Raw genomic sequence first — 115,343 nt, forward strand, 5'->3', positions numbered from 1 at the left:
AGGCGCGGCGTACGCTGATCCTCGGGGCCGGCGGTCAACTAGGGACCGCCCTCAGGCGCGAGTTCGAAGGCGACGCCACAGTTGATTTCGCAGGCAGGGCACAGTTCGATATCACCAACGAAGACGCCTACCTTGCTACTAATTGGCGTAAGTACTCCACGGTCATCAACGCGGCCGCCTTCACCGGAGTCGACGCCGCCGAAACCGACGACGGTCGTCGGGCAGCATGGCGCATCAACGCACTTGCCGTATCGCGCTTGGCGAGGGTCGCCGTCGAACATTCACTGACGCTTGTGCATGTGTCCAGCGACTACGTGTTCGACGGTACGGCCGCCGTTCATCGGGAGGACGAGGCACCCGCTCCCGTCGGTGTCTATGGCCAGAGCAAAGCCGCCGGAGACGCTGCCGTTGCTGCGGTACCGCGGCACTACATTGTGCGGAGCAGTTGGGTAGTGGGCGAGGGCCGCAACTTCGTTCGAACCATGGCCAGGCTGGCCGCCCAAGGCGCGTCACCGGCCGTCGTCGATGACCAGTGGGGACGGCTTAGCTTCGCCGAGGACATTGCAGCCTGTATCCGGCACCTACTGCAGAGTGGTGCGCCCTATGGCACCTATAACTTCAGCAATAGCGGGGAACCGCAATCCTGGGCGGACATAGCCAGGGAGGTCTTCCGGCATTGCGGCTCCGATCCCACTCGGGTTGGGTCCATCAGCACTTTGGACTATTCGGGACCAGGAACTGCTCCGCGCCCCCGCAGCAGCGTCCTGGACCTGTCCAAGATTACGGACGCAGGGTTTGCTCCTCCCAACGCCACAGAGCGTTTGGCTGAGTACCTTGAGGCAAGGGAGCCCCTAGCGGAGTCCGGCGAAACGGCCTAAAGTAGCCCTACCGGCAGCCTCCAGGGGCCGGGAGACACCTCAAGTGAACATGTTGTGAGGCGGCAGCTGTCCGCCGACCACGATCCAAGCCGTGCAGCAGCCTCGGATCGTGGGCCACATGGTTGTGCCGTGAGCTGGACCCGAGCCTGGAGCCGAAAATGCTGCTACCGAAAATTACGTCCGTCGGTGACGTTGCGCACCTGACAGTTCCCCGCCTCCGCCCGTTCGGCAGACTTAACGGCGGCCGTCTCCTTTTTCAGCCTCCCACGGGCGAGATTGACGCTGGGCCGGGCACCGCTGAAGGGACCTGGGTTTGCCTGGGTGGGGTCCCCGTGAAACTGACGCAGCTCAATGATGCACTGCAGGAAATTGTGGATCGCGCAGCCTCCGCTGAGGCCACCCCCATGGGCGTATGCTCAGCAAATCTTGACCACATCCGCCATTTCGGCGCAGGAAGCCGGTGGATGGGCACGCTGGACCAGCCAGCGTCCATTCAGTGGCTGACCTTGATTGACGGTGCACCCTTGGCGACGCAAGCCCGTCGCCTCACGGCCAGGGCGTGGCCCAGGCTTGCTGGCAGCGACCTGATCGAGCACCTGCTGGATTCGGCCTCGCAACGGGGCCTGAGGGTTGGCTTCCTGGGCGGCTCAGAGGAGACGCAACAGCTCATCCGGACGAGATTCGCTGTTGAGCGCCCGGAGCTGGAGGTCGCCGGATGGTGGGCGCCTGGCCGGCCAACGCTTGGGGACGACACGGCTTCCCGCCAGCTCGCAGCCCATATTTCGGAGACAACACCTGACATCCTTGTTGTCGGTCTGGGCAAACCCCGCCAGGAACTATGGATATCCGAGTACGGCCATTTGACCGGGGCCAAGGTCCTCCTGGCCTTTGGGGCGGTTGTGGACTTCCTGGCCGGACATATTCGCCGTGCGCCTTCCTGGGTGAGCTCGCACAGTCTTGAATGGGCGTGGCGCCTGATGTTGGAACCGCGCCGGTTGGCCCGCCGGTACTTGGTGGAAGGACCGGAGGCCTACGTGAAATTGCGCACGGCCAGCAGTCGTGACATTGAGGCGAGCACTACGGAGGCCGCCCGGCCATCCATCGCTGCAAGGTCCGTCCCGGGGCCCGTGCCCAGCCGGGCTCCGGGATCGTTTGTGCCGGTGACCGACAGGGCCGACGTCGCTGTGATTGTTGTCACCTACAATAATGCGGACGACGTCGGGCCGCTTGTCGCGGGCCTGCGGAAGGAAGCGACGAATCAATCGATCAAAGTGGTCGTGGCAGATAACTCCCCTGATGAAAGCACCCTCCTTCAACTTTCGCACCATCCCGACGTCACAGCAGTTCGAACAGGTGGAAACCTCGGCTATGCCGGCGGTATCAACGCGGCGGTGTCGGCGGCCGGCGACGCCGGAAGCTACCTCGTCCTAAATCCAGACCTGCGCGTCGAACCAGGCGCAGTCGCCGCCATGCTCAAGCGGATGAATGAGCAAGGGGCGGGCATGGTGGTGCCGGTCCTGCTGGACGATGACGGCAGTATCTACCCTTCGTTGCGTCGTGAGCCGGGCGTCCTGCGAGCGCTGGGTGACGCTGCGTTGGGCAGTCATGTGAAGGCCAGGCCTGGATGGTTGTCGGAGATGGACTTTGATCCGGAGAGTTACCTGCACGGGCATCGCGTTGATTGGGCTACGGGTGCGGCTCTCCTAATCAGTGCGGGGGCAGCGACGGCGGTGGGTGCCTGGGACGAGCAGTTCTTTCTGTATTCGGAAGAAACGGATTATTGCCACCGGGTGAGAGATGCGGGTTTTTCCATCTGGTTTGAGCCCGCGGCCCGGATGTGGCACGAAGGTGGGGGGTCGGGCACGTCGCCGCAGCTGACTGCGTTGATGTCCGTCAATCGGGTTCGCTATGCAGCTAAGTATCTTGGGCGTGGCCGGGCGCTGGCTTTCCGGGGTGTGGTCCTGGCCGCGGAAGTTGCCCGCTTGAATAAGCCCGGGCATCGGGTTGCGGCGTGGGCGGTGCTAAGTCAACGGCGTTGGGACTCGCTCCCCCACGCTACTCGGACCTCGACCACAGTTATGCCATGACTGCTGCTTCACATCCCTCCGGTGCAGTCATTATCCCGGCGCATAACGAGGCCCGTGTTATCGGCAGAACGCTTGATGCGTTGAGGGAGGTCATTGCGTGGGGCACTGTTGATGTTGTGGTGGCCTGTAATGGGTGCGTGGACGCCACAGAGGCTATTGCGTCCAGGTGTGAAGGTGTCCGCGTCCTTCACGTGACTGAGGCGTCCAAGACCGAGGCGTTGAACGCTGCCGACCAGGCGACGCTGCGTTGGCCGCGGCTGTATTTGGACGCCGATATTGAGGTCCCTGCTTCGGCGCTGCGTGTGGTCTTTGCGGCGCTGGAGAATACCGGGTTGCTGGCTGCCCGTCCTGCCTTTCGATATGACACCCGAGGCGCTTCGGCGCTGGTCAGGGCCTACTACCGCGCCCGTAGCCGCATCCCGGGTAACGCCCAGAGGCTTTGGGGTGCCGGTGCGTATGCGCTGAGCTATTCAGGGCATGAGCGGCTGGGTACGTTTCCTGCCCTTACAGGTGATGACTACTATGTGGACCGGCTGTTCTCTGCCCGGGAGAAGGCGGTCCTGCCCACCGAGCCTGTGGTTGTCCGGACGCCGCGGACGTGTGCCGCATTGTTGTCTGTCCTGAGGCGTACGTACCGGGGAAACGCGCAGCAGGATCGCATGTCCGGAGGTGCTTCCGCTGTGCGGACCATACGTGAGTTGATCGCCTCCGTCAGGGGGCCGCTGAGTGCTTTTGATGCCGCGGTCTACGTCGTGTTCGCTGGTGCGGGCCGCCGTCGTCCGCTGTCCTCCGGCAATATGGTGACTGCCTGGGAGCGGGACGAGACCAGCCGTTAGTCAGAAGCCGCAACTGCCGCCGCCTTCAATGCTGTAAAGGTGGACCGCGTTGCCGTCGGCGAAGGTATCGGTGAAGGTTCCCTTCACCATGGGGATGGTGCGGTTTTCGTCGATGACGACGGCGGTGCTGCCGCCGCATTTCACCGCGAAAGTTGCTGCTCCGCCGGTGTTCTTGTTCGCTCCGGCAAAGATATAGAGCTTGCTGTTGTGGAGTTTAGTGGCGAGGTCCACGGGGCCGCTGGCTGTGGTGGCGCCGTCGAGAAAGGGTGCATTGAGGATGGGTGCGAGGTCGTGGATTTGCTTATTGACGGCAGTCACTGTGGATTGTGCTTCGCCCGGGCAGTCACGCAGCACATGCTGGGTCACGCAGTCTCCGCCGAAACTGTGGTTGAAGTAGATGATCCCGCGGGCTCCGTGGATGAGGCTGCTCCAGACTGCTGCTCGAATTTGCGGTCCGCTGATGGTTGTCGCCTGCGGCGAGTCCTCAAAGGGATGTCCGACTTCTACGAAAGCCCAGACGGGTGCTTTCCCCCCAGTGAGTTTTCGGATGCGTTCAACTGTCCACCCATAGTTTGCTGCCAGTCGGCATTCGGATTCCGTCAGGTCGTTCGTCGAGCCGTTGATTGCCCCGCCCTCTGTTTTGGCGCAGATGTTGGGGTCAGTGAACCAGTAGGTGTCCGCTGATACGAGATTCTGGGTTCCGTTGATGAAAGCCCGTGATTGTTCGTCGGAGAGCCAGAACGTTATCCCTTTGCCATAGTTCGCGTAGATCATTGATCCTGGTGGTGCGGCGGCGCGTAACTGGTTCTGGACTGTGTAGCCGCATTTGGATTGTTCCGGGACGCAAATAGGTCCTTCGCCCGGGTACTTACCGGTCCATGGAGCGTCTCCTGCACCAGCCCACATGTCCACTTCGTCGCCTAAGGCATAGCCTGATGCCTGGGCTGCTGCGAACGTCGGAATTGCGTACATTCCGGAAGCCCGGACGAGGTCGAGGTCGGAATCTGTGGTTAAGACAACGTAGGTGTTCAGTCCCTCAGCGCGGTCCTTTGCCACGTAGTCCTTTTCCAAAGCGCTTTCGAACCAAACGCCGACTGGGAAGAAATGTGGTTCCGTGGGTAAGGCATTCGTGAATGGCGAGTAGAAGTCAAGGCCGCCGTCGACATCGCGAACATCAATTCCAGGCATAGGGGTCGAGGTGCTGTGCGGCGTTTGGATGCTGGGAGCGGGTGCAGTGATCGGGCCTGGGATAGGCGCGCCGCTGACCATCGCGGTTGTCGCCAGAAGGCACAACGCGGCAAGGGCGCCGAACCTGGCGATTGTTCTCCGCTTCATGGCTAGCGCCTTTCTGGCCTGCCATCGAGCGGCCGCGTCGCTCCGTCGCCGGTGCTTTGTCGTGCCAAGCGCCACAGTGCACCAGCGATTCCCAGCATGAAGAACAAGAGGCTGGCTGCCATGGGGAACGACAGTCCGTCAAAGAACGCGAATGTCACGGCGATCGCGGTTATTGAGGCGAGAACGGCCTGACTGATCTGGCGCATTTGTGCATCGGTCGACAGCTTCCGTGCACGCCAGGCGCCAACGATGGCACAAAGAATCAGCCCTGTGAATGCTGCCAATCCAGCGAATCCCAGTTCCACCAGAATGCCGAGGAATTGATTGTCCACGATGACGTAGTCCGGGAGGAACGTCCCGAACCCACGTCCGACGACGGGGTTGTTTGCCAGCATGCCAAAAGCTGTTGCGTATGCGCTGGTCCTCGAACTGATGCTCGGGTCTGCGGTGCCCACCGTGAAAAGCCCGCGGAGGGTGCCAAGCATCCCGGGAGTCACCAGATACATTCCCGCCGCGAGCACGATGCCGAGCAGCAGCGCACCACGCCGAACCTTCTTGGGCCAGGACGGTATCAGGGCAAGCACAGCGACGCCGAACGCCATCAGTGCCGAGCGTGAGACGGATAGCACAGCTGCTGCAGAGATGGCCGCCACGGGCAGCCATCGCAGGATCCAGCCTTTGGCCCGGTCAGTAACGGCGAGCGCTATGGCGATGGGAAGGGAGGCAGCGAGCACCACTCCGTACTCCAAGGGGTGGCTGGCCATTCCGGCCGCACGAATGAATCCGCCCCTGGATTGCACGCCGGTCAATTCCGAGGCGGCGCTGAAGCCTGGAATGCTGATCCAGTCCACAAGGGATGATCCGGTGGCGAATTGCATCAATCCCAGGACAGCAGTCGCTGTCCCGACCATGACGAGGCTTCGCAGCACTTTGATCAGTGTTTGGCGGCTGGCCAGTCCGTCATTGATGAGAAGGAAGATGCCGGCCCAGCTGGCCAAACGGATGAGGCCGCTGTCTGCGGGGCTGGCCTCCGGATCAGGAACACCGTGCAGCATTGCCAATGAATAGCTGGTCAAGGCGGCGGCGAGAAAGACCACCATGGCGGTACGGACTGTTTGGACGCCTGCGCGCGTTGGCGTGGTCCGTTGCAACTGATAAAGCAGCCACCAAGCCAGGGCCAGGAGTCCGCACAGCGTGGTTGGCCGGCCTACGGAACCCAAGGCTGTAATGGTCAGATTTGACGGAATAAAGCACGTAGCCACCAAGTAAACGATGACAAACCAGGAAACGTCCCTGCGCTCCGGGGGGTTCGCGGTGCTGAGGATGCCGGGATCCTTGGTGTTCTCATAGGAGGGATGCATGGACTGTCCCCTCTACTGGCGTGATCCGGTTGTGCTTCCCTGCGGGTTTGATCCGGTTACGCTTCCGTCGCACCAAAACGCGATCAGCGTAAAGGGTTGCTACTGATGTTAGGGCCAAAGACAGCCCTGCCCACGCTACAGCGCCCTTCATGCGGGTCACGGGGGTTCCGCCGCCGAAGATGACCTCGGCTTTTGACGGCGTGGTCTGCGTGGATATACGGTCGGCCTTTACGGATGCCTCGTTCTGCAGTTGGATCGTTGCGTCGTTGATACGGTCAAGAATGCCTGCCAGAACCTGGTTCACCCTTTCGGCGCTCGTGTCCACCACCTGAACTTTGAGCACGGGTTGGCTGAAGGTCTTGTTCCATTGACCACCGCTGGCGGGGAGTGTCACTGAGAACCCCTGTTGAACGCCGGCGCCATATAGGGTCCCCCTGGTCAGGGCCAGGTCCACCGACGGAGCTTCCTGGTTGACACGGCGCTTGACCATGTCGGCGAATTCAGTCAAGGTCATGGCGCTGCCACCCGAGATCCAGTAGGCCGGTTCGCGTTCGGGGGCCAGGAAAGTGACGTCAGCTTCGGTCCAAAAGACGGGCTCCGAGGAACGGATCGCGCCAAGGGCAGCCAGGCCTACCGCCAGTCCGAAGGCCACAATGTACCATCGGCGCAGAAGTATCCCCAGGAAAGTTGACGCAGTCATGGCTAGCTTGACCCGGAGGACAGTGGCAGGACGCCATGGATCTCTTCATCGGTTTCCTTGGCGTCGTGGGAAGTGTGCCTGCTCCGGGATCCCCCGGGGCGGATCTCGGAGGGGGCGGTCACGGCCTCTTTTGCCAGCATCGTCGGGCTGTGGACAGTGGCATGTTCGGCGGTGTCACGGCCCTCAAAGGGAGAAGCGTCGCCCTCCGGCAAGGTATCTTTCCTTGCTGCTTGCTTCTTGCGGGCCTTGGTCATCAGGAGTCCGTCCACCAGGACAGACAGGAGCAATGTGAGTGCCAGCCCCCCAGCCCCGGCAATGAGGACCAACTGCGTGCGGGCCTTCACCTCGGGAACGGCTTGCCGGTCCACGAGAAGACTCATCGTGGTGATCCTGGCCGGCACCGCGACGTTCAGGGTTTCCTGCATTTCGTTGAGTGAGCGGGGAGTTTCGTCCATCACCGCCTTCAGCAGTGCCATGGTCTCTTCGGGGTTGTCCGCAGTGGCAGTAATGATCAGAATCGCGCCACTGGTGCCGCGGTCGGGCTCGGCGATGTAGGTGGCGGATCCGAAGTTGGCCAGAAGCCGTTCCTTCACAGGCTGCGACGTGATTTTGCGGATCAGGATGTCAAGGGCCTCGCTCATTCCGCCCAAATAGAGGTAAGGATTCCCGGCCTCGCCGATGCTTTGGCTCGACGGCATGAGGACCAGGCTTGCTTGGGACTTGTATTTTTCCGGGGCCGTGGTTTGGATGGCCATGCACAGCAGCCCCGTAACGAGGATGCCTGCAACCACCAGATACCAGCGCCGGACAACACTCGTTAGAACAGTTCGCAGCTGCATCATGTGCTCCCAATATGACGGGGAGCGCGTTGACTGACCCGCTCCGTGGTTTGTTGCACACCCAAAAGGGAAAGCAGGCTTTCTGCCCTTACATCCCATGTGTGCTCCTGTGCTGAGGCTTGGATTCCCCGTTGCTGCTCACACGTCAGCACTGTCTCAAGGCCTGATCGCACAAGTTCCACAAAATCCTGCGACGTCGTGGCTATCTTTACGAACTCGGAGCTAATCCACCGCGTGGCCGGAAGGTCAGTGGCGACCACAGGTATTCCGAAGGCAAGATATTCGAGGGTCTTGAGGGGAAAACTTGACCGGTTAAATTCCGAATCCGTGTAAGGGGTAAGGCCCAGGGCAGCCGTACCCAGTACCCTGGCAACCTCTTCAGGGGGTACCTCGCCACGCCAGTCAACATTCGGCCGGGACAAGAATTCATCAAGGCTCCTCCGGGCGGACCGTTCTCGTTCTGTCCTCGGACCCAAGACGATAATGGGAAGTCGTGTCCTGCCCAGATCACCAAGGGTGGCAAAGTCCAAACGTTCATTAAGCTGGCCGATCAACACAGCGACCGGTTGGCGGACAGTTCCGGGTTCGGCTGGAACGGGGGGCCTGCAACCATTTGGCAGGAACTTCACCTTCCGGCCTGAGAATTCAGAAGCTTTATGTGCCAGTCCGGGCGACACCGCTGTGACGACATCGGCCGCAGCCATGTTGGTGCGAAGGACCCGTTCCAGGTGGGGGCGGGATAATCCCATGAGCTTCGCTGAGGCAAGCCAATCATCGGTCAGATGAAGAAGCCGGGGCGCGGATAGTCCTCGGGGGAACTGAATCAAGGGCGATGTATTCACCACTCCTGCAATGCCGTCGCCCACCTTCTTCGCTGCCGACTGCAGGGTCCACCGGGCGATGGCCTCTGTGGAGCGTCGTACCAGGGGCCGGCTGAAGCCAGGCAGGGCGGGGACGCGCAACCTGCCCACTGTGGGAGCCACGGTCTCAGCCATGCCACAAAAGCTGCGTACCGCGTGACGACGCACGTTCCCATCCCTGGCAACTGAGACCGGTTGATCGACCCAGATAACCTTCATGCAGGCGCTCAGCGCCTCCGCCAGCAGCCTGTCTGTCCCGGGCACTCCATCCCATTGCGCTCCAGAGATATACATGATGGTGCCGCTCATGCCTTCACCGCCGCGGCTAGGTTCGATGCAGCGGCCGTCATAGCGACAGGACGGGCATTGAAATCGTCCCTGGGCAGCCGTCCCAGCACGCGTTGACCACGTCGCTTCCCCACATAGCCGCAGTAGCGGATCATTGCGGCCACCTCAGGTGCCATGGTCGAAGTCAGACCATGGCGGGAAGCCGCGAAACGCTGGTAAAGGAGATCCTGACGTCGCCCCGCAGAGTCCAAGGAGTACCGCTCTTCAACGATTTGCCGGCCAAAGGACCCCAAGCCGAGACGAAGCTGATCATCGTCCATGAGTTGCCTCAGGATAGCGGCCAAAGCGATATGTCCTTCTCCGGCTGTGCCAGGACCGAATCCGTACCACCCTTGCCACAGAAACGATGGTAGTGACTCCGATGTCAAGAGTTCCCAAAAGCCTCTCTCGCCTTGCACCACAAGGGGCTTTCCAAAGGACAAACCCCGCAGCGCTGAGCCACCCATGCCTAGTACGACATCAGCAACGGCATAGGCAGGGCGGGGGTCGGAAAGTTGACCTGTAAGGGTCACAGTGTCCCGCCCGGTGGCTGCGTTGATAAGGGCAGCCCTGGCAGCGACTTCTGCCCTCGCCGGGCCCGTTCCCGCGATGATCAGGCGAACGGGCCCCTCAACGGACAGCATCCGCACAGCATCCATGGCGCAGATGATGCCCTCCAGCTTCAATTCGTGCGCCAGGCGGGTAACGCACACAACATTCAGGAAACCGTCAGTCAAGGCGAACTTACGCCTGAATGCTCTCAACCCCGGCGTGGCGGAAACTTGGTTGGCGAGAATATCCACCGGTGGTTCCATAACGTGCACGTCCCGCCTGCCCCGGGAAGCCTCCCAGTGCCGGATTTGTTCTGTACCAACCATCAACGGCATGGATTTTGGTATGAACGGAGCCACAGCCATGGACATCACCGTGGCCACAGAAGTGGTGCCGCGGACCAGTTTGGAGGCAACCAAACACTCCAGCGCTGGTGGCCACTCGTATCCGTGGAGAATATCCACTCGGCGCTCGCGGACGGTGCGGACCAATGCGTGGATGACAGCCGGCGAGGGTCGTTTTCCGGGGGCCGGTGCTTCCACATATTCCAAACCCAGTTCCACTGCCTTCTGCGCGAGCGGCCCGTGCTGTCCAAAGAGCACGACGTCATGGCCCAGGCGCTGAACGGCGGCGCCCAACTCAATAGCATTCAACTGGCTCCCTCCCATGCGGAGGTCATGGGGATAAACAAGGATCCTCATACCAGAGACACCTCCTGGCCCCGGCCCCACAGCCTGACACCGGCAAGATCGTGCCGGGCCAGGGTCAGGGTTGCTGCCAGCGCCAAAACACCAACACCTGTGGATGCCAAAACAGCTTCAAGGGGTGAACGTATGAACTGGCTCAACAGCATGGACGCAAGCCCCGCGCCGGCAGCAACACAAGCCGGGCGAAGCAGGCGGACAGCCATGGCCCTTAGAGGAACCCTTGCCCGCCGCATTGCCTTCAGGTACATAGGCGAAGTCACTGCAGCAGCCACGGCAACAGGTGCCGCAGCCAAACCCGGCATCCCAGCATAGAGGGCGCCGACTATGAGCGCCGGAACCAACGCCCCCAGCGCTACCAGTTGGACAGTGAAGATCGATACTGACAATCCCAGAATCACGAGGTAGTCGTAAATCAACTCGTGCAGCACGCGAAAGGCAGTCAGCGGGGCGAGCCAGATAAGGGCCACGCCAGCAGGAGCCCACGCATCTCCATAGACCAGCGTCACCAGTGGGACTGCACAACCCATCATGACGGCACACGATGGCAAGAGGACTGCTGCAAGCGCCCCGGTCAGCGACAACAGGGCCGAACTCATGTCTTCGGGTTTGTCCTGCAAACGGGCAAAAGTCGCCGGTGCCACGCTGCGAAGCGGCTGGGACAGCAAACTCGACGGCCATCCAGCCATATTGAACGCCATGACATAGAGACCCAGAGCAACAGAGCCGAGCATTCTTCCCGCAATGAGCTGGTCAACGTAGCCCACAGCAAAGACCACTGCGCTCGCGCCAGCCAGAGGTAACCCAAATGCCAACAGCTGTTTCGCTGACCTCCGCGAGAACCCAAAACGATACGGTAACGGTGAATAGATCAGGAAGAGAACGGCGGAAACCAGACTGGCCAGCACCCGTCCGATGGCAAGACTCATGGCTCCCATGCCCATGATGACAAGAACCAGGGATACAGCTGCTCCCAGCCATACATTGACCTGATCAATGATCATGCGTTGGCCCTGTTGGAAGTTGCGTTGAAGGAGCGCTGCCGGCGTTGCTACCAATCCGTTAAGCACGATGCAAAATGCCAGAGCCCTGACCACATCTGTTGCCGCTTCATTTCCCATGGCATTGGTGAAATAGGGAGCCAAGGCGAAGGAAGCAGCAAAAAGAATCAGGCTGCAGGCAGTAGAGATCGTCGTCACCGTGCCGGCAATGGCCTTCGGGTCGCCAGGCCAACGCACAATTGCCAGGCTCACCCCCAGCTCGTTGAAGCTCAGCACCGCTACAAGCGCAACGAACGCCACCGCGTAAGTTCCAAATTCCTCCGGTCCGAGAAGGCGCGCCAAGGCGATCCCGATACCGATTGTTCCCAGACGGGTGACGAAAGCATTAACGACGCTGATCACAAACGCCTTGGACGGTGTGGGTTTGGATTTAGTGGGCACAGGGCTCGGGAGGGTCACAAGGCATCCTCCAGCTCAGGAGAAAATCCGCGCCGGATAACGCGTGCGGGCACCCCGGCCCATGTTTCCTCGTCAGGAACATCGGTAAGGACGGCCGCTCCCATGCCGATGGTTGCGCCGGCGCCGACAGTGCGGCGCTCGCGGACGCTGGCGTTCATGCCGATGTAGGCTGCCCGGCCGATGTGGACGTTCCCGCCGAGGGACACGCCTGCGGCCAGGGTGGCGAAGTCGCTGACGACGTCGTCGTGGGTGAGCGTGACGCCGGGCATGGCTACCACGTGGCTTCCCACCGTGACGGAGGCTGTCATGGTGACGTTCGCCAGGAGGATGCTGCCCAGGCCGATCCTGCATCCCTCCGGCGGATGCACTGATGAGTCGATCGCCGTCGCATATCGGTCCTCTGCGAGGCCCAGGGCGCGAAGCCGCATGACGACGCTTTCGCGTCCTCGGCCGGATCCAATACAGATCAGCAGCATGGCGTGTGGGAAGGTCAGGGCATCGCGGATCGGGCCCAGTACGTGGGCGCCGTCCACCACGCGTCCGAGTTTGTCTTCGTCATCGTCGAGGATTCCGATGACGTCGTATTGTCCGGTGCTGCGGACCATGGCCAGGACCTCGCGAGCGAGGCCGCTGGCGGCGATGAGGAGGAGCTCGGTCATCTTCGCTGTCCTGCCGCGCGAAGTACTGAGTCGATGACCCGGACCTGGTCACCCAAGGTGAGTTGGTGGTAGAGAGGCAGGATCAGTGTGTGGTCTGTCAGCCATTCAGTTGCTGCCAGCGAAACCGCGCCCTTGGATGTCCGGGCGTAGGCAGGTTGCCGGTGTGCGGCCATGATGCCGCGTCGAGCCGATATTCCGTCCTCCGCCAGGTGGGTCATCAGGGCGTCTCTTCCCAGGGGGAAATCCGTGCCAACTTCCAGCCAGCAGGACTGGAAGTTTCCGGTTCCGTATCCGGGGTCGTCCACTAAACGGAGGCCTTCGATACCAGCAAAGGCCTGTGCGTAGTTGGCAGCCAGTTCGCGCCTGCGTTGTACAGCTTGGTGCAGGCGGCCGAGTTGGACGATCCCGACGGCGGCCTGAAGGTCAGTCATGCGGTAGTTGAAACCTACTTCGAGGTATTCCTCGGCGGGGGCAAGGATGCTTGCATGACGGTCCGCGGCTGAGACGCTCATTGCGTGTTCGCGGAGTCGGCGGGACCGGTCTGCGAGGTCCTGCCGCGGCGTGGACAGCATCCCGCCCTCGCCTGTGGTGAGGATTTTGCGGGGGTGGAAGGACCAAGCCGCCAGTTCGGCGCCGGCTCCTACGGGGTGGCCGCGGTAGCGGGAACCGATGCCGCAGGCTGCGTCTTCCACCACGGTGATGCCTAGGGGGTCGCATAGGGCACGGATGGGATCGAGATCCACGGGTACTCCGCCTTGGTCCACGGCTATGACGGCCCGTGTAGCAGGCGTCAACGCGGCGGCAATCGTTTCAGCGGTGACACAACCTGTGAGTACGTCGACGTCGGCAAAGACCACCCGGGCCCCTACATAACTGGGGGCGTTTGCCGTGGCAATGAAGGAGAAGGAGGGAACAATGACGTCGTCTCCCGGACCAACACCTGCGACAGCCAGTGCCAGATGCAGGGCTGAGGTGCAGCTGGAAACGGCGACGGCGAAAGCAGCCTGTTGCTCCATGGCGAAGGCTTCCTCGAACTGCTTGACTTTGGGGCCTTGGGCCACCCAACCGGAAGCGATGACCTCGGCCACTGCTTGGGCTTCTTCTTCCCCAAGCCACGGTTTCATCACGTCGATGCGTGCCAGGGAAGTTTCGGAAGTGGTCATCGTGCACCTACAGAGGGCGCTTCGGGCCGGGCCAGCTGCCGGGAGGCTGCGATTTCTTCCCGGAGCGGACGCCACCATGTGACGAGTGTGCGGAGTCCATCTTCAAGATCTATTGCGGCTTCAAAACCGAGGTCCCGCTTGGCGGAGGTGACGTCTGCGAGCCGGCGGGCAACGCCGTTGACTGCCCGTTCGGGTCCGTGGTCAAGGTGCAGTGGGGACTGCATGACCCGTAGCAGTGTTTGCGCGAGTTCGGCCAGGCTGGTTTCGGTGCCGCTGGCCACGTTATAGACACCCTCTCGGACATCGCTTGCGGCTGCGAGGATGTTGGCCCTTGCGACGTCGGCGGTGTGGATGAAGTCCATTGTCTGGTGGCCGCTGCCGAAGATCAGGGGCGGAACGCCGTCGACTATCCGCTCCATCCATCGGACAAGTACCTCCGTATAGAGGCCGTGGACGTCCATGCGGGGTCCGTACACGTTGAAGTACCTCAGGAGGACGTAGTCCAGGCCGGACATGGCCCGGAAGCTCCTCGCCATTCCCTCATTGAACGATTTCGCGGCCCCATAAAAGGTGTCGTTGTTGTGGTGGTGGTGCCGCTCGGTGGTGGGGAATTCTTCTGCCATTCCATAGACCGAGGCGCTTGACGCAGCGATGACCTTTTCCACGTTGTGCTCAACGGCGGCTTCGAACACGTTGAAGGTTCCGTCCACCAGGACCTCAAGAGCCAACCGTGGTTCCTCGGCGCATTGGGTGATGCGGATCGCAGCCTGATGGAAAACCAGATCTTTGCCCCTGGTGAGGTCGTGGATCAGGTCCCGGTCCCGCAGGTCACCTTCCACCAGCTGTACGAGTCCGGTAGCCAAGGCATCGTTGAGGTTGGCCCGGCGCCCCCTGACGAGGTTGTCCAGGACGTCCACGTGCGCCGCACCGGCGTCGAGCAGTTGATCTACCAAGGTGGATCCGATGGTTCCGGCGCCTCCGGTGACCAGGACGTTGGCGCCGGGCAGCTTGTTCACTGCGCAACCTGGAGAGCGACCCCGTTACCGGCAACGGTGGTTGACTGACCGTCTGTTCCAAGGCTTTGGGTGACGGCTTCCAGTACTGAGAGGACCCTGAGCCCGGCTTCACCACTGGTGCGCGGAATCGTGTGATTCCGGATGGATCCGGCCAGCTCGGCCACCACTTGGCCCAAGGGTTCGCGCTCCTGCAACGCCGGAGACCAGGTGTCGCCCAGGCGATAGGAGATGGCAGAGTTCTTTTTGTCGGCGGCAGACCGTGGCTGCTGTTCCAGGCTTACGCCGCGATCGTAGACGCTCAGGCGTTGTTGCGGGTTCAGGTCGTCCCAGACGAGCGTCCTCTGTGAGCCGCCGATGATCATCTGGCGGATTTTGGTGGGACTGAGCCAATTTACGTGGATATGCACCATGGCGTCGTTTGGCAGGCCGAAGGTTAGGTGGCCCACGCAGTCGCGGCCGGTACCCAGCGGATCTGCGCCGTGGGCAGAGATCTCGGTGGGGTGCAGGCCTCCCGGCAGCACGAAATCCAGGATCGAGAGATCATGGGGTGCAAGATCCCAGAACACATTGACGTCCGGTTGGACAAGTCCGAGGTTGATGCGCACGGAGTCGACATAGAGGATGTCGCCCAATGCCCCACTGGATATGAGCTCCTGGATCTTCAAAACCGCGGGAGTAAAACAGTAGGTATGGTCTGCCATGAGGACGAGGCCGCGGGCCTTGGCTTCCTCGACCATTTCCAAGCCTTTGGCGCGGCTATCCGCGAGTGGCTTCTCGACGAGTACGTGCATGCCGGCCCGCAACGCGGTCATCACGACTCCGTGATGCGTGTGCGCCGGGGTCGCCACGGCGACTGCGTCCAGGTTGTACGTGTCCAGAAGTTCGTCCAAGGACTCGACGACAGCGACGCCGCCTACAGTTTCGGCCAGCCGAAGTCCGCGCTCCACGTCAAGATCACAAATTGCCACCAGTTCCCAATCCGGGCTGGCTTTGAGGTTCCTGGCAAGGTTCGGGCCCCAATATCCCGCTCCGACCACGGCGATCCGTAACTTCGTGGTCATCCCGTGGCCGTTAAGGTGGCCTGATGGAATAGTTCCTATGCTCATTTTCCACTCGGATTCTGTGTTTGGATAGCTCGGTTCTTTGTCAGGTAATGCTTGTGGGGCCGCTCGACGTGTTTCGGATCAGCCAGTAAGTTCCAGCGAGCCCATCAGTAGGCACCGGAGGGCTGGATCATGGCCCGGAAGGTCCGCCACATGATCATCAGGTCGCCCGCTATCGACCAATTTTCGACGTAGTAGAGGTCCAGCCGGACAGCCTCATCCCAGGGAAGGTCCGATCGTCCATTGATCTGCCACAAGCCCGTAATTCCGGGTTTGATGAGCAGCCGGCGATGGGTATGCCGTTCGTAGCCACTGACTTCGCGAAGGAGCGGTGGACGAGGGCCCACCAGGCTCATGTTGCCGGCCAGCACATTCCAGAACTGGGGTAGCTCGTCCAAGGAGTACTTGCGCATCCAACGGCCACACTTGGTGATGCGTGGATCCTCGCGCATCTTGAAGAGGACACCGGCGCCCTGGTCCTTTCCGCTGAGTTCTTCCAGCCGCGCTTCGGCATCAACCACCATCGAACGGAACTTCAGCATCTGGAAGGTGGTGCCGCGCCTGCCAATCCGTTCCTGCCGGAAAAGCACTGGACCCGGGCTGTCCAACCTGACTATCAGCGCCAAAACAGCCAGCACTGGCGCAAGGCAAAGCAAGGCAGCAGCCGAGACCACAATGTCCAGGAGGCGTTTGAGTGTGTGTTTGCCACCGGAATAGTGCGGAATATCTACGTGCATCAGGGGCAGGCCCTCAACGGGGCGCCAGTGGATGCGCGGGCCGGCCACGTTGGTCAACGTTGCTGCCAGGACCAGTTCGGCGGCATCTTCTTCCAAGCGCCAGCCCAACTCCTGGATGAACCGGTTGCCACCAGGGAGCGGTCCGGCAATGATCACCGCGTTGGCGCCCGTCTGACGCACAGTGTGGGCGATGCCGTAAATCGATGACAAGACGGGAACCCGCACATTATCCACCAGCAATACGGCACCCCGCCGCGCCCCTGGAAGGCATGCCCCCAGGACGTTGTACGCGGCACCGGACTTCCGGTTGATTTGCTTGATGACGTATCTGACGTCCTGTGGCTCCCCCACCACAATGGCACGGGAGAGGCAGCGGCCGCGTGACTTTTCGCGCGTCAGCCAGCGGCGGAACATCCACCGGTTGCCTGCCAGGGCCACCAAGCCCACGGGCAGGGACACCAGGACGAAGGAGCTAGCGGACTCCAGCCGGACAACGACCGCCACGAGCCCCAGAAAGCCGAAAACCCGCAGGCTTGCGGACAGGACACGCTTGTATTCTTCAGGCCCAACTCCGAGTACTTTCGCGTCCCGTGTCCGATAGACCTCCAGTGCGCCCAGCCAGGTTATGCCAAGGAGGAAACCGAGCATGAGGTGCCGCTCATGTCCGATGCCGCCTGCCGCAACGGAAAGGCCATCTGTGTTCAGTAGGAAACCGGCCGTGACGGCTGCCGCTACGAGGGCTCCGTCTGCCAATCGAAGACTGCTGGTGAGAGTCTTGGTCCAGCCAGACCCGTTGTGCCGGTCTGACCGGTCAGCCAAAGAGGAGGAGCTGCGGGGTCTGCGGTGGGTGACTGGCGGCTTGAGGTCCAGGGTGACATCTGCCCTCAACGCCGCCAGTCCCGCCTTTTCAGCCCGTTGTGCAGCAACGGACTTGTCAATCCAGGGAGACGCCGGCGGATTGACGTCGACAACACCAGGTTTCGCTGTGAATGCCGCGCCCAAGGAAAAGTCGTGCGGACCCTGAGGTGCCGCCACCTTGCCCGAACGCAAGACTGGAACTTTTACCATGTCAGCCCTCTTCGCAGACCTGCCGTTGCCTACATCCCAGTGAAGCGGCGGCTGTCAGGAGGCGCACCAGTAGTCGGTACTCAAGTTTGCGCAGGTTTACCCATGGCTCCTACGTGCCAGTACCTAGCCGGATCACGCAGGACTACGTGCTTTAGACCTCTCAACACCACCAAAAACCCCTACATTTCGGGCTGCAAACAGGACAAACAGGTCGCCGAACGACACAAAAAACCGGCCACCGCTGGTGACCGGTTAGTTGCCGCTTATTGGAAGCTCCTAGTCCTCCAGGCTTTCGAGGTCTTCGTCCAGGATCTCGTCATCGTCCTCTTCCTCGTCATCAAACACCTGCAGCGGAGTAACCTCGGAATATGCCTCGTACAAGGCGTCTTCGTAAACCTCGAAGGCATCTGCGACGGCGAAGAACGCCGCCTCGACGTTGGGGTCACCCTCGCCCCGACGGGCGGAAGCGGCGGCCAAATGCTCTTCCAGGGCAGCAGCCAGTGACTGAAGCGCGACACGCGGATCGATGCTCATGACTTCACGTTAGCCCGAAAAGGACGAAAATGGAGAGGGATGAAGGAACAATTTCGAGGCAGCTCCGAAGAGCGCCAACGTGACTATGCACGTCAGTACGAGTACCTCGTACTGACGGTGGGACCTGACGACTCACTGCCCGAAGCCCGGCGTCGGCTCGCCGAGCACTCGGAGTACGGGAAGTGGGAGTTGGAACGCAGCCGGCTATACCTCGGCGGCGGCAGACGCTTCTGGTTGCGCCGAAAAGTCTATTCCGTGCAGCGCACGGTTTAGTCAGCTGTTCAGTTTGCTTAGTTGTCCAGTTGCCTTAGTTATCCAGGTTCCTCAGCTGTCCAGGGGCCCCAGCCAGGCGTTCGCCACCGTGTTGTGCGCCGATTCGTCGTTGGACGGATGGAAAATTCCAGCGAGTACGTCCCGGTAGAGGCGTTCCAGTTCCGAGCCGCGGAAGTAGCTGGATCCTCCCGTGACCCTGATCGCCAGATCCACCACATACCGGGCGTTTTCTGTGGCCCGCGATTTAAGTCCAACAAGCTTGGGGAACCACTGGGGTCCATGGTCCACCAGATTGTCGACGTCGCGCGCTACTGCCGACAACTGGGGATAGATACCGTCCATGGCCAGGGCCGCGTCGGCAACTTTCCAGCGAATGTCCGGGTCCTGGGCGAAACTGCGTCCGCCGTGTTTCGCCGAGACCCGCCGCTTGACGCTTTCAACGCCGAGCATGAAGGCGCGTTCTGCCAATCCCGTGTAGACGGCTGCCAGCAAGGTCTCAAAGCAGGCAAAGATCGCGAAAATCAGTAGATCCTGGTTGGGGCCGACAGGCAGTTTACGGAAGATCCTCCCTGACGGAACCACCGCTCCCTTCAACAGGGTGGTGTTTGACGCACTTGCCCTCATGCCCAGAGTGTCCCAATCGTCAAGGGTTTCGTGCCCGGGTTCATCGCGATGGACGAACCCGAAAACCAACTCGCCCTCTCCGTCCCTGCCCTCCGCGTCCTTGCCAAACGTTCCCAGACGGGTCCAACCTCGGGACAGGCTAGTGAAGATCTTCCGTCCGGTGAATCGATAATCTCCGTCGGGCAGTGGCTCCGCAATGGTTGTTGAATCGAACAGCATTGAATCGTTGCCCGCTTCGGAAATTCCGAAAGCGAACACTTCCCCCGTGCCGGCTTCCTTCAACACGAAGTCCAGCGAGTCGTCTCCCCTGGAGGCCATGACATGCGCGACGCCGGTCCAGACCAAGTGCATGTTGACTGCCAACGCTGTGGCAGGCGCTGCCGTGGCGAGACGCTGCTGCAACGCAGCTACCGCTTCCAGACCCAGTCCCATACCGCCGTCGGCGACTGGCACGAACAGTTTCAGGTAACCGGCGGCTGCCAGCTCTTCAAGGTCTTCATGGAAGAAGACGTTGTTGTGGTCATAACCGGCCGCCCGCCCGCGTAGCCGTTCCAACAGTTCATCCGGAAGGATTTCCTCTGGAGTCATCGCGAACCTGCCCTCCTGAATCTTGCTTCTTAGTAGTTGCTCAGCAGCCTGTTGAGCACGCGCGCGCCGAACTGCAGGGACTCCGCAGGTACCCGCTCGTCCACCCCGTGGAACATGCCCGTGAAGTCCAACTCGTCCGGCAGCATCAGCGGAGCGAAGCCATAACCGGTGATGCCGATCTTGCTCAAGGACTTATTGTCGGTACCTCCGGAGAGAGTGTAGGGAAGCACTTTGGCGCCCGGGTCCTCCGAGTGCAAGGCGTCGATCATGGAGTCCACCAGGTTGCCGGCGAACGGCACCTCCAAGGAGACGTCCTTGTTGACGTAGCTGATCTCAATGCCGTCCCCAGCGAGTTCCTTGATGGTCTCGAACACCAGTTCCTGCTGGCCAGGCAACGTGCGGCAATCCACGAAAGCCTCCGCCGATTCCGGGATGACATTGTGCTTGTAGCCCGAGCGGAGCAGGGTGGGGTTGGAGGTATTTTGCAGCGTCGCACCAACAAAGCGGGCAACGGTGCCAAGCTCCTTGAGAAGGATGTCCGGGTTGTCCGCATCGAATTCGACGCCGGTGAGTTCAGTCACGCCGTCCAGGAACTGCCTGGTGGTGGGAGTGAGTTCCACAGGCCACTTGTATTGGCCGATTCTGGTGACTGCGGCCGCGAGCCTGGTGATCGCGTTGTCTGTATTGATCTGCGAGCCGTGGCCTGCCCGTCCATGGGCAACCAGGCGCAACCAGGACAGCCCCTTTTCTGCAGTTTGAAGCAGGTAGGTCCGCTGGCCGCCGATAGTCGCGGAGAATCCACCCACTTCGGAGATAGCCTCGGTGGCCCCATCGAACAATTCTCGTCTGTGCTCCACGGCATAGCGGGCGCCATAAGTGCCGCCCGCTTCCTCGTCTGCGAAGAAGGCAAAAATGATGTCCCGCTTGGGCTTGCGGCCAGTCCTGGCGAAGTCCCGCATCACTGACAGGATCATGGCATCCATGTCCTTCATGTCCACGGCACCGCGGCCCCAGATCAGTCCATCCTTCAGCTCACCACTGAAGGGGTCAACGCTCCACTGATCCTTCAGGGCCGGCACAACGTCCAGGTGTCCGTGGAGCACCAGCGCGTCAGCTGAGGGGTCCTCCCCCGCCATGCGCGTGACGACGTTGGCGCGTCCCGGTGCGGACTCGAAAATCTCGGCCTCAAGACCCACTTCCGTGATCAGGCCAGCCGTGTACTCCGCAGCAGCGCGTTCGCCCGGTCCGGTGTCGTCGCCGAAGTTGGAGGAGTCGATACGGATGAGCTCCTGGCAGATCCGGACAACTTCATCTTCGGGGCGGATGACAGACATGGAAATTCTCCTTGCGTTGGCTGGGCTGCAGGTGCCGGCGACGCGCACTGCGGACCCCGCAGTTCTACCGTCCCGTGTTCCACCAGCCTACTCACCGGAAGCGCCGTCGGTTGAGCAATTCCGGGCATCGCCACGGGTTGAAAGCTTGCACCCGGTCCTGACCAGCATCGATTTTTTAGTTGCTTCAAACCGTGTTAGAGTTTTTCTCGCTGCTTCGGAGGAAAGTGAAGCACCGGAAGGTGCAGAATGGCTTCTCTGAACACCACCTGCGCGGGTGGCGGAATGGCAGACGCGCTAGCTTGAGGTGCTAGTCCTCGAAAGGGGGTGGGGGTTCAAGTCCCCCTCCGCGCACAAAGAAGGCCCCGGGAAACCGGGGTTTTTTTGTGCCCTCAGCCACCCTGGGTGAGGCTTGTCCGATCATTCATACCGTTTGCTAAGCCAACGGCCAGCCCCTCCATGACTCCTGGGCCACGCGTTTGATCTGTCCGGCCGGAAACCATTCCACGTGATAGTCCCGCCGATCATCCATCCACTCCACCAGGCCATAGGTACGGGTGTGCTTGATCGCACGTCCGTACACCTCACCAACACGGACAAGCGGTTGGGCACCCTGCTCGAGCTCCATGATCTCGCCATCGTCAGGTTTGGGGTGGTTTGCCTCCGCCTCGGTCTGCAACATCATGCGGGCGAAAGCTTTGGAGTCTTGCTTGGGTCTCATGAACTAAGAATAGAACATATGTTCGAATCTGAAGGGGGGTCTGCACAAGCGCATCACCTCTCAGTTGCCTGGCGGGCAGCCTTCTCGACCGCTGCCAGCATGCTTTCGAAGGTCGCCGTCAGCATTCTGTCAATCAGGGGGCCGGTCAGGCGCCCGAGTGGCCCACCCCTGGGCACATAACGGTAGTCAAAGGCCATCGCTGTCCCCTCGCCATGTGGTTGGAGGACGAGCCTGGAGCTGGCTTGTTTGAAGGGCACCAGTGTCGACGGCTCGTTCCTGGTGGCGAGGGCGCGACCTTCCTCCCATTCGGTGACGGTCTCGATCATCGAGATCATCACTCCCCGCCAATGTATTGGGCGGCGTCCAGGCAGGATTCCCAGCGCCAAGTGAGTTTATCCAGAGGAAGATTCGAAGTAACCAAGTTCCAACAGGTTCCTACAAGGGCGCCACGCCGCCCCTGAAATGACGCCGACCGCTGCGTGGGTTCCACGCCACGTAGTCCGAACGCTGCCAAGCCCCGGTTTCCGACTGGATGGTGGAGATGTCCAGCGCCACCCGGGCCGGAAGGAACACAGGCGCTTCAAACGCCACGTCCCAAGTGAAGGCATCCGACTTGACCGCACCGACGTCTGCCAACGCCCGGGAGGCAAGGTACATGCCGTGGGCAATGGACCCTCTCAGACCCAAGGCTTTGGCCGATAGAACGCTCAGGTGGATGGGGTTGAAGTCGCCGGAGACGGCGGCATAGTTACGGCCGATGTCCAGGTCGAGTTGCCACAGGGCCGTAGGGTCCGGCGGAGAAAAGCCGCCATTATCACCGGAGCCACTTGAGCTTCCCGGCTTGTCGATGCCAGGCAGGAAGACCCCTTTCGCAAGGTACGTGGAAAGTCCCCGCCACAGCAGCGCGCCTGACGAACTCGAGCGGACTTCGGCGATGACATCGACTTGCGTACCCGCCCGGTGACCCGAAAGGTTCTCCGACCATGACCGGATGTCCAGGGCTTCTGTGAACTGGATGGGAACCCGCTGTTCCACATGGTTCCTGAGGTGGATCATCCCGAGCAATGGCAACGGAAAATCATCGCGGTTCATGACACTCATTGACACCGGAAACGCCAGCGCGTGGACGAAACCTGCTGGCAGGATGTCACTGGCGGTCTCCCCCAGAAGGTGCTGGTAGGCGGTGAGATTGGCGACGTCCGCCTGGACCCCCTTGACCTCGTGGCTAGCGGCAGGCAGTGTCGCCGGCCCCGCCGATGACCCCAGGACCCGCCGTCGAGCGGCAGTTGCCGCGGCATTCATGTAGAGCTTGGACAGCGACGGCAGCTCCCCAAGGATGACGGGCTGGGGTTTGCTCATGCTCCCACCATTTGCTGCCCGCATACACGAAGCACTCCGCCCGAGATTCCGCCTGCGGCGTCACTCGCCAGGAAGGCAATGGCTTCGGCTACGTCCTGGGGCTGGCCACCCTGTCTGAGGGAATTGACCCTTCGCGCTGCTTCCCGGATGGCGAACGGCATCCGGGCCGTCATCTCTGTTTCAATAAACCCTGGCGCTACGGCGTTGATCGTCCCCCCGAAGGACTCCATGAGCGGCGCTGTTGAGCGCACCATTCCGATCACGCCCCCCTTGGACGCGGCATAGTTGGTCTGGCCTCTATTACCCGCAATCCCACTGGTGGATGCCACCGAAACGATGCGCGGCTTGTCCTTGAAGTGCTCGGATGCCAGGAGGGTCCCGTTGATCCTCAATTGCGCAGCGATGTTGACGGCGATGACAGACTGCCAGCGTCCCTCATCCATGTTGGCTAGGAGCCGGTCGCGGGTGATGCCCGCGTTATGGACTACGACGTCGAGCCGGCCATGGCGTTCCACTGCGTGGTCGATGATCCGGTGACCGGCGTCGTCGCGGATGATGTCCAGCTGGAGCGCGGTTCCATGGACCTCGTTGGCGACCGCCGTCAAATGGTCGCCTGCTGCAGGAATATCCACCAGCACAACTTTCGCGCCATCACGGTGGAGCGTACGGGCGATCGCCGCTCCAATGCCCCGCGCTGCACCGGTGACAACGGCAACTTTTCCGGCAAGGGGTTTGTCGGCGTCGAAGGGCAGGCTGCCGGAGGACGAACTGATCGTCAGGAACTGGCCATCCACGTAGGCGGAGCGGCCGGAAAGGAAGAATCGGAGCGCCCCCAGCGTGGATGGGCTGGTGGTGGCTAAGTCCTCGTCAAGAAGAATGCCGTTCGCCGTGGCTCCAGCACGCAATTCCTTGGCCAGTGAACGCACGAGGCCATCGATGCCCTGCCGGGCGGCGGCCGAAGCGGGCGCAGGTGCCGACCTGGCCGTCCTTGAGACGGTAATGACGCGTCCATTGGGCGCGAGGTCCCGCAAGGAAGCGCCAATTGTCAGGACTGGCTTGCCCAGATCTTCCGGGTGCTGCACGCCGTCGAGGACAACAATGATGGCCCCGAGCTTTTCCTTGGGCAACGCATGACGGCGGATGTCCAGGCCCCAACCAAGAAGCGTAGTGGCGAGGTCATCTGCGCCCAGGCTGTCGCCGTTGACCAGCACCGGCCCAGTGACGAGCGGTGCGCCTGGCTGGTGTCGACGCAGCTCCACGGGCTGTGGCAGGCCGAGCCTTTTGGCGACGTCCTTGCCCAGTCCTTTGCTGACGATTTTGGTGTACTTGTCTGTCATCGCGCTCCCCTAGGCTGCTTCCAGAATGGCAACAACGCCCTGCCCGCCGGCGGCGCACACGGAAATCAGGCCACGTGCCGGTCTTCCGTCCACGGTGCCCTTGTCATGGAGCATCTTTGCCAGCGACCCCACAATCCTGCCACCGGTTGCTGCGAATGGGTGTCCGGCAGCGAGCGAGGAACCGTTGATGTTGAGCTTGGCGCGGTCCACCTTTCCCAAAGCGCCGTCCAGCCCCAACCGCGYTCGTCCGAAGTCCTCGTCTTCCCAGGCAGCCAGGGTGCTGAGGACGGTTCCGGCGAAGGCCTCGTGAATTTCGAAGAAGTCGAAGTCCTCCAGAGTCAGCCCATGGCGGGCCAGGAGGCGCGGTACGGCAAAGACCGGCGCCATCAGAAGTCCGTCCTTGCCGTGGACGAAGTCGACGGCGGCCGCCTCACCATCCAGGACGGTGGCGAGTTTGGGCAGGCCCCGGCTGTCCGCCCACTCTTGGGTGGCAAGCAGCACGGTTGCCGCACCGTCGGTCAGTGGCGTCGAATTGCCGGCCGTCATCGTGGCCTCGGATCCCAGGTTCTTGCCAAAGACAGGCTTCAACGTGGAGAGCTTCTCCAATGTGGTGTCCGCCCGAAGATTGGAGTCCCGGTTCAGGCCCCGGTAGGGAGTGATGAGGTCGTCGAAGAAGCCCCGTTCGTAGGCGGCGGCGAGGTTGCGGTGGCTGTTGAACGCGAGTTCATCCTGTGCCTCCCGACTGATCTTCCACTGTGCCGTGGTGAGGGCCTGGTGTTCGCCCATGGAGAGGCCGGTACGTGGTTCGCCGGTGTTGGGAGCATCCGGGGCCAGATCCTTTGGACGGATACGGGCCAGGATCTTCAGCTTCTGGACGGAGGTCTTCGCACGGTTGAGGTCCAGCAAGATCTCCCGCAGCCCCTCGCTGACAGCAATCGGGGCATCGGACGCGGAGTCAACACCACCGGCGATCGCGGAATCGATCTGGCCAAGCTTGATCTTGTTGGCAAGCCCTAGCACGGTTTCCAGTCCCGTTGCACATGCCTGTTGAAGGTCGTATGCAGGTGTCTCTGGAGATAGCGCCGAACCCAGTACCGCCTCCCGGGTGAGGTTGAAGTCCCGTGAATGCTTCAGCACCGCCCCAGCTGCTACTTCACCGATCCGCTCGTCCTGCAACCCGAAGCGGGCGATCAGTCCATCCAGTGCAGCAGTAAGCATGTCCTGGTTGGAGGACTTCACGTAAGCGCCGCCCGTCCGGGCAAACGGAATCCTGTTGCCTCCAACGATCACGGCAGAACGCGTCCCTTGAATGCCCTTGTTCTGTTCGGCACTCTGCTCTGCGCTTGCGAAGCTGTTTGTACCTGTGTTCGTGCCCGCGGGTCCGTCTGCTGCAGCCATGCTTGACTCCTTCGATGAATACCAGTTACTGATACCCAGCGTACCTGATACGCTAGGTATCGTGAACCGTCGTCGTACAGAATTTCCGCACGCTCCTGCCTCTTCCCGCGCTGGCGCTGTTGATACCGCAGCGGAGGCCGACGGCGCCGTCCCGGATCCTGCAGTGGATGGGCGTGCCGCCAGGTGGCAGAGCCATCGCGAGGAGCGTCGGCGCGAACTCATCAAGGCAGCACGCAGAGCTGTGCATGCCTTGGGCAGCGAGGCGTCCATGGAAGACATCGCCGGTGCCGCGGGCACCTCAAAGTCGGTGTACTACCGCTATTTCGGCGATAAGGCAGGCCTTCAACAGGCCATGGGAGAAGTGGTACTGGGGCAAATGCAACGCCGCATGAAGGAAGCGGCCCAGTTGGCGCAGACTCCGCGCGAAGGGCTCTACGCCATGGTCTCTGCCTACCTGCAAATGGCAGAATCCAGCCCCAATGTTTATGCGTTCATTACCCGGCTGACGCCCGGGGAAGCTTCCTCGCAGGATGCCATTGCGGCCTCGGGTGCGCTGGGAAACTTCTTCGAACAAATCACGGACATGATCGCCACACCTATGCGGCAGTACCTCGGTGCAGAGAAAGAGGCGTTGATCGAGTACTGGCCCACCGCAGCCATTGGGCTCGTTCGGAACGCCGGCGAAATGTGGCTGGGAAGCCCCGCCTCCGAGGCGAAACCGAACCAGGCCACCATGGCCGGAAATATCACGGACTGGCTGTGCGTGGGCATCGCCCCCGAACTCAAAGCAACAACCTGACATGAGCAACGACCCATCAGTTGTAGGAACCAAAGAAGGAAACAACATGACTGAAGTAGTGGACCGGGCGGCATCAGCCCATCAACCGTCAGGCCGCGAGGACGCGGCCACGCGCACCAGTGCATCCGGCAACAGCGCATCCGGCACAATTGGCTCCGGCAAGCAGGGTGCGGACGCTGTGGTGGATGTCGCGGCGCTGGGTGAGCAGCTCATGGGCAAGTGGGCCCACATCCGGCACCAAGCCCGCGAAGTAGCGGGTCATCCCGATGTCCAGAAGATCGAAGGCCTGCACCACACCGAACACCGGGCCCGCGTGTTTGAACAGTTGAAGTTCCTGGTGGATAACAATGCTGTCCACCGGGCGTTCCCCACCCACCTGGGTGGCTCGGATGATCACGGCGGCAACATCGCCGGATTCGAAGAGCTGGTCACGGCGGACCCCTCACTCCAGATCAAGGCCGGCGTTCAGTGGGGCCTCTTTGGCTCCGCTGTCATGCACCTTGGTACCCGGGAGCACCACGACAAATGGCTCCCCGGCATCATGAGCCTGGCAATTCCGGGTTGTTTCGCGATGACGGAGACGGGCCACGGCTCCGACGTCGCAAGCATCGCCACCACGGCCACCTATGACGAGGGTAGCCAGGAGTTCGTCATCAACACGCCCTTCCGGGCAGCCTGGAAGGACTACATCGGCAACGCGGCAAATGATGGACTTGCCGCCGTCGTGTTTGCGCAGTTGGTTACCAAGAACGTCAACCACGGTGTCCATGCCTTCTATGCAGAGTTGCGCAACCCCACCACCAAAGAATTCCTGCCAGGAATCGGCGGTGAGGATGACGGCATCAAGGGCGGCCTCAACGGAATCGACAACGGCAGGCTCCATTTCACCGATGTCCGTATCCCCCGCACCAACCTCCTGAACCGCTACGGTGACGTGGCGGTGGATGGTACGTATTCATCAACCATCGAGAGCCCTGGCCGCCGCTTCTTCACGATGCTCGGAACGCTGGTGCAGGGCCGGGTCTCCTTGGACGGTGCAGCTGTGGCGGCAAGCAAGGTGGCGCTCAAAACAGCCATCCAGTACGCCACGGAGCGCCGCCAGTTCAATGCATCCTCCCCCACTGAGGAAGAAGTCCTGCTGGACTATCAGCGTCACCAGCGGCGACTGTTCACACGGCTTGCCACGACGTACGCCGCCAGTTTTGCCCACGAGCAGCTTCTGCAAAAGTTCGACGACGTTTTCTCCGGAGCCCACGACACCGACGCCGACCGTCAGGACCTGGAAACCTTGGCGGCCGCGCTGAAGCCCCTCAGCACCTGGCATGCCCTGGACACCCTGCAGGAATGCCGCGAAGCCTGTGGTGGTGCAGGATTCCTGATCGAGAACCGCTTTGCCTCGTTGCGCGCGGACCTTGACGTTTACGTGACTTTTGAAGGCGACAACACCGTCCTGCTGCAGTTGGTGGCCAAGCGCCTCCTGGCCGACTACGCCAAGGAATTCCGCAGTGCGGACTTCGGCGTGCTTGCACGCTATGTAGTGGACCAGGCCGCGGGTGTCGCCTTGCACAGGACGGGCCTTCGCCAGGTTGCCCAGTTTGTAGCTGACACCGGTTCGGTGCAGAAAGCAGCGCTGGCTTTGCGCGACGAGGAAGGCCAGCGGACCCTGCTGACTGACCGTGTGCAGTCCATGGTGGCCGAAGTAGGTGCTGCGCTGAAGGGTGCCAATAAGCTGCCGCAGCACCAGGCGGCAGCCCTGTTCAACCAGCACCAGCACGAACTCATCGAAGCCGCTCAAGCCCACGCGGAGCTCCTCCAGTGGGAAGCCTTCACGGAGGCACTGGCCGAGGTTTCCGATGAGGGAACCAAACGGGTCCTCACCTGGCTGCGGGACCTGTTCGGGCTTTCGCTCATCGAGAAGCACCTGTCGTGGTACCTCATGAACGGCCGGCTCTCGATGCAACGCGGCAGGACCGTGGGGACCTACATCAACCGCTTGCTGGTCAAGATCCGTCCCCACGCGCTGGACCTCGTGGACGCGTTTGGCTACGGTCCGGAGCACCTGCGTGCAGCAATCGCTACCGGCGCTGAAGCAGGCCGCCAGGACGAGGCCAGCACGCACTTCCGCAAACAGCGCGCCAGCGGATCCGCACCGGCGGACGAGAAGTCGCTACTGGCACTAAAGGCATCCAAGTCCCGGTAACAGTACGAGATTTCCCGTCAGTGAACTTTTTAGGAAGTTTCGCCAAACCACGACGGCGCCGTCCCCACTCAAGGGGGCGGCGCCGTCGTGGTTTGCCTGCTTTCCCGGACGGGCCGGGCTGAGTTAAGGGTGCTCAGTTAAGAACGGAGCGGTATACCTCAAGAGTGGTTTCAGTGATCGATTCCCACGAGAAATGTTCCTCGGCGCGGCGCCTGCCCGCCATGCCCATCTTGCGGGCGCGCTCTGGATCTGTCACTACCTCGTTCAGGGCTGCAGCGAAGTCGGCCACAAATTTCTGTGGATCCAGCGGCGTTCCCGTGCCGTCGGTAACCTGCTCCAAAGGGACCAGCAAGCCGGTTTCGCCATGCTGGACTACCTCAGGAATGCCGCCCGTAGCGCTTGCCACTACAGCGGCGCCGCAAGCCATTGCTTCAAGGTTCACGATGCCCAGCGGTTCGTAGATGGAGGGGCAGGCGAATGCGGTGGCATGGCTGAGGACCTGGATGAGTTCCCGGCGCGGCAGCATCCGCTCAATGAGGATCACGCCCTCGCGCTTGCTTTGGAGCTCCTCAATGAGGCGTGCTGTTTCAGCTGCCAATTCGGGAGTGTCAGCTGCACCAAGGCAGAGGACCAGTTGAACATCGGCGGGAAGACTGGAAGCGGCGCGTAACAGGTAAGGGACGCCCTTTTGGCGGGTGTTCCGGCCAACGAACACCACACTTGGCTTGGCGGGATCTATGCCCAACGCGCGGATGGCATCGTCCTCTTCGTCCCGTTCCCACAGGGAAACGTCGATCCCGTTGTGTACCACCCGGACCTTGGCGGGATCAACGTCAGGGTAACTGCGCAGGATGTCCTGCCGCATGCCATCGGATACGGCGATGATCGCCGCGGCAGCTTCGTAGGCTGTCTTCTCCACCCATGAGGACAAGGCGTAGCCGCCACCGAGCTGTTCGGCCTTCCATGGACGCAACGGCTCCAGGCTGTGGGCGCTCAATACATGGGGAATGCCATGCAGCAGCGAAGCGAGGTGTCCTGCCATGTTGGCGTACCAGGTGTGCGAGTGGACGAGATCCGCTCCCGCAATGTCCGGAACGATCCGAAGATCCACGCCCAACGTCTGGAGGGCAGCATTGGCCTCGCCGAGGTCCTGGGGTGTGGCATAGGAGGCCACGGTGGCCCCATGGTAGTCGGCATCACGTGGGGCGCCAAACGCCCGGACATGAAGATCCACGTGCTTCGCCAGCACACGGCTGAGCTCGGCAACGTGGACACCGGCACCGCCATAAATTTCCGGAGGGAATTCTTTAGTCACAATGTCTATTCGCACGTTACCCAACGTAGTCGTTCCGGCTTATGTGTTCTAGTGTGAAAGGGTCCGGAAAATCGGACTTTTGGGGGCTACGAAGACGTACGGGGAGCTATGACCATGGCGTTGAAGAAAGTATTGGCAATCGTGTTGGCTGGCGGCGAAGGTAATCGCCTCATGCCTTTGACGGCGGATAGGGCCAAGCCAGCAGTTCCGTTCGCCGGGGGCTACAGGCTTATTGACTTTGCACTATCGAATCTGGTCAATTCGGGATATTTGAAAATCGTGGTTCTGACGCAGTATAAATCGCACAGCCTTGACCGACATATCTCCGAGACCTGGCGCATGTCCACACAGTTGGGCCGCTATGTAGCTTCCGTTCCGGCGCAGCAGCGCGTCGGCAAGAGCTGGTTCCTTGGCAGCGCCAACGCCATCTATCAGTCGCTGAACCTCATTCACGACGACGCTCCGGACATCGTGGTTGTGGTCGGCGCAGACCACGTTTACCGCATGGATTTCTCCCAAATGGTGGAACAGCACATTGCCAGTGGCGCGAAGGCTACCGTAGCAGCCGTGCGACAGCCGCTGAACATGGCCAACCAATTCGGTGTGATTGAAGTTGACCAGAACGATCCCCAGAAGATCGGGGCATTCGTGGAGAAGCCGGCCAGCACGCCAGGACTTGCGGCCGATCCCACCCAGTTCCTCGCCTCGATGGGCAACTATGTCTTCAATGCCGACGCCCTCGTTGAGGCGCTCCATGTTGACGCTGAGCGACTGGATACCAAGCACGACATGGGCGGGGACATCATTCCCTACTTCGTGGACAAGGGTGAGGCCGGAGTCTATGACTTCACGCTCAACGACATCCCTGGTGCAACGGAACGTGACCGTACTTACTGGCGGGACGTTGGCACCATCGACTCCTTCTACGACGCCCACGTTGACCTCATCTCCCCCGTTCCCATCTTCAATCTCTACAACTCCGAATGGCCCATCTACACCCGCCAGAGCATTTCCCCTCCCGCCAAGTTTGTGCGCGGCGGAAACAGCACGGTGGGTACGGCGCTGGACTCCATCGTGGCCAGCGGTGTGGTCATTTCAGGCGGCATCGTTGAAGGCTCCGTGCTCTCCAACGATGTCTTCGTGGAGGCGGGCAGCCGTGTTCAGGACTCGGTACTCATGGACAAGGTCCGCGTCGGCGAAGGTGCAGTGATCAAGCGGGCCATCCTGGACAAGAACGTCAAAGTCCCGGCCGGCGCTGCGATCGGACTGGACCCGGCGCTGGACAAGGCCCGTGGCTACAAGGTCACCGAATCCGGGATCACAGTCCTTGCCAAGGGACAGCTTGTACCTGAACCTGGCGAAGAGGAGCTCGCGTTGTCCGCAGAGTACCGCCGGGGCCTGCCGGAAGCCGTTAAGGCTGCGACGCAGGATGACCCCGATATCCGGGATTCTGCAGAAAAGGTAGCTGCCGGAATCCAGGCCCGGGTAGTAGACGCAGCGTCAAACGGCGCTGGCCGCTAGGCTCCCCTTCATCACCGGTTGCGCTGGTAGAACCCGAGGCAGGCCCCAGGCTCCCAAGGCTGTAAAATCAGGTCAATGAGCTCCACCGATCTGACGCCTGAAGAGATCCAGGCCTGCCTCAAGGTTCTGACCACAATCCACGTCTATGACGAGGAGCACCCGGACTACGTCGCGGTCCGCCGCGCAACGGGCAAAATGTTCAAAGCCGTCAAGCGGCACCGCCGCGTCACCAAGCGGGATCTGATCGCGGAAGCGGACCGTGCAGTCATTGCCCTCACGGCAACAGCTGCACCGGACCGCATTGACGACGAAACCCGTGGCAACAAGCTCGCTCCTTCAGCGACCGGCGAGGTCGCGGGCCACTTGATCCGTTCGCGTCCCTGCTACATCTGCAAGCAGCACTACACGCAGGTGGATGCGTTTTACCACCAGCTGTGCCCCGAGTGCGCTGCATTCAGCCATAGCAAACGCGATGCCCGCACAGACCTCACGGGTCGCAATGCCTTGTTGACCGGTGGCCGCGCCAAGATTGGTATGTACATTGCGCTCCGCCTGCTCAGGGATGGTGCCCACACCACCATCACAACGCGCTTCCCCAAAGACGCGGCACGTCGGTTTGCGGCCATGGAAGACAGCGCGGATTGGCTGCACCGCTTGCGGATCGTTGGCATTGACCTCCGTGATCCCGCCCAGGTGATGGCCCTGACGGACTCCCTGAACAAGGCCGGTCCGCTGGACATCATCATCAACAATGCCGCGCAAACCGTGCGGCGGACCGGTAACGCCTACAAACCCTTGGTTGACGCCGAGGACGAGCCCTTGCCGGCGGTATTGGAGGCTTCCAACGGAGGGCCCGAGCTTGTCACGTTCGGCCACGCCCATGACAAGCATCCACTGGCCCTGGCCAGCAGCGTCACCGAGCATCCTGTCCTGGCCGGAGACGCGATCACTTCCCTGGCGCTCTCTACCGGCTCGGCGTCTTTGGCCCGGATTGAATCCGGAACGGCTATCGATGCCGGCGGGCTGGTGCCGGACCTCGCCACCATCAACAGCTGGACGCAAGTAGTGGACGAAGTGGATCCGCTCGAAATGCTCGAAGTGCAGCTGTGCAACGTCACAGCTCCGTTCCTGCTGGTCAGCCGCCTCCGCGATGCCATGAAACGCTCAACGGCGAGGCGAAAGTACATCGTGAACGTGTCGGCCATGGAAGGGCAGTTCTCCCGTGCCTACAAGGGGCCGGGACATCCTCACACCAACATGGCCAAAGCTGCCTTGAACATGATGACACGAACCAGTGCCCAGGAAATGTTGGATTCCGATGGCATCCTCATGACTGCCGTGGACACCGGTTGGATCACTGATGAACGTCCTCATTACACCAAGGTGCGGCTCATGGAAGAAGGATTCCACGCGCCCTTGGACCTGGTGGACGGTGCTGCCCGCGTATATGACCCCATCGTGATGGGCGAGAACGGCGAGGACCAGTACGGAGTGTTCCTCAAGGACTACAAGCCCTCCCCCTGGTAGATCAAAAAATCCTCGAGTTTGTGTAGAGATATGGCCCCCAAGAGCGCTTCTTGGGGGCCATATCTGTTCATTAACTGCTTATGCGAGGCGGGTGATCTCCACGGAAACGGATAGCCCCGAACCTCCGCCGCCGGACAAAATACCTTTCAGCGGCGGAACATCCCGGTAGTCCCGTCCCCTCGCCACGGTCACGTGGTAGTCGCCGGCAGGCTTATGGTTGGTGGGATCCCAGCTGCGCCATTCGCCGTCCCACCACTCCAGCCACGCGTGGGACTGCCCGGCAACCGTTTCGCCGATGTCAGCGGACGATCGCGGATGGATGTATCCGGAAACGTAGCGCGCTGGAATGCCCCGGCTACGCAATGCACCAATGGCCAAATGGGCGAGGTCCTGACAGACACCCTGGCGTTGCGTCCACGCCTGTTCGGCATTCGTCGTGACACCGGTGGTGCCCTTCATGTACGTCATCTCGCCGGCCATCCACGAAAAGACCGCCAACGCGGCCTCATGGGGGTTCTTACCGTCGACCACCCCTGGAATGATGCCGAGGACTTCCTCACCCGGACCGCTCAGGCGGGACTGGGGCAGCCAATCGCTGAAATCGTCCTGGACCTTCTCCGAGGCAATAACGTCCCAGCCCACGATGTCGTCCTCGGTTGCCACTCGCTCGGTCCGGTGCACTTCCACCGTGGCCGTTGCAAGGACTTCGAGGCTCTCGTGGGGCATCTGCATATCGAAGGCAGTGACGCGCGTGCCCCAGTAGTCGCGGTAGGTGCTGACCGAGGCCTGGTTGGGTGAAACCTTCAGCGAGGATTCCAGGACCACCTGCTGGCCGTCCGTCAGTGGAGTCATCCGCGCCTCGTTGTAGGACAACGTCACGCGTCGGTTGTATTTGTAGGCCGTCTTGTGGACGATGCTCAGCCGGGTCATGAAACTTCTCCCACCCAGGCGTGCTCATCAGCCTGATTGAAGTACTTACGGGAAATCGCGTCCGAAGCCTGGGTTACAGCCTTCTGCACACGTTCCATATGCTCGGGCAGTTCGGACATCAGGTCATCCGTCCGGTGGAACTCAAGGAACGTTCTGGCCTGCCCGACAATCCGACGCGCATCATTGATGAAGCCGACCCGCTGTGCTGAAGGATCCAGCTTTGCCAGGCACTCGTCCGCGTCGCGCAGGGCGTAGACGATCGAGCGCGGGAACAAACGGTCCAGAAGGAGGAACTCGGCTGCGTGCTGGTCGCCAAATGCGGCCCTCCGGGTCCGGATGAAAGACTCATAGGCTCCGGCGCAGCGCAGCATGTTCACCCACGACATTCCCGCGGACTGCACATCCCGCGTAGACAGCATGCGCGCTGTCATGTCGGCACGCTCAAGGGAACGCCCGAGCACCATGAACAGCCAGCTCTCGTCATGGCTGACGGTGGTGTCCGCCAGCCCGCGCACCATGGCGGTCCGCTCAAGGACCCAGTTGCAGAAACGGTAGGTTCCCACGACGTCTTTGCGATGCTGGCTGAGGCCGTAATACGTAGTGTTGAGGCTTTCCCAGAGCGACTGCGAGACGGTCTCCCGCGCCCTGCGTGCGTTCTCACGTGCGGCGCCAAGCGAGCCCGCGATGGAGGATGCGCTCTGCTTGTCATAGGCAAGTGCGTGCAGCAACTCCGGCAGGCCGAAGTCTTCGCTTTGTGGTTTTGCGCCCATCACGGCGAGGAGTTCGCGGGCCACACTGCGTTGCTCTTCAAGGGGCAGGTGGTTCAGGCGCTCCAGGTGCACATCCAGGATCCTGGCAGTGCCGTCGGCCCGCTCTACGTAGCGTCCGATCCAGAAAAGTGACTCGGCAATACGGCTCAGCATGAAACTGCGCCTCCTTCGCGTGGTGCTTGTCGAAGTTCAGGGTTTGATCGAGAAGGGATTCTGCTGAGGCCTGCGATCCGGCTCACTGCTGCTGCTCCGTTTGGCGGTCCCGCCAATTGCTTTCCACGGGCCACACAGAAACCTGCTCGCGCACCGTCACGGACTGGCGCGGAATGATCTCGGCAGGCATTTGTGGCGAATTGGCCAACACCCAGGTGTCTTTGGAACCACCGCCCTGGCTGGAATTCACAATCAGGGAACCTTCCTTGAGCGCCACACGCGTCAGGCCGCCGGGAAGGACCCAGACGTCGTCGCCGTCGTTGACCGCAAAGGGGCGGAGGTCCACGTGCCGCGGCCCGAATTTGTCTCCGGAGAGCGTGGGAACAGTGGAGAGCTGAAGAACGGGCTGTGCGATCCAGCCGCGCGGATCTGCAATCACGCGCTTCCGCAAAGCGTCAAGCTCTTCCTTGGAAGCATCCGGACCGATGACCAGGCCCTTGCCGCCCGAACCATCGACGGGCTTGACCACAAGCTCCTCCAAGCGGTCCAGAACATGTTCCCTGGCTTCCTTTTCTTCAAGCCGGAAAGTGTCGACGTTGGCGATGATTGGCTCTTCGTGAAGGTAGTACCGGATCAGGTCAGGCACGTAACTGTACACGAGCTTGTCGTCGGCTACGCCGTTGCCAACGGCGTTGGCGATGGTGACGCCACCAGCGCGGGCGGCGTTGACCAGGCCAGGGCAACCAAGCATGGAATCGGAACGGAACTGCAGGGGATCCAGGAAGTCGTCGTCGATGCGCTTATAGATGACGTCCACACGCTGTTCGCCGGCTGTGGTCCGCATGTACACACGGTTGCCGCGGCAGATCAGGTCCCGGCCTTCCACCAATTCCACGCCCATGAGTCCGGCAAGCAGGGTGTGCTCAAAATAAGCGCTGTTGAACACGCCAGGCGTGAGGACCACAACCGTGGGATCGTCGACGCCGGCCGGTGCGGTCTTGCGCAGCGCTGAGAGAAGCCTGCGGGGGTACTCCTCCACCGGCCGGATGTGTTGTTGGCCAAATGCCTCGGGCAGGCCCTTTGCCATGGCACGGCGGTTCTCCAGTACGTAACTCACGCCGGAGGGGACCCGGACGTTGTCCTCGAGGACACGGAAGGTGCCTTCGGCATCACGGACGACGTCGATGCCTGAGACGTGGACGCGAACACCACCGGAAGGCTCGAAGCCGTGAACCGCACGGTGGAAATGGGCGCTTGTGGTGACGAGTTGCCGGGGAATGACGCCATCAGCCACCACGGCCATCCGGCCGTACACATCGTTGAGGAACGCTTCAAGGGCCTTGACCCGCTGCGCCACGCCGCGCTCAAGGACGTCCCACTCATCGGCGGGGATAACGCGCGGGACGATATCCAGCGGGAATGGCCGCTCCTCCCCCGCGTAGTCGAACGTCACACCGCGGTCCAGGAACGTACGTGCCATGGAATCGGCGCGGGCGGTGACATCGGCCAGGGAAAGTTCGCGCAGTGCACCGGAGACCTGACCGTAGGATTTTCTGGCGACGTGGCCGGGAGCGAACATCTCGTCGTAGGCACCGCTGCGCGCAGCGGCCTCGGAATAATCCTGAAATAGGTCAGACATGGGAATTAGACAATCACCTTTTTGAGTCAAGCGCATTTCGCACTGATTGTGTCGCGGTTTCCGGAGACTCCCGGTTCGCCTTTCGGTGCCCCCATCCGGCAGGGTTGAGGCATGCCCTTGAACAGTCTTGCGCCCCACCTGTCCCGGCTGGGGCCGGGTTTGGTCCTGAGTATTGCCGCAACGGGGCTCGCCTTTACCGTCCACACGGTATTTCCGGCATTGGGGGTCATTCCCGTCATGACGCTTGCTGTTGCACTGGGTCTGCTCTCTGCAAATATACCGGGCACTGCTGTCTGGGCGGCGGGGCGCGCCCGGCCAGGCCTGGACTTCGCCGGGAAGCACCTCATGCGTGCCGGAATCGTCCTGCTTGGACTCAAGGTGAGCATGGGCGACGTCCTGGGATTGGGGTGGTTGTCACTGCTTCTGATTGCGGCCGTTGTAGTACTGAGTTTCGCCGGGACATATGGACTCGCGAAGATCCTGCGCCTTCCGGACGAGGTGGCCCTTCTGATCGCCACAGGGTTTTCCATTTGTGGTGCGTCTGCCATCGGTGCCATGGCAGCGGTACGGCGGGTCAAGCATCAGGACACTGTTCTTCCCGTGGCGCTGGTGACATTGTGCGGCACTCTGGCCATTGGAGTGCTCCCCCTCCTCATGCACCCCCTGGGCTTGAACCCGGAACAATTCGGAGCCTGGACCGGCGCATCAGTGCATGATGTCGGTCAAGTGGTTGCCACCGCCCAAACTGCGGGGACAGCGGCGCTGGCTGTCGCCGTCGTCGTTAAATTGACGCGAGTGGTGCTTCTTGCGCCCATCGCGGCGGCGGCAGGGCTCCACCAGCGGGTGATGCACGTCCGGCGGCGGTCCAATGGGGTACCAGGTCCATCAGGACAGCACGACGGCGACGGCAGGTTCCCGCCGATAGTCCCGCTGTTTGTCCTCGGCTTCATCGCGATGGTGGGCGTCCGAACCTTGGGGTGGGCGCCACCGGCAGCTCTGGAAGCCGCCGCTGGAGTACAGGACATCCTGCTTGCGACCGCCCTGTTTGGGCTCGGTTCCGCCGTGCGGGTGCGCACCCTGGTTCATACCGGTGGCCGTGCCGTTGCTGTTGCACTGGGATCGTGGCTGCTGATCGCAACGCTGGGCCTGGGCGCCGTATGGATCATGATTAGATAGCTGTGTGTCGAATCACAATCTCTCGCGCGACGAAGCCGCTACACGTTCAGCCCTGATCACCACCCACAGCTACGACGTCACCCTCGATGTCCGCGACGCGGCAGATCCCGCAAGCGCCGGCTACACGAGCACCAGCACCATCAGGTTTTCAGCCAAGCCCAGTTCAGCTACCTTCCTGGATTTCATCAGTGGCGGAGTGAAGTCCGTGGTCCTGAACGGCAGGGAGCTTGATGTTGACCGTGCCGTGGACCGGGACAGAATCATCCTGGAAGGCCTCGCCACCGAAAACACCGTCACTGTGACCGGGACAGCGCTCTACAGCCGCTCCGGAGAGGGCATGCACCGTTTTGTCGACCCCGCCGATGGCCAGTGCTACCTCTACACCCAGTACGAACCGGCCGACAGCCGCCGCGTCTTCGCCAACTTCGAGCAGCCCGATCTCAAAGCCGAATTCACTTTCCACGTGATCGCTCCGGCAGGCTGGGAAGTCGCCTCCAATGGCGTGGAGACCGCCCGAACGCCTCTAGCGGATGATGCGGCAGCATGCTGCTGGGACTTTGCCACCACCAAGCGGATGTCCACCTACATCACCACGATCCTCGCCGGGCCCTACTTCAAGGCGACGGATCATTGGGGAGCAACTCTCGACGACGGCACCCGCCTTGACGTGCCACTGGCCCTTTACTGCCGCGCGTCTTTGGCGGAGTCGTTCGATGCCGATGAACTCTTCCGGCTGACCAAGAGCGGGCTGGCGTTCTTCAACGAACTTTTCGACTACCCCTATCCTTGGGGCAAATACGATCAGGCGTTCGTGCCCGAGTACAACCTCGGCGCCATGGAAAACCCCGGGCTGGTCACCTTCACCGAGAAGTATGTCTACGCTTCGCGGGCAACGGACGCCCAGTACCAGGCCCGTGCCAACACACTGATGCACGAGATGGCCCACATGTGGTTCGGCGACCTCGTCACCATGACCTGGTGGGATGACCTCTGGCTGAAGGAATCCTTTGCCGACTACATGGGGACCCTCGGCGTGGACCGTGCCACTGACTGGGATACCGCATGGGTGAATTTCGCCAGTAAACGCAAAGCCTGGGCCTATGTACAGGACCAGCTGCCTACCACGCACCCCATCGTTGCCGACATTCCGGACCTCGAGGCGGCCAAGCAGAACTTTGATGGAATCACGTATGCCAAAGGGGCCTCTGTTCTGAAGCAGCTGGTGTCTTACGTAGGCTTTGACGACTTTATTGCCGGGTCCCGTCAGTACTTCCGGGACCACGAGTTCGGCAACACCTCCTTACAGGACCTTCTGCAGGCGCTCAGCGTCGCGTCGGGAAGGGACCTTGCCGGCTGGGCACGCCAGTGGCTGCAGACGTCGGGCATTTCCACCATCACGGCGGACATCGTTGATGACAACGGGATCATGGGCACCGTGACGCTCCAACAGGATGCAACCGACCCCCTGACCGGCAGGCAGGAGTTGCGGCCCCACCGACTCCGATTGGGCCTGTATGACCCCGATTCCTCCGGCCACCTCGTCCGGCGAGAGAGCATCGAGCTGGACGTCTCTGGCCCGAGCACGCTGGTGGCCGAACTGGCAGGGAAGCCCCGGCCCGCCCTGCTGCTGGTCAACGATGAGGACCTCAGTTACGCCAAGGTGCGGCTGGACGTCATTTCGGAGCACACGGTCCGCAGTTCCCTGGGCACCATCCAGGACCCCATGGCACGTGCGCTGTGCTGGACCGCCCTGTGGGATTCGGCTCGGGATGGCGCTACGCCAGCGGTTCGGTACGTGGCCGCCGTCGAACAATTCGCAGCCACCGAAACCGGCATCGGCGTCCTCCTGAACGTGCTGGGCAATGCGGCCACCGCTATTGAACGTTATGTCCCCCCTGTCATGCGGGAAGGCGCGCGTAAGGACTTCCTGGCAGTCGCCGCCGCCCAATTGCAATGCGCAGCCCCTGGATCCGACCACCAGCTTGCGTGGGCCAGAACCCTGGCCGATGTTTCCAGGCACGGCGACAGCGAGCTCCCCCTGCTGCGCGGCGTCCTGGAAGGCGGCACCGTTATTGAGGGCCTGGCCGTTGATGCTGAACTGCGCTGGAGTTTCTGGCAGGCCCTCGCCGCCCATGGACAAGCCACGCAGCGCGAGCTGGACGCTGAACTTGAGGCGGACAAGACGGCCTCCGGCCGTGAAGGCCACGCAGTGGCCTCGTCAGCCCGCCCTGCCCCCTCCGTAAAGGCTGCAGCATGGGACGCAGCGGTCAACACCACCGGCCTGTCCAACGAGATCCTCAGTGCAACAATCACGGGTTTCACCATTGCGCCCAGAGACCTCCTGGAGCCATACATCGAGCCCTACTTTGAATGCCTGGAACGTGTCTGGGCTGAGCGCAGTATCGAGATCGCAGGCAGGATCGTCAGGGGTCTCTACCCCGGCGCCCAGGATTTTTCCGCCGGGATGGAGCCGATCACGCATCCAGTGCTGGTGAAGACTGACCGGTGGCTGCATGAGCATGCCGATGCACCCCGCGCTTTGCGCCGCATCATCATCGAACAGCGCAGCCACCTGCTACGGGCGCTGACGGCGCAGGCCGCCGGTTAGGGAACCCTGTACAACCACTCCTCTGTGCCGAACTTCGTTTCCACCCGCTTCCTGGCCTCCGAAAGTTCGTCGTCCGACACGCGGGACTCAACTGCACCGTAGCGTTCCGTAAAGACTTCCTGCATTGCATGGATGATAGCGGCGCGGGCCAAGCCGGTCTGCCGGCGCAATGGATCCACTCGCTTCTTGGCGCTTCGCGTGCCTTTGTCTGAGAGCTTCTCCTTGCCGATGCGCAGGACCTCCACCATCTTGTCAGCGTCGATGTCATAGCTCATGGTCACGTGGTGCAGCATGCCTCCATTGGCGAGCCGTTTCTGGGCCGCGCCACCGATCTTGCCTTGCTCAGTGGCGATGTCATTGAGGGGAACATAGAAAGCCGTGATGCCAAGCTTCTCCAGCGCCGCCATGACCCATGCGTCAAGGAAGGCGTAGGAATCAGCGAAACTGATGCCGTCCACCAACGTCTGCGGCACGTAGAGGGAGTAGGTGATGCAGTTGCCGGCTTCCATGAACATTGCACCGCCACCACTGATCCGGCGGACTACCGTGATGCCGTGCCTGGACACGCCTTCAGGATCGACTTCGTTGCGAACGGACTGGAAACTCCCGATCACCACTGAAGGTTCCTCCCAGTCCCAGAACCGCAGGGTGGGATTTCGCAGTCCCGCGCCGACTGCTTCCGTGAGGACCTCATCGAGTGCGACGTTAACCTCGGTGGGCAGGACCGTAGGCGGGATAATTTCCCATTGGTGATCGGACCAGCCTGTGGCTTTGGACAGCGCACGGCGGACGGTCACTGCCACGGCCTCCGCCGAGAATCCAAAAAGCACGGACCCTGGGGGCAACCCGGCTGAGACAGCTGCAGTGATGTCTGCAGCCGACGTCGTCGAAGGCAGGCCCGTCAGCGCCGCATTGATGTCCTGCAGGGCTTCGTCCGGCTCCAGGAAGAAGTCGCCACTCAGTGAAACGTTGGCCAAGAGGCCGCCTTGGACGTCCAGATCCACCACCACGAGTTTGCCGCCGGGAACTTTATACTCCCCGTGAAGGCGAGTGGCGCCGTCGTCAATGTAGTTAGTGGGCTTTTCGGGTACGGGCTGGGACGTCATGCGTTCCATCTTGCCGGAAAACAAAAAAGCCCGCATTGCTGGAAATTCCAGCGATGCGGGCTTTCGAAAAGCCTTGGGGTGAAGTGGGTTACTTCGTGCCGCCGAAGCCCTTGAAGCGAGCGTTGAAGCGCTCGACGCGGCCAGCGGAGTCCATGATGCGCTGCTTGCCCGTGTAGAACGGGTGGGACTCCGAAGAGATTTCGACGTCGATAACCGGGTAGGTGTTTCCGTCTTCCCATTCGATGGTCTTCGAGGAAGACACAGTCGACTTGGTCAGGAACTTCGTGCCGGAAGCCAGGTCGTTGAAAACAACAGCTTCGTACTTCGGGTGGATATCAGACTTCATAATGGGACCTTTTGTTCACGCAACTGGATTTTGCCAGCTGCCAGGTATGAATGGAGGTGGTCCGCCTGCTGCCATGTAGAAATTCCAGCGGCCGGGCCAACAATCAATCATAGCCGAAACCAGCCGGGCGCACGAACCAGGCTCAGTCCTGCGGGCGAAGCTCCCAGAACGCCACCGCCGAGGCGGATGCGACGTTCAGTGAATCGACTCCGGCGCGCATCGGAATCTTGACGGCGAGGTCGACGGCGGCAAGCGTCTCTGCGCTCATTCCGGCACCTTCCGTGCCAAGTACCAGAGCGAGTTTGGGGATGTTGCGGGCAGCGAGTTCGTCAAGGTCAACAGCGTCTTCGGTCAATTCCATAGCGACAACTGTGAAGCCCTGTTCCTTGAGCCTTTCGAGGTCGCCGGGCCAGCTTTCCAGACGTGCCCAGGGAACCTGGAAGACCGTTCCCATACTGACCCGGACGCTCCGGCGATACAGCGGGTCCCCGCAGCGCGGCGAAACAAGCACGGCGTCCATTCCCAAGGCGGCAGCTGAACGGAAGATGGCGCCGACGTTCGTGTGGTCCACGATGTCTTCCAGTACGGCAATCCGGCGGGCACCGGCCAGCAGCTCCGTGAGCGGCACCGGTTCCGGACGGTGCATGGCTGCCATCGCTCCGCGGTGCAGGTGGAATCCCGTGATTTCTTCCAGCAGCTTGGCCTTGCCGATGAAGACCGGAACGTCGGGATAGGCCCGGAAAACGTCGTCGAGGTCTTCCAGCCACTTCTCAGCCAGGAAGAAGGAACGTGGCTGATGACCTGCTGCCAGCGCCCGACGAAGAACCTTGGAGGATTCGGCGATGTACATGCCTTCCTTAGGCTCGCGGAGCTTGCGAAGGTGCACATCGGTCAGGGTGGTGTAGTCGGTCACGCGGGGATCATCCGCGGACTCAAGGTAGTGGAACGTCACCGGGTGATTATTTCAGCAGGTTGGCGATCATGACGACGAGGGCCACGATGCCAAGGGTGAAGATAATCGCACGCAAAACGCGCGGGGAAAGCTTGCGGCCAACCTTGGATCCAACCAGGCCTCCAATGGTTGAGCTCACGCCGATAAGCAGGACCACGAGCCAGTTAATGCGATCGAAGGCAAAGATCAGGTAGGACACAGCGGCCACCATGTTAACGCCGAGCACGAGGATGTTCTTCATGGCGTTGGCGTTCTGCATGGTCCCAGTGAGGAACACGCCCAATATTCCTACGAGCAAAATCCCTTGGGCCGCTACGAAGTAGCCGCCGTATACCCCGGCGAGGTAAACCAGGACCACGAGGAGGATGCCGTGGCTCCGGTCCCTGAGGGCATGCTCCGGGTTCTCTTCACGGTTTCGCACTGAGGCCTGGAGTCGAGGCTGGAACACCACCATCAGCAGCGCCAGTACCAACAGGACGGGGGCGACGTAATGGAACACCTTGTCCGGAAGGTGCAGCAACAACCATGCGCCAGTGATGCCGCCCAGAAGTGAAGCCGGCAGCAGCTTCAGCAACTGCCTGCCGCGGCCCGCGAGTTCCTGGCGATATCCCCATGCTCCGGCCGCAGTTCCGGCCACCAGGCCCATGGCGTTGCTCATGGAGGCAACCACCGGGGTTACGCCCAGCGCAATGAGCACTGGAAAAGTCACGAGGGTGCCGGAGCCGACTACCGCATTAATGGTGCCGGCCCACAAGCCCGCGAAAAAGACCAGGACGCTGCTAAGAATCTCCACAGTTGACGAAGAGTTCGCCTAGCGGCGTGCAGTTGCGGTGTAGCGGCCGGCGTTTTCCGTGACGTCCAGGGCAAGGCCGAAGGTGTTGCTCAGGTGTTCGTCCGTGAGAACGTCCTTGATGGCACCAGCTGCCACTACTCCACCTTCGCGCAGCAGCATTGCGTGGGTGAATCCCGGGGGAACTTCTTCGAGGTGGTGGGTAACCAGGACCGTCGCCGGAGCCGCCTCGTCCTTGGCCAGTTCACCAAGTTTGTGCACGAGCTCTTCGCGCCCCCCGAGGTCCAGTCCGGCCGCCGGTTCATCCAGGAGCAGGAGTTCGGGATCGGTCATGAGTGCGCGCGCGATCTGCACCCGCTTCCGCTCACCTTCGGAGAGAGTGGCAAACGTGCGGTTGAGCAGCGGGCCCATCCCCCAGTCGTTCAGAAGGCCAAAGGCGCGACGCTCGTCGTCGCGCTCGTATCCTTCACGCCAGCGGCCCGTGACGCCATAGGCCGCGGTAACTACGACATTGAGGACGTTCTCGTGTTCCGGAATCTGGGTAGCGAGTGCTGCCGAGGAAAGGCCAATCCGCGGGCGCAGTTCAAAGACGTCCACCCGGCCCAGGGTTTCGTCAAGGATCCCTGCCCTTCCGCTGGACGGGTGCATGCGTGCTGCAGCAATCTGGAGAAGTGTGGTTTTGCCTGCGCCGTTGGGGCCAAGAATGACCCAGCGTTCGCCTTCGTTGACCTGCCAGTCAACCTTGTCCAGCAGGGTCTTCTTGCCTCGGACAACGCTGACGGAAGCCAATTCCAGAACATCACTCATAGCAGTAGACACTAGGACAAAAATACAGATGACTGATAACCGGGCATAGGTGCTCGCTGCTGCGGAGAAACGAATTCGGGTGAACCTGGCACGCTCAGTAGGATTGAGGCCATGACTTCGAACTTGGCTGCAGTCAGCTATGGCGTGAATTTGTCCCCTGAATCGCTTGATAACGTGCGCAAAGTGCTGGCTGATGCCGGTGCCGCAGTGTCATCGGAATCACATTCCGGGGACGACCGCTTCGGTGTTCACACGGCCGGTCTCGCCGTTGATGCAATCACACCTGCAGAACTAAGTGCTATTCGACGGCGGGTGGCTGAGGCCGCGAATGCCGGAGTAGATACTGCGATCGTTCCGGAGGCCCTTCGCCAGGCTCCCAGGAAGCTCCTCATCATGGATGTGGATTCCACGCTGATCCAGCAGGAAGTCATCGAGTTGCTTGCGGCGTATGCGGGCAAGCGCGATGAAGTTGCAGCTGTTACCGAAGCGGCCATGCGTGGGGAGCTGGATTTCGCCCAGAGCCTGTACGCCCGCGTTGAGGTGCTCGCAGGGCTGCCTGCCGCCGTCGTCGATTCAGTTCGCGCGGAAGTGCGCCTCAGCCTTGGTGCAGCAGAACTGGTGGCCGCCTTCAAGGAGGCAGGCCACGTGGTGGCTGTTGTTTCAGGCGGCTTTAACCAGATCCTGGGGCCAATCGCTGAAGAACTTGGCCTGGACTACTGGATTGCCAACGAGCTGGAAATCGTCGATGGCGCGTTGACGGGCCGGGTGCTGGGCGACGTGATTGATCGCGCAGCCAAGGAGAAGTACCTGCGTGAGTGGGCGGCCGCTGAGGGAATCGACCTTGAGCACACCATTGCTGTGGGCGACGGCGCCAACGACCTCGACATGCTGGGGACGGCCGGAATTGGCGTTGCCTTCAACGCCAAACCGGCCGTCCGTGCAGCGGCAGACGCCGTCATCAACATGCCGTACCTTGATGCGGTGCGGCACATCGCCAACGTCTGAAGCCCACGTGCTTAGCTGTTCCTACCCGCCCTGCGGTTGCGGACGAACAACAAGCCGGCACCAATGACCAGCAGAGCACCGGCTGCGTAAAGAATGCCGGTTCCCACGCCGCCAGTCAGCGGCAGTTCAAAGCCGTTGTTGGACGGGATGTTCTTCACGCTCAGGTCAATACCGACGGCTGTGGTGGTGGAGTTGATCAGGAAGGACACAGGCTCGGCGAGCAGTTCGTACCCTGTCGGCGCTGTGGTCTCCACCAGGTAGTAGGTGCGGTAGTCCGCGTCCCCAGGGGCAACGGCCACACCGTTGGCCCAATCCGAGTAGCGCAGGCCTGAAATGGTCAACGTTCCATCGCCGGCAACGGTGAAGACGCTTTGGCCTTCAATATCCACGGGGTTGGTGCCTGCCTTGGCATCAGCCTCATTGGTGTAGACCGAGAAAGAAGCGCCGGCCAGGGCGGCAGCATTCTCGTCCACCTTCTGCAACGTCATCCCGCCCCATTTGGTAGCGACAGGCGGCGTTACGATTGGCCCTCCCGGCTGGCCGGGGGTGATGTTGAAGCTCGCAGCGTTCGGGTAGACGAGTGCTTCGTTTTCGATCTCCCCGATGGTGTTGACCTTGGTGCTCACCATGACCTGAACACGGGTTTGGGTGCGGGCTGCCAGCAAGGCACGCCCGTCATCGGTGAAGACCACCGAGACGGTGTTGGTTGTGGCGTCGAAGCCCACAACGTAATCCGTACCTTCGATAAGTGGCGTACCATCCTCCAACTGGGCGGTGGCACCGACGTAGGTCAGTTTGGTGTCGAGCTGATCCACCACCTTGTAACCGTCAATCACGGCCTCGTTCGGGATATCAGCTGTGATCGTCCAATCGACCTGGTCGCCGAGCTTGACGTCGGGAGCATCAGTGACGATCTTCTCCGCACCCGAAACAGAGTTCTTCGGGTACACGTCGACATCGTAGATCCAGTTGTCCTGGTTGTCTGGATCGGTTAGCGGCACCGAGATAAGGAACGGAGCCGATGGGGTGACTCCGGCCGGATAGTTGGTCTCCGTCACCAGATACAGGCCGATCGGCAAGTTAGCGAAGACGGTAGTGCCATCAGCAGCAGTGACCTGGGCCTGGCCAGCACCCAACGTGTATCCAGCGCCTGTGATGGAACCGGACGGGTCAGACGACGCGAAGACGCCGCTGAGGTTGTGTGCCGCGTCCCAGCCCGCATTGGTGGACAGATCAATGGTGTTGACCTGCTGGATCGTGAACTCAATCCCAGCCAGGGGCGTCAGCGCGGTGGTGTCCGGAACGACGCGGGAAAGGTTGTTGCCGCTGCCACCGTTCCCGCTGCCATTACTGCCGCCGCCACCGTGTCCGCCGCCGTTGTTCCCGCCGCCGCCTCCACCGATCGGCTTCTCGAACTTGTGAACGGTGATGGAACCGGTTTGGTCGCTGCCAATCACGGGTGCGGCCGAAGCTGGGGCAACGGAAAATGACACAGTCAGCACCGCCCCGACCAAGGTGGCAGTGGCCGCTCGCCAGTGCCGTGATGCGCGTTGATTTATCACACTTGTCCCTTCGATTGATGGTGCCCCGGGCAGTTGCCCAGGGACCTCCACCATTCGAGTAGCGGGACGACAGGGTTCATGTTGCGCATTTCACAGGGTTTTCAGCGAAACGATTGGCGCTTTCAGGACACTCATCAGATGTGACCCTTGCCGGTGAGCGAACATCGGCTTGCCCATCCGAAGGAGATGCGTTGCCGGAGCATGAAACCCTTTTCAGATCTGTTGTTTCAGCAGATCCTGACGGTGTGCTGAGGAAGCACTTCGCCGCTTGGTGTGCGCGGTTCAAGATCTTTCCAACAGACTTCGGCTTCGCCACCGAAACCGGCCACGTGGTGTACCCGGCTCACGGAGTTATCGAGGCAGATGGAACTGTGTGGTTGTCTACCCTGGCGTCTTTTGATCAATCCGGGATCCGGGGGCACGTGGAAAACCACCAGGGTTTCCGGGACATGCTCGCCAATGCGTCCAAAACGCCTGACAGGGCTCCTGACGGGATAGCCCTTTTGATTCGGCGTACTCCGTATCAAGTGATCTTCCAAAATACGACGGAAGCTGGAGGAGACCACATTATTAACGTCGCTTTCATTAATCGAAAGGCGCTGCACAGAAGCGCCTCGGAAGCCCGGGGTCGCATTTCGTGACGCTAACTTTCGAATAATTTATGCGATTGTCACTAACTGGTTCGCTTCTTGAGACAGTGCGTTCCGTTGGCTTCTTAATGTGTATTGTTGGAAATTCCAAGACGGAGTCGTGATGCATTAGGCGGCCCGGGATTAAGACCAGCAGGGGCAGAAAGTGAATCGTTCGCGGCACGCACGAAGATGGTGGCAACGTCGGGAAAAGCATGTTCCTGCTGAAGTGCATGCCCATGAGGATGAATCACTTCGTAATGCACCGGTGTACCAGCAGCCCGGGGCGGTCTACTTCACACATATCGGTGATGATAAAAAAGAAAAGGAAGAACAAAATATGAGCACGCTTGACGAATCCATAAAGCAGTTGCTGTCCATCGAGGGCGCAACAGGCGCGGCCGTCGTGGACTACTCCAGCGGAATGGCTTTGGCCCAGGGCGGAAGTCCTGGCTTTGACCTGGGAGTGGCCGCTGCCGGTAACTCGAATGTTGTCAGTGCAAAACTCCGCACCATGGCCGACCTGCACGTGGATAGCGATATCGAAGACATCCTCATCACCCTGGGTTCGCAGTACCACCTGATCAACGTTCTTAACTCAGGCGGTTCCAAGGGCCTGTTTGTCTACTTGGTGCTTGACCGCACCTACGCAAACCTTGCATTGGCGCGCCACAAGCTCAACAATCTCGCCAAGGGAATTACTATCTGATCTTCCCCGTAAGAGCGAAAGGGGCGGCCGCGCATTCGCGGTCGCCCCTTTCGGTTTCACGTCAGGAAGGCACACTGCAGTCAACTCTTCACGCGACGGGCTTCCCCACTGCCGGACGTGAACTTCTCCCCCAGCATATGGTGTACCAGGGCGTCTTCGTTGGTATTGGCATTAGCCTCTATGGCTATCATTTCGCCGTTGCGCATCACCCCAATCCGATGGCACCAGCTGACCAGTTCCGACAAATCCGACGACAACAGGATGATCGCGACCCCGGTTCGGCTGAGCTCCTGGAGCATCCTGTACACCGTCTCTTTGGCCCCAACATCTATACCGCGGCTGGGGTGGCTAAGGATCAACACATCGCAGTCGCTCGTCATCCACTTGGCAAGCTGCACCTTCTGGCGATCGCCACCCGAAAGAGTGGTGATGGCGCCATGGATGTTTGTCGTGTTGATGCGCATACGGCGAACCAGTTCGATCACGCCACGAAGCTGAGTGATCTCATCCTGTAAATTGGACCCGGCCGTATCGTCACTGCGCTGAAGGCCTTCAACGATTCCACTTGCCGATTCCAGGGTGTCTGCGGTGTCTGACAAGTAACCGATCTTCAAACGCAGTGCATCCTGCAGCCCTCGGATCTGTACAGGTTTTCCTTGCATGAAAATCTGGCCCGAGGTCCTCGGGTGAATACCCACAAGCGCTTCAAGCAATTGATATATGCCTGAGCGATGTGTTCCCGCCAACCCGAAAATCTCACCTTTGGATACGCTGAAGGAAATATCGCGGATACTGTCTTCCACAGTGAGCTCAACCACCCGCATAGCTTCATCTCCGGGTGCCGGATCAGTGGGTCTGGAGGTGTTGGCCAGCTTGTGCTGAAGCAAGAGGAAAGCGAGCTCGTCGACGTCTGTCCGGCTGGCTTCCAGGATTTTGTGGACCTTGCCGTCCCGCATGACAGCGATGCGGTGGGCTATGGAGCGGACTTCATCAAGGCGATGGGTAATGTAGATGATCGCACGCCCCTGCCCGACGAGCATCCGCAAAACTTGATGCAGGACGGCGACGTCATGATCCGGTAGCGACGCAGCAACTTCGTCCATGATGACGAGTTGGGCTTCTTCGGCCACCATTCTCAGAACTTCCACGAGTGTCTGCTCGGCACGGATCAGCGTGCCCACTTTCACGTCCGGATCCAAGTTGATCCCGATGTCCTTGATGAGTTTAACTGCCTGAATCCGGAGTTCATCATGGGATTTGTCAGCTTGAAAAGTTCCGCGAAAAATGGCCTTGGCGACGGTCAGTTCAGGGTCGAGGCGGAAGTTTTGCGGGATGAGGCCGACGCCGCAAGCCTGGGCTTCCTCCATGGAATCCGGTCCGTATTTCTCGCCAGCCAGCATGATATGCCCGTCATCGTGCTTATGGGATCCTGCCAATACGCCCATGAGAGTGGTTTTGCCCGCACCATTGGTCCCGATTAATCCCAGGATCTCGCCGCGGTGGAGGGAAAGCTCAACGCCCTTGAGGATGCGCCTTTGATCGTAGGACGCATGAATATCATCAGCGTGCAGTAACAGGTCCAAAGATGCTCCTAGTTCACAGTAGTGGGCTCGACCCTGGACACTGCCATAAAGTTCCTACCTTGGCTTAATACAGTTTGCTTGCATTTAGGGACGACGACGCCTTGCAGATTCAATCAGATAGATTCCCCAAATGCAAAAGCGGGAACTTGAAACAACTTTTAGTATTTCGTGTTGCAGGAAACTGAACAATTTATCAAATTTGTCATGGCCCACCTTTGATTGGCATCTGGACGGTTAAACAGTTGTGGCCCGGACGAGTGTCCGGGCCACAACTAATTCTGCCAGGGTGCCTACTCGGCGGATTTGCCGAAGTAGTCTGCTCCACCCACGTATTCGGTGTGGCCGGTTTCGACGTCGGCCGTCACCATCTTGGCGACCTCTGCCGCAAATTCTTCAACGGAATACAACTTGCCTGCTTCTGCGCGGCGGGCCTCGATGGCGCCCGGGTTGGAGCGGTCAAGCAGGGTGGCCGTCACAGTGCCCTCGATCATGTCACCGGAAACAACCACCAGCGAGATGCCTTTGTCGGCAAGGTCGGGCAGGAGTGCGCGCAGTGCGTCCTCACCGGCGCGCTTGCTCTTTGCTACCGGCTCGTATTCAGGCATGGTGGGAACGGTCTCCACGAAATGCGCTTGGTGGCTGGTGACGAAGACGACGCGCGAGCCTTCGCGCATGAGCGGCACAGCCGCATTGAGCATGTTGATCTGGGCGTCGCGGTTTAGCTTGAGGGCGTAGCCCTCCTCCATGCCGGACTCCATGCCACCGGATGCGTTCAGCACCAGCACGTCAAGCGAGCCGAACTGCTCCATTGCGGTGCTGGCAAGAGTGTGAACGCCTTCGTCGGTGGTGAGGTCTGCACCCACGGCCGCAGCGCGGCCGCCCGCTGCCTGGATTTCAGCGACGACCTTGTTGGCGCGCGGTGCCTTCTGACGGTAGTTGACGACCACAGCGGCGCCCTCACCCGCGAGGATCTTGGCGACTTCAGCACCGATGCCACGCGAAGATCCCGTGACGATCGCGGTCTTGTTATCCAGCATTCCCATTCGTGCTCCTTTTGTTCACTTCATCTAAAAATGTGTGGGCCCGGGTTCCATCATGCCAGCGACCGACTCGAACCCCGTTGTCGGCTGGCGACAAAAAACCTGCTGTTTGCCTCGGAGCGGGCCGCTTTAGTGGCCCATGCCGAGACCGCCGTCAACGGGAATCACTGCCCCTGAAATGTAGGCAGCCTCGTCGCTGGCAACCCAACGCACAACATTGGCTACCTCGGAAGCCTCGGCGAAACGGCCTGCCGGCACGTTTGCCAGGTACGACTTCTGGGTTTCCTCGGGAAGTTCTGCCGTCATGTCCGTGTTGATGAATCCCGGAGCAACCACGTTGGCCGTGATCCCCCGACTGCCCAGTTCGCGGGTCAGCGAGCGTGCGATGCCCACCATGCCCGCCTTCGAGGCAGAGTAGTTGATCTGGCCCGGAGCGCCATACAGCCCGGAGACCGATGAGATGAGGACCACGCGGCCTTTGCGGAGACGGATCATGCCCTTGGAAGCACGCTTAATGACGCGGAACGCACCGGTGAGGTTGGTGTCCAGCACGGAGGTGAAGTCGTCCTCACTCATGCGCAGGAGCMGCGTGTCCTTGGTGATGCCGGCGTTGGCAACCAAAACCTCCACCGGGCCGTGCGCTTCTTCTACTGTCTTAAAGGCGGCATCGATCGAGGCTTCGTCAGTGACATCGGCTTTGACTCCCAGGATGCCTTCAGGCAGTTCTGTTTCGCTTCGATAGGTCACTGCCACCTTGTCACCGTTCGCGAGGAAGGACTCGGCAATGGCCAGGCCGATGCCCCTGTTGCCGCCGGTGATGAGGACGCTCCGGCCGGTGGATACTGCTTCAGACATACTTTCGCTCCAGGTTCTGCGGCATGGGTGTGCTGCGGTGAAGAGGGGATTTCCTGCCTCGATCTTATCGGGCACGTGCTCCAACCGCCCGGTAACCGGCCCGTCCGCGGTTTGGGCGGCCACCGCCTTGGTGAGAGAATTGAGTGAAGCCTTTGGAGCGTGATGATTCAGTTGTGACACGAGAAAACAGTCCCCTGCAGCAGGTGCCCGGGGATCCGGACGCCGTCTCCGGCGACCCCGAAGTCCACAGCATCACCGATGCCGCGGCTGCCCACTCGGAAGACATGCGGGAGCGCATGATCAAGTACGCAGTGGCGATGGGTATTCGCATGGTCTGCATCATCCTGATCTTCGTGGTGGACGGCTGGTTGAAAATAATTGCCGTGGCCGGCGCCGTGTTCCTTCCCTGGATAGCCGTGGTCATCGCCAATGGCAGCGACAAAGCCGAGGATCACAGCGATTCCTTGCTGGACTACGTGGGAACAGCGGAAATCGAGGGCTCTTCGCTGCCCACTGAAGAGGAATCGACGGACAACGTCACCGTGCTAAAAGGCGAGGTGGTGGACGATGATCCACCAAGTCAGGAAACAGAGCCTGACGCGACTCATACACCGAAGGCCGGGGACGCCGGCAACGAACGGGCGGCTTCATGAACATCTTTAACCTTGGCGGCGCCGGTTTGGGCAGCCAGGAGTCCGATCGCGCCAGTGGCCCCGCCCTGTGCTCCCGTAAGGGATGCCGGGAGGGGGCGGCGTGGCAACTCCTGTGGAATAACCCCCGGATCCATACCCCCGAACGGCGGAAGGTTTGGCTTTCGTGCAACGAGCACCGCGAGTGGCTTGAGGACTACCTCCAAACGCGGGGCCTCTGGAAAGAGACCGTCCCTTTCGAGGCAGATGACGCTGCTGTTGGCGAGGCCCGCTGAATGTATCGTTTCCTTTTCTCCAGCAAGTGGCTGGGCTATTTCGTTCTGGCCGTTATCTTCGCCACAGCATGCGTGTTCCTCGGCCGCTGGCAAATGGATCGGCGGGCAGAGACGCTGGCTGAGATCAACCGCGTGGTGAACAACTACTCCGCGACGCCTGTCCCCTTCGCTGGGATCAAGGACCAGTTCCGCACCCTGGACCCCGAGCGGGAGTGGACCCAGGTGGAACTGCGGGGTAGTTACGACCTGAATGGCCAGCGCGTTGTACGGAACCGTCCGTTGAACGGGCAGCCAGGTTACGACGTCGTGGTTCCTTTCCGTCTCACAACCGGCGAAGCGGTGGTTATCGACCGCGGCTGGTTGCCGATAGGCAACAACACGCCGGGCCGTCCCGACGTCGTTCCGGCACCTCCCGTGGGTGAGGTGACCGTGGTCGCCCGCCTCAAGCCAACGGAACCGAAGCTGGACCGCGGTGCGGTGGATGGACAACTGCCATCCATTGACCTGGCCAGCTTTGCAAGCGAACTCCCCTACCCCATCGCGACGGGCGCTTATGGGCAGCTGGCCAGCGAAGATCCCGCAGTCCAACCCATGCCCACGCCGTTCCCCAAACCAGCGACGGAAGAGGGCACGCACCTCTCGTACTCCCTGCAGTGGTTTGCCTTCGGCGTCCTGATGTTCATTGGTTTCGGCTACGCAGCCAGGCAGCAGGCGCGTAACGCTGCCATCGACGCTGAAGAGGACGAAGACGACGCCGAGGAAGTTATTGCTGCCAACGGGCCACCCAAGCGCCGCGTGCCGGCAAACCGAAAGAACAAGCGCCCCACGTCAGAAGAAGAGGAAGACGCAATCCTGGATGCCCAAGGTTACTGAAGCGATCCCGGACCCCGTGCTCAACGTCAAGTCGGCCCTTACGGCGGCAGGCGCTGAGGACACGGTCCGGATCTTCGAGGACGAGGTGCCCACCGCTACTGCCGCGGCCTCCGTCCTTGGATGTGACGTTGCGGCCATTACGAACAGCCTGATCTTCGAACTCGACGGCAAACCTTTGCTGATACTCGCCAGCGGAGCCGCAAAGGTAGATACGACACTGGTAGCCAAACTCCTGGGAACCGAAAAGATCCGCCGCGCGAAGCCAGATTTCGTACTAAAACACACCGGCCAGGAAGTGGGAGGAGTAGCCCCAGTCGGTCACCCACAACGCATAAGAACCATCCTGGACACCTCGCTGCAAGAACACCCACTACTGTGGGCCGGCGCCGGAGACCACAATTCAATGTTCTCCATCACCTACGACCAGCTGCAAAGGATAACAAACGCCGAGCCGTTGCAGGTCCGCTAGCCCCCGCGAAGGCGACTGACTCACGAGCGGAGCAGCGCGGTGGATTTGTGTAGCGTGCGTCCAAGCGAGGAACGAGCGAGCACGCGGCAAATCCGGCGGGGTGCGCAGCGGAACCCAGCACGTTGCGCAGCGGCACATCAAGCGCGCCGCGAAGCGGAACGCAACCACAACGCGCTGTGCGCCGCGCAGCGGAACGAAGCACGGTCCGCAGCGGACGGCGAGGCGGACTAGGCCAAGGTGATCAGGTCCAGGTAGTCCTCGTTCCAGTGATCTTCAACACCGTCCGGCAGCAGCACCACGCGTTCCGGATTCAGGGCTGAGACGGCGCCTTCATCGTGACTGACCATGACGACGGCGCCGCTGTAGTTCTTCAGCGCACCGAGGATTTCCGCGCGGCTGGCTGGGTCCAGGTTGTTGGTGGGCTCGTCGAGGAGCAGCACGTTGGCGCTGGAGGCAACGATGGTCGCGAGGGCCAGCCGGGTCTTCTCACCGCCGGACAGAACTCCCGCCGGCTTTTCGACGTCGTCACCAGAGAACAGGAACGAACCCAGAATGCCGCGGACCTCGGCGTCCTTCATGTCAGGTGCGGAGGAACGCATGTTTTCAAGGACCGTGCGATCGTGATCCAAGGTTTCGTGTTCCTGGGCGTAGTAGCCCACTTTCAATCCGTGTCCCGGGATGATGTCGCCGGTGTCCGGCTTGTCCACGCCTGCAAGCATTCTCAGGAGGGTAGTCTTGCCGGCACCATTGAGGCCAAGGATGACCACCTTGGAACCGCGATCGATCGCCAGGTCCACGTCAGTGAAAATCTCCAGTGAGCCGTAGGACTTGCTGAGCCCTTCGGCGGTCAGTGGGGTCTTGCCGCACGGGGACGGATCCGGGAAGCGCAGGGCGGCGACGCGATCGTTTTCGCGGACGGCTTCCAAGCCGCCGAGGAGACGTTCAGCACGCTTTGCCATGTTCTGCGCTGCGACAGCTTTTGTTGCCTTGGCACGCATTTTGTTGGCTTGGTCGATGAGGACCTGGGCTTTCTTTTCAGCATTGGCGCGTTCGCGCTTGCGGGCTCGTTCATCCGTTTCGCGCTGCTGGAGATAGCGCTTCCAGCCCATGTTGTAGTAGTCGATCTGGGCCCTGTTGGCGTCAAGGTGGTACACCTTGTTGACAGTGGCTTCCAGCAATTCGACGTCGTGGCTGATCACGATCAGTCCGCCCTGGTGGTCTTTCAGGAAGTCGCGCAGCCACGTGATGGAGTCGGCGTCGAGGTGGTTGGTGGGTTCGTCGAGGAGCAGGGTTTCTGCCGAGGAATACAGAATGCGGGCGAGCTCAACACGACGGCGCTGGCCACCGGAGAGGGTCTTCAGCGGCTGGTTGAGGATACGTTCAGGGAGCGCAAGGTTGGAGGAGATCGCGGCTGCCTCAGCTTCAGCGGCGTATCCGCCGCCAGCCAGGAATTCAGCTTCCAAGCGATCGTAGCGGTTCATGGCCTTGCGCTGGACTGCTTCGTCCTCGCTGGCCATCTCGGCCTGGGCCTTCTTCAGCTTTCCCACCACCACGTCCAAGCCACGGGCAGAAAGGATGCGATCACGGGCGAGCTGTTCCATGTCCGGGGTGCGGGGATCCTGGGGCAGATAGCCGATCTCACCGCTGCGGGTCACTTTGCCGCCAGCCGGAAGGCCTTCGCCCGCGAGGACGCGGGTCAAAGTGGTCTTGCCCGCGCCGTTGCGGCCGACAAGGCCGATCTTGTCGCCTTTGTCTACCCTGAAGTTGACCTTGTCCATGAGCAGGCGTGCGCCGGCGCGGAGTTCGAGTTCCTGGACGGTAATCAATTCGGGTGATGCCTTTCAATGGGGAACGCCTGCGTGACCGGTTGGCCCGGTAGTTGCGGCGGGGACGGCCGTGAGAACAGCCTGTTCAAGTCTACCGGCAGCCTGCCCTCCCTCGGACATAACGTCGCCCGAAGGGCTGATTGTGCCATTTCACACAGGATTAATGTCAACAGTTGTGGAGAGGCTCCAAAAAAGCCCCTTCCCAAGCTCCGTATCCTCACTGTTGGGGGAAACAAACTTCAACCTCGCACCCACAGCATTTCCTGATAGGACCCGTCATGAGCCAAACCACCTCCGCCTCTGTGGAGCGCAACTCTTCGCGCAAGCGATGGACCGCCACAGACCTCGGCCTCATTGCCGTTTTCGCAGCCCTGGTGGCCGCGTCCGCGATCGTTCCCGGCATTCCGGTTGGCGCCCTTGGCGTGCCGATCACCTTGGTGACCCTCACTGTGATGTTGAGCGGTCTGGTGCTTGGCCCCGGGCGGGGATTCGCCGCCGTCGGGCTTTATGTCCTCCTTGGCCTGGCTGGCCTGCCGATCTTCAGCGGGGGCCGCAGCGGACTGGGCATCCTGGCTACTCCATCCGCGGGCTACATCATTGCTTTCCCCCTTGCCGCGGCTGCCACGGGCTATCTGGCGGCGTTGATTATCCGCAAGACGGTACGGAGCCGTTCCCTGCTGCTGTTTGCTGCCGCCATGGTCAGCAGCATCGTCCTCATCCACGGCCTGGGCGTCCTGGGCATGATGGTCAACGGCAAATTGGACTTCACCAAAGCCTTCATTGCCGATCTGGCCTTCTACCCCGGGGACATCATCAAGAATGTCCTCGCCGTGATCATTGCGGTGGCTATTCACAAGGCCTTCCCGGATGTCCTGGTCCGCAGGGTCAAATAGCCTGCGTCACGTAAAAGTCGGAAACAATATCTCTATGAACTCCATCAACTTCAACAGGGTCTCGGTTCGTGTAGCCATTGACGGCAGCAGAACGTTCAAGACCCTGCTGGAGGATGTTTCCTTAAGCCTCACCGAGCGGCGTATCGGCGTCATCGGTGCCAACGGCTCCGGAAAGTCCACGTTATTGCGGCTGTTGAACGGGCTGGTGGAGCCCAGCGACGGAACTGTCGACGTCTACGGCGATGACACAGTTAAAGCCGTGCGCCGGGTTCGTGCAAACGTCGGATTCGTCTTCACTGATCCCTTGTCGCAATTGGTGATGCCTACCGGCCGTGAAGACGTTGAGCTCTCCCTCCGCCGCTCCATCAAGAACACCCGCGAACGAGCCGCGCGCGCGGAAGCAGTTCTTGACAGGTTTGGCCTGCTGCCCCTGGCTGACCAGAGCATCTATGAGCTCTCCGGTGGGGAGCGTCAGTTGCTCGCCTTGGCTGCAGTCCTCGCCGTTAATCCCAAGGTGTTGGTCCTCGACGAGCCATCCACCCTCCTTGACCTGCGTAATCGCGAGCTGTTGCGGCGCACGTTGGCGGGCCTGGAGCAGCAAGTCGTCATGTCCACCCACGACCTCGACCTTGCGTTGGAGATGGATCGTGTCCTCGTGGTGGAGTCGGGGCGGATAGTCTTCGACGGCGGTGCGGCTGAAGGTGTTGCACGGTACCGGGAGCTATGCGCAACTGCGCTCGACGAAGTTCCGGGCTTTTGGGAGGCTCCGGGCCTTGGTGAGGTTCCGAGCCTCGGCGAACGCCCCGAACGAGGCCGGTTATGAGGGGCCACGGCTTCCTGATAGCAAACTATGTGCCGGGCAACTCGCCAATCCACCGAACCCCGTTGTGGCTGAAATTCCTGGTGGTTGCAGGGTGCGGAACCGCGTCCTTCCTGATTGTCGACTGGGCAGTTTCGCTGCTGGTCTTCGCCATCATGTGCAGCTTGTTCCTGCTGAGCGGGGCCGGTTTGCGCCGTCTGATGCGTGCCATATGGATGGTGACGCCCATCCTCGTGGTGATCGGATTGTTCCAATGGTGGCAATTAGGTGCCCCCACGGCTGCACGCATCGTCCTGAACGTCCTGGTGTGCGTCGTCGCAGCCTCGGTTCTGACTGCCACCACACCCGTCCAGGACCTGTTGGACGGCGTTGTCTCCCTCGCCAAACCGTTCCAGCGCTTTGGTGCCGATCCCGAGCGTTTCGCGCTCACCATCGCCGTGATGCTCAGGAGCATCCCCTTCATTGCCGGAGCCTTTTCGGACGTCAGGGATGCGGCTCGGGCCCGCGGACTTGAACGCAATCCCAGGGCACTGATACTCCCCGTCTTTATCACGACTGTCGCTTACGCGCGCCAAACCGGCGATGCCTTGGCCGCCCGAGGACTCGGGGAACCTGACGAACCCAAGTAGCTGGCATTCGTGGTTGTTTTCAGGCGTCATAACAACCACTAATGCTGGTCAGTTGGGCTGGAGCCGGGCGTAGCGCATGAGGGCCGCTGTGCCCATGCCCCCCGCGATACTGATCATGGCCAAGCCCAACGGTGCTACTCCGGAATTTTGGGAGACGCCACGAGCCTGGGTAAGCAAGCGCGTCACCAGAACAGCCCCCGAAGCGCCGTAACCGTGCCCAAAAGCCAAGGCCCCGCCCTCGGCATTGGCTTTTCCAGGATCGATACCCAAATGATCAAGGCAAGCGATGGTCTGGGACGCAAAGGCTTCATTGAATTCGATGAGGTCTACGTCGGTTGCAGCCACGCCATGTTGAGCCAACAACTGCTCGGCGGCGTGTGCAGCCCCGATGCCCAGCAACTCCGGATCCACACCTGTGGTCTCACAACCCAAAACCAGCAAGCCGTCCACCGCGCCCATCTCCCGGGCGCGCTTCAGCGAAGTTATGACGACGGCGGCAGCTGCGTCGGCATCAAAACACGAGTTCGCTGCCGTGACAGTCCCGTCGGGGACGAAAACTGCCGGGAACCGCGACATCAGTGGGGCGCGCAACGAAGGCTTGGGGCCGTCGTCGGCGTCGACGATCGTCCCGGCGTCTTCAAGCGGCACGATTTCGCGTGCGAGCTTGCCCGCTGCCGCAGCCTCAAGAGCCCGCCGATGGCTGCGGAGGGCGTACTCATCCTGCCGCTCACGGCTGATACCAAATGTGCGGGCCACATTTTCCGCAGCCACACCCATGTCAGGATCACCAAACAGGGGTGGCACAAAGGCGGCCCGAGAGAAAAAGTCCAGTCCGCCGTCGTCGGTCCTGTTGGCCCGCGCTGGAGCCGTACTGATGCTTTCCACCCCTCCGGCAACATAGAGCGGGTCGCCGCCGGCGCCAACCAGACGCGCCGCAAGCGCAATGGCATCCAAGCCGGAACCACACTGCCGGTCCACGGTGAGCCCCGGGACCGTGACAGGCAAACCGGCCTGGAGCGCGGCGAAGCGCGCCACGTTTCCGCCACCACCAACAGCATTGCCCATGATGACATCGTTCACCGCGGCTGGATCAATGCCAGCCGATTCGATGAGGGAACGGATGACCGGTGCCAGGAGATCCGGGGCGCGGAGCTGCCTCAGCTGCCCGTTTGCCCGGCAGATCGGAGTCCGCAGCGCCGCGATGATGACCGGCTGGCGGGACTCGTCGACCTGCTGCATGGAAGGGTCGCTTCCCAAGGGGCCGCCGCTACCCAAGGGGACGCGCCCGGACGTCATGGTTTTTGATCCAGTCGAGCAGTACCATCCGGCTGACCTTACCGCGATCCGTGATGGGTAGCTCGGACAGGACGTAGTACTGCAGTGGCCACTTGTCACGGGCGAGCAGGCCATCAAGGCCGGTGCGCAGCTGCGTCGCCGTGACGGCACCGTAGGCAGGAACGACGCCGGCAATCACCTTTTGACCGCGGATGTCATCCGGAGCTCCGGCTGCTACCGCAACTTCAATGCCTGGAACGGAGGCGAGGGCGAGTTCCACCTCGTGCGGGTACACGTTCTTTCCCGCAGTGATGATCATGTCCGAACGACGTCCCAGAATGTGCAGGGTCCCGTCGGCGAGATAGCCTTGGTCCCCAACGGTGTACCAGCCATCCAAGCAGCGGAGGGCTTGGCCGTCGTCGCCCCAGAGGTAGCCGTTGCTGACCATTCCACTGCGGACGCTGATGTTGCCGTGCTCGCCGTCCGGAAGATTCTGGCCGGTGTCGTTCAGGATTCGCAGTTCCACACCAGGAAATGGACGCCCAATGCCGGTACCCCCAACGTCGAGGGGCTCGCCGGCAGCCAGCCGTGTGCCGGAGACGAAGCTCAACTCGGAGGCTCCGTAGTATTCGAAGATGGCAGCATGTGGAGCCCAACGGCGCGCCGCTTCCAACGTACGGCCATCGAGCTTGGAACCGGCGCAGATGATGCTCCGGATGCCGGAAGCATCCACATCCCCAGCTAAGCCGCGTTCGCTGAGCAAACGAAGCATGGTCGGGGTGAGCACCAGTCTTGTGATGTTGTCATGGCTGATCGAAGCGTGGGCGTCACCGACATCGAAAGACTCCAGCGTATGGAATGCAGAGCCCGCGTACAGGCACTCAGACAGGGCGTAGAGGTTCAAGCTGGAGGAGAGCGGACCTGCTGCCAGGGTCCGATCATCCTGAGACAGCCCAAAGAACTCGATCGAAGCGTCGAACGAAACCTGCCACGAACGGCGGGACCGCGTGAACGCCTTCGGCACCGAAGTGGTGCCGGACGTAAGCCCAATCAGGAAGGTAGTGGACGGATCTCCGTCTACAAGTTCCACATCGGTTGCTATGGCGGGATCGACGATGCGCGACGTCACTTCCTCCACCATTGCTGCAGGCCACAGTGGGTCCAGCACAGCACAGCGGCGCTCCCCCGCCACCGCCGCCGTAAACTTCGCGACGAAGTCAGTGGAGTTGGGTTCGGCAAGCACAGTAGTGGCCGCCGCGTGGCCAAGCAGGCTTGCCGCGGCGTCGCGGAGCTCGGCCCAGTTGAGCCGGCTGCGGCCCACAACGACGGCGGTGTCGTGGGGACGCTCATCGGCCCAGAGCTGAATTTTATCCAGGAAAGGCATCCCCGCAATTTTACGGCAGTGTCCGCCCTCCGGCACCAATGGTGACGTCTATTCTGACTGTATGAGTTTCAATGACGGTGCGCAGCTAGACCCATCCCAAGTAGAAGACCGACGCGGCGGAGGCATGGGCCGCGGGACGAAAATAGGTGGCGGGATTGGTGGTGGCATCGTCGTGCTGCTTCTGGCCCTCTTCGGAATCAACCCCAACATCCTTGGCGACCTGACTGGCGGCGGAACCCAGCCACCCGCCGTCGAAGGTGGAAGCGGCGGTGTACAGGAGTGCAAGACGGGCGCTGATGCGGACAAACGACTCGACTGCCGGATCACAGGCACTGTCAACAGCCTTAATGCTTTTTGGCCCGAATATCTCGCCCAGTACAACGTTCAGTATTCCCGGCCCGGGACAGTCATCTTCGAGCAAGGGACGAATACCGGATGTGGTGCTGCTACCACGGCTGTCGGTCCGTTCTACTGCCCGGCGGATACCAAGGCATACTTCGACCCCGGGTTCTTCGATGAGCTCGTGACCCGTTTTGGCTCATCAGGTGGGCCGCTGGCGCAGGAGTATGTGGTGGCCCATGAATTCGGCCATCACATCCAAAACATCCTGGGCAACCTTGACCGGGCACAACAGGACCCCCAAGGGCCGGAGTCCGGTGCAGTCCGGGTTGAATTGCAGGCGGACTGTTACGCAGGACTCTGGGTTCGCCATGCGACCACGCAGAAAGACCCGGCAACGGGCAAGCCGTTCCTTGACCCCCTCACCGAGCAGGACCTGCAGGACGCGCTGTCCGCTGCCTCCGCCGTCGGCGATGACCGAATCCAGAAGGCAGCAACAGGTCGGGTCTCGCCGGAGTCCTGGACCCATGGCTCAAGCGCGCAGCGGCAGAAGTGGTTCTACCAGGGATACGCCACGGGCGACATCAACAAATGCGACACGTTTGGTGTTGCGGCGCCATAGCTGCGGTGGGCACGGTTTATTTCCTGAGCCAACGGCTAATGCAGAAATGGTTCCGGACCACAGGTCCGGAACCATTTCTTTGCCCTTGGAGGGCGAAAACTGCCGATCAGATGTTAAAGCCGAGGGCCCGCATCTGGTCCTTGCCGTCGTCGGTGATCCGCTCGGGACCCCATGGCGGCATCCATACCCAGTTCAGGCGCCACTCGTCCACGACTCCGTCGAGGGACTTGCCTACCTGCTCTTCCAGCACGTCCGTGAGCGGGCAAGCCGCCGTCGTCAGTGTCATGTCGATCAGGAGTGCGCCGTCCTCATCTGAGTACTTCAGGCCATAGAGGAGGCCCAAGTCCACGACGTTGACACCGAGCTCCGGGTCAATGACGTCCTTGAGCGCTTCCTCAACGTCCTCGAGGCTGGTGCGCGCCGCGTTGATTTCGGTCATGGAATGATCCTAACTAGGCCTGTACGGCAGGAGCAACGGCAACGCCTGCGCCTGCGGCGTAGCGGTCGTAGCCCTCTTCTTCAAGACGGTCGGCCAGTTCGGGGCCGCCCTCTTCAACGACCTTGCCATCGACGAAAACGTGGACGAAGTCGGGCTTGATGTAGCGCAGGATGCGGGTGTAGTGGGTGATGAGCAGCGTGCCCATGTTTCCCTCTGCGTGTGCGCGGTTGACGCCTTCGGAAACTACCTTGAGGGCGTCGACGTCGAGGCCGGAGTCGGTCTCGTCCAGAACAGCGAACTTCGGCTTGAAGAGCTCGAGCTGAAGGATCTCGACGCGCTTCTTCTCGCCACCGGAGAAGCCTTCGTTGACGTTGCGCTGAGCGAAGTCGGCGTCGATGCGCAGCTGCTGCATGGCAGCCTTGACGTCCTTGGTCCACGTACGAAGGGCGGGTGCTTCGCCGTCGATCGCCGTCTTGGCGGTACGCAGGAAGTTCGTCATGGTGACGCCGGGAACCTCTACCGGGTACTGCATGGCGAGGAAGACGCCTGCACGGGCGCGCTCGTCAACGCTCATTTCCAGGACGTTTTCGCCATCGAGAGTGATGGTACCGCTGGTCACCGTGTAGCGCGGGTGGCCGGCGATGGTGGACGCGAGGGTGGACTTGCCCGAGCCGTTGGGGCCCATGATGGCGTGCGTTTCACCGGTCTTGATGGTGAGGCTGACGCCCTTCAGGATCTCCTTGGTGCCCTGCTCCGTCTCGATGCTGACGTGCAGGTCCTTGATCTCAAGAGTAGACATGCTCTTCTTTCTTTTCCGTTCGTAAGTCTGGTGATACCGGGCGCTTAGTAGTTATCTACCGAAGCACCGTTCACAACGTTGGTCACGTCCACGTAGACGTCGTCACCATCGATGGTGACTGCGAAAACGGGAACGGGGTCGTAGGCAGGCAGCTGAAGAGGCTGTCCGCTGCGGAGGTCGAACTGGGAACCGTGGCCCCAGCACTCAATCGCACAGCCTTCAATCTCGCCTTCAGACAGCGAGATGTCCGCGTGCGAGCAGGTATCGCCGATGGCATGGATCTCGCCCATCGAGTCCCTCACGATGGCTACCGGATAGTCATCGATCAGGACGCGCAGCGCCTGCTTGACCTGGATGTCATTGGCGTTGCATACCAGTTCGCCCTTGGTTTGTTCACTCATGCTTGTCCTGCCTGGTCTTTGCTAGTTGTCGGTCGCGGCGAGTTCGCGCTCAACAGCTGCGGTCAGGCGTTCTTCGATTGCCGGGACGTTGATCTGCTGGATGATCTCGTTGAGGAAGCCTCGGACCACCAGGCGGCGGGCTGCCTTTTCGGGAATGCCGCGTGCCATGAGGTAGAAAAGGTGCTCGTCGTCGAAACGGCCGGTGGCGCTGGCATGGCCGGCACCCTCGATGAGTCCAGTTTCGATTTCCAGGTTCGGCACAGAGTCCGCACGCGCGCCGTCCGTCAGGACCAGGTTGCGGTTGGCCTCATAGGTGTCAGTGCCTTCTGCTTCCTTACGGATCAGGACGTCGCCCACCCACACAGTGTGGGCATTGCGGCCCTGCAGCGCGCCCTTGTAGAGCACGCGCGACTTGCAGTTGGCCACCGCGTGGTCAACAAACAGGCGCTGCTCAAGGTGCTGACCGGCATCGGCGAAGTACAAGCCGAACATTTCGACGTCGGCACCAGGGGCCGTGAAGCGGGTGGACGGCGTAACGCGCACGACGTCGCCGCCGAGGCTGACCACAATGTGCTTGAACTTCGCGTCGCGGCCGATCCTGGCCTGCTGGGCCGACGCGTGAACAGCGTTGTCGGCCCATTCCTGCAAGGACACGACCGTGAGCTCAGCGCCATCTTCGACGATGATCTCAACGTTCTCGGAGACAACAGCCGTGCCCTGGTGATCCAGGACCACAACCGCCTTGGAGAAACGCTCTGCCACGATCACGATGTGCTGGGCAGCAGGAGCCTCGCTGGATCCGGTGATCAGGACGGAAACTTCGCTCTCGGCCTGGAGCTCAGCCGGAACCGTGACAACGGTAGCTTCGGCGAAGTTCTCCCAACCGTTGGCGGACACGCGGTCCTCGGGGATGGCTGCCTGGCCGATCCGCTTGTCCTCGCGGCCAACCGTTTCGACGACGACGCCGGACGGTGCAGTCACGCTGACAGCCGGAGCTGCACCGTTAAGGACCTCGGTGTGGAGACCGCGCAGGCGCTTCAGCGGCGTGAAACGCCAGTCTTCTTCTAGGCCGGTCAGGGGCTTGAAGTCCTCCAGCTTGTAGGACGTGAGGCGGCCGGCGCGGGAGCTGTCCGGGATGCCGACGCCGCCGCCATGCGAGTGGCTCTTGACCGATGCGCCACCGAGCGGACCAGCAGCAGGCTGTTCCGACGTCGTGCTGGTGTTTGTTCCGGTATTTACGGGCGAAAGGTTTTCGCCTTCCTCGGTGAAGCCGTTGATAAACGGCTGGGCCGAGGGCGCGCCGATGCGTGCCTTTTCAGTAGTGATATCAGTCATTGTTAACCGACGGACCCTTCCATCTGCAGTTCAATCAAGCGGTTCAGCTCAAGGGCATATTCCATGGGCAGTTCACGGGCGATCGGCTCAATGAAGCCGCGCACGATCATGGCCATGGCCTCGTCCTCAGGCATGCCGCGGGACATCAGATAGAAGAGCTGCTCTTCGCTGACGCGGGAAACGGTGGCCTCGTGACCCATGACGACGTCGTCCTCGCGGATGTCGATGTACGGGTACGTGTCCGAGCGTGAAATGGTGTCCACCAAGAGGGCGTCGCAACGGACCGTGTTGGCCGAGTGCTTTGCACCTTCGCGGACCTGGACCAAGCCGCGGTAAGCCGCACGGCCACCGCCGCGGGCCACGGACTTGGAAATAATGGAGCTCTTGGTGTTCGGTGCGATGTGCACCATCTTGGAGCCGGTGTCCTGGTGTTGGCCCTCGCCGGCAAAGGCGATGGACAGGGTTTCACCCTTGGCGTGCTCGCCAACAAGGTAAACGGCCGGGTACTTCATGGTCACCTTGGAGCCGATGTTGCCATCGATCCATTCCATGGTGGCGCCCTCTTCGCAGATGGCGCGCTTGGTGACGAGGTTGTACACGTTGTTGGACCAGTTCTGGATGGTCGTGTAGCGGACGCGGGCGCCCTTCTTCACGATGATCTCCACAACGGCGGAGTGCAGGGAGTCCGAGGTGTAGATCGGAGCCGTGCAACCTTCGATGTAGTGAACGTAGGAGTCCTCATCGGCGATGATCAGGGTGCGCTCGAACTGGCCCATGTTTTCCGTGTTGATGCGGAAGTAAGCCTGGAGCGGGATGTCCACGTGCACGCCCTTGGGCACGTACACGAACGATCCACCGGACCATACCGCCGTGTTCAGGGAAGCGAACTTGTTGTCGCCCACCGGGATGATGGTGCCGAAGTACTCCTGGAAGATCTCCGGGTGTTCGCGCAAGGCGGTGTCCGTGTCCAGGAAGATGACGCCCTGGGCTTCGAGGTCCTCGCGGATCTGGTGGTAGACAACCTCGGATTCGTACTGGGCCGCGACGCCGGAAACGAGCCGGCTGCGCTCAGCTTCCGGGATGCCGAGCTTTTCGTAGGTGTTCCGGATGTCCTCCGGCAGGTCTTCCCACGTTGCCGCTTGCTTCTCGGTGGAACGCACAAAGTACTTGATGTTGTCGAAGTCGATGCCGGAGAGGTCTGCACCCCACGTAGGCATGGGCTTACGGTCGAAGTACTTCAGGCCCTTGAGGCGTAGATCGAGCATCCATTCGGGCTCGTTCTTCTTCGAGGAGATGTCGCGGACAACGTCCTCGTTGAGGCCACGACGGGCATTCGCGCCTACGTCGTTCTTGTCGGCCCAGCCGTACTCGTAGTTTCCGATACCGTGCAGTTCGGGATTCTTCTCCAGAATCTCCGAGATCACAGTGCCGTCAGCTACCGCTTTCTCTGCTAGTTGGTCCGTCATCACGGCCTTTCTTGCTGGTTGTTTGATTCCTGGTACGGGTTCCCGGACTGCTCTGCGGTGCTGTGATGCACCGTGGCAGCTGGTCGCCCGGTAGGTATGTGGGTGGTGCAGACGTGCCCGCCTTGCGCCAGGGTTGAAAGACGCCGGACATCGACGCCCACCAAGCGGGAAAAGACTTTGGTCTCGCTGTCGCAAAAAACAGGGAATTCCGCTGCGAGCTGCTGGATGGGGCAATGTCCCTGGCAGAGCTGGACACTGGAAAATTCTGCCGGCAGAGGGGCTTTGGCCTCAATGGAATGGGCAGAGGCTACATAGCCATCCCGGCTGAGGGCCTTGGATAAGGCCAGGGCTCGGGCGCCGATGTCCTGCCCGGCGGCGGCAACTTCCGGTGCATACCGGCGCTCCATTTCAGAGAAGCGCTCCTCTGCATACTCGCGGACTGCATCGTCGCCGGCAATTTCCTGTAGCCGCCTGAGCGCGGAGCTGGCGATGTTCAAGTAGTCATCGCCAAGCTTGGATTGCCCTTGTGAACTCAGGACATAACGGCGCGCAGGACGTCCGGCACCGGCTCCCGCCTTGGCGACGCGCTTGACTTCGATAACGCCGTTGCGCTCAAGATGATCCAGATGGCGGCGGACCGCTGCAGGCGTGAAACCAAGGAGGTCGCCCAGCTCAGCGGCACTCACGGGGCCGTTCTCCAACACAGCACCCAGAACGCGGTCCCTTGTGCGGTCTTCCGCGTCCGGCAGCACAGACGAAGGCGCAAAGGCCTCTGCCGCTGCAGCATGCCGCCTGGAGGGCATGGAAATTGGACTGCTCATGGAATACACAACACAATCATGTCGTAATTTGTTTCATGCATCCAGTAAGGCAAGACTGACCTTAGTCACCCGCCAGGTGCGACCGTACTACTTCGCGTAGAATACTTTGGTGCGATCCACCGATTCCCCTGTCCTCACTATAGACGGACTCATTAAGGATGTAGGGCCCCTGGCTGCCCTTGACGGCAAAATGCTCCGTGTTGTGAGTGGCCTGTCCATGGTGGCTGAACGGGGCCGGATTACCGCCCTCCTCGGGGCCAATGGCGCCGGCAAGACCACCACCCTTGAATGTGCCCAAGGTTTGCAGAAACGGACTGGTGGAACTATTTCACTTCTTGGCGCAGACCCGGATACTGCCGGCGCTGACTTGAGGTCCCGGGTAGGCGTCATGCTTCAGGATGGCGGGCTCCCGCCGTCGGCCCGTCCTATCCCCCTGTTGCGCCACGTTGCCGGCATGTACCGGAACCCCATGGACGTCGATGCCCTCGTGGATCGCCTGGGCATTGCCCAGTTCAGCCGCACCAGTGTGCGGCGCCTCTCAGGTGGCCAAAAGCAACGGGTGGCCTTGGCTGCGGCCTTGATTGGCAACCCCGAGGTCCTCTTCCTCGATGAACCCAGCGCTGGATTGGATCCGCATTCGCGACAAGTGGTTTTCGACCTCATTGCAGAATTGCGCGACGCCGGCATGGGCATCGTCCTCACGACGCACCTGATGGATGACGCCGAGCGCCTGGCGGACTACGTCTACATCATCGACGGCGGACACAACGTCGCCGAGGGGACGGTCGCTGACCTTCTGCGGCACGATCATTCCGCCGATACCGCGATCACGGACCGGACCCTCTTTTTCGATGCGCCGCCTGGACTCGAGTTCAAAGGCGTCCTTGGTGCAGGCCTGCAAGTCCTTGAAACCCGTGCCGGCAGCTACTCGATCACCGGTGCTCTGGCACCTGGGGACCTTGCCGCCCTGACCGCCTGGTGGGCCGAACGGAACATCATGCCAGCGTCCCTGAGACTCGAGGCGCGGAGCCTTGAGGACGTTTTCCTGGACATTTCCGGAAGGGACCTCCGATGAGCAAGCTCCTCTCCCCCAATGCCGGGGCCGCTTCCCTGCCTCGCCGTATTCTCCAGCAGGGCCGCTACGAGACCATCACTATGCTGCGGAACGGCGAACAGCTGATTCTTGCCGTCGTCCTTCCGCTTCTTGCTTTGGCCGGGCTGACTGTTACTCCCCTGCTGGATGGGCTCGGAGGCTCGCGCATTGACGTGGCGACGCCCGGAATCCTCGCTCTCTGTGCCATGTCCACCGCCTTCACCGGACAGGGCATTGCCACAGGATTTGACCGGCGTTACGGAGTTCTGCGCTTCCTCTCCACCACTCCCCTGGGTCGTGGTGGCCTGATTGCCGGCAAAATACTGGCTGTGCTCGTCGTTCTCTTCCTCCAAATGCTGGTCGTGGGGGCAGTCGCCGGGCTCCTGGGCTGGCAGCCGCGGGCGGAGGCATGGCTTCCAGGCCTTGGGATCCTTGTCCTGGGTGCGGCCGCGTTCACTGCGCTGGGGCTCCTGGTCGCTGGAACTGTTCGGCCTGAAGCCACCTTGGCCATCACCAATCTCCTGTGGATCCTCCTCGGAGCGCTGGGCGGGATCGTTGTCCCGGCGGAAAGGCTTCCTGCCCTCGCCCAGGGCATCGTGCACTTCCTGCCCTCCGGTGCACTGGGCCAGGCATTGCGGGATGCCTTCCTTTTGGGCATCGTGCCCTTCCCGGCCATACTGGTCCTCCTGATGTGGACATTGCTGGCCGGCGCCGCGGCCATTCGCTGGTTCAAGTGGAACTGACAACAAGCAGAACTGAGAGTTGAGCAAACTGTGAGCACGGCATCGCGCCTCCCTAAATCCGTCCAGCGATTCACCACCAAGCTGCCGACGGAGGTAAACCGCACTATCCGCCGGCTATCCGTCCTTTCCCTGATCGGACAGACGGTACTCGTGGTGACCGGTGGTGCAGTTCGCCTTACGGCTTCCGGACTCGGTTGCCCCACGTGGCCGCGATGCACTGACGAATCCCTCGTCAACACGCCTGAAATGGGCATTCACGGTTTTATCGAGTTCGGCAACCGCATGCTCACGTTCGCGTTGGCGGCGGTTGCAGCACTCATGCTGGTCTACTTGTGGAATCTCCGCAAAGAACGCCGCGACCTCTTCATGCTCGCTCTTGGCCTCCTGGCGAGCATCCCTGCGCAGGCCATCATTGGCGGAATCACGGTCCTATCCAACCTCAACCCCTGGGTTGTGGGCCTGCACTTCCTGGTATCCATGGCCTTGGTTGTCTTCGCGACGCTGCTTGTTAACCGCGCTTTTGGCCGCACGGGACGATTCATGAAGCACGCGCTGCCTACACTGCCTTCGGTTGCCCGGCCTGTGATGTTGGCCGTCGCCGTCTTCTCGGCCATAGCTGTCATGCTCGGCGTAGTAGTCACAGGCGCCGGTCCGCACGCGGGCGATGCCGATGCGCCCCGCAATGATCTGGACTGGGACCTCTTCTCGCACATTCACGCTGTGCCCGCTTACCTGATCACATCCGGGACACTGTTGGCTGTATACCTTGTGGTCCGGCATAAGATCGGCGGCCCGTTCCGAACCGCTTCGTTCCTGCTGCTCGCCGTGACGTTGCTCCAAGCTGTCATCGGGTTCACCCAGTACTACAACGGAATTCCTGCGCTTCTCGTGGGTGCACACATGCTGGGGGCAGCCCTGCTGATGAGCGCATCGACCAACGCGGCCGACATCGCAAAGTCCAGCCCCGCCAAGTAGCCCTCTCTCACATCGGGCCGCGCTGGGTGGGATGCTCTCTCACATCCTGCGGCCTGTGGCCGGATGTTCTTTCATGTCCTGCGGCCTGTGGCCGGATGTTCTTGCACATGCAGGATCCTTGAGCCCGATGTTTTCTCAGATCCAGGGTCGGCAATCAACAGGTAATGAAGGACTCACAACCAACTTGACGATGAGGGCATTCGTCGATTACCCCGTGGGATGTGAGAGAACATCCGGGGAAAACCGGTGGAATGTGTGAGGGCATTCGTCGGAAACCGGTCAGGATGTGAGAGAACATCCGGGGAAAACCGGTGGGATGTGAGAGAGGATCGGTAAAAATACGCTCGGATGTGAGAGAACATCCGGGGGAAACGAGAAGGCGCGACGCCGGGACTCGGGTGAGTGCCCCGCTTGTAGAGGGCGTGGCTCTCGTAAAGGAACCACGCGCCGGCAGCTACAGCCGCAATTGTGTAGACCCAGCCCGCGCGGCCAACGGGAACCATCAGGAGCGAGCAGGCCACCATGGCCCAGGCGTAGAGGACCACCTGGACGGACACAACTTTGGCCCCGGCAATGGCTCCGAGCATGGGCACGTTGGCATTGCGGTAGTCCTCGCCGTAGCGCATGGACAGCGGCCAGTAGTGAGGAGGCGTCCACAGGAAAATGACCATGAACAGCACAATGGCGGGCCACTCAACGGTGTTGGTGACGGCAGCCCAGGCGATCAGTACCGGGAAGCAGCCGGCGGCCCCGCCCCAGACTATGTTCTGTGCTGTGCGGCGCTTCAGGATCATGGTGTAGATGACGACGTAGAAAACGATGGCACCCAACCCAAGCCATGCGGACAACGGGTTCGCACCGAACCACAGGATGGCGATTGAAGCCGCGCCGAGAATCCAGGCAAAAACCAAAGCCTCCCGGGGCGAAACTTCACCGGTGACCAGTGGACGCTTCTCGGTGCGGTGCATCAATTTGTCGATGTCGCGGTCGATGTAGCAGTTGAACACTCCGGCGCTGCCTGCCGCGAAGGCACCGCCAACGAGCGTTGCCAGAATGAGCCCAATAGACGGGAACCCGCGCTGGGCAAAGATCATGGTGGGGAGCGTGCTGACCAGGAGCAGCTCGATGACACGGGGCTTGGTGAGAGCCAGATACGCCTTGAACTTACGGGAGATTCCGATGCTTCCCCGGGCCGGGGACGCGTTGAGGGGCGTATCAGTTGTGCTCACGGCGGCAGTCACTCTGTTCTATGCTCTGGGTTTCTCGCAGCGGCTGCCGTCCGGGTTTCCGAGAAGGAACCGCAGGCGCATGAAACCGCTGGTGGCCTTCAGATATCATACCGTGGCCGGAAGTGAGTCCGTGTCCGCAAAAAACGCCAATGTTTCGGAAAGTTCACTTCCCAGGGGCGCAATCGTGATTCATATAAGGGAAATTCTGTCCAGTTAGTGGGATTCCCTGAGTCCCAGGACACGTTTAGGGCTAAGCTGTTGAGCAGATCAGGACACGTTGACGCTCCGGGAAACCGTATTCTCGGATAATCCGTGCGTCTGGATGAAGGATCAACGTTTCAATGGTGAACGGCTGGTAGACACATTGCAGCGGGCGCCATCCTGTGCTTCCTGCGTGCCGTGTCCTTCCGCCTGCCGTCAGCACAGAGAGGGGCTCGGTTTTCGTGCCACATTTGGAAGAGCAAGAACTGTCATGGACCGATCTGGACCGGAAGGCGGTTGACACCGTTCGCGTGTTGGCTGCTGACGCCGTGGAGAAGGTTGGAAATGGCCACCCCGGCACGGCTATGAGCTTGGCACCGGCAGCGTACCTGCTGTTCCAGAAGCTGATGCGCCATGACCCGAAGAACCCTGATTGGATTGGGCGTGACCGGTTCGTCCTGTCCCCCGGCCACACGTCACTGACGCTTTACATCCAGCTGTTCCTCTCCGGATACGGCCTGGAACTGAAGGACCTCGAAGCACTGCGTACCTGGGGTTCGCTGACCCCGGGGCACCCCGAGTACAAGCACACCGCGGGTGTGGAGATTACTACCGGCCCGTTGGGCCAGGGCCTGGCTTCGGCTGTTGGCTTCGCCTACTCTCAGCGCCGCCAGCGCGGCCTGTTCGACGCCGATGCTCCCGCCGGCGAGTCGCCGTTTGACCACACGATCTGGGTTATCGCATCCGACGGCGACCTCCAGGAAGGCGTGACGTCCGAGGCGTCCTCGCTGGCCGGCCACCAGGAACTGGGCAACCTCGTGGTGATCTACGACGAGAACCACATTTCCATTGAAGACGATACTGACGTTGCGTTCACGGAAGATGTCCTGAAGCGCTACGAAGCATACGGCTGGCACACCCAGCGTGTGGACTGGACCAAGACCGGTGACTACGTCGAGGACGTCCAGGAACTCTACTCGGCGCTGCTGGCTGCGAAGGCTGAGACGAACAAGCCGTCCATCATTTCGCTGCGCACCATCATTGGCTACCCGGCCCCGAAGAAGCAGAACACGGGCAAGATCCACGGCTCGGCCCTGGGTGCCGAGGAAGTCGCAGCGCTGAAGACCGTGCTTGGTTTCGATCCCGCGAAGTCCTTCGATGTTGACGAAGAGGTCCTGGCACACGCCCGCAAGGTCCTGGACCGTGGCGCCGAATCCCGCGCTGCCTGGCAGTCCTCGTTCGAGGCCTGGCAGTCCGCCAACCCGGACGCGGCTGCCCTGCTGGAGCGCGTTGAGGCCAAGAAGCTTCCCGTGGGCATCGATGCCGCGCTGCCGGTGTTCGAAGCCGGCAAGGACGTCTCCACCCGTGCAGCATCGGGCAAGGTCCTGAACGCGATCGGCCCGGTCCTCCCCGAGCTGTGGGGCGGTTCCGCCGACCTCGCCGAGTCCAACAACACCACTATTGAAGGCTCGCCGTCGTTTATCCCCACCTCGCGCTCCACCGACGCGTGGAAGGGCAACCCGTACGGACGCGTGCTGCACTTCGGTATCCGTGAGCATGCAGCTGCGTCGATCGTGAACGGCATTTCCTTGCATGGACGCACCCGTGCGTTCTCGGGCACGTTCCTGATCTTCTCGGATTACCAGCGCCCGGCCATCCGCCTCGGCGCGTTGATGGGTGTCCCGTCCTTGTACGTGTGGACGCACGACTCCATCGGCCTGGGCGAAGACGGTCCTACCCACCAGCCCGTGGAGCAGCTCGCTTCGCTGCGTGCCATCCCGGGCCTGGACGTGGTCCGCCCCGGTGACGCGAACGAGGTCTCGGCAGCGTGGAAGGCCATGCTCGAGAACCACGAGAACCCGGCCGGCATCGTGCTGACACGCCAGAACATCCCCACCTACGCCCGCGGCGAAGGCACAGCAGAAGGTGACACCTTCGGTTCCGCCGCTGGTGTGGCCAAGGGCGGTTACGTCCTGGCTGAGGCTTCCAAGGACGGCGAAACCGTTGACGCGCAGGTCATCCTGATCGGCACCGGCTCCGAGGTCCAGCTCGCCGTCGCAGCCCGCGAAGCACTCCAGGCCGAAGGCATCGCCACCCGCGTTGTTTCAATGCCGTGCGTGGAATGGTTCAACAAGCAGGACGAGGCCTACCGTGAGTCCGTGCTCCCGGCCGATGTGAAGGCACGCGTTTCCGTCGAAGCCGGCCTTGCGCTGGGATGGCGCGAATTCGTCGGTGACGCCGGACGTTCGGTCTCCCTTGAACACTTCGGTGCCTCGGCAGACTACAAGCGGTTGTTCCAGGAATTCGGCATTACTGCCGAAGCTGTTGCCGCCGCTGCTAAAGACTCCCTCGCAGGCCTGAGCGCCTGATACCTCTATCAAGGAGAAAAACAATGACCAACACCCCCACGCAGCAACTCTCCGACGCCGGCGTTTCCATCTGGCTCGATGACCTTTCCCGCAACCGCCTCGAAACGGGCACGTTGCAGAAGCTCATCGACGAAAAGAACGTCGTCGGTGTCACCACCAACCCGTCCATCTTCCACGCCGCCATCACCACCGGCACGGACTATGACGGCACGATCGCCGCGCAGGCCGCGGCCGGTGCCAGCGTCGAAGAGACAATCTTCGAGATCACCACCACCGACGTCGCCGACGCCTGCGATCTGTTCGCACCGGTCGCCGCCGCCACCAATGGCGTGGACGGCCGCGTGTCCATCGAGGTGGATCCCCGACTGGCCTGGGATACACAGGCCACGATTGCGGAGGCCAAGCACCTGTACGGCAAGGTCAACAAGGACAACGTCCACATCAAGATCCCCGCAACCCTGGAAGGCCTGGAGGCCATCACGGCAACCCTGGCCGAGGGCATCAGCGTCAACGTGACCCTGATCTTCTCCCTGGAGCGCTACCGCGCCGTCATCAACGCCTTCCAGTCCGGCCTGGAGCAGGCCAAGGACAACGGTCACGACCTCTCCAAGATCCACTCCGTGGCATCCTTCTTCGTTTCCCGCGTGGACACCGAGATCGACAAGCGCCTTAACGCCATCGGCACCGACGAAGCCAAGGCCCTCAAGGGCAAGGCGGGCGTCGCCAACGCACGGCTCGCCTACCAGGTCTACGAAGAGCTGTTCTCCACCGAACGTTGGACCTTGCTCGCCGAAGCCGGCGCCCTCCCCCAGCGTCCGCTCTGGGCCTCCACCGGAGTCAAGGACCCGGCCTACCCGGACACCCTGTACGTCACCGAACTCGTCGCCCCTGGCGTGGTCAACACCATGCCGGAAAAGACACTCGACGCAACGTTCGATCACGGCGTAGTCACCGGAGACACCATCACGGGCACCTATGCAGAAGCCAACCAGACCCTCGACGCACTCGAGGCACTCGGCGTCTCCTACAACGACGTCGTAGCTGTCCTTGAGACCGAAGGCCTCGAGAAGTTCGTGGCCAGCTGGAAGGAACTCCTGGCCGACGTCGAAGGCGCCCTCGCCACCGCACGGAAGGCTTCCTAACCAACCATGAGCACAATCAGCTACGACGCCAGCGGTGCCGCGCAGCAGGCCATCGCCCAGAACATCACCAGCCTGGTAGAGGACAAGGTCGCCACGAGGATTTTCGCCAAAGACCACACGTTGTGGGGTCCTGAAGCCGAGTCCGAGTCGGCCATCCGACTGGGCTGGGTTGAGGCTGCCGCCGTATCGCAACCTTTGGTGGAGAGCATTCTCGAACTTCGCGATGCTCTCCGCGCCGAGGGCGTCTCCCGTATTGTCCTCTGTGGCATGGGTGGCTCCTCCTTGGCTCCCGAGGTCATCGCCGGTACCGCCGGCGTCGAGCTGACTGTGCTGGACAGCACAGATCCCGAGCAGGTCAGTGCTGCTTTGACGGACGGGCTGGCGGCGACTGCAATTGTGGTCTCCTCCAAGTCCGGTTCGACTGTTGAGACCGATTCCCAGCGAAGGGTGTTCGAGAAAGCGTTCAACGACGCCGGCATCGACGCCAAGAGCCGCATCATCATCGTCACGGATCCGGGATCGCCGCTGGACAAGGCATCCCGCGAAGCCGGCTACCGTGCCGTCTTCAACGCCGATCCCAACGTCGGCGGCCGGTTCTCTGCCCTCACGGCTTTCGGGCTTGTCCCTTGCGGGCTGGCTGGCGTCGACATCCAGGCTTTCCTGGACGAAGCTGAGGAGGCTGCCGAGATCCTCAATGAGGACTCGGAGGACAACATTGGCCTTGCTTTGGGCATTGCCCTGGGCGGTACCAAGCCTCTGCGCAACAAGATCGTCATCGCCGAGGACGGTTCCGGCATTGTGGGCTTTGCTGACTGGGCCGAGCAGCTCATCGCAGAGTCCACGGGCAAGCTCGGCACGGGTGTGCTGCCTGTTGTCGCGGGACCGGATTCCCCCGAGGCGCTTGGCGGCGCAGAGGATGTCCTGGTGGTCCGGCTGGTCAGTGCGGACGCCGAGGTCGAACTTCGTGAAAACGAAGTTGCGATTGCGGGTGGCTTGGCTTCCCAGATGTTCCTTTGGGAGTTCGCGACCGCAGTTGCAGGTCGCCTGCTGGGGATCAACCCGTTTGACCAGCCCGATGTCGAGGCTGCCAAGGTGGCCGCGCGCGGCCTGCTGGACGCGCGTCCTGAGCCCACACCGGCCGCGTTCACCGACGGCGTCGTTGAGGTTCGCGGCGGCGATTGGCTCGGTAGTGCGGCCACCGCGGCCGAAGCCGTGCAGGCACTTCTGGCCCAGCTCGGCTCTGATGGTTACTTGAGCGTTCAGGCTTATCTGGACCGCATTTCCCATGCACCCCTTGAAGGTATCCGTGACGAACTCGCCGCAGTCTCCGGCCGTCCGGTGACTTTTGGATGGGGCCCGCGGTTCCTGCATTCCACGGGTCAGTTCCACAAGGGCGGCCCGGCTATTGGCGTGTTTCTTCAGATCACGGCAGCGTCGTCTTTGGATTTGGAAATCCCTGACCGCCCCTTCACGTTCGGGCAGCTCATTGCTGCACAGGCCTCGGGCGATGCCCAGGTCCTGGAAGGCCATGGCCGTCCTGTGTTGCGCCTGCACCTCACCGAGCGTGCGGCCGGCGTAGCCCAGCTCCAGGAAGTCGTCGCTGCACTGGCCGGCCAGGCCAGCGCACTCGAAAGCTAAGGCACAAAACCAAACATGCCAGAAACTGAAAACGGCAGGAAGAACGCCAGCCTGCGGAATCCCTTGCGGGATCCGCGGGACCGGCGCCTGAACCGCATCGCTGGGCCGTCGTCGTTGGTGTTCTTCGGAGTCACCGGCGACCTCGCCCGTAAGAAACTCATGCCTGCGGTCTATGACCTCGCCAACCGCGGCCTGCTTCCGCCAAGCTTTGCCTTGGTTGGGTTCGGACGCCGCGAGTGGGACAACGCCGACTTCGCCGCTGAGGTGAAAGAGAACGTCAAGGCCCACGCGCGGACCAAGTTTGACGAAGCTGTCTGGGAACAGTTGGCTTCGGGCATCCGCTTCGTTCAGGGCGACTTCGACGACGACGACGCCTTTGAGCGCCTCGGCGACGTGCTGGAGGAGCTGGATGAGACCCGCGGCACGCGGGGCAACCATGGCTTCTACCTCTCCATCCCGCCCAAGGCGTTCGAGCAGGTCTGTCGCCAGCTCTCCAAGCATGGCCTGGCTCAGGCGAAGCCCGGCCAGTGGCGGCGAGTGGTTATCGAAAAGCCGTTCGGTCACGACCTCGAGTCAGCCCGTCAGCTCAACGACATCGTCGAGTCAGTGTTCCCACCGGATGCCGTGTTCAGGATCGACCATTACCTGGGCAAGGAAACGGTCCAGAACATCCTGGCGCTGCGCTTCGCGAACCAGTTGTTCGAACCGCTCTGGAACGCCAACTACGTTGACCACGTCCAGATCACCATGGCCGAGGACATCGGCACCGGTGGCCGTGCAGGATATTACGATGGCGTGGGCGCGGCCCGCGACGTCATCCAGAACCACTTGCTGCAGTTGCTGGCCTTGACGGCGATGGAAGAGCCTATTTCCTTCAACGCGGATGACCTGCGTGCCGAGAAGGAAAAGGTCCTCGCGGCCGTTAAGCTGCCCGATGATTTGTCCACGCATTCGGCGCGGGGACAATTTACCGGTGGGTGGCAGGGCGGCGAAGAGGTACTGGGGTACTTGGATGAGGACGGCATTCCGGCTGATTCCAAGACCGAAACGTATGCTGCGATCCGCGTGGACATCAACACCCGCCGCTGGAACGGTGTCCCGTTCTACCTTCGCGCCGGCAAGCGTCTTGGCCGTCGAGTGACCGAGATCGCGGTCGTCTTTAAGCGTGCACCCAACCTGCTGTTCAGGGACCACAACGACGACGACTTCGGCCAGAACGCCGTGGTGATTCGTGTTCAGCCTGACGAGGGCGCCACAATCCGGTTTGGTTCCAAGGTCCCGGGCACGCAAATGGAGGTCCGCGACGTCACGATGGACTTCGGCTACGGCCACTCGTTCACCGAGTCCAGCCCCGAAGCCTACGAACGACTCATCCTGGACGTACTCCTGGGCGAACCGCCGCTCTTCCCGCGCCACCAGGAAGTCGAGCTGTCCTGGAAGATCCTGGACCCGTTCGAAGAGTACTGGGCGGGCCTGGAAGAACAACCGCAACCGTACGCACCCGGTAGCTGGGGACCGGCTTCAGCCGATGAACTCCTTGCCCGTGATGGACGAACCTGGAGAAGGCCATGATCGTAGATCTTCCCGACACAACCACCTCCAAGATCTCCAAGAAGATCATGTCGCTAAGGGAACAAGGCGGCGTGATCGCCCTGGGCCGTGTGCTGACCCTGGTGGTTGTCACGAAGTCCGGGCAGGAAGAAGACGCCATCGAGGCGGCCAACGAGGCCAGCCGCGAACACCCCTGCCGCATCATCGTGCTCGCCGACGCCGGGGTGGAGGCACCGGACCGCCTTGACGCGCAGATCCGCGTTGGCGGGGATGCCGGTGCTTCCGAAGTTATCGTCCTCCGAGGGTTTGGACACATGGCCCACGAAAGTGAGTCCTTGGTGGCAGGCCTGCTGCTTCCGGACGCACCGATCGTGGCCTGGTGGCCGCACGGCGCCCCGGAAAGCGCGTGCGAGACCTCGATCGGCCGCATCGCGCACCGCCGGATCACGGATTCGGCCAACGAGCCCGACCCCGCGAAGGCACTGGAGAACATCCGCGCCACCTACAAAGCCGGCGATACCGACCTCGCCTGGACCCGCCTGACGAACTGGCGCATGCAGCTCGCAGCCGTGTTCGACCAAGTGGACAACGACCCCGTCTCCGCCGTAGCCGTTGAAGGTGCTTCGGACTCCCCCAGCACCCTGCTCCTCGCAGCCTGGCTGGGCCTTGCCCTGCAGGCGCCGGTAACGATCGTTGCCGATCCGGCGGGTACGGGCATCCGCCGCGTCCGCATGACGCGTGCCAGCGGTGACGTTCAGCTTTTCCGCCCCGGTTTGTCCGTGGCCGAGCTGACGCAGCCCGGCCAGCCTGCCCAGCGCATCACCCTCCCCCGACGCAGCCTGAAAGATTGCCTCGCCGAAGAACTCCGCCGGCTGGACCCGGACGAAGTTTTCGGAGAAGTGATTACGATGGGACTGCCATTAACCAGTCAGAGGAGAGTCCAGACCAGTGCACGCTGAGCCCAGAGTAAGCATCCACCCCGATTCCAAGGTGCTCATGGCGGCCATTGCGGCCCGCCTGATCACCAAGCTCGTGGATGTCCAGGACAAGCACGGTGAGGCCACGGTGGTCCTGACAGGAGGCACTGTCGGGATTGGCACCCTGAAGGCGGTGGCGGATTCTGCTGCGGCACCAGCTGTCGATTGGTCCAAGGTGAACTTCTGGTGGGGTGATGAACGGTTTGTGGCCGCGGACAGCGATGATCGCAATACCCGCCAGGCACACCAGGCCCTGCTCGCGCACCTTCCTGTTGATCCTGCCCGCATCCATGAGCCGGGTTCTTCGGACGAGTTCGCATCGGCTGATGACGCTGCGGCTGATTATGCCGACAGGCTGAAGGCAACAGCAGAGGCAGAGCATGCAGCTGACATGTCCGATACACGTCCGGAGGAGCCCGGTGTCCTGCCGCGCTTCGATGTACTCCTGCTCGGTGTAGGCCCAGACGCCCACGTCGCTTCCCTTTTCCCGGAGCAGGCAGCCATCAGGGAGAAGAACCGTACAGTGGTGGGCGTTGAAAACTCACCCAAGCCCCCGCCGTCGCGCATTTCCTTGACTTTGCCCGCCATCAATACTGCGCAGGAGATCTGGATGGTGGTAGCGGGCGAGGACAAGGCCGGTGCCGTGGGCCTTGCCCTGGCAGGTGCCAACCCTGTTCAGGTCCCCGCAGCAGGCCCCGTTGGGCGTTCCAGGACCCTTTGGCTCATCGACGAGAATGCAGCGTCACGTGTCCCCCAGCAGTTGGTCCGGAAGGACCCCGCGGGCGCGTAACCGCTCCAACGCTCCAGCCAGTACGATTTCGGCGTCCTGGCTGGAGCGTCTTTCTTTAACGTAATCCAAGTGGGACTTGAAGAGGTCGTCCTCCGGCCGGGTTTCCGCAACCTGGCCGGGGTCCCTCGATGCAAGGAGGCCACACTTTGGGCAGTCCCAGTTCTTCGGTATTTGTTCGTCCGGCAGTTTAAGGAAAACAAGCCGCGTCTCGTGTCCCTTGGCGCACCAATACGGGACACGAATACGCGGCAGTTGTTCTCCATCGCCGTGGTCGCTTTGATGTCGCGGAGCAGATCCCAGTGCTACACCAACGCGGGTGCCCCGGTAACCAGGCGTGCCATGAACCATTTTCGAACCCCTAGCGACTCGGTGGTTGGCCGTCACGGCCCGTAGGCCTTACGGCCAACAGGCCCAGTCTAATGCGAGGGGTACGACGGCGGCACTGGTGTTTGGTGCCGAATGATTCAGAAGTGCTGGGAAGGCTCCCTTGCAGGAGCCTTCCTACGCAAACTTTTAGGAATCGCCGCCCGAGGTGAAGCGCATGATCAGGCCCAGGCCGATGATGACGACTCCCCAGGTGACACCAAGAATGATGGTGAAGCGGTTCAGGTTCCGCTCAGCAACGCCGGAAGAGCTCAATCCGGAGCTCATTCCCCCACCGAACATGTCGGACAAACCGCCTCCACGTCCCTTGTGGAGAAGAATGAGCAGCGTCAGCAGAAGGCTGGTTACGCTCAGCAGGATCTGCAGAATGACATGAAGAACGTCCACGACGGCCTTTCGAAGAAGCGGAAAACGGGAGCCGGACTAGTCCGTGACGAGGTGGCTCTCGAACCTGACAATGTTAGCAAACTCAGCTGGGTCCAAACTGGCGCCACCCACAAGCAGGCCGTCAACATCGTTTTCTGCCATGATGGCGGCAGCGTTGTTAGCCTTGACAGAGCCTCCGTACAGAAGGCGCGTCTTTTCAGCTACGCCCTCGTCGAAGAGCTTGGCAAGTTCGACGCGGATGGCAGCACACATTTCCTGTGCGTCTTCCGGGCCTGCAACTTCGCCGGTTCCGATAGCCCACACGGGCTCATAGGCGACCACAAGCTCAGCGGCCTGTTCCGGTGTGAGGCCTTCGACACCGGCGCGCAGCTGGGCCAGCGTGTGCTCCACGTGTGTTCCTGCCTGACGGATTTCGAGGCCTTCACCGACGCAAAGGACCGGTGTGACTCCGTGGCGGAACGCGGCTTTGACCTTTGCGTTCAGGACGTCGTCGGACTCGTTGTGGATGGTGCGGCGTTCACTGTGCCCCACCAGGACATAGGCGCAGCCCAGCTTGCTGAGGAACTGGCCGGAGATGTCACCGGTATAGGCGCCGGAGTCGAACTGGGACAGATCCTGACCGCCGTAAACGACGTCAAGTTCGTCGCCCTGTACGAGCGTCTGCACGCCGCGGAGATCAGTGAACGGAGGGAAGACGGCAACCTCTACACGGTTGTAGTCATGCTTGGCGTCCGAGAGGGTCCAGGCGAGCTTCTGAAGCAAGGTGATGCCCTGGACATGGTCCATGTTCATCTTCCAGTTGCCTGCGATGAAGGGCTTTCGGACAAAGTTGCCGTTGGCAGAGGTAGTCACATGAACTCCAAGAATGCGTTGATAAATGGAACAGCCGGCAGGACGCGTGGGCGTCCTGCCGGCCGGATTGCTGTTTAGCGGTCCAGGACGCTGAGGCCCGGAAGTTCCTTGCCTTCAAGATATTCCAAGCTGGCCCCGCCACCGGTGGAGATGTGGCCAAACTGGGAATCCTCGAAGCCGAGGGTCCTTACTGCTGCGGCTGAGTCGCCGCCACCGACCACCGTAAAGGCCACGGTGTCAGTCAGGGCCTGCGCGATGGCCCGCGTGCCGCTGGAGAATGCCTCGAATTCGAAGACGCCCATGGGGCCATTCCAGAACACGGTCTTGGCTCCTTCGATCTGCGCCGCAAAAGCTGACGCGGATTCGGGCCCGATGTCCAGTCCAATGCCGGAGGCACCAAACGAGCTTTCCTCTATAGCATCCGCGCGGACCACTTCGTGCTCGGCATCGGCCGCAAAACGGCTTGCAACCACGACGTCCGTGGGAATCACGAACGACGTACCGGCGTCAGCGGCGCGCTTGAGGTAGTCCTGAACGACAGGAATCTGATCTTCTTCCAAGAGGCTGCCAGCTACCTTGTGGCCTTCGGCGGCCAGGAAGGTGAACAGCATGCCGCCACCAACCAGGATGGTATCTGCCTTGCCAAGCAGGTTGTCGATGACAGCCAGCTTGTCCGAGACTTTGGAGCCGCCGAGGACAACAACGTAAGGCCGCTGGGTGTCTGCAGTGAGCTTCCTGAGAACTTCCACTTCGGTGTGCACCAGGTCGCCGAGGTAAGACGGCAGCCGCGTTGCGACGTCGTAAACGCTGGCGTGCTTGCGGTGGACCGCCCCGAAGGCGTCGTCCACGAACGCGCCGTTGTCACCCGTGAGGGCAACCAGCTCGTCAGCGAAAGCGCCACGCTCCGCGTCGTCCTTACTGGTCTCGCGGGCATCGAAACGCACGTTTTCCAGGATGAGTACTTCGCCATCCTGCAATGCAGCTGCCAGCTCCTTGGCGGATTCGCCAACGGTATCAGCAGCCAATTGGACGTTGAAGTCCGCGAGTTCCGCGAGGCGGGTGGCTGCGGGCTTCAAAGAGTACTTTTCCTCAGGAGCGCCCTTGGGGCGGCCGAGGTGGGCGGTTACGAGCACACGGGCACCGGCGTCCGAGAGCTTCTTTAGGACCGGGAGGGAGGCCTTGATGCGGCCGTCGTCGGTCACTGTAGAGCCGTCGAGCGGCACATTAAGGTCACTTCTGACCAGAATGTACCGCCCGCGGACACCTTCAGCGATGAGTTCGTTGAGGGTGTGAGATGTCATGTGTCTACCCTAGCCCAGCTTGGATGCGACGAGCTCCGTGAGGTCGACGAGGCGGTTGGAGTAGCCCCACTCGTTGTCATACCAGGAAACAACCTTGACCTGGTTGCCGATGACCTTGGTCAGGCCGGAGTCGAAGATCGAGGAAGCGGGGTCGCCAACGATGTCGGAGGAAACGATGGGAGCATCCGTGTAGCTCAGGATGCCGGCGAACTGGTCCGACTCAGCGGCGGCCTTGACTGCAGCGTTGACTTCCTGGACCGTAACTTCGCGGGAAACAGTGACCGTGAGGTCCGTGGCGGAACCGGTGGGGACGGGAACGCGGATGGCGTAGCCATCGAGCTTGCCCTTGAGCTCGGGCAGGACCAGACCGATGGCCTTTGCCGCACCCGTGGAGGTAGGAACCATGTTGATGGCGGCAGCGCGGGCACGGCGGAGGTCGCCGTGGGGGCCGTCCTGCAGGTTCTGGTCAGCCGTGTAGGCGTGAACCGTGGTCATCAGGCCACGCTCGATGCCGAAGGCGTCGTTGACTACCTTGGCCAGCGGGCCGAGGCAGTTGGTGGTGCAGGATGCGTTGGAAATGATGTGGTGCGCTGCGGGATCGTAGAGCTCGTGGTTCACGCCCATGACGATGGTGATGTCTTCGTCGCTGGCAGGTGCCGAGATGAGGACCTTCTTGGCGCCGGCGTCGATGTGCTTCTGAGCAGCTGCGGCCTTGGTGAAGAAACCGGTGGACTCGATGACGATGTCGACACCGAGCTCGCCCCAGGGAAGGTTGGCGGGATCGCGTTCGGCAAGGACAGTGATGGACTGGCCATTAACAATCAGGTTGCCCTCTTTGACTTCCACGGACTGGGTCAGACGGCCACCGACGGAGTCGTACTTCAGGAGGTGGGCGAGGGTCTCGGGGCTGGTGAGGTCGTTGACTGCGACGATCTCAAGGTCTGCGCCCTGGGCCAGTGCTGCGCGGAAGTAGTTACGGCCGATGCGGCCGAAGCCGTTGATACCAATACGGGTGGTCACTGTGTGTCAATCTCCTTGGTGCTCTTGCAAGCACGCCTAGTGAGTCGGATTTTTATTTCCAACTAACAGACCCCGCACGTCATTGGGCAGAGGTGATTATCAGATCGGAGGGCGACCAGCCACGTTGCTGAAGGCTAACCGCCTTCCGTGACCCATCTTACGTTTAACTAAGCCTGCCCCCGCAACTGCGGGGGCAGGCTTTCCAGTATTTGGTCCCATTTCACTGTTAATGTGACTTTTGTTACATCAACGTGAACCGGGGCTCACCAGCTACAGAACGATGAGGCCCGTAGCATTGGCGCGGGCTGCTTCGAAGCGCTTGGCGACGTCTGCCCAGTTGGCGATGTTCCAGAATGCCTTGACATAGTCAGCCTTGACGTTGACGTAGTCCAGGTAGAAGGCGTGCTCCCACATGTCCAGCATGAGCAGCGGAGTGGTGCCAACGGCGACGTTGCCCTGCTGATCGTAGAGCTGCTCGATGACCAGGTTGCCACCGATGGGCTCGTACGCCAGGAAGGCCCAACCGGAACCCTGCAGACCCAGTGCGGCAGCGGTGAACTGGGCACGGAAAGCGTCAAATGAACCGAAAGCGTCCTCGATGGCTGCTGCGAGTTCGCCTTCAGGCTTGTCGCCGCCGTCCGGGGAGATGTTGTTCCAGAACACGGAGTGGTTGATGTGTCCGCCGGTGTGGAACGCGAGGTCCTTGGAGAGGCGGTTGATGTTGGCGAAGTCACCCGTTTCGCGGGCTTCAGCAAGCTGCTTGAGGGCGTTGTTGGCGCCTGCAACGTACGCAGCGTGGTGCTTGCTGTGATGCAGCTCCATGATCTTCGCCGAAATGTGCGGCTCAAGAGCTGCGTAGTCGTAGCCGAGCTCGGGCAGAACGTACTCTGTCACGAAATCCTCCAATGTAATGGACCGAAGTCCGGTTTGGTAACTCTCGTTGTGTTCATCCGGCCGGCAGGCCAGCCGGAAATCCTTGGGGAAGAAGCCTGCTCCTGCCGCCACCGGCAACAACCCGCTGCGGCCTCACAGTATTTCCTCCACACGATCTCGATTCTATGGGCGGGACCTACTCGTCCATCATTTCCGGAGTCACATTTGCTTCCGTACCGGGAATTCCGAGATCGAGTGCGCGTTTGTCAGCCATCGCGAGCAAGCGGCGTATCCGGCCCGCAATGGCGTCCTTGGTCATGGGGGGATCCGCAAGGCGGCCCAGCTCGTCCAGGCTTGCCTGCTTGTGGGCGACCCTGAGCTCCCCCGCATACTTCAGGTGATCCGGAACGTCATCGCCCAGAATTTCAAGCGCGCGGTCCACCCTGGCACCGGCCGCCACGGCAGCCTGCGCCGAACGGCGAAGGTTGGCGTCATCAAAGTTGGCCAGCCTGTTGGCAGTGGCCCGGACTTCCTTGCGCATGCGCCGCTCCTCCCAGACCATCAAGGCGTCATGTGCGCCCATTCTGGTAAGGAGCGCGGCGATCGTGTCGCCGTCGCGGATAACCACGCGGTCGACGCCGCGGACCTCGCGGGCCTTGGCCTGTATGCCCAGCCGCCGTGCAGCACCCACGAGTGCCAGCGCGGACTCCGGCCCGGGACAGGTTACCTCCAAGGACGAGGAACGTCCGGGTTCGGTGAGGGATCCATGGGCCAGGAAAGCTCCGCGCCAGACGGCTTCCGCATCGGCCGCAGAGCCATTGACAACTACAGAAGGCAGGCCGCGTACCGGACGGCCGCGACCGTCCAGGAGTCCTGTTTGGCGTGCCAGGGCTTCGCCGTCACGGACAACACGGACCACGTAGCGGCTGCCCCGGCGCAGGCCGCCGCCTGAGACCACGATGATCTCGCTCTGGTGTCCGTAAACCTCGGCAATCGCGGCGCGCAGGCGCCGGGCAGTCGAGGCCAGGTCCACCTCAGCTTCGATGACGATTCGTCCCGAAATAATATGCAAGCCCCCTGCAAAGCGGAGCATCGCCGAAACCTCAGCTTTACGGACTGAAGATTTCTTGATGTCCAGCCGGGACAGTTCGTCCTTGACCGACGCGGTAAGTGCCATCGCGTGTGTATTCCTAACTGTTCCCGAAAATATCGTGGTACGCCGCCGCCAAGAGCAGTGGATCGTGGACGGGGCGGCGCCTCGAAGCCCCTACTCTACCCAACACCACTTCCGCACCGATCATCCCCGCTGCTTTCTCAAAGGCCTTCAGGTCCTGGATCGCCGAGGGATCGGCGAGCACGACGTCGACGCTGAACTCCGGTGCGTAGCGTCGAAGGACATCCAAGTGGTCGGCCGCCGTCATGCCGGACGTTTCCTTGGTTTCGACATCAAGATTCATGGTGAGGCAGCGTTTGGCTGCAGTATCGCCCAAGGCTTGCCGAAGCTCCGGGAGCAACAAATGGGGCAATACCGATGTGTACCAGGACCCTGGTCCGAGAATGACCCAATCGGCGAGCTCGATGGCGGTGAGCGCCTCAGTGCAGGCTCGGGCGTCCTCGGGCAGCAGCCGCACTTCCTCCAGTTTTCCAGCAACCGCGCATTTCGCCTGGCCGCTGACCGTCTGCAGTTCGTGTCCCCCGCCGGGCAGTTCCACCCGGGCCTGGCCCTCGATGGTCAAAGGAACACTGGACATCGGCAGGACTTGGCCCCTCGCGCCCAGCAATGCCCCAGCCCATTTGAGGCCGGCCACGGTATCCCCCAGCAGCTCCCAGAGGGTGACGATAAGCAGGTTTCCCATCGCGTGGTGGTCCAGGGAACCGCCCTTGGCGGTTCCCGCAGCGAATCGGTGCTGCATGACGTCCCGCCATGTGCGCCCCCAGTCGGTGTCGTCGCAGAGCGCGCTCAGTGCCATCCGCAAGTCGCCGGGCGGCAGGACACCATACTCGTCCCGTAGACGCCCGGAGGAGCCGCCGTCGTCAGCTACCGTGACGATTGCCGTCAGTTCTGACGTCAACAGACGAAGCGCGGAGAGCGAGGCCGCCAGTCCGTGTCCGCCGCCGAGGGCCACCACGGATGGACTCTTGTTTTGTTGGCTGCCCGGAACGCCCTTGGGCGGGATGAGGGGCAACGGACCTGTGAGGACTCCCATTACTCACGCCCCAGGTCGCGGTGCGTGGTTGTGACGGTAACGCGCGGATATTGCGCGAGGCGTTTGGAGAGCTCGACGGCGACTGCCACCGAACGGTGCTTGCCACCTGTGCATCCCACAGCAAGGGTGGCGTAATGCTTGTTCTCCTGGCGGTAGCCGTCCAGGACCGGTTCCAGGGCCTTGACGTAACGGTCGACAAATTCCTGGACCCCGTCAGCGGCGAGCACGTAGTCGCTGACATCCTCATCCAATCCTGTGTGGGGACGAAGTTGTGGCACCCAGTGCGGGTTGGGAATGAAACGGGCGTCGGCCACGAAGTTGGCGTCAACAGGCAAGCCGTACTTGAATCCAAAACTCATGACATTGAGCCGGAGCGTCACAGGTCCGGTATCGCTGAACAATTCAGTGATGGCAGTTGCAAGGCCGTGAACGTTGAACTCACTGGTGTCCAAAACGACGTCGGCATGCTCCCGGAGTTCTCGCAGGACCTCACGCTCTATGCCGATTCCGTCGAGGATACGTCCACCGCCCTGCAGCGGATGGGGACGCCGGCCTTGTTCGAACCGGCGGACCAGGACTTCATCGCTGGCATCGAGGAACAATACCCGGAAAGTGATGCCGGTGGCACTCAAGGCACCCAGGGCGGTCTGGATGTCAGTGAAAAGGTCCTTGCTTCGGACATCCACCACTACGGCCAGCTTCGGAATGGATTTGGGCGCGTGCGAGACAATTTCCGCCAAGGTGCCAAGCATCTGGGGAGGAAGGTTGTCTACAACGTACCAACCGTGGTCCTCCAAGGCGTCCGAAGCGGTACTGCGGCCCGCCCCCGACATGCCGGTAACCACCAGCAGTTCCGCCTCCGCCGGCTTGACGGGCGTTAGTCCGTCCTGCTCCGCGCCGGCTCCTGCCGTTGCCTCATCCATCAGTGGTCCCCGTTTCCTTGGAAGTGGTTGTTACAGCCTGACCGGTGGCATCGCAATCGCGGCCACCGGTCAAGTTCTTACCCTAGCTAAGATTCGAGGATTTCGCCGGTCGTCATGTTCACGGCGGGAGCGGCTTCACCTGCGTCTTCGCTGGAACCCAGATGCTGCACGACCGCAGCTGCCAACGCTGGACCGATGCCCTTGGCAGAGGTAAGTTCCTCCACACTGGCCGCCCGGATCTTCTTGAGGGAACCAAAATGCGCCACCAAGGCCTTGCGTTTGGCCTCTCCCAAGCCCGGAACGCCGTCCAGGGCAGAGACCGTCATTGCCTTGCCGCGCTTTTGCCGGTGGAAAGTGATGGCGAAGCGGTGGGCTTCATCGCGGATGCGCTGGAGCAGGTACAAGCCCTGCGACGTCCGGGGAAGGATCACCGGAAAATCGCTGTTGGGGAGCCAGACCTCTTCAAGGCGCTTTGCCAGGCCAACCACGTAGACGTCGTCGATGCCCAACTCAGCCAAAGCACGCGCTGCAGCATTGACCTGCGGCTGCCCGCCGTCCACCACCACCAGGTTGGGCGGGTACGCGAACTTGGCCTTTGGGGCCGGCATGGTGGGGTCCGACGGCGGCGCTTCAGTTCCCTTGGCAGCTGCGGCGGTGCCCGCACGGGTCGGGTTGATGATTTCGCCGGAGACGGGCACCTGGGCGGCCTTGTCCGTGAGGTAGTGGCGGAAGCGGCGCGTGAGGACGTCATGCATGGCGGCCGTATCGTCCGCTGCCGCAGCTCCCGTGATGGAGAACTTGCGGTAATCGGACTTCTTGGGCAAACCGTCTTCGACCACCACCATGGACGCCACCACGTTGGTTCCCTGAACGTGCGAGATATCGAAGCATTCGATCCGAAGCAGCGGAACTGGAAGCTCCAGGGCCTCCTGAAGCTCCTGAAGGGCCAGCGAGCGGACGGTGATATCCCCGGCGCGGCGGGTCTTGTGCAGCTTCAGCGCCTGCTCGGCATTCTCCCGGACCGTGGACATGAGCGCAGCCTTGTCACCTCGCTGGGGCACGCGGATATCCACCTTTGCCCCGCGGAGCCCGCCCAGCCATTCACTCAGCTCGGCATGGTTGCTCGGATTTTCCGGAATCAGCACTTCCCGCGGGATGCGGCCCTGGACCTCGCTGTCCTCCCCATAGACCTGCTGCAGCAAGTGCTCGATGAGTTCCGGCGTCGTGGCGTCTTCGACTTTCTCCACCACCCAGCCGCGCTGTCCGCGGACCCGGCCGCCGCGGACGTGGAACACCTGCACGGAGGCCTCAAGCTCGTCTTCATGCAGCGCGAAGACGTCGGCGTCCGTATCCTCCGCGAGGACTACGGCGTTGCGTTCGAAGACCTTGCGCAGAGCGATGATGTCGTCCCTGAGCCGTGCGGCGCGCTCGTAGTCCAGTTCGGCGACAGCGGCCGCCATATCTTTTTCAAGCCGGTTGATGAAGCGCTTGGCTTCCCCACCCATGAAGGCGCAGAAGTCCTCCGCAAGTTGACGGTGTTGCTCAGGCGTCACGCGGCCGACGCAGGGTGCCGCGCATTTGTCGATGTAGCCCAGAAGGCAGGGGCGCCCACTGGCTTGCGCCCGCTTGAGGACACCTGCGCTGCAACTGCGGACCGGGAACACGCGAAGAAGGGTGTCCATGGTCTCCCGGATGGCGCCAGCCGTGTAGGGGCCGAAATACCTGGTGCCCTTTTTGCGTTCGCCACGCATGACCTGCACCCTGGGGTACTTCTCCCCCATGGTGACGGCCAGGTAGGGATAAGTCTTGTCGTCCCGGAAGACAACGTTGAAACGAGGCTTGAATTCCTTGATCCAGGTGTATTCCAGCTGTAGCGACTCCAACTCGCTGCCCACAACGGTCCACTCCACGCTGCTCGCGGCATGGACCATGGCGTGGGTCTTGGGTAGAAGCCCGGAGGGGTTGGCAAAGTAGGAATTCAGCCTGGAACGGAGGTTCTTGGCCTTGCCCACGTAGATGACCCGGCCGTGGGGGTCGCGGAAACGGTAGACGCCCGGGGTGGTAGGAATTTCACCCGTCTGCGGGCGGTAACTTGCTGGATTTGCCACCATTCCAGTCTAGTGAACTGGACCGACAGCCAGCGCCAGGCGCTCAGTCCACCGATTTGCTTTGGTTATAGCTTGTGGACCGTTCCTGACCGCTGAGGGCAGCGATGGCATCCATAATCTTGTCCGTCACCTGGCGGCGTGCGGGTAGGGAATGGTCCGGGCCCGTCTTGTCGAAGTACAGCGGCTCGCCAACCTTCATGGTGAAGTGCTGGGGGCGAACGGCGTTCTTGTCCGCCGGCTGCAGTTTCTCCGTGCCTATCAGCCCCACGGGAATCACAGGTGCGCCCGTGGTGAGTGCCAACCAACCGACGCCGGTCCGGCCGCGATACAGGATGCCGTCACGGGACCGGGTGCCCTCGGGGTAGATTCCAATGCCCTTCCCGGACTCCAGGATGTCCAGCAGGGTCTTCAGCGCCTGCACGCTCGCTGCCTGTTCACCGCGTTCAACCGGGATGGAACCGACAGCTTCGAAGAAGGACTTCATCACAGCGCCCTTAACGCCTTTGGTCGTGAAATACTCCGCCTTGGCGAAGAACGCCACTGGACGAGGCATGAGCGCCTGGACAATCACGCTGTCCAGGAAAGAGAGATGGTTCGGCGCTACGATGAACGGGCCTTCCGTGGGCACGTTCTCCAGCCCAATGACCGTGGGCCGGCACGTGGTGGAGATCAGTCCACGCGTAGTCCAGCGGATCGCATCAAAGACTGCCATCGTTTTGTACCTCGCTCAGGGCCGCCGCGCGGACAGCGTCAAGTTCTTCAATTTTGGTTCGCAACTCAAGGGCGGTGCCGACCACGGCGACCGCACCGGCTTCCTCCAGCTCGCCGTCCGAGGCGAAGCCCCAACGTACACCAATGCAATCCAGGCCGTTGGCCATTGCTCCGGCAACGTCCTGGTGCCGGTCTCCCACCATCACAGCAGGCTGGGAGTGGAGATCCGCCAAGGCTGCGCCAACAATCTCGATCTTGCCGGACGCGGAATTAGCCGCCAGCGATTCGTCGTCTGCAGCTCCCCTAATGGACACAAAGAAATCCGCAATACCGTGATGCTCAAGGACAATCCGGGCAATACCTTGGGGCTTCTGGGTTGCAACTGCGACGGCCCGCCCTGTTTCGGCAAAGAATTCAAGGAGGTCGAAGATTCCCGGATACAACTTGCTCTGGCCAATACCGGTTTCCCTGTAATGCTGCCGGTAACGGGAAATGGTTTCATCGACCAATTCCGCCGGGACATTCGCTAAATGCAGGAGTGCATCGCTGAGCTTGGGGCCAACCATGGCCTTCAGCACGGCCTGTTCCGGAACGGGGAGGCCCATTTCGCGCAGGGCCGCGGATATTCCTCCTGTGATACCGCCGGCTGGATCGACAAGGGTGCCGTCCAGATCGAAAATTACGGGCACCGTTGTTTGAGTCACCGGGTTAGTTTCTCACGAGTAGCGGCATGCCTGAAACTCGCATGCCGCTACCGGAATACTTCTGCCGTGCTGAGGATATTCTTTAGGTGTCCGGTGAGGCAGTCCGGGACAGTTAGCGCAGAATTTCCGCAAGGAACGTTGCGGTGTGGCTGTCAGTGGACTTGGCTACCTGCTCAGGGGTACCCGTTGCGACGATCTTTCCTCCACCTGAACCGCCGTTCGGCCCGAGGTCCACAATCCAGTCCGCGGACTTGATGACGTCCAGGTTGTGCTCAATGGTGATCACGGTGTTGCCTTTATCCACCAGTCCCTGGAGGACCATGAGCAGCTTCCGGATGTCCTCAAAGTGCAGGCCGGTAGTGGGTTCGTCCAGAACATAAATGCTGCGGCCGTTGGACCTCTTCTGGAGTTCTGCGGCCAACTTCACGCGTTGCGCTTCACCACCTGACAGGGTTGTGGCTGGCTGGCCCAGCCTGACATAGCCCAGTCCTACGTCCACCAAGGTGTTCAGATGGCGTCCGATGGGAGTGAAGGCAGCAAAGAATTCAGCGCCTTCCTCGATAGGCATGTTAAGGACATCGGCAATAGTCTTTCCCTTGTAATGCACTTCAAGGGTTTCACGGTTGTAACGGGCGCCGTGGCACACCTCACAGGGAACGTAGACGTCAGGCAGGAAGTTCATTTCGATCTTCAATGTGCCATCGCCGGAGCATGCTTCGCAGCGGCCGCCCTTGACGTTGAACGAGAAGCGGCCGGGCTGGTAACCGCGGACCTTTGCTTCGGTGGTTTCAGCAAACAGTTTCCGGATGTTGTCGAAGACGCCTGTGTACGTTGCCGGGTTGGAGCGCGGTGTGCGTCCGATGGGGCTCTGGTCAACGTGGACCACCTTGTCCAGGTGCTCCAATCCATTCACACTCCTGTGCCGCCCGGCAACCTGCTTGGCACCGTTGAGCTTGTTGGCGAGGACCTTGTAAAGGATCTCGTTCACCAGCGTGGATTTACCGGAACCGCTGACACCCGTGACTGCCGTAAAGAGGCCCAGGGGGAACGTGGCATCCACATTGTCCAAGTTGTTTTCCCTGGCGCCGATGACCTTGAGCTCACGCTTTTTGTCGTACTTGCGGCGCTTGGCCGGGATGTCGATCTTTCGGCGGCCGGACAGATAGTCGCCAGTCAAGGACTCCTTGTTTTCCAGGAGCTCCTTGTAAGTACCGGAATGTACAACCTGTCCGCCGTGCTCGCCGGCGCCAGGTCCAATATCAACCACCCAGTCCGCTTCATGGATGGTGTCCTCGTCATGCTCCACCACGATCAGGGTGTTGCCGAGATCCCGAAGGCGGGTCAGTGTCTCGATCAAGCGGCGGTTGTCGCGCTGGTGAAGGCCGATGGAGGGCTCGTCCAGGACGTAGAGGACTCCCACGAGGCCGGACCCAATTTGGGTAGCAAGGCGGATGCGCTGGGCTTCACCGCCGGACAAGGTCCCGGAAGGACGTTCCAGGTTCAGGTATTCAAGCCCTACGTCCAGAAGGAACGTCAGACGGGCCTGAATTTCCTTCAGGACCTGGTGGGCAATCTGCGCCTCGCGGTCTGTCAACGTCAAGCTGCCGAGGAACGACGCGCAGTCACGCATGGGAAGCGCCGCTACTTCAGCGATTGACTTGCCATTAATCAACACCGACAACGAAGCAGGGTTGAGTCGCGCACCGTTGCACTCGGGGCAGGGAATCTGGCGCATGTACTCTTCGTACCTGTCCCGCGCCCAATCCGAGTCGGTTTCGCCGTGCTTGCGGTGCACATATTGGATGGCACCCTCAAAGCCGGTGCTGTACTTGCGTTCCCGGCCAAACCGGTTCCGGTACTGGACCACAACCTTGTGATCCTTGCCGTGCAGCACGGTGTTCCGGACATCCTTGGGGAGCTTTTCCCACGAGGTGTCCATGGAGAAGCCGAGTTCATGGGCCAAGCCCTCCAGGAGACGGTTCCAGTACTCGGTGGTGGCAGTGCCCAGGGACCAAGGCGCGATGGCGCCCTGCGCCAGGGAAAGCTCGGGGTTGGGAACGATCAGTTCCTCGTCCACTTCAAGCCTGGTTCCGATGCCACTGCACGCTGAGCAGGCGCCGAAGGGGTTGTTGAACGAGAAAGAGCGTGGCTCGATTTCATCGATGGCCAGGGGGTGCTCGTTGGGGCATGCGAGGTTCTCGGAGAAGGCACGGATACGTGCGGGGTCTCCGGCCTCAAGGTCCACGAACTCAATCAGCACCCGGCCTTCTGCCAAGCCCAGCGCAGTTTCAATGGAATCGGTGAGCCGCTGGCTGATGTCTTCCTTGACCACCAAGCGGTCCACTACCACTTCGATGGTGTGCTTGAACTGCTTGCCAAGCTTGGGCGGCTCGCTGAGCTGTACCAGCTCGCCGTCCACCCGGGCGCGCGAATATCCCTTGGCGGTCAGTTCCTTGAAGAGGTCGACGAACTCGCCCTTGCGCCCGCGAACCACTGGAGCGAGAACCTGGAAGCGTGTGCCCTTTTCCAGTTCCAGCAGCTGGTCAACGATCTGCTGCGGCGTCTGCCGGGCGATGGGCTCCCCGCAAACAGGGCAGTGGGGACGGCCTACACGCGCCCAGAGAAGACGCATGTAATCGTAAATTTCGGTGATGGTGCCCACCGTGGAACGAGGGTTCTTGCTGGTGGATTTCTGATCGATCGACACTGCCGGAGACAGGCCCTGAATGAAGTCCACGTCCGGCTTGTCCACCTGGCCCAGGAACTGACGGGCATAGGCCGACAGCGATTCCACGTACCGCCGCTGTCCTTCAGCGAAGATCGTATCGAAGGCCAAGGAGGACTTGCCCGAACCCGAAAGGCCCGTGAACACGATCATCGCGTCCCTTGGGAGGTCCAGATCTACATTGCGCAGGTTGTGTTCACGTGCGCCCTTGACTACCAGCCGGGACAGGTCCGGCCTGGTGGGCTTGGTATCGGGAACGACGGCTACGCTCTTCAGGGCATCGATGGCTGCATCTTCAGCTAAGGCTTTGGGCACCTACCAATGCTAATCGAAAACTTCTTCGAATTTCCATGTCGTGCCTCACATGCTACTCATCGGTATCAATCAGCGTCATACGCGGCCGCAAGAAGCTGTACCGCTTCGGCGAATGAGGCGCCTTGGGCCTTAGCCGCAGCAGCATATTGGGCGGCAACCTCCGCAAGCGCGCCCCAGCGGTCATCCCGGGCACACACGATGGTGCCGTTGCGTCCCCGCGTAGCGACGACACCCGCAGCCTCCAACTCCTTATAGGCCCGGGCCACTGTATGTGGGGCCACATCCAGCACGCCCGCAAGATTGCGCACCGGCGGGAGCTTGGCTCCCACTGCGAGGACCCCGGAGTCTGCGAGTTCGATGATTCGCAGTCTCAACTGCTCAAAAAGGGCAACTCCGCTGCTGGTGTTGGGGCGCCAGTTCCCGGGAAATCCGTCCATGGCAGTCATCGCGAACACCGGCCAGGTGCCGGGACCCATGCGGGCGTTTGCTGCTGAATGAAGCGTCCATGGTCCATGCCGAGAATTAGACCAGCGACGCGGAACGGGAACAAGCCACTGACGGCTGGAAACTTAATTGCTACGGCCGGCAACGGGTCGTGCGGCCTCACGTGTCCCTCTGGGCCACCGCAAAGATGCGGCGGAACGGGAACACTGTTCCGTGGCTTGTGGCCGGATAAGCCTTGCGCAGCAAAGCGGAGTATTCGTGCTCGAAGTCGGCGGCATCCTCGGGAGACAAGGCTGCGAGCACTGGCCGGAGTCCCGTGCCCCGCACCCATTCAAGGACCGGATCCTTGCCCGGTAGTACCTGCTGGTAGGTGGTTTCCCAAGCGTCAGCTGCGCATCCGGCGTCGAGCATAATCCCAAGATAGTCGGCGGGACTACCCACAACGCCATCATGCCGAAGAACGTCGCCAAGGCGGGAGGACCACTTGGATGACTCGGCGAGCTCCCTCATGAGCGTGTGCGAAGGGGATGTGAAATTTCCCGGCACCTGCAGGGCGAACCAGGCACCCGGCTTAAGTTCACGTAGCCACTGACCCAGCATGGCTTGGTGCCCGGGAACCCACTGGAGCGCGGCATTGGTTACTACGACGTCGGTCTCCTGATCAGGCTGCCAACCAGCAATATCCGCCTGCTCGAATTCCAGGTTGGCGAATTTCCGGGCTTGTCCAGCTGCCTTCGCAAGCATCTCGCCAGAGGAATCGAGGCCGACGATGCAGGCATCAGGCCAGCGCACAGCCAGTGTGGCTGTGAGGTTACCGGGGCCGCATCCAAGATCCACCACTTTCCGCGGCGACTCAGCCTGAATCCTGGCCACGAGGTCATGGAACGGCCTGTCCCTGTGATTGCCGAACTCCACATACTTGGATGGATCCCACCTCATATAAGCCTCCTTGCATTTGGCAGCAGCGCTGGGGCGAGCCTAAACCGTCCGGGCACTAAGCTGGAAACCAATGAAACTTCTTGAGCAGCTCCCTGGTTCCACTGCCTCCAACCCCTTGGGTCCGGATGAGATCTACACACGGTTCGTTGAGTGGACAGAGGGCCGCGGCTTGCAGTTGTATGCCGCCCAGGACGAGGCCATCATGGAACTCGCCTCTGGCGCCAACGTCATCCTGGCGACGCCTACGGGCTCGGGAAAATCGCTTGTTGCCATTGCAGCCCACTTCGAGGCCATGGCCCGCGGCCAACGAAGCTACTACACCGCTCCCATCAAGGCGTTGGTCTCGGAGAAGTTCTTCGCGCTCTGCGATATCTTCGGTGCCGAAAACGTTGGCATGATTACAGGCGACTCCGGCGTGAACCAGGATGCGCCGATTATTTGCTGCACCGCCGAGATCCTGGCCAATATTGCCCTCCGCGAGGGAGCCTCCGCGGAACTTGGCGCTGTGATCATGGATGAATTCCACTTTTACTCCGATCCCCAGCGCGGATGGGCCTGGCAGGTTCCCCTGCTCGAACTCCCCCAGGCCCAGTTCCTGCTCATGTCCGCGACGCTGGGCGACGTCAGCCGTTTCGAAGCCGGCCTCACTGAACTCACCGGTCGGCCCACCACAACCGTTAGCTCTGCGGAGCGTCCGATTCCGCTGCATTACTACTATCACCTCACTCCGGTCCACGAGACCCTGGAAGAACTGCTCTCCACCAAGCAGGTCCCCGTCTACGTTGTGCACTTCAGCCAGGCAGAAGCGATCGAACGCGCCCAGAACCTGATGAGCATCAATATGTGCAGCCGGGATGAAAAGGACCGGATCGCAGAGCTCATCGCCGGCTTTCGGTTTGCCGCAGGCTTCGGAAAGACGCTCAACCGGTTGGTCCGCCATGGCATCGGTGTCCATCACGCCGGGATGTTGCCCAAGTACCGGCGTTTGGTGGAGCAACTCGCACAAGCCGGGCTCCTTAAGGTCATTTGCGGTACCGACACCCTGGGCGTGGGCATCAACGTTCCCATCCGTACGGTTCTGTTGACGGCGTTGAGCAAGTACGACGGCGTACGCACCAGATCGCTTAACTCGCGTGAGTTCCACCAGATTGCCGGCCGCGCCGGCCGCGCCGGGTACGACACCGCCGGTACCGTAGTGGTTCAGGCTCCTGACCACGTGGTGGAGAACACCAAAGCCATGGCCAAAGCCACCGCCAAATTTGGCGATGACCAGAAGAAACTGCGCCAAGTGGTCAAGAAAAAGCCTCCGGAAGGATTCGTTTCCTGGGGTGAGCCGACGTTCAAGCGCCTTGTGGAGTCCGTACCCGAGCCCTTGACTTCAAGTTTCACTGTCACCCACGCAATGCTGTTGAACCTCATGGAACGCCCCGGAGATCCTTTCCAGGCAACGCGGCGCTTGCTCAGCGAAAACCACGAGAACCGCGCGGCGCAGTTGAAACTCATGAAGAAGGCCTTGGGAATCTACCGCGAACTGCTGGCCGCGGGTGTGGTTGAACGCATTCCGGAGGATGAACAACAGTCCGAAGGCCGTTCCGTCCGCTTAACGGTCCACTTGCAGGCCAACTTCGCCCTTAACCAACCGCTTTCACCGTTTGCGCTTGCCGCGCTGGAACTGTTGGATCCAGAGTCGCCGTCGTATGCACTGGACGTTGTTTCGGTTATCGAGGCCACGTTGGAGAAACCGCGCCAGATTCTCTCTGCCCAGCAAAAGAAGGCCCGTGGCGAGGCAGTTGCCGCCATGAAGGCTGACGGCATCGAATATGAGCAGCGCATGACCATGCTCGACGAAGTGACGTACCCGATGCCCTTGGCGGAGATTCTCGGCGAGGCCTTCGAGGTGTACCGAAAGGCTGCCCCATGGGTGGGCGACTTTGAGCTGGCGCCCAAATCCATCATCCGCGACATGTATGAACGCGCCATGAACTTCGGAGAGTTCGTGCAGTTCTACGGACTGGCCCGCTCCGAAGGCATCGTCCTGCGCTACTTGGCGGATGGATTCCGTGCTCTCAGGCAGACCGTGCCCCAGGACTTGCTGCGCGAGGACCTCGAGGACCTCATCGCCTGGCTGGGTGAACTTGTCCGGCAAGTGGACTCCAGCCTCCTTGATGAGTGGGAGGAGCTCACGTCAGGGCTTACGCCTACACCGCACGACGCTCCCCCGCCACCGCCACCGCTTTTGACCACGAACATCCGGGCTTTCCGGGTCATGGTCCGGAACGAAATGTTCCGCAGGGTGGAGCTCTTCGCGGACGAAGACTCTGCCGCGCTGGGTGAGCTGGACGCCGACGCCGGCTGGGACGCCGAACGCTGGGAAGAGGTTCTGGACGACTACTTCGATGAACACGATGACATCGGCACGGGCCCCGATGCCCGTGGGCCCGGATTGCTTATCATCACCGAAGAACCCGGCACGTGGCGGGTCCGCCAGATCTTCGATGACCCCGCCGGAAATCACGACTGGGGCATCTCTGCCGATGTGGATCTCGCCGCTTCCGATGAGACGGGCACCGCTGTGGTTCGGGTGACGAACGTCAACCGACTCTAGTCAACCGGCTGAAGGAGGTCTCATGGAATCCGTCCCTGATCTCGGCAGCAGCTTGCGGGCGCTGGACGTCATGAGCACAGAACCCACGGCGGCCTGGACCGGACCGCGACGATGGTGGGCAGTTGCAGATGGCGTTCCTGCACTGGACGTGGAAGGCCTGGCTTTGGGTGCGGTGCGGGCTGCAGCGACGGGGCTGAACGCGTTGACAGGAACGACGCACAGGTACTCGGTTGACGCCGGACCTACGGCGGCTGCGTTCGATTCCCTGGGGCACCTGCTGATAGGTGGCCAGAAACCTGAAGGGTTCGCTCCGTTGTCCGGTTTCCGGAAAACCGCTGATGGCTGGATCCGCCTTCACGCCAACTATCCACACCACGCCGCGCGGCTCATGGAGGCGGTCTCGGCCAGCGAACCTGCCGATGTGGACCGCGCATTACTGGCCATGACGTCTTTGGAAGCCGAAGACCTTATTACTGGCAACAACGGCGTAGCTGCCGCCGTCCGCACCAGGGAAGAGTGGGTAGCCGCTCCTATGTTTGAAGCGGCCAGTCAGGGGCCGTGGATCAGTTTCGGCCACCTTGGAGCAACCACGGAACCAAGCCGCCCGTCGTCGTGGGTTCCTTCCGCGGTTCCATACCGTGCGTTGGCAGGTCTCAAAGTCCTTGACCTGACCCGGGTCATTGCCGGCCCCGTGGCAACCCGGCTCCTTGGAGCCTTGGGCGCGGACGTCCTCCGGATAGACCCTCCGCACCTTCCGGAGCTTACGGACGCTTTCATTGACTCAGGCTTTGACAAGCGCAGCGCCGAGGCAGACTTCCGGAATCCGGACGATCTGGCTGCTGTCATGGAACTTCTGGAGATGGCAGACGTAGTGATCATGGGGTATCGCGACGGCGGGCTGGATCGTTTTGGATTGACACCTGACGCGCTGCTGCTGCGCCGCCCGGACCTCGTGGTGGCCACCTTGAGTGCCTGGGGCCACGGAGGTCCTTGGCAGGGGCGACGTGGTTTTGACAGTCTGGTCCAGGCAGCGTGCGGCATAGCTGACCGATATGGTCATGACGACGACGGCGGGTGGCGGCCTGGCGCGCTACCGGTGCAGGCGCTGGATCATGCCACGGGCTATGGCCTTGCTGCGGCAGTATTCGCTTTGCTGACCCAGCGACTGGCTACGGGACTTGGCGGAACGGCCCGGCTTTCGCTGGCCCGGACAGCGGAAGAGCTACTTCTCCTTCCGACGGGTATCGGGACTGACGTCGAGCTGCCAGAGCCCGACTACCACGAGGTAGACAGCCCCTATGGCCGTCTCCGGTACGTCGGTCCGCCCATCACAGTGGACGGTGTTCCCATTGCTTATCAAGAACCGCCTGTCACGCACGGTTCGTCCGCACGGCGTTGGCGGTAGGCGGCCGGCCCCTGTAAAGCCCGGCCCCTAGTAAGCTCGGAAGCATGAGTGTAATCCGCCCTGCCACCGTTGAAGACGTTCCCACAATCCTGCGCATGATCCACGATCTTGCGATCTACGAAAAGGAACCCGACGCCGTCAGGAATACCCCGGAGCTGCTGACCGAGGCGTTGTTCGGAGAGAACCCGCGGGTGTACGCGAGCATGGCCAGTAGTGCCGCTGGTACAGTGCAGGGCTTTGCCCTGTGGTTCCTGAATTACTCAACGTGGGAAGGTGTTCACGGCATTTACCTGGAAGACCTCTACGTCGTTCCGGACGCGCGTGGAGAGGGCCACGGCAAGGCGCTCCTTCAGCATCTGGCCGCGACCGCCGTCGAACGCGGCTATGCCCGGGTGGAGTGGAGCGTCCTGGACTGGAACGAACCGTCCATCAAGTTCTACAAGAACCTTGGCGCCTTCCCCATGGAGGAGTGGTCCACGTTCAGGCTGACCGGCGAGGCGCTGGAAGCGTTCGGAGCAGGTGCCAGCACAAGCAACAAGGCTCTTGCCCATGGCTGAGACGCGAGCCTTGACCGACGCTCACCGTATCCGCGCCCGGCATGAATTCCGAGGCCTCCGAACCGCCGAGCACTACTTCACTGTCCCCCTGGACCATGGTTCGGCTAAATCCGTTACGGACGACCAGGCGAGCGGCGAAACGATCACCGTGTTCGCACGGGAGTATTCCTCCACCGATCACTCAGAGGAGGAGGCCGCCAAACTTCCATGGTTGCTGTTCCTCCAAGGTGGACCTGGTGGGCGCGGGAACCGTGTCACTTCCCTGTCAGGGTGGATGAAGGCGGCGGCCAAGGATTTTCGGATCCTGATGCTGGACCAGCGTGGCACGGGCCTCTCCACACCTGTGGAGCGACAGTCATTGGCGCTCCGCGGTGACGTCGCAGCCCAGGCTGACTACCTGACGCACTTCCGGGCTGATTCAATCGTGGCCGACGCCGAGTTCATTCGGCATGCCTTGGATTCCGGGCCATGGTCAGTGTTGGGCCAGAGCTTTGGTGGATTCTGCGCGTTGACTTATTTGTCGTTTGCCCCGAAAGGGCTGCGGGAGGTCCTCATCACGGGAGGACTTGCTCCCCTGCATGGCCCGGCCGAGCGCGTGTACCGTGCCACATTCCGGCGGGTGGCGGAGCGGAACGCGGAGTACTTCGCCTGGTATCCGGAAGACCGCGAAACTGTCACCAGGATCGTCCGCCACCTCGAACAGCATGAGGAATTCCTGGCCAGCGGAGAACGGCTGACGCCCGAGCGGTTTCAGATGGTGGGATCATTCCTCGGCGGCAACACCCGGGTGGACTCCCTGCACTACCTCCTGGAGGACGCTTTCATCGAAACGCCTTTGGGTGAACGACTGTCGGAAGTGTTCCTGGAGCAAGTACGGAGTCTCGTGAGCCGGGCAGGGAACCCCTTGTACGCGGTACTCCATGAATCGATCTACGGGCAGGGCGAGGCCACGGACTGGGCAGCGTGGCGCGTGCTGGAAGAGTTCCCCGAGTTCAAGCCGGCAGCGGAGGCCCCCCTGCTCACGGGAGAAATGGTCTACCCCTGGTACTTCGAACAGGATCCGGCGCTGATCCCGCTCCACGACGTAGCCGCCTTGCTGGCTGCCAAGTCGGATTGGTGTCCCCTGTATGACCACCAGCAGTTGACGGTCAACAAGGTTCCAGTGGCAGCGGCCGTCTACAAGGACGACATCTACGTAGACCATGACCTCTCAATGGAAACCGCCGCGGCAGTCCGTGGGCTTCAAACCTGGGTGACGGACGACTTCCACCATGACGGCATCGGGGAAGACGGCGAAGGCATCTTTGGGCGGCTTTTCGGGCTGGTGCGGGGTTCCCGCTGAGGCCACATCCGTCCTAGGCAGGGATTGCACGGCGCGCCCGGGCAGCGGTGGCGGCTGTCAGTGCCAGCATCACAGCGGCCAGCACTCCGGCGGCTATGTTCAGCCCTTCGTAGCCGAGCCAGGCGAGGACAAGTCCGGATGTGGCGCCGCCCGTTGCACCCGCCGCGCCCATGAGCGTATCGGAAACGCCTTGCACGGTTACCTTCTGCTCTTGGGCAACACTTTCAGCAAGGAGCGTGGACCCGGCAATGGTCGCGGCGGACCATCCAAGGCCAAGGATGATCAGGCCTATGGTCACCAATACGGGCTCTTGCTGACCGATTCCCGCGATCAGCACTGCCACTAGCAGAAGTCCGTGCCCTATGGCGATCGTTTGGATGCGGCCGGCTTTGTCCGTTAGCCAGCCCCAGAGCGGCGAGAGGGCGAACATGCCGGCGATATGCAGCGAAATTGTCAGCCCAATGACAACCAAGGCGTCTGTGCTGTCGGTTGTTCCGCCGTGATGGCCGGCATGTGAACCGCCCACCAGCTGCTGCAGGTGCAAGGGCGTCATGGACATGATCGCCACCATGACGCCGTGGGCAGCAACCACGGCTGCAAGCGCAAGGATGGCCCGAGGCGAGGAACGAACAGCTTGAAGGCCGGAGCGGATAGTGCCCCTGACAGGGAGGGTCCCCGAGCCTGCGGACTCCGAGGCCAACCGCCGCGCCAGCAGCAACGGGTCCGGCCGCAAACCGATGAAGAGCAACACCGCCGCCAGGAACAGACCTGCGGCTGAGAAGACGAAAGGACCGGCAATGGGTGGCAGGCCCAACGCGGACCCCACTGCGGCACCAGGTTGGATGAGGTTTGGACCGGCCACGGCTCCGATAGTGATCGCCCAGACGACAGTGGACAGTGACCTGCCGCGGTGCTCAGCGTGGGCGAGGTCGACGGCGGCGAACCTCGCCTGAAGGTTGGCGGCTGTACCAAGTCCGAGAAAACCGGCAGCGAGCAGGAGCAACGGGAATGATTCGGCCACCACGGAGACCATCACCAGGACTGCCCCGATCATGGCAGCCAGCAGGCCAGAAACGAGGCCCACCCGGCGTCCGCGCGCTTCCGCCAGCCGTGCCAGCGGTAGGGCAGTCAAGGCTGCCGCGAGGGTGAGGACAGTAGTGATCGATCCCGCCCACGCCTCGGACCCGGACAGATCCACGGCCAGGAGCGATCCGATGGACAATGTGGCGCCGTTGCCGACTCCGCTGAGGAGCTGGGCCGAACTGAGCAGGAAAACAGTACGACGCTGGACCCGTTGGGGGTCCAGCGCCGTAGTAGAAGTGGTAGTCACTTCACGAGACTACAACTTTCACAGCCCGGTTACTCGGCTTCGCTCAAGCTCTTCTTCGAGTCCTCTTCCAACCGTGCGTCCAGCTTGGACTGGCGTGCCGCCGGGCTGAGCAAGCTGGCGACGACTGCTACGACGATCGTGCCGATAATGACCGCCAAAGAAACGAAGGTAGGAATCTCGGGAGCCCACTCGATGTGGTGGCCGTTGTTGATGAACGGAAGCTCGTTGACGTGCATTGCGTGCAGGACGAGCTTGACGCCAATGAAGGCAAGAATGACTGACAGGGCGTGCTTCAAGTAGATCAGCCGGCTCATCAGTCCACCCAGCAGGAAGTACAGCTGGCGCAGGCCCATGAGCGCGAAGATGTTGGCTGTGAAGACGATGAAGGCACTCTGGGTCAGGCCGAAGATCGCGGGAATGGAGTCCACCGCGAACAGGAGGTCGGTCATGCCGATGGTCACGAAGACGATCACCATCGGGGTGAAGACCTTCTTGCCGTTTACGGTGGTCCGCAGCTTGCCGCCGTCGAACTTTTCAGACATCGGAAGGACCTTGCGCAGGCGCGCAACCAAGGGGTTTTCGGCACCTTCTTCTTCGTCTTCACCGGAATCTGTGGCCTGCTTCCAGGCAGTCCACAGCAGGAAGGCGCCGAAGATGTAGAAGATCCAGCTGAACTGCTCGATGACCACCGCGCCCAGGGCAATGAAAATACCGCGGAGGACCAGKGCGATGATGATGCCCACCATCAGCACTTCCTGCTGGTATTTCCGGGGCACGGAGAAGCGGGCCATGATGATGATGAAGACGAACAGGTTGTCGATGCTCAGGCTGTATTCAGTAACCCAGCCGGCGACGAACTGGCTGCCATATTCGGGGCCAGTGAAGTAGAACATGGCACCGGCAAAGACCAGGGCCAAGGCAACGTAGAAGGCGACCCAGAGGCCGGCTTCCTTCATTGATGGTTCGTGGGGACGCTTGACCACCAGGAGGAGGTCGATGAGCAGGATGATGCCGAGGGCGACGAATGAGCCGACCTCAAACCAGATTGGAAGCTCCATTAATGCAGGCCTTTCGCAGGGTACGGGAAAGCGGTGTAAGTCTCTCCGGCCTGCCAGTGCGGTGAATGCACATTCAGCGGCCCACTAAGTCCGGCGAGGCATCTGTGCCTTGCGTGCTGACGGACATAGCGCTTGGGATACTCCCCTACGTGACCACAACCTTACCTTAGGCGTGCCCTGCGGACTGCATTTGACGCAATTCGCGCTTCAACTCCCCCACTTCGTCGCGGATTCGGGCGGCGACCTCGAACTGCAGCTCGGCAGCGGCCCCGTGCATCTGTTCCGTGAGTTGTTCGATCAGGCCAACCAGATCTTCTGCGGGAGCCGCGGCCAGTCCGTCCTTCCGGACGGTGGCTGCACCCTTGCTGCCCGAGGTACGTTTGGCTCCCTTGGCCAGCCTGTTGTTCAGGAGCTCCTGGGTATCAGCATCTTCGCGGGCCAGCTGGTCCGTGATATCAGCGATTTTCTTCCGAAGCGGCTGGGGATCAACGCCATTGTCGGTGTTGTACTTGACCTGGATGGCGCGGCGACGGTTGGTTTCCTCGATGGCGTGCGCCATGGAGTCCGTGATCCTGTCCGCATACATGTGGACCTGGCCGGACACGTTTCGAGCGGCACGGCCAATCGTCTGGATAAGGGACGTGGATGAACGCAGGAAGCCTTCCTTGTCCGCATCCAGGATGCTGACCAGCGAGACTTCAGGCAGGTCCAGGCCTTCGCGCAGGAGGTTGATGCCTACCAGGACATCAAAGACTCCCATCCGGAGTTCACGCAGCAGCTCAACCCGGCGGAGAGTGTCGACGTCGGAGTGGAGGTACTGGACTTTGACGCCGTGGCCCAGGAGGTAGTCCGTCAGGTCTTCGGCCATGCGCTTGGTCAACGTAGTTACCAGGACGCGTTCATCGCGTTCAGTGCGCTGGCGGATTTCGCCCAGGAGATCATCGATCTGTCCCTTGGTGGGCTTCACGATCACCTCGGGATCGATGAGTCCAGTGGGTCGGATGATCTGCTGGACAGTGCCGTCTGCCTTCCCGAGCTCGTACTTGCCGGGTGTGGCCGACAAGTAGACGGTCTGGCCGATGCGTTCAAGGAACTCGTCCCACTTCAAAGGCCTGTTATCCATGGCCGAGGGCAGCCGGAACCCATGGTCCACCAGCGTGCGCTTGCGGGACATGTCCCCTTCGTACATGGCGCCGATTTGCGGGACGGTGACGTGGGATTCGTCGATGACCAGAAGGAAGTCGTCAGGGAAGTAGTCCAGCAGGCAGTGCGGTGCCGTACCGCCTGCACGGCCGTCGATGTGCCGTGAGTAATTCTCGATGCCGTTGCAGAAACCCATCTGCTGCATCATTTCGAGATCGTAGGTGGTCCGCATCCGCAGCCGCTGGGCTTCCACCAGCTTGTTCTGGCTCTCCAGCACCTTCAGGCGCTCGGCGAGTTCGTCCTCGATGGCCGAGATTGCGCGGCCCATCCGCTCCGGGCCGGCAACGTAGTGGGAGGCCGGGAAGACGTACATTTCCGTTTCCTCGCGGATGACCTCGCCCGTTACCGGATGCAGCGTGTAGATGTTCTCGATTTCGTCGCCGAAAAATTCGATTCTGAGTGCGAGTTCCTCGTACATGGGAATGATCTCTACGGTGTCCCCACGGACGCGGAAGGTGCCCCTGTGGAAGTCCATGTCATTGCGCGCGTACTGCATGGAAACGAACTTGCGAAGGAGGTGGTCACGGTTCATTTCGGCGCCCTTGGTGAGCGTCACCATGCCCGCGATGTACTCTTCGGGTGTTCCCAGGCCGTAGATGCAGGAGACTGTGGCCACCACGATGACGTCTCGCCGGGTCAGCAGTGCGTTGGTTGCCGAGTGCCGAAGCCGCTCGACTTCCTCATTGACCGAGGAGTCCTTTTCGATGAACGTATCCGTCTGGGGTACGTACGCTTCGGGTTGGTAGTAGTCGTAGTACGAGACGAAGTACTCCACCGCATTGTTGGGCAGGAGTTCCCTGAACTCGTTGGCCAGCTGGGCTGCCAGCGTTTTGTTTTGAACCATGACCAGCGTGGGACGCTGCACCTGCTCAATAAGCCAGGCTGTGGTGGCGCTCTTGCCCGTACCGGTAGCGCCGAGAAGGACAACATCCTTCTCGCCGTTGTTGATGCGTTCTGTCAGTTCCGCAATTGCCGCCGGCTGGTCGCCGGCGGGTTGGTAATCGCTGACGACTTCGAAGGGCGCGACGACACGGTTGATCTCCTGGGCAAGACTCATGACACCAATCTACCCCCGCACCCCGACAGTTTATTGTTCGGAATTAAGTCCCGCTGCAACAGAAGAATACGACGGCGGTTGCCAGCCGGTGCGGCTGGCCCACTCATCCATCAGCGGCCAGGCCACATCCGTGAACCAGGGTTCTTTGGCATCGGCGTATGCAGCCGTGCCGGGGTCGCTGGCATGTTGTGCAGCAAGTTCGCGCTTGTGCCCCTCATACAGGGCAACGGCAGAAGCTTCGGCCCTCAACCAGTCACGAAACAGCAGCGCGTATCTCCAGCCGGGCGAGCCGGCAACGCGCACATGCAGGTTCGTCGGGCGTCCTGGATCCGCGTTGGCATGGAAGCGTTTCTGCCATTGGGCCGGATCCGGCTGTGACGGCTTCGGGGTGTCTGCGACGACGCCCGGAACACGCGGGTATCCGGCCGCGGCCAGATGTGGCGCAATCCGATCCGCCACCTCAAGATCGGCAACAGTCAGTTGAAGGTCTATGACGTCCTTGGCGGCCAACCCGGGCACCGAGGTAGATCCAATGTGGTCCACGGCAAGGATGTCCTCCGGTGCTGCTGCCTGGATCCGCGAGGACAGTCGGGCCGCTTGCGGGCCCCAGTCGGTTCTGGAAGCAGACAGGACTGGCCCTTCTGTTCGCCGGGCACGAACTCCCCGCCGGCAATTGTCCGCGAAAGGCAGCAGTCGACTGAACCACAAGGCATCCACTGTGGCGAGCAGTTCCTCCCGGCTGCCGGAATTTTCCAGGACGATGTCCGCTGCAGCGTTTCTTGCCTCTTGGCTGGCTTGGGCCGCCATTCGGGAACGCGCGTCCTCCGGGCTCATCCCGCGAAGGTCTACCATGCGTTGTATCCGCACGTCATCGGGAGCATCCACCACAATCACCAAATGGAAAGCACTCCCCTGCCCTGTCTCAACCAACAGGGGAATGTCCTGGACCAGAATGTCTTCATCCGCGGCTTGGGCAACGATCGCGGCTGCTGACTCCCGGACCAACGGGTGGATGATGCCGTTGAGCACTTCACGCCGTGAGGGATCCTGGAAAACTATGGCCCCAAGGGCGGGCCGGTCCAGTCTCCCCTCAGGGCCCAGGATCCCCGGTCCAAAAGCCTCTACTACGCGGGCGAGGCCCGGAGTTCCGGGCTCCACCACTTGCCTGGCAATGAGGTCAGCATCAATGAGCACGGCCCCCAACTCCTGCAGCCTGGCAGCCACCAGCGATTTTCCCGAGGCGATACCGCCCGTCAGCCCGATCTTCAACACCCCTCCACACTAGACTGAAGCGGTGGAAATTGAGGATGACAGCCGTGCAACCAGTTACACAACGCTGGCTGAAGGTCCGGATTTCCGCCACGAACTGGAGATCCGGCGTTCCCGCTTCATCACTGTTCTCCGCCGCTCGCCGGACGAAGGAACTGCACGCTCCCTGGTGGCTGCGCTGAGACGCGAGTTCCATGACGCACGGCACCACTGTTCGGCTTTCGTTGTAGGTCCGGACAGGATGATTCAACGTTCCAGTGACGACGGCGAACCGTCGGGCACGGCCGGTATTCCCATGCTGGAAGCACTGCTCAAACGTGAGACAGCACCCGGGGTGACCGACCTTAGCGACGTAAGTGTCGTCGTCGTCCGCTATTTCGGCGGAATCCTCCTTGGCGCGGGCGGGCTGGTCCGTGCCTATTCCGAATCGGTATCTGCAGCTTTGGAACTGGCACCCCTGGTGCAGCGTCGGCGGCTGCGGCTTTGCGACATCGACGTGCCGCACGCGGACGCCGGACGCTTGGAGAACGAACTCCGCGGATCCGGCTTTGTCATGGCAAACACCAGCTATGAAGCCAAGCACACAGTCCTCCGGGTCGCGCTGGCGGACAACAGCGACGCCTTGGCGGAGGCGCACTCCCGTGTAGCGGCCCTCACTGCAGGCACGGGCACACTGAGTCCGCAGGGAACGGAGTGGATCGATGTGCCCTGAATCAACTATGCAACCCCGGGTGGGACTGGCCGATGTCGACGAGCAGATTCTTGAGAAGCCACGTTGCTTAGGCAGAAGGACCCCTGCCGCATGGCAGGGGTCCTTCTGTGGCTATTCAGCGCATCCCGTGAGGGGTGGCGGAATTAGTTGCCGGTCAGCTTCTCGCGCAGTGCTGCGAGAGCTTCGTCGGACGCCAGGGTACCGGCGTTGGACTCAGCAGCAGCCGGCTCCGAGGAGTAGCTGGTGGTGCCGGAATCGCTCTCACCGGACGTTGCAGCGGCAGCGTCGTCAGCAGCGTGCTGTGCAACCTGCTTCTTGTGGGCTTCCCAACGGGTCTGGGCGTCAGCGTACTGCTGCTCCCAAGCGGCGCGCTGGGTCTCGTAGCCTTCGAGCCATTCGTTCGACTCGGGGTCGAAGCCCTCGGGGTACTTGTAGTTGCCCTCTTCGTCGTACTCAGCGGCCATACCGTACAGAGCGGGATCGAACTCGGTGCTGTCAGCGTCAACGCCCTCGTTAGCCTGCTTGAGGGAGAGGGAGATGCGGCGACGCTCGAGGTCGATGTCGATGACCTTGACGAACAGTTCGTCCCCAACGGAGACAACCTGCTCGGCGAGCTCAACGTGGCGGACAGCCAGCTCGGAGATGTGAACGAGGCCTTCGATGCCGTCTTCGACGCGAACGAATGCACCGAACGGAACCAGCTTGGTGACCTTACCCGGGACAACCTGGCCCAGGGCGTGGGTGCGGGCGAAGGTCTGCCACGGGTCTTCCTGCGTAGCCTTGAGCGACAGGGAGACACGCTCGCGGTCCAGATCCACTTCGAGGACCTCGACGGTGACTTCCTGGCCAACCTCGACAACCTCGGACGGGTGGTCGATGTGCTTCCAGGAGAGCTCGGAAACGTGAACGAGGCCGTCTACGCCGCCAAGGTCCACGAATGCACCGAAGTTGACGATGGAGGAAACAACGCCGGGACGAACCTGGCCCTTTTCCAGCTTGTTGAGGAACGTGGAGCGGACCTCGGACTGGGTCTGCTCGAGCCATGCACGGCGGGACAGCACAACGTTGTTGCGGTTCTTGTCCAGCTCGATGATCTTGGCTTCGATCTGCTGACCGATGTACGGAGCGAGGTCGCGAACACGACGCATCTCGACGAGGGATGCGGGCAGGAAGCCGCGCAGGCCGATGTCCAGGATGAGGCCACCCTTGACAACCTCGATGACGGTACCGGTAACGACGCCGTCTTCTTCCTTGACCTTCTCGATGTCGCCCCAGGCACGCTCGTACTGAGCACGCTTCTTGGAGAGGATCAGACGGCCTTCTTTGTCTTCCTTGGTGAGAACCAAAGCTTCGACCTGATCGCCAACGGCAACAACTTCGCCGGGGTCAACGTCGTGCTTGATGGAAAGCTCGCGGGAAGGGATGACACCTTCGGTCTTGTAACCGATGTCGAGCAGGACTTCGTCGCGGTCGACCTTGACGACGGTACCTTCGACGAGGTCACCGTCGTTGAAGTACTTAATGGTGGCGTCGACAGCTGCGAGGAAGTCCTCAGCGGTACCGATGTCGTTAATGGCGACTACGGGGGTACCGGGCTTCTCGGTGGAGGTGATGGTCATGTAGTAGGGGCTCCGTTGTGGATAGTTAGTCGGTCAGGCAAACCGCTGCCGCCCGGGTCCGGACGGCAGAACACGGCAAAATACCGGGTCATCCTGATTTGTGGATTAATACAAAATGGACGCATGCACGTAGTACACGCCCGTTTATTCTAGTCGTATCTGCAAAGCAGGGTCAAAAGGACTCCGGCAGGACCAGCAAAGGCGTTCATACAGGCAAGACGTCTCCGAGCCGCGCGAACGTAATCCCCCGGTCCAGCAAGCGAGGCAAAGCCCTCGCGTAACCCTCTGCAGTTCCGGCGCCCGGCCTGTTGAAGTGCGAGATGACGATGTCTCCCGCCGCTGCCTTGGCCACTTCCCCGGCGACGGTAGCCGGCGCAAAGGTGGCCCCGCCGTCGCCGTTTATCGTGAAGTTGACTGGCAGCATCCCCAGCCTGCGGGTCATGCTGGCAGCGACGTCATCGTAGAACGCCGTTCCTGGCCGGAAGAAGCGCGGGGAAACCCCGGTTAACTCATGCATGAGGGCCTGGTTGCCCATCAATTCCTCGTACACTGCCGCAGGGTTTGCCGTTCCGGCTATGCCGTAAGCGGACTTGCCATTGACTGACAAGGGCAGGTGAAGTGTGCCGTGGTTCGAGAGCTCGAACAGGGGGTCGGCGGCCAGTTCCGCGGCAAGTGACTTGTTCGCGTTGATCCAACGGCTGTTAATGAAAAGTGTGGCGGGGACGTTGAGGCTGCGAAGTGACTTGAGCAGCTTGTGGTCACAGCCGGTTCCGCCTGGGCCGCCGCAGGCATCGAACGTGAGGGCCACATGCCGGGATGCCGAATTGTTCACCACACCCGTCACGTGAAGGCCCCACTCCTGCGGCCGCAGGGATCCAAATTCTGCCAGGATCTGCGGCTTGCCTGGGATGGCGGCTGGCAATGCGGGAGCGCTCGACGGCGGCACTGGGCTCTGGTCGCCTGCGTCGCCGCTGCCTCCCTCACCGCTGCCGGCCTTGGCGGCGAGGGCAGCAGCAGCTTGCTCACTGGACAGCGCGGCGATGGAGGGCGGTGGCGTCGCAGGGCCGGCCCCGGGTCCGTTTGGTGGGACAACCACGGGCCCATTTGAGGGACTACCAGGGGCCATCTGCCCTGGTCCGGCGGCGTCCGGGAGCGCCCCTCTCCCGTTGTCCGCGCAAGCCGCCAGAGCTGCAGTTGCCAGCCCCGCCATTCCAAGCAGCACCGAACGCCGGCCGGCCAACGGCCGCCGCTTGGAATCCCCCATGGATGTCCTTGTCTATTGAGTATGTGAGTCGCTCGTAAAAGTGCTTATTTCCGGAAGTGCTTTTTAGAAGTGAGTGAGGCAGTGCGCCGGCCGTTCCACAGCAAAAAGCTGCTGGGCTGCGAACGCGGCACCGGGCTTGCCTTCGCTCATCCGCCCGGCAGCAGTGAGCGTCACTGGGGACACAGCACCAAGATAGATGGACGCGAGATCCGCGACATCCATGCGGAGATCAGGTTCTTGGCCGGATGCCTCGGTGACGGCCGCGGTAGCACCGCCGTCGGACACCAACGCCCATGTGCCACCAGCCAGACCAAGTGTATCCGAGACTTCCATGACGAGCTTTCCGGCAATCGGATACCGTCGGGCGGCCAGCGCTGCCGGAACGTCCAGGATCCGTAGCCACAACATGTCCCGAACATCCGAGGAGTCGATGCATCTGGGATCTTGCAAGGCCCAGGTCAGCGGATCGTCCACGGGGGCCTCGGCCCACGTCACCTGGTCAATGAGATCGATGCTCCCAAGGAAGCGCCAGAGATCGAGATAGGCCGCATTGGTACCAGCAACGAGGTCCACGATTTCCATGGTGTAGGGCTTGTGATCCCAGCCCTTGAAGCGATAGGAAACGTAGCCGTCCAGTGTTCCGGAGGCATCGTAGTGCAGGGCGCTTCGGACACTGGTATCAGGCTTTCCGTCATGGCCGATCGCTCCGGAAGCCAGCAAGCGATAGTACTCTTGGCGGTCTACTGAGCCAGGAGTCGCACGCTGGACGTGGCCGAAGATCTGTGGCGCAACCTCCAGGAGCACGCTGGAGTCAGCCACCTCAACCGTTCCTGTCGCCAACCCCTTGAGGCGGAAACGAGGGCCGGTGTCGACCTTGATGCTGCGTTCAAAGGTAGCCACGCCAAAACCGAAGCGGCCGTAGATGGACCCCTCTGAGGCGGTCAGCGCTGCCATGGCGAGACCATCGTCCTTTGCGCCGGCAAGGTCAGCAGTGATCATGCCCCGGAGCAGCCCTTTGCGCCGGTGCGTTCCACGGACAGTCACGTTGGTCACCAGGTTTGATTCCAGTTGTCGGCCAAACCCGATATTCAGGGATTTGCGCATGGTGCCGTACGTGGCCACCGGGACCTCGACGCCCAGAGCGTGCTCGGGAACGTCTCCGTTGATGTACACCCCGGTCAATTCACGCTGGTCTGTGCGGTAGGCCGCCAGGGTCTTGGCGATGTACTCCTCGTCACGCCTGTGCTGGTGGAAGCCGTGCGAGACTGCCTGGACCCATGCCGCACAGCGAGAGTAGACAGGGTCCTCAGGATCAGTTACTGCAGGGAATTGTTGAACCCTGTATTTGTCGGCATCTTTCTCGGCGGAGTTCGTTTCGGAATTACTTTCATTGGGATCAGCCACGCCCCCGAGCCTAGCCAGACGCCGGAGGGCGCGCCACCATCAAGGCGGCGCGCCCGCCGGCGATCCTTTCGAACGTGCGGGTTACTAGTGGCCTGCCTCGTACCAGCTGGACCCTACGCCGAGCTGGACGTCCAACGGGACAGACAGCTCAGCAGCACTCCCCATTTGCTCTACGACCAGTTTTTCGACGGCGTCGCGCTCTCCCGGGGCGACCTCGAGGACGAGTTCGTCGTGGACCTGGAGGAGCATCCGCGATTTCAAGCCCTGGCTCGCAAGTTCGGCTGAGACGCCCAGCATTGCCCGCTTGATGAGGTCGGCGGCGGAACCCTGGATGGGCGAATTAAGCGCAATGCGCTCGGCTGCTTCCCGGGCCTGACGATTGGTGCTGGTGAGGTCCGGGAGGTAACGGCGGCGACCTTCAATGGTGGCCGTGTAACCGTCCATCCTCGCCTGGTCCACAACGCCCCTGAGATAGTCACGCACACCGCCGAAGCGATCGAAGTAGTCCTTCATCAGCGTCCTGGCCTCATCCACCGAAATTTCCAGCTGCTTTGAGAGGCCAAACGAGGTCAGTCCGTAAGCCAGGCCGTAGGACATCGCCTTCACCTTGGAGCGCATCGCGCTGGTGACCTCGGCAGGAGGGACATTGAAGATCCGCGAGCCCACGAAGCGGTGCAGGTCCTCGCCATCCCTGTAGGCCTGGATCAGCGCCTCGTCACCGGAGAGGTGGGCCATGATGCGCATTTCAATCTGTGAGTAGTCAGCAGACAGAAGGCATTCATACCCTTCGCTGACCACGAAGATCCCGCGGACCCGGCGGCCTTCTTCACTGCGCACCGGGATATTTTGCAGGTTGGGGTTGTTTGAGGAGATCCTGCCCGTGGCGGCGATGTTCTGCGCGTAGGTGGTGTGGATACGCCCGTCATCCGCGACGGACTTCTTGAGGGTTTCCACCATCTGGGCGAGCTTTGAGGATTCGCGGTGGGCCATGAGCTGCACCAGGAACTCGTGGCCGGTCTTTTCCAGCAAGCCCTTCAGGGATGCGGCGTCGGTGGTGTAGCCGGACTTGATCTTCTTGGTCTTGGGAAGTCCAAGTTCCTCGAACAGGACGGTCTGGAGCTGCTTGGGTGATCCCAGGTTTACCTCATGACCGATTGCCGCAAACGCCTGTTCCTGGGCGTTCTCGATCACCTTGGTGAGGTCCGCAAGCTGTTCGTCCATGCGGTCCGTGGAGACGTAGATACCGGTCAGTTCCATCTGCGCCAGGACCCGGGACACCGGAAGCTCCAGCGTGGTCAGCAGGGCGTCGGCTTTGATACCGGCAAGTTCCGTTTCGAAGTGCTTGCTGAGGGCATGCACGACGGCGGCCTGCTGGACGAGCGCTGCGGCCGCGGCTTGGTCGCTGCCTCCCGTGAGGTCCAGCTCCAACTGCCCGGCGGATGCGGTCACAACGCCCAAGGAGATCTTGAGGTGGACCTGGGCGAGCTCCGGGAGGTCGTAGCTACGGCGGTCCGGCTGGATCAGGTATCCGGAAATCGACGTGTCATCCACAACGCCTTCCAAGCCCAGACCACGGTTGTGCAGGGCCTTGAGCGCGGCCTTGAACTCGTGCACCACCTTGGCTTCTTCAGGGTCCCGGAGCCAGCTGGCCAGCGCCGACTCGGCTGCTGAATCCAGCCCGCTGAGCTCGATGTAGGCAGCGCCATTGTTCCGGACCACAGCCAACGCGCTGGCATCCTCGCCGATACGGCCCTGGACAGGCTGGATGGCTATCGCGGAACGAGTGCCGGAACCGGCGCTGAAGAAGGCCTCAAGCTCAGCGGCGCCCTGGAGTATGGCAAACTCGGGGGCTTCGATGGTGTCCGGGGCAGCACCGGTGGTGTCGTCGCCGTAGAGATCGAAGAGCCGGGGGCGGAGCGTACGGAATTCCAGCTCCTCGAACAGTTCCTCGATGGCCTGGCGGTCCGGGCGCGGCTCGTGGAGGTCCTCGAGCCTGACGGGCAGTTCGAGGTCTGTCAGCAGCTGGTTCAGCCTGCGGTTCCGTTTGACGTTCTCAAGGTTCTCCTTGAGCGCTCCGCCCACCTTGCCACCGATGGCGTCAAGGTTCTCCAGGATGCCCTCCAGGCCACCGTAGAGGTTGATCCACTTGGCGGCGGTCTTTGGCCCCACGCCGGGTACGCCCGGAAGGTTGTCCGCCGATTCGCCCACCAGGGCAGCCAAGTCCGAATACAACGCGGGCTTGACGAAGTACTTCTCTTCGATGGCCGCTGCATCCAGTTTGGGGATGTTGCTCACGCCCTGCTTGGGATAGAGCACAAAGACGTTGTCGTTGATGAGCTGGAAGGAGTCCCTGTCCCCGGAGACCAGGAGGACCTCAAAGCCGGCGGCATCCGCCTGGGCCGCAAGGGTGGCCAGGATGTCATCAGCTTCGTAGCCGGGCAGAGCAATGGTCTTGATTCCCCACGCCTCCATAACCCTCGCGATGAGGGCGATTTGGCCCTGGAACTCCGCGGGCGTGGCGTTACGGCCGCCCTTGTACTCGCTGTACTCGGCCTTGCGGAAGGTGGTGTCGTCAGAGACATCAAACGCGACGGCGACGTGCGTGGGCTTCTGGTCCTTGATCAGGTTGATGAGCATGGAGGTGAACCCATGCACGGCGTTGGTGTACTGGCCTCTGGCAGTAGAGAAGTTCTCAGCGGGGAGGGCGTAGAAGGCCCGGAACGCCATGG

Annotated in this window: 101 protein-coding genes and 1 tRNA gene (1 of these 102 only partly in view); 36 read left to right on the forward strand and 66 right to left on the reverse strand. The window is 61.5% G+C overall.

All coding sequences use genetic code 11. The features are described from left to right. From AB4Y87_RS16140 to AB4Y87_RS16150, 3 genes are all read left to right on the forward strand, one after another. On the forward strand, positions 1-878 hold the 3' portion of the coding sequence (locus AB4Y87_RS16140) for a sugar nucleotide-binding protein (RefSeq protein ID WP_442005328.1). It extends 556 nt beyond the left edge of the window; 878 of the gene's 1,434 nt are visible here — the last part of the coding sequence; its start codon lies beyond the left edge, outside the window; the stop codon is at positions 876-878. A gap of 158 nt (positions 879-1,036) precedes the next feature. Then, a complete protein-coding gene (locus AB4Y87_RS16145; protein WP_442005329.1) occupies positions 1,037-2,965 on the forward strand; it encodes a WecB/TagA/CpsF family glycosyltransferase in 1,929 nt (642 codons plus the stop codon). After that, entirely contained in the window at positions 2,962-3,801 is an 840-nt protein-coding gene (locus AB4Y87_RS16150) for a glycosyltransferase (RefSeq protein WP_442005330.1), read from the forward strand. The genes AB4Y87_RS16145 and AB4Y87_RS16150 overlap by 4 nt, the downstream gene beginning before the upstream one ends. Here the strand turns inward: AB4Y87_RS16150 and AB4Y87_RS16155 are convergent, their stop codons facing one another. The 13 genes from AB4Y87_RS16155 to AB4Y87_RS16215 form a co-directional block, all read right to left on the reverse strand. Then, positions 3,802-5,136, reverse strand: coding sequence for a hypothetical protein (locus AB4Y87_RS16155; RefSeq protein ID WP_442005331.1), 1,335 nt, complete (start codon positions 5,134-5,136; stop codon positions 3,802-3,804). 2 nt (positions 5,137-5,138) lie between these two features. Continuing rightward, positions 5,139-6,497, reverse strand: a complete 1,359-nt coding sequence (locus AB4Y87_RS16160; protein ID WP_442005332.1) for an O-antigen ligase family protein — start codon at positions 6,495-6,497, stop codon at positions 5,139-5,141. Beyond that, positions 6,481-7,197 (reverse strand): hypothetical protein, encoded by a 717-nt coding sequence (locus AB4Y87_RS16165; protein WP_442005333.1) that lies wholly within the window; start codon positions 7,195-7,197, stop codon positions 6,481-6,483. The genes AB4Y87_RS16160 and AB4Y87_RS16165 overlap by 17 nt, the downstream gene beginning before the upstream one ends. Before the next feature lie 2 nt (positions 7,198-7,199). Further along, on the reverse strand, positions 7,200-8,039 hold the full coding sequence (locus AB4Y87_RS16170; protein ID WP_442005334.1) for a hypothetical protein: 840 nt from the start codon (positions 8,037-8,039) through the stop codon (positions 7,200-7,202). Continuing rightward, positions 8,036-9,031 (reverse strand): glycosyltransferase, encoded by a 996-nt coding sequence (locus AB4Y87_RS16175; protein WP_442005335.1) that lies wholly within the window; start codon positions 9,029-9,031, stop codon positions 8,036-8,038. The genes AB4Y87_RS16170 and AB4Y87_RS16175 overlap by 4 nt, the downstream gene beginning before the upstream one ends. Positions 9,032-9,201: 170 nt before the next feature. After that, positions 9,202-10,476, reverse strand: coding sequence for a glycosyltransferase family 4 protein (locus tag AB4Y87_RS16180; RefSeq protein WP_442005336.1), 1,275 nt, complete (start codon positions 10,474-10,476; stop codon positions 9,202-9,204). After that, a complete protein-coding gene (locus AB4Y87_RS16185; RefSeq protein WP_442005337.1) occupies positions 10,473-11,939 on the reverse strand; it encodes an oligosaccharide flippase family protein in 1,467 nt (488 codons plus the stop codon). Before AB4Y87_RS16185 ends, AB4Y87_RS16180 begins: the two co-directional genes overlap by 4 nt. Continuing rightward, positions 11,936-12,598 (reverse strand): acetyltransferase, encoded by a 663-nt coding sequence (locus AB4Y87_RS16190; protein WP_442005338.1) that lies wholly within the window; start codon positions 12,596-12,598, stop codon positions 11,936-11,938. Before AB4Y87_RS16190 ends, AB4Y87_RS16185 begins: the two co-directional genes overlap by 4 nt. Next, complete coding sequence (locus AB4Y87_RS16195) at positions 12,595-13,761, reverse strand: DegT/DnrJ/EryC1/StrS family aminotransferase (protein WP_442005339.1); 1,167 nt, start codon at positions 13,759-13,761, stop codon at positions 12,595-12,597. The genes AB4Y87_RS16190 and AB4Y87_RS16195 overlap by 4 nt, the downstream gene beginning before the upstream one ends. Beyond that, a complete protein-coding gene (locus AB4Y87_RS16200) occupies positions 13,758-14,777 on the reverse strand; it encodes an NAD-dependent epimerase/dehydratase family protein (protein WP_442005340.1) in 1,020 nt (339 codons plus the stop codon). Before AB4Y87_RS16200 ends, AB4Y87_RS16195 begins: the two co-directional genes overlap by 4 nt. Next, positions 14,774-15,883 carry a Gfo/Idh/MocA family protein gene (locus AB4Y87_RS16205; RefSeq protein ID WP_442005341.1) on the reverse strand — a complete coding sequence of 370 codons (1,110 nt, stop codon included), beginning with the start codon at positions 15,881-15,883 and terminating at the stop codon, positions 14,774-14,776. The genes AB4Y87_RS16200 and AB4Y87_RS16205 overlap by 4 nt, the downstream gene beginning before the upstream one ends. A gap of 104 nt (positions 15,884-15,987) precedes the next feature. Beyond that, positions 15,988-17,685: a sugar transferase gene (locus tag AB4Y87_RS16210; RefSeq protein WP_442005342.1), complete on the reverse strand. Its 1,698-nt coding sequence runs from the start codon at positions 17,683-17,685 to the stop codon at positions 15,988-15,990. 276 nt (positions 17,686-17,961) lie between these two features. Then, complete coding sequence (locus AB4Y87_RS16215) at positions 17,962-18,219, reverse strand: hypothetical protein (protein WP_442005343.1); 258 nt, start codon at positions 18,217-18,219, stop codon at positions 17,962-17,964. Positions 18,220-18,258: 39 nt separating this feature from the next. Here AB4Y87_RS16215 and AB4Y87_RS16220 point away from each other — a divergent pair, with 39 nt between their 5' ends. Next, positions 18,259-18,492, forward strand: coding sequence for a DUF5703 family protein (locus tag AB4Y87_RS16220; protein ID WP_216925728.1), 234 nt, complete (start codon positions 18,259-18,261; stop codon positions 18,490-18,492). Between the two features lie 51 nt (positions 18,493-18,543). Here the strand turns inward: AB4Y87_RS16220 and AB4Y87_RS16225 are convergent, their stop codons facing one another. Then, a complete protein-coding gene (locus tag AB4Y87_RS16225) occupies positions 18,544-19,704 on the reverse strand; it encodes an acyl-CoA dehydrogenase family protein (RefSeq protein WP_442005344.1) in 1,161 nt (386 codons plus the stop codon). A gap of 29 nt (positions 19,705-19,733) precedes the next feature. Then, positions 19,734-21,038, reverse strand: coding sequence for a M20/M25/M40 family metallo-hydrolase (locus AB4Y87_RS16230; RefSeq protein WP_442005345.1), 1,305 nt, complete (start codon positions 21,036-21,038; stop codon positions 19,734-19,736). A gap of 268 nt (positions 21,039-21,306) precedes the next feature. On the opposite strand from AB4Y87_RS16230, the gene AB4Y87_RS16235 reads away from it, so the two are divergent. Beyond that, a tRNA-Leu gene (locus tag AB4Y87_RS16235) sits at positions 21,307-21,389 on the forward strand. An 82-nt stretch (positions 21,390-21,471) separates the two neighbouring features. Here AB4Y87_RS16235 and AB4Y87_RS16240 read toward each other — a convergent pair. The 5 genes from AB4Y87_RS16240 to AB4Y87_RS16260 all read right to left on the reverse strand — a co-directional run bounded on the left by AB4Y87_RS16240 (position 21,472) and on the right by AB4Y87_RS16260 (position 25,850). Continuing rightward, a complete protein-coding gene (locus AB4Y87_RS16240; RefSeq protein WP_442005346.1) occupies positions 21,472-21,756 on the reverse strand; it encodes a hypothetical protein in 285 nt (94 codons plus the stop codon). Positions 21,757-21,809: 53 nt separating this feature from the next. Continuing rightward, positions 21,810-22,094 (reverse strand): SRPBCC family protein, encoded by a 285-nt coding sequence (locus AB4Y87_RS16245; protein ID WP_442005347.1) that lies wholly within the window; start codon positions 22,092-22,094, stop codon positions 21,810-21,812. Between the two features lie 97 nt (positions 22,095-22,191). Next, entirely contained in the window at positions 22,192-23,115 is a 924-nt protein-coding gene (locus AB4Y87_RS16250) for a MaoC/PaaZ C-terminal domain-containing protein (protein ID WP_442005348.1), read from the reverse strand. Further along, positions 23,112-24,452, reverse strand: a complete 1,341-nt coding sequence (locus AB4Y87_RS16255; RefSeq protein ID WP_442005349.1) for a 3-oxoacyl-ACP reductase — start codon at positions 24,450-24,452, stop codon at positions 23,112-23,114. Before AB4Y87_RS16255 ends, AB4Y87_RS16250 begins: the two co-directional genes overlap by 4 nt. A 9-nt stretch (positions 24,453-24,461) precedes the next feature. Continuing rightward, complete coding sequence (locus AB4Y87_RS16260; protein WP_442005350.1) at positions 24,462-25,850, reverse strand: acetyl-CoA C-acetyltransferase; 1,389 nt, start codon at positions 25,848-25,850, stop codon at positions 24,462-24,464. Between AB4Y87_RS16260 and AB4Y87_RS16265 the strand changes: the two genes are divergently transcribed. Both AB4Y87_RS16265 and AB4Y87_RS16270 read left to right on the forward strand, forming a co-directional pair. After that, positions 25,849-26,649: a TetR family transcriptional regulator gene (locus AB4Y87_RS16265; protein ID WP_442005351.1), complete on the forward strand. Its 801-nt coding sequence runs from the start codon at positions 25,849-25,851 to the stop codon at positions 26,647-26,649. The two genes, AB4Y87_RS16260 and AB4Y87_RS16265, sit on opposite strands and share 2 nt — an antisense overlap. 46 nt (positions 26,650-26,695) lie before the next feature. Further along, positions 26,696-28,849 (forward strand): acyl-CoA dehydrogenase family protein, encoded by a 2,154-nt coding sequence (locus AB4Y87_RS16270; protein WP_442005352.1) that lies wholly within the window; start codon positions 26,696-26,698, stop codon positions 28,847-28,849. A 133-nt stretch (positions 28,850-28,982) separates the two neighbouring features. Here AB4Y87_RS16270 and glgA read toward each other — a convergent pair whose 3' ends face one another. Beyond that, complete coding sequence (glgA, locus tag AB4Y87_RS16275; protein ID WP_442005353.1) at positions 28,983-30,179, reverse strand: glycogen synthase; 1,197 nt, start codon at positions 30,177-30,179, stop codon at positions 28,983-28,985. A 93-nt stretch (positions 30,180-30,272) separates the two neighbouring features. On the opposite strand from glgA, the gene glgC reads away from it, so the two are divergent. Both glgC and AB4Y87_RS16285 read left to right on the forward strand, forming a co-directional pair. Then, on the forward strand, positions 30,273-31,685 hold the full coding sequence (gene glgC / locus AB4Y87_RS16280) for a glucose-1-phosphate adenylyltransferase (protein WP_442005354.1): 1,413 nt from the start codon (positions 30,273-30,275) through the stop codon (positions 31,683-31,685). A gap of 75 nt (positions 31,686-31,760) precedes the next feature. Next, positions 31,761-33,212, forward strand: coding sequence for an SDR family NAD(P)-dependent oxidoreductase (locus AB4Y87_RS16285; RefSeq protein WP_442005355.1), 1,452 nt, complete (start codon positions 31,761-31,763; stop codon positions 33,210-33,212). A gap of 78 nt (positions 33,213-33,290) precedes the next feature. Here AB4Y87_RS16285 and AB4Y87_RS16290 read toward each other — a convergent pair whose 3' ends face one another. The 3 genes from AB4Y87_RS16290 to AB4Y87_RS16300 all read right to left on the reverse strand — a co-directional run bounded on the left by AB4Y87_RS16290 (position 33,291) and on the right by AB4Y87_RS16300 (position 36,704). Continuing rightward, positions 33,291-34,142 carry a transglutaminase family protein gene (locus AB4Y87_RS16290; RefSeq protein WP_442005356.1) on the reverse strand — a complete coding sequence of 284 codons (852 nt, stop codon included), beginning with the start codon at positions 34,140-34,142 and terminating at the stop codon, positions 33,291-33,293. Beyond that, positions 34,139-35,065, reverse strand: a complete 927-nt coding sequence (locus tag AB4Y87_RS16295; RefSeq protein ID WP_216925742.1) for an alpha-E domain-containing protein — start codon at positions 35,063-35,065, stop codon at positions 34,139-34,141. Before AB4Y87_RS16295 ends, AB4Y87_RS16290 begins: the two co-directional genes overlap by 4 nt. Before the next feature lie 82 nt (positions 35,066-35,147). Next, positions 35,148-36,704, reverse strand: a complete 1,557-nt coding sequence (locus tag AB4Y87_RS16300; RefSeq protein ID WP_442005357.1) for a circularly permuted type 2 ATP-grasp protein — start codon at positions 36,702-36,704, stop codon at positions 35,148-35,150. A 111-nt stretch (positions 36,705-36,815) separates the two neighbouring features. On the opposite strand from AB4Y87_RS16300, the gene AB4Y87_RS16305 reads away from it, so the two are divergent. Next, positions 36,816-37,880 carry a YeiH family protein gene (locus AB4Y87_RS16305; RefSeq protein WP_442005358.1) on the forward strand — a complete coding sequence of 355 codons (1,065 nt, stop codon included), beginning with the start codon at positions 36,816-36,818 and terminating at the stop codon, positions 37,878-37,880. Between the two features lie 4 nt (positions 37,881-37,884). After that, positions 37,885-40,488, forward strand: coding sequence for an aminopeptidase N (pepN, locus tag AB4Y87_RS16310; protein ID WP_442005359.1), 2,604 nt, complete (start codon positions 37,885-37,887; stop codon positions 40,486-40,488). Here pepN and AB4Y87_RS16315 read toward each other — a convergent pair. The 5 genes from AB4Y87_RS16315 to AB4Y87_RS16335 all read right to left on the reverse strand — a co-directional run bounded on the left by AB4Y87_RS16315 (position 40,485) and on the right by AB4Y87_RS16335 (position 44,489). Next, the gene (locus AB4Y87_RS16315) at positions 40,485-41,594 is read right to left on the reverse strand and encodes a lipoyl protein ligase domain-containing protein (protein ID WP_442005360.1); all 1,110 of its coding nucleotides are present in this window, start codon (positions 41,592-41,594) and stop codon (positions 40,485-40,487) included. The genes pepN and AB4Y87_RS16315 overlap by 4 nt on opposite strands. Positions 41,595-41,682: 88 nt before the next feature. Further along, positions 41,683-41,940 carry a type B 50S ribosomal protein L31 gene (locus AB4Y87_RS16320; RefSeq protein WP_216925747.1) on the reverse strand — a complete coding sequence of 86 codons (258 nt, stop codon included), beginning with the start codon at positions 41,938-41,940 and terminating at the stop codon, positions 41,683-41,685. A gap of 142 nt (positions 41,941-42,082) precedes the next feature. Next, entirely contained in the window at positions 42,083-42,892 is an 810-nt protein-coding gene (locus AB4Y87_RS16325; RefSeq protein WP_442005361.1) for a TrmH family RNA methyltransferase, read from the reverse strand. A 7-nt stretch (positions 42,893-42,899) separates the two neighbouring features. Further along, entirely contained in the window at positions 42,900-43,685 is a 786-nt protein-coding gene (locus tag AB4Y87_RS16330) for a sulfite exporter TauE/SafE family protein (RefSeq protein WP_442005362.1), read from the reverse strand. 18 nt (positions 43,686-43,703) lie between these two features. Continuing rightward, the gene (locus AB4Y87_RS16335; RefSeq protein ID WP_442005363.1) at positions 43,704-44,489 is read right to left on the reverse strand and encodes an ABC transporter ATP-binding protein; all 786 of its coding nucleotides are present in this window, start codon (positions 44,487-44,489) and stop codon (positions 43,704-43,706) included. A 111-nt stretch (positions 44,490-44,600) separates the two neighbouring features. Between AB4Y87_RS16335 and serB the strand changes: the two genes are divergently transcribed. After that, positions 44,601-45,494 (forward strand): phosphoserine phosphatase SerB, encoded by an 894-nt coding sequence (gene serB / locus AB4Y87_RS16340; protein ID WP_442005364.1) that lies wholly within the window; start codon positions 44,601-44,603, stop codon positions 45,492-45,494. 11 nt (positions 45,495-45,505) lie between these two features. Here the strand turns inward: serB and AB4Y87_RS16345 are convergent, their stop codons facing one another. Beyond that, on the reverse strand, positions 45,506-47,056 hold the full coding sequence (locus tag AB4Y87_RS16345) for a SpaH/EbpB family LPXTG-anchored major pilin (RefSeq protein WP_442005365.1): 1,551 nt from the start codon (positions 47,054-47,056) through the stop codon (positions 45,506-45,508). Positions 47,057-47,247: 191 nt separating this feature from the next. On the opposite strand from AB4Y87_RS16345, the gene AB4Y87_RS16350 reads away from it, so the two are divergent. Both AB4Y87_RS16350 and AB4Y87_RS16355 read left to right on the forward strand, forming a co-directional pair. Continuing rightward, positions 47,248-47,697 (forward strand): hypothetical protein, encoded by a 450-nt coding sequence (locus AB4Y87_RS16350; RefSeq protein ID WP_442005366.1) that lies wholly within the window; start codon positions 47,248-47,250, stop codon positions 47,695-47,697. Positions 47,698-48,025: 328 nt separating this feature from the next. Continuing rightward, positions 48,026-48,394, forward strand: a complete 369-nt coding sequence (locus AB4Y87_RS16355) for a hypothetical protein (RefSeq protein WP_442005367.1) — start codon at positions 48,026-48,028, stop codon at positions 48,392-48,394. Between the two features lie 80 nt (positions 48,395-48,474). Here AB4Y87_RS16355 and AB4Y87_RS16360 read toward each other — a convergent pair whose 3' ends face one another. From AB4Y87_RS16360 to fabG, 3 genes are all read right to left on the reverse strand, one after another. Next, positions 48,475-49,977, reverse strand: coding sequence for a sugar ABC transporter ATP-binding protein (locus AB4Y87_RS16360; RefSeq protein ID WP_442005368.1), 1,503 nt, complete (start codon positions 49,975-49,977; stop codon positions 48,475-48,477). A gap of 290 nt (positions 49,978-50,267) precedes the next feature. Further along, positions 50,268-51,020: an SDR family oxidoreductase gene (locus AB4Y87_RS16365; protein WP_442005369.1), complete on the reverse strand. Its 753-nt coding sequence runs from the start codon at positions 51,018-51,020 to the stop codon at positions 50,268-50,270. 126 nt (positions 51,021-51,146) lie between these two features. Beyond that, complete coding sequence (gene fabG / locus AB4Y87_RS16370; RefSeq protein WP_442005370.1) at positions 51,147-51,872, reverse strand: 3-oxoacyl-ACP reductase FabG; 726 nt, start codon at positions 51,870-51,872, stop codon at positions 51,147-51,149. Positions 51,873-52,024: 152 nt separating this feature from the next. Between fabG and AB4Y87_RS16375 the strand changes: the two genes are divergently transcribed. The 4 genes from AB4Y87_RS16375 to AB4Y87_RS16390 are packed head-to-tail and all read left to right on the forward strand — an operon-like array spanning position 52,025 to position 54,139. Beyond that, entirely contained in the window at positions 52,025-52,525 is a 501-nt protein-coding gene (locus AB4Y87_RS16375) for a DUF3099 domain-containing protein (protein ID WP_442005450.1), read from the forward strand. Next, on the forward strand, positions 52,522-52,797 hold the full coding sequence (locus tag AB4Y87_RS16380; RefSeq protein ID WP_442005371.1) for a hypothetical protein: 276 nt from the start codon (positions 52,522-52,524) through the stop codon (positions 52,795-52,797). The genes AB4Y87_RS16375 and AB4Y87_RS16380 overlap by 4 nt, the downstream gene beginning before the upstream one ends. Beyond that, positions 52,798-53,670: an SURF1 family cytochrome oxidase biogenesis protein gene (locus AB4Y87_RS16385; protein ID WP_442005372.1), complete on the forward strand. Its 873-nt coding sequence runs from the start codon at positions 52,798-52,800 to the stop codon at positions 53,668-53,670. It abuts the gene before it with no gap. Beyond that, on the forward strand, positions 53,654-54,139 hold the full coding sequence (locus tag AB4Y87_RS16390) for a YbaK/EbsC family protein (RefSeq protein WP_442005373.1): 486 nt from the start codon (positions 53,654-53,656) through the stop codon (positions 54,137-54,139). The genes AB4Y87_RS16385 and AB4Y87_RS16390 overlap by 17 nt, the downstream gene beginning before the upstream one ends. A 227-nt stretch (positions 54,140-54,366) precedes the next feature. Here the strand turns inward: AB4Y87_RS16390 and AB4Y87_RS16395 are convergent, their stop codons facing one another. Next, positions 54,367-55,965, reverse strand: a complete 1,599-nt coding sequence (locus tag AB4Y87_RS16395) for an ABC-F family ATP-binding cassette domain-containing protein (RefSeq protein WP_223946045.1) — start codon at positions 55,963-55,965, stop codon at positions 54,367-54,369. Positions 55,966-56,243: 278 nt separating this feature from the next. Between AB4Y87_RS16395 and AB4Y87_RS16400 the strand changes: the two genes are divergently transcribed. From AB4Y87_RS16400 to AB4Y87_RS16410, 3 genes are read left to right on the forward strand one after another with little or no spacing between them, the layout of a single operon-like run. Then, the gene (locus AB4Y87_RS16400; protein WP_442005374.1) at positions 56,244-56,858 is read left to right on the forward strand and encodes a biotin transporter BioY; all 615 of its coding nucleotides are present in this window, start codon (positions 56,244-56,246) and stop codon (positions 56,856-56,858) included. Between the two features lie 34 nt (positions 56,859-56,892). Then, a complete protein-coding gene (locus AB4Y87_RS16405; protein ID WP_442005375.1) occupies positions 56,893-57,681 on the forward strand; it encodes an energy-coupling factor ABC transporter ATP-binding protein in 789 nt (262 codons plus the stop codon). Beyond that, positions 57,678-58,307 (forward strand): energy-coupling factor transporter transmembrane component T family protein, encoded by a 630-nt coding sequence (locus tag AB4Y87_RS16410; RefSeq protein WP_442005376.1) that lies wholly within the window; start codon positions 57,678-57,680, stop codon positions 58,305-58,307. The genes AB4Y87_RS16405 and AB4Y87_RS16410 overlap by 4 nt, the downstream gene beginning before the upstream one ends. A 48-nt stretch (positions 58,308-58,355) precedes the next feature. Here the strand turns inward: AB4Y87_RS16410 and AB4Y87_RS16415 are convergent, their stop codons facing one another. Both AB4Y87_RS16415 and AB4Y87_RS16420 read right to left on the reverse strand, forming a co-directional pair. Next, on the reverse strand, positions 58,356-59,603 hold the full coding sequence (locus tag AB4Y87_RS16415) for a thiolase family protein (protein WP_442005377.1): 1,248 nt from the start codon (positions 59,601-59,603) through the stop codon (positions 58,356-58,358). After that, the gene (locus AB4Y87_RS16420) at positions 59,575-60,966 is read right to left on the reverse strand and encodes a class I adenylate-forming enzyme family protein (protein WP_442005378.1); all 1,392 of its coding nucleotides are present in this window, start codon (positions 60,964-60,966) and stop codon (positions 59,575-59,577) included. Before AB4Y87_RS16420 ends, AB4Y87_RS16415 begins: the two co-directional genes overlap by 29 nt. Before the next feature lie 61 nt (positions 60,967-61,027). Here AB4Y87_RS16420 and ypfJ point away from each other — a divergent pair, with 61 nt between their 5' ends. Further along, positions 61,028-61,927: a KPN_02809 family neutral zinc metallopeptidase gene (ypfJ, locus tag AB4Y87_RS16425; protein WP_442005379.1), complete on the forward strand. Its 900-nt coding sequence runs from the start codon at positions 61,028-61,030 to the stop codon at positions 61,925-61,927. 106 nt (positions 61,928-62,033) lie between these two features. Here ypfJ and AB4Y87_RS16430 read toward each other — a convergent pair whose 3' ends face one another. From AB4Y87_RS16430 to AB4Y87_RS16455, 6 genes are read right to left on the reverse strand one after another with little or no spacing between them, the layout of a single operon-like run. Continuing rightward, on the reverse strand, positions 62,034-62,366 hold the full coding sequence (locus AB4Y87_RS16430; RefSeq protein WP_216925770.1) for a metal-sulfur cluster assembly factor: 333 nt from the start codon (positions 62,364-62,366) through the stop codon (positions 62,034-62,036). A 13-nt stretch (positions 62,367-62,379) separates the two neighbouring features. Continuing rightward, positions 62,380-63,165 carry a Fe-S cluster assembly ATPase SufC gene (gene sufC / locus AB4Y87_RS16435; protein WP_224090246.1) on the reverse strand — a complete coding sequence of 262 codons (786 nt, stop codon included), beginning with the start codon at positions 63,163-63,165 and terminating at the stop codon, positions 62,380-62,382. A 44-nt stretch (positions 63,166-63,209) separates the two neighbouring features. Then, positions 63,210-63,566 carry a non-heme iron oxygenase ferredoxin subunit gene (locus tag AB4Y87_RS16440; RefSeq protein WP_377653811.1) on the reverse strand — a complete coding sequence of 119 codons (357 nt, stop codon included), beginning with the start codon at positions 63,564-63,566 and terminating at the stop codon, positions 63,210-63,212. Positions 63,567-63,587: 21 nt separating this feature from the next. Continuing rightward, entirely contained in the window at positions 63,588-64,901 is a 1,314-nt protein-coding gene (sufD, locus tag AB4Y87_RS16445; protein ID WP_442005380.1) for a Fe-S cluster assembly protein SufD, read from the reverse strand. Positions 64,902-64,903: 2 nt separating this feature from the next. Continuing rightward, the gene (sufB, locus tag AB4Y87_RS16450; RefSeq protein WP_431115218.1) at positions 64,904-66,367 is read right to left on the reverse strand and encodes a Fe-S cluster assembly protein SufB; all 1,464 of its coding nucleotides are present in this window, start codon (positions 66,365-66,367) and stop codon (positions 64,904-64,906) included. After that, positions 66,367-67,188 carry a helix-turn-helix transcriptional regulator gene (locus AB4Y87_RS16455; protein ID WP_442005381.1) on the reverse strand — a complete coding sequence of 274 codons (822 nt, stop codon included), beginning with the start codon at positions 67,186-67,188 and terminating at the stop codon, positions 66,367-66,369. The genes sufB and AB4Y87_RS16455 overlap by 1 nt, the downstream gene beginning before the upstream one ends. A 109-nt stretch (positions 67,189-67,297) precedes the next feature. Between AB4Y87_RS16455 and AB4Y87_RS16460 the strand changes: the two genes are divergently transcribed. The 3 genes from AB4Y87_RS16460 to AB4Y87_RS16470 are packed head-to-tail and all read left to right on the forward strand — an operon-like array spanning position 67,298 to position 69,999. Then, on the forward strand, positions 67,298-68,263 hold the full coding sequence (locus AB4Y87_RS16460) for an ABC transporter ATP-binding protein (protein ID WP_442005382.1): 966 nt from the start codon (positions 67,298-67,300) through the stop codon (positions 68,261-68,263). Further along, positions 68,260-69,024: an ABC transporter permease gene (locus AB4Y87_RS16465; RefSeq protein ID WP_442005383.1), complete on the forward strand. Its 765-nt coding sequence runs from the start codon at positions 68,260-68,262 to the stop codon at positions 69,022-69,024. Before AB4Y87_RS16460 ends, AB4Y87_RS16465 begins: the two co-directional genes overlap by 4 nt. 30 nt (positions 69,025-69,054) lie before the next feature. Continuing rightward, entirely contained in the window at positions 69,055-69,999 is a 945-nt protein-coding gene (locus AB4Y87_RS16470) for a COX15/CtaA family protein (RefSeq protein WP_442005384.1), read from the forward strand. A 173-nt stretch (positions 70,000-70,172) separates the two neighbouring features. On the opposite strand, the gene AB4Y87_RS16475 is transcribed toward AB4Y87_RS16470, so the two are convergent. After that, entirely contained in the window at positions 70,173-71,240 is a 1,068-nt protein-coding gene (locus AB4Y87_RS16475) for a heme o synthase (RefSeq protein ID WP_442005385.1), read from the reverse strand. A gap of 431 nt (positions 71,241-71,671) precedes the next feature. On the opposite strand from AB4Y87_RS16475, the gene tkt reads away from it, so the two are divergent. Genes tkt through pgl form a run of 6 tightly spaced genes read left to right on the forward strand, consistent with a single transcriptional unit; the run spans position 71,672 to position 79,896 of the window. Next, positions 71,672-73,798, forward strand: a complete 2,127-nt coding sequence (gene tkt, locus AB4Y87_RS16480) for a transketolase (protein ID WP_442005386.1) — start codon at positions 71,672-71,674, stop codon at positions 73,796-73,798. A gap of 23 nt (positions 73,799-73,821) precedes the next feature. Next, positions 73,822-74,940 (forward strand): transaldolase, encoded by a 1,119-nt coding sequence (gene tal, locus AB4Y87_RS16485; protein WP_442005387.1) that lies wholly within the window; start codon positions 73,822-73,824, stop codon positions 74,938-74,940. Positions 74,941-74,946: 6 nt separating this feature from the next. Then, positions 74,947-76,578, forward strand: a complete 1,632-nt coding sequence (locus AB4Y87_RS16490) for a glucose-6-phosphate isomerase (RefSeq protein ID WP_442005388.1) — start codon at positions 74,947-74,949, stop codon at positions 76,576-76,578. A gap of 15 nt (positions 76,579-76,593) precedes the next feature. Further along, the gene (gene zwf / locus AB4Y87_RS16495; protein ID WP_442005389.1) at positions 76,594-78,150 is read left to right on the forward strand and encodes a glucose-6-phosphate dehydrogenase; all 1,557 of its coding nucleotides are present in this window, start codon (positions 76,594-76,596) and stop codon (positions 78,148-78,150) included. After that, entirely contained in the window at positions 78,147-79,088 is a 942-nt protein-coding gene (locus tag AB4Y87_RS16500) for a glucose-6-phosphate dehydrogenase assembly protein OpcA (RefSeq protein WP_442005390.1), read from the forward strand. The genes zwf and AB4Y87_RS16500 overlap by 4 nt, the downstream gene beginning before the upstream one ends. Continuing rightward, entirely contained in the window at positions 79,078-79,896 is an 819-nt protein-coding gene (pgl, locus tag AB4Y87_RS16505) for a 6-phosphogluconolactonase (RefSeq protein ID WP_442005391.1), read from the forward strand. The genes AB4Y87_RS16500 and pgl overlap by 11 nt, the downstream gene beginning before the upstream one ends. On the opposite strand, the gene AB4Y87_RS16510 is transcribed toward pgl, so the two are convergent. The 15 genes from AB4Y87_RS16510 to AB4Y87_RS16580 form a co-directional block, all read right to left on the reverse strand. Next, positions 79,849-80,244 (reverse strand): RNA polymerase-binding protein RbpA, encoded by a 396-nt coding sequence (locus tag AB4Y87_RS16510; RefSeq protein WP_442005392.1) that lies wholly within the window; start codon positions 80,242-80,244, stop codon positions 79,849-79,851. The two genes, pgl and AB4Y87_RS16510, sit on opposite strands and share 48 nt — an antisense overlap. A gap of 165 nt (positions 80,245-80,409) precedes the next feature. Next, positions 80,410-80,667, reverse strand: coding sequence for a preprotein translocase subunit SecG (gene secG / locus AB4Y87_RS16515; RefSeq protein ID WP_442005393.1), 258 nt, complete (start codon positions 80,665-80,667; stop codon positions 80,410-80,412). 36 nt (positions 80,668-80,703) lie between these two features. Further along, the gene (gene tpiA, locus AB4Y87_RS16520; RefSeq protein WP_442005394.1) at positions 80,704-81,519 is read right to left on the reverse strand and encodes a triose-phosphate isomerase; all 816 of its coding nucleotides are present in this window, start codon (positions 81,517-81,519) and stop codon (positions 80,704-80,706) included. 74 nt (positions 81,520-81,593) lie between these two features. Continuing rightward, positions 81,594-82,820 (reverse strand): phosphoglycerate kinase, encoded by a 1,227-nt coding sequence (locus tag AB4Y87_RS16525; RefSeq protein WP_442005395.1) that lies wholly within the window; start codon positions 82,818-82,820, stop codon positions 81,594-81,596. 9 nt (positions 82,821-82,829) lie between these two features. Further along, positions 82,830-83,840 carry a type I glyceraldehyde-3-phosphate dehydrogenase gene (gene gap / locus AB4Y87_RS16530; RefSeq protein WP_431115204.1) on the reverse strand — a complete coding sequence of 337 codons (1,011 nt, stop codon included), beginning with the start codon at positions 83,838-83,840 and terminating at the stop codon, positions 82,830-82,832. Positions 83,841-84,110: 270 nt separating this feature from the next. Beyond that, on the reverse strand, positions 84,111-84,734 hold the full coding sequence (locus AB4Y87_RS16535) for a superoxide dismutase (protein ID WP_223932880.1): 624 nt from the start codon (positions 84,732-84,734) through the stop codon (positions 84,111-84,113). 175 nt (positions 84,735-84,909) lie between these two features. Further along, the gene (gene whiA / locus AB4Y87_RS16540) at positions 84,910-85,890 is read right to left on the reverse strand and encodes a DNA-binding protein WhiA (RefSeq protein WP_018777554.1); all 981 of its coding nucleotides are present in this window, start codon (positions 85,888-85,890) and stop codon (positions 84,910-84,912) included. 13 nt (positions 85,891-85,903) lie between these two features. Beyond that, positions 85,904-86,920, reverse strand: a complete 1,017-nt coding sequence (locus tag AB4Y87_RS16545; protein ID WP_442005396.1) for a gluconeogenesis factor YvcK family protein — start codon at positions 86,918-86,920, stop codon at positions 85,904-85,906. Next, positions 86,920-87,843, reverse strand: coding sequence for an RNase adapter RapZ (gene rapZ / locus AB4Y87_RS16550; protein ID WP_442005397.1), 924 nt, complete (start codon positions 87,841-87,843; stop codon positions 86,920-86,922). Before rapZ ends, AB4Y87_RS16545 begins: the two co-directional genes overlap by 1 nt. Positions 87,844-87,929: 86 nt before the next feature. Next, positions 87,930-89,951, reverse strand: coding sequence for an excinuclease ABC subunit UvrC (gene uvrC / locus AB4Y87_RS16555; RefSeq protein WP_442005398.1), 2,022 nt, complete (start codon positions 89,949-89,951; stop codon positions 87,930-87,932). A gap of 43 nt (positions 89,952-89,994) precedes the next feature. Beyond that, entirely contained in the window at positions 89,995-90,663 is a 669-nt protein-coding gene (locus tag AB4Y87_RS16560; protein ID WP_309926194.1) for a lysophospholipid acyltransferase family protein, read from the reverse strand. After that, positions 90,650-91,366: an HAD hydrolase-like protein gene (locus AB4Y87_RS16565; RefSeq protein ID WP_442005399.1), complete on the reverse strand. Its 717-nt coding sequence runs from the start codon at positions 91,364-91,366 to the stop codon at positions 90,650-90,652. The genes AB4Y87_RS16560 and AB4Y87_RS16565 overlap by 14 nt, the downstream gene beginning before the upstream one ends. Positions 91,367-91,478: 112 nt before the next feature. Next, complete coding sequence (gene uvrA / locus AB4Y87_RS16570) at positions 91,479-94,406, reverse strand: excinuclease ABC subunit UvrA (protein ID WP_442005400.1); 2,928 nt, start codon at positions 94,404-94,406, stop codon at positions 91,479-91,481. Positions 94,407-94,471: 65 nt separating this feature from the next. Beyond that, positions 94,472-94,852 carry a GntR family transcriptional regulator gene (locus AB4Y87_RS16575; protein WP_216925843.1) on the reverse strand — a complete coding sequence of 127 codons (381 nt, stop codon included), beginning with the start codon at positions 94,850-94,852 and terminating at the stop codon, positions 94,472-94,474. A gap of 157 nt (positions 94,853-95,009) precedes the next feature. Then, complete coding sequence (locus AB4Y87_RS16580) at positions 95,010-95,789, reverse strand: trans-aconitate 2-methyltransferase (protein ID WP_442005401.1); 780 nt, start codon at positions 95,787-95,789, stop codon at positions 95,010-95,012. Positions 95,790-95,859: 70 nt separating this feature from the next. Between AB4Y87_RS16580 and AB4Y87_RS16585 the strand changes: the two genes are divergently transcribed. The 4 genes from AB4Y87_RS16585 to AB4Y87_RS16600 are packed head-to-tail and all read left to right on the forward strand — an operon-like array spanning position 95,860 to position 101,698. Beyond that, positions 95,860-98,394: a DEAD/DEAH box helicase gene (locus tag AB4Y87_RS16585; protein WP_442005402.1), complete on the forward strand. Its 2,535-nt coding sequence runs from the start codon at positions 95,860-95,862 to the stop codon at positions 98,392-98,394. Between the two features lie 22 nt (positions 98,395-98,416). Then, positions 98,417-99,799 carry a CoA transferase gene (locus tag AB4Y87_RS16590; protein ID WP_442005403.1) on the forward strand — a complete coding sequence of 461 codons (1,383 nt, stop codon included), beginning with the start codon at positions 98,417-98,419 and terminating at the stop codon, positions 99,797-99,799. Positions 99,800-99,843: 44 nt separating this feature from the next. After that, positions 99,844-100,356 (forward strand): GNAT family N-acetyltransferase, encoded by a 513-nt coding sequence (locus AB4Y87_RS16595; RefSeq protein WP_442005404.1) that lies wholly within the window; start codon positions 99,844-99,846, stop codon positions 100,354-100,356. After that, complete coding sequence (locus tag AB4Y87_RS16600) at positions 100,349-101,698, forward strand: alpha/beta fold hydrolase (protein WP_442005405.1); 1,350 nt, start codon at positions 100,349-100,351, stop codon at positions 101,696-101,698. Before AB4Y87_RS16595 ends, AB4Y87_RS16600 begins: the two co-directional genes overlap by 8 nt. 13 nt (positions 101,699-101,711) lie before the next feature. On the opposite strand, the gene AB4Y87_RS16605 is transcribed toward AB4Y87_RS16600, so the two are convergent. The 4 genes from AB4Y87_RS16605 to coaE form a co-directional block, all read right to left on the reverse strand. Continuing rightward, the gene (locus AB4Y87_RS16605; protein WP_442005406.1) at positions 101,712-103,028 is read right to left on the reverse strand and encodes an MFS transporter; all 1,317 of its coding nucleotides are present in this window, start codon (positions 103,026-103,028) and stop codon (positions 101,712-101,714) included. Positions 103,029-103,057: 29 nt separating this feature from the next. Then, entirely contained in the window at positions 103,058-104,086 is a 1,029-nt protein-coding gene (locus AB4Y87_RS16610; RefSeq protein WP_442005407.1) for a TerC family protein, read from the reverse strand. A gap of 166 nt (positions 104,087-104,252) precedes the next feature. Continuing rightward, complete coding sequence (uvrB, locus tag AB4Y87_RS16615) at positions 104,253-106,346, reverse strand: excinuclease ABC subunit UvrB (protein ID WP_442005408.1); 2,094 nt, start codon at positions 106,344-106,346, stop codon at positions 104,253-104,255. A gap of 30 nt (positions 106,347-106,376) precedes the next feature. After that, a complete protein-coding gene (gene coaE / locus AB4Y87_RS16620) occupies positions 106,377-107,618 on the reverse strand; it encodes a dephospho-CoA kinase (RefSeq protein WP_442005409.1) in 1,242 nt (413 codons plus the stop codon). 22 nt (positions 107,619-107,640) lie between these two features. Between coaE and AB4Y87_RS16625 the strand changes: the two genes are divergently transcribed. Continuing rightward, positions 107,641-108,327 (forward strand): IMPACT family protein, encoded by a 687-nt coding sequence (locus AB4Y87_RS16625; protein ID WP_442005410.1) that lies wholly within the window; start codon positions 107,641-107,643, stop codon positions 108,325-108,327. Between the two features lie 143 nt (positions 108,328-108,470). Here the strand turns inward: AB4Y87_RS16625 and rpsA are convergent, their stop codons facing one another. The 4 genes from rpsA to polA form a co-directional block, all read right to left on the reverse strand. Next, on the reverse strand, positions 108,471-109,946 hold the full coding sequence (rpsA, locus tag AB4Y87_RS16630) for a 30S ribosomal protein S1 (RefSeq protein ID WP_216925808.1): 1,476 nt from the start codon (positions 109,944-109,946) through the stop codon (positions 108,471-108,473). A 205-nt stretch (positions 109,947-110,151) separates the two neighbouring features. Then, positions 110,152-111,210, reverse strand: coding sequence for a polysaccharide deacetylase family protein (locus AB4Y87_RS16635; RefSeq protein WP_442005411.1), 1,059 nt, complete (start codon positions 111,208-111,210; stop codon positions 110,152-110,154). Positions 111,211-111,273: 63 nt separating this feature from the next. Then, positions 111,274-112,614 (reverse strand): GNAT family N-acetyltransferase, encoded by a 1,341-nt coding sequence (locus tag AB4Y87_RS16640; RefSeq protein WP_442005412.1) that lies wholly within the window; start codon positions 112,612-112,614, stop codon positions 111,274-111,276. A gap of 84 nt (positions 112,615-112,698) precedes the next feature. Next, positions 112,699-115,341: a DNA polymerase I gene (polA, locus tag AB4Y87_RS16645; RefSeq protein WP_442005451.1), complete on the reverse strand. Its 2,643-nt coding sequence runs from the start codon at positions 115,339-115,341 to the stop codon at positions 112,699-112,701. Between the last annotated feature and the right edge of the window lie 2 nt (positions 115,342-115,343).

It is taken from the genome of Paenarthrobacter sp. RAF54_2, assembly GCF_052113945.1.
Classification (GTDB): domain Bacteria; phylum Actinomycetota; class Actinomycetes; order Actinomycetales; family Micrococcaceae; genus Arthrobacter.

Excerpts from the sequence above, each read along its gene's own strand:
- ypfJ (WP_442005379.1), top strand. The coding sequence starts at position 61,028 with ATGAGTTTCAATGACGGTGCGCAGCTAGACCCATCCCAAGTAGAAGAC.
- AB4Y87_RS16440 (WP_377653811.1), bottom strand. The coding sequence starts at position 63,566 with ATGAGTGAACAAACCAAGGGCGAACTGGTATGCAACGCCAATGACATC.
- sufD (WP_442005380.1), bottom strand. The coding sequence starts at position 64,901 with ATGACTGATATCACTACTGAAAAGGCACGCATCGGCGCGCCCTCGGCC.
- AB4Y87_RS16600 (WP_442005405.1), top strand. The coding sequence starts at position 100,349 with ATGGCTGAGACGCGAGCCTTGACCGACGCTCACCGTATCCGCGCCCGG.
- uvrB (WP_442005408.1), bottom strand. The coding sequence starts at position 106,346 with ATGAGTCTTGCCCAGGAGATCAACCGTGTCGTCGCGCCCTTCGAAGTC.
- AB4Y87_RS16380 (WP_442005371.1), top strand. The coding sequence starts at position 52,522 with ATGAACATCTTTAACCTTGGCGGCGCCGGTTTGGGCAGCCAGGAGTCC.
- AB4Y87_RS16145 (WP_442005329.1), top strand. The coding sequence starts at position 1,037 with ATGCTGCTACCGAAAATTACGTCCGTCGGTGACGTTGCGCACCTGACA.
- whiA (WP_018777554.1), bottom strand. The coding sequence starts at position 85,890 with ATGGCACTTACCGCGTCGGTCAAGGACGAACTGTCCCGGCTGGACATC.
- sufC (WP_224090246.1), bottom strand. The coding sequence starts at position 63,165 with ATGTCTACTCTTGAGATCAAGGACCTGCACGTCAGCATCGAGACGGAG.
- AB4Y87_RS16160 (WP_442005332.1), bottom strand. The coding sequence starts at position 6,497 with ATGCATCCCTCCTATGAGAACACCAAGGATCCCGGCATCCTCAGCACC.
- AB4Y87_RS16295 (WP_216925742.1), bottom strand. The coding sequence starts at position 35,065 with ATGCTGAGCCGTATTGCCGAGTCACTTTTCTGGATCGGACGCTACGTA.
- AB4Y87_RS16240 (WP_442005346.1), bottom strand. The coding sequence starts at position 21,756 with ATGAGACCCAAGCAAGACTCCAAAGCTTTCGCCCGCATGATGTTGCAG.
- AB4Y87_RS16305 (WP_442005358.1), top strand. The coding sequence starts at position 36,816 with ATGCCCTTGAACAGTCTTGCGCCCCACCTGTCCCGGCTGGGGCCGGGT.
- AB4Y87_RS16320 (WP_216925747.1), bottom strand. The coding sequence starts at position 41,940 with ATGAAGTCTGATATCCACCCGAAGTACGAAGCTGTTGTTTTCAACGAC.
- AB4Y87_RS16490 (WP_442005388.1), top strand. The coding sequence starts at position 74,947 with ATGAGCACAATCAGCTACGACGCCAGCGGTGCCGCGCAGCAGGCCATC.
- AB4Y87_RS16410 (WP_442005376.1), top strand. The coding sequence starts at position 57,678 with ATGAGGGGCCACGGCTTCCTGATAGCAAACTATGTGCCGGGCAACTCG.
- AB4Y87_RS16215 (WP_442005343.1), bottom strand. The coding sequence starts at position 18,219 with ATGAGCATCGATCCGCGTGTCGCGCTTCAGTCACTGGCTGCTGCCCTG.
- AB4Y87_RS16210 (WP_442005342.1), bottom strand. The coding sequence starts at position 17,685 with ATGGTAAAAGTTCCAGTCTTGCGTTCGGGCAAGGTGGCGGCACCTCAG.
- zwf (WP_442005389.1), top strand. The coding sequence starts at position 76,594 with ATGCCAGAAACTGAAAACGGCAGGAAGAACGCCAGCCTGCGGAATCCC.
- AB4Y87_RS16430 (WP_216925770.1), bottom strand. The coding sequence starts at position 62,366 with ATGACCGAAATCAACGCGGCGCGCACCAGCCTCGAGGACGTTGAGGAA.
- AB4Y87_RS16165 (WP_442005333.1), bottom strand. The coding sequence starts at position 7,197 with ATGACTGCGTCAACTTTCCTGGGGATACTTCTGCGCCGATGGTACATT.
- AB4Y87_RS16190 (WP_442005338.1), bottom strand. The coding sequence starts at position 12,598 with ATGACCGAGCTCCTCCTCATCGCCGCCAGCGGCCTCGCTCGCGAGGTC.
- AB4Y87_RS16170 (WP_442005334.1), bottom strand. The coding sequence starts at position 8,039 with ATGATGCAGCTGCGAACTGTTCTAACGAGTGTTGTCCGGCGCTGGTAT.
- serB (WP_442005364.1), top strand. The coding sequence starts at position 44,601 with ATGACTTCGAACTTGGCTGCAGTCAGCTATGGCGTGAATTTGTCCCCT.
- AB4Y87_RS16195 (WP_442005339.1), bottom strand. The coding sequence starts at position 13,761 with ATGACCACTTCCGAAACTTCCCTGGCACGCATCGACGTGATGAAACCG.
- AB4Y87_RS16585 (WP_442005402.1), top strand. The coding sequence starts at position 95,860 with ATGAAACTTCTTGAGCAGCTCCCTGGTTCCACTGCCTCCAACCCCTTG.
- AB4Y87_RS16390 (WP_442005373.1), top strand. The coding sequence starts at position 53,654 with ATGCCCAAGGTTACTGAAGCGATCCCGGACCCCGTGCTCAACGTCAAG.
- tal (WP_442005387.1), top strand. The coding sequence starts at position 73,822 with ATGACCAACACCCCCACGCAGCAACTCTCCGACGCCGGCGTTTCCATC.
- AB4Y87_RS16465 (WP_442005383.1), top strand. The coding sequence starts at position 68,260 with ATGAGCAAGCTCCTCTCCCCCAATGCCGGGGCCGCTTCCCTGCCTCGC.
- AB4Y87_RS16335 (WP_442005363.1), bottom strand. The coding sequence starts at position 44,489 with ATGAGTGATGTTCTGGAATTGGCTTCCGTCAGCGTTGTCCGAGGCAAG.
- AB4Y87_RS16255 (WP_442005349.1), bottom strand. The coding sequence starts at position 24,452 with ATGACAGACAAGTACACCAAAATCGTCAGCAAAGGACTGGGCAAGGAC.
- AB4Y87_RS16270 (WP_442005352.1), top strand. The coding sequence starts at position 26,696 with ATGACTGAAGTAGTGGACCGGGCGGCATCAGCCCATCAACCGTCAGGC.
- AB4Y87_RS16525 (WP_442005395.1), bottom strand. The coding sequence starts at position 82,820 with ATGACATCTCACACCCTCAACGAACTCATCGCTGAAGGTGTCCGCGGG.
- AB4Y87_RS16155 (WP_442005331.1), bottom strand. The coding sequence starts at position 5,136 with ATGAAGCGGAGAACAATCGCCAGGTTCGGCGCCCTTGCCGCGTTGTGC.
- AB4Y87_RS16385 (WP_442005372.1), top strand. The coding sequence starts at position 52,798 with ATGTATCGTTTCCTTTTCTCCAGCAAGTGGCTGGGCTATTTCGTTCTG.
- AB4Y87_RS16595 (WP_442005404.1), top strand. The coding sequence starts at position 99,844 with ATGAGTGTAATCCGCCCTGCCACCGTTGAAGACGTTCCCACAATCCTG.
- rpsA (WP_216925808.1), bottom strand. The coding sequence starts at position 109,946 with ATGACCATCACCTCCACCGAGAAGCCCGGTACCCCCGTAGTCGCCATT.
- AB4Y87_RS16635 (WP_442005411.1), bottom strand. The coding sequence starts at position 111,210 with ATGGGGGATTCCAAGCGGCGGCCGTTGGCCGGCCGGCGTTCGGTGCTG.
- AB4Y87_RS16220 (WP_216925728.1), top strand. The coding sequence starts at position 18,259 with ATGAAGGAACAATTTCGAGGCAGCTCCGAAGAGCGCCAACGTGACTAT.
- AB4Y87_RS16545 (WP_442005396.1), bottom strand. The coding sequence starts at position 86,920 with ATGGGAGTCCTCACAGGTCCGTTGCCCCTCATCCCGCCCAAGGGCGTT.
- AB4Y87_RS16420 (WP_442005378.1), bottom strand. The coding sequence starts at position 60,966 with ATGCCTTTCCTGGATAAAATTCAGCTCTGGGCCGATGAGCGTCCCCAC.
- AB4Y87_RS16315 (WP_442005360.1), bottom strand. The coding sequence starts at position 41,594 with ATGACGTCCCAGCCCGTACCCGAAAAGCCCACTAACTACATTGACGAC.
- AB4Y87_RS16365 (WP_442005369.1), bottom strand. The coding sequence starts at position 51,020 with ATGGGAATGCTGGATAACAAGACCGCGATCGTCACGGGATCTTCGCGT.
- sufB (WP_431115218.1), bottom strand. The coding sequence starts at position 66,367 with ATGACGGACCAACTAGCAGAGAAAGCGGTAGCTGACGGCACTGTGATC.
- AB4Y87_RS16510 (WP_442005392.1), bottom strand. The coding sequence starts at position 80,244 with ATGGTTCATGGCACGCCTGGTTACCGGGGCACCCGCGTTGGTGTAGCA.
- AB4Y87_RS16205 (WP_442005341.1), bottom strand. The coding sequence starts at position 15,883 with ATGAGCATAGGAACTATTCCATCAGGCCACCTTAACGGCCACGGGATG.
- AB4Y87_RS16250 (WP_442005348.1), bottom strand. The coding sequence starts at position 23,115 with ATGAGCAAACCCCAGCCCGTCATCCTTGGGGAGCTGCCGTCGCTGTCC.
- AB4Y87_RS16560 (WP_309926194.1), bottom strand. The coding sequence starts at position 90,663 with ATGGCAGTCTTTGATGCGATCCGCTGGACTACGCGTGGACTGATCTCC.
- AB4Y87_RS16580 (WP_442005401.1), bottom strand. The coding sequence starts at position 95,789 with ATGAGGTGGGATCCATCCAAGTATGTGGAGTTCGGCAATCACAGGGAC.
- AB4Y87_RS16300 (WP_442005357.1), bottom strand. The coding sequence starts at position 36,704 with ATGTCTGACCTATTTCAGGATTATTCCGAGGCCGCTGCGCGCAGCGGT.
- AB4Y87_RS16405 (WP_442005375.1), top strand. The coding sequence starts at position 56,893 with ATGAACTCCATCAACTTCAACAGGGTCTCGGTTCGTGTAGCCATTGAC.
- AB4Y87_RS16290 (WP_442005356.1), bottom strand. The coding sequence starts at position 34,142 with ATGACCCGGCTGAGCATCGTCCACAAGACGGCCTACAAATACAACCGA.
- AB4Y87_RS16230 (WP_442005345.1), bottom strand. The coding sequence starts at position 21,038 with ATGTCTGTCATCCGCCCCGAAGATGAAGTTGTCCGGATCTGCCAGGAG.
- AB4Y87_RS16285 (WP_442005355.1), top strand. The coding sequence starts at position 31,761 with ATGAGCTCCACCGATCTGACGCCTGAAGAGATCCAGGCCTGCCTCAAG.
- rapZ (WP_442005397.1), bottom strand. The coding sequence starts at position 87,843 with ATGGATGAGGCAACGGCAGGAGCCGGCGCGGAGCAGGACGGACTAACG.
- AB4Y87_RS16265 (WP_442005351.1), top strand. The coding sequence starts at position 25,849 with ATGCTTGACTCCTTCGATGAATACCAGTTACTGATACCCAGCGTACCT.
- AB4Y87_RS16590 (WP_442005403.1), top strand. The coding sequence starts at position 98,417 with ATGGAATCCGTCCCTGATCTCGGCAGCAGCTTGCGGGCGCTGGACGTC.
- AB4Y87_RS16355 (WP_442005367.1), top strand. The coding sequence starts at position 48,026 with ATGAGCACGCTTGACGAATCCATAAAGCAGTTGCTGTCCATCGAGGGC.
- AB4Y87_RS16400 (WP_442005374.1), top strand. The coding sequence starts at position 56,244 with ATGAGCCAAACCACCTCCGCCTCTGTGGAGCGCAACTCTTCGCGCAAG.
- AB4Y87_RS16180 (WP_442005336.1), bottom strand. The coding sequence starts at position 10,476 with ATGAGGATCCTTGTTTATCCCCATGACCTCCGCATGGGAGGGAGCCAG.
- AB4Y87_RS16175 (WP_442005335.1), bottom strand. The coding sequence starts at position 9,031 with ATGGCTGAGACCGTGGCTCCCACAGTGGGCAGGTTGCGCGTCCCCGCC.
- AB4Y87_RS16455 (WP_442005381.1), bottom strand. The coding sequence starts at position 67,188 with ATGAGCAGTCCAATTTCCATGCCCTCCAGGCGGCATGCTGCAGCGGCA.
- polA (WP_442005451.1), bottom strand. The coding sequence starts at position 115,341 with ATGGCGTTCCGGGCCTTCTACGCCCTCCCCGCTGAGAACTTCTCTACT.
- AB4Y87_RS16415 (WP_442005377.1), bottom strand. The coding sequence starts at position 59,603 with ATGACGTCCGGGCGCGTCCCCTTGGGTAGCGGCGGCCCCTTGGGAAGC.
- AB4Y87_RS16150 (WP_442005330.1), top strand. The coding sequence starts at position 2,962 with ATGACTGCTGCTTCACATCCCTCCGGTGCAGTCATTATCCCGGCGCAT.
- AB4Y87_RS16575 (WP_216925843.1), bottom strand. The coding sequence starts at position 94,852 with ATGACTGCCATGGACGGATTTCCCGGGAACTGGCGCCCCAACACCAGC.
- AB4Y87_RS16500 (WP_442005390.1), top strand. The coding sequence starts at position 78,147 with ATGATCGTAGATCTTCCCGACACAACCACCTCCAAGATCTCCAAGAAG.
- glgC (WP_442005354.1), top strand. The coding sequence starts at position 30,273 with ATGACCATGGCGTTGAAGAAAGTATTGGCAATCGTGTTGGCTGGCGGC.
- AB4Y87_RS16225 (WP_442005344.1), bottom strand. The coding sequence starts at position 19,704 with ATGACTCCAGAGGAAATCCTTCCGGATGAACTGTTGGAACGGCTACGC.